This is a genomic window from Mycobacterium sp. 1164985.4 (genome assembly GCF_001668575.1).
GTDB lineage: Bacteria > Actinomycetota > Actinomycetes > Mycobacteriales > Mycobacteriaceae > Mycobacterium.
In genome coordinates this window covers 1-115,343 of sequence record NZ_LZMD01000065.1, presented here as the reverse complement: position 1 = coordinate 115,343, position 115,343 = coordinate 1, and the positions used below count along the sequence as shown (strand labels likewise).

At 67.6% G+C, this 115,343-nt stretch carries 111 protein-coding genes and 2 pseudogenes (1 of these 113 running past the window's edge); 31 read left to right on the top strand and 82 right to left on the bottom strand.

The window, feature by feature from the left end; genetic code table 11:
• Positions 1-464, top strand: partial view of an adenylate/guanylate cyclase domain-containing protein gene (locus A5650_RS12870; RefSeq protein ID WP_082950743.1) — the 3' end only. 838 nt of this gene lie to the left of the window's left edge; 464 of the gene's 1,302 nt are visible here — the last part of the coding sequence; its start codon lies beyond the left edge, outside the window; it ends in the stop codon at positions 462-464.
• Here A5650_RS12870 and A5650_RS12865 read toward each other — a convergent pair.
• The 8 genes from A5650_RS12865 to A5650_RS12830 all read right to left on the bottom strand — a co-directional run bounded on the left by A5650_RS12865 (position 439) and on the right by A5650_RS12830 (position 7,682).
• Complete coding sequence (locus A5650_RS12865; protein WP_067088370.1) at positions 439-888, bottom strand: SRPBCC family protein; 450 nt, start codon at positions 886-888, stop codon at positions 439-441. The genes A5650_RS12870 and A5650_RS12865 overlap by 26 nt on opposite strands.
• Before the next feature lie 72 nt (positions 889-960).
• Complete coding sequence (locus tag A5650_RS12860) at positions 961-1,452, bottom strand: Dps family protein (RefSeq protein WP_067088368.1); 492 nt, start codon at positions 1,450-1,452, stop codon at positions 961-963.
• Positions 1,453-1,493: 41 nt separating this feature from the next.
• Positions 1,494-3,251: a DUF2339 domain-containing protein gene (locus A5650_RS12855; protein ID WP_067291498.1), complete on the bottom strand. Its 1,758-nt coding sequence runs from the start codon at positions 3,249-3,251 to the stop codon at positions 1,494-1,496.
• 43 nt (positions 3,252-3,294) lie between these two features.
• On the bottom strand, positions 3,295-3,951 hold the full coding sequence (locus A5650_RS12850) for a response regulator (RefSeq protein ID WP_067291494.1): 657 nt from the start codon (positions 3,949-3,951) through the stop codon (positions 3,295-3,297).
• Complete coding sequence (gene macS, locus A5650_RS12845) at positions 3,924-5,051, bottom strand: MacS family sensor histidine kinase (protein ID WP_197501859.1); 1,128 nt, start codon at positions 5,049-5,051, stop codon at positions 3,924-3,926. The genes A5650_RS12850 and macS overlap by 28 nt, the downstream gene beginning before the upstream one ends.
• Before the next feature lie 4 nt (positions 5,052-5,055).
• The gene (locus tag A5650_RS12840) at positions 5,056-5,808 is read right to left on the bottom strand and encodes an amino acid ABC transporter ATP-binding protein (RefSeq protein WP_067291717.1); all 753 of its coding nucleotides are present in this window, start codon (positions 5,806-5,808) and stop codon (positions 5,056-5,058) included.
• Positions 5,809-5,813: 5 nt separating this feature from the next.
• Positions 5,814-6,746 (bottom strand): amino acid ABC transporter permease, encoded by a 933-nt coding sequence (locus tag A5650_RS12835; RefSeq protein WP_067291491.1) that lies wholly within the window; start codon positions 6,744-6,746, stop codon positions 5,814-5,816.
• Positions 6,747-6,755: 9 nt separating this feature from the next.
• Complete coding sequence (locus tag A5650_RS12830; protein ID WP_067291488.1) at positions 6,756-7,682, bottom strand: ABC transporter substrate-binding protein; 927 nt, start codon at positions 7,680-7,682, stop codon at positions 6,756-6,758.
• Between the two features lie 181 nt (positions 7,683-7,863).
• Between A5650_RS12830 and A5650_RS12825 the strand changes: the two genes are divergently transcribed.
• From A5650_RS12825 to A5650_RS12800, 6 genes are all read left to right on the top strand, one after another.
• Positions 7,864-8,466, top strand: coding sequence for an HdeD family acid-resistance protein (locus A5650_RS12825; protein WP_067291485.1), 603 nt, complete (start codon positions 7,864-7,866; stop codon positions 8,464-8,466).
• Between the two features lie 62 nt (positions 8,467-8,528).
• On the top strand, positions 8,529-9,983 hold the full coding sequence (locus A5650_RS12820; protein ID WP_067291481.1) for a cytochrome ubiquinol oxidase subunit I: 1,455 nt from the start codon (positions 8,529-8,531) through the stop codon (positions 9,981-9,983).
• Positions 9,984-9,996: 13 nt separating this feature from the next.
• Positions 9,997-11,037, top strand: a complete 1,041-nt coding sequence (gene cydB, locus A5650_RS12815) for a cytochrome d ubiquinol oxidase subunit II (protein WP_067291478.1) — start codon at positions 9,997-9,999, stop codon at positions 11,035-11,037.
• Positions 11,038-11,060: 23 nt separating this feature from the next.
• A complete protein-coding gene (gene cydD / locus A5650_RS12810) occupies positions 11,061-12,611 on the top strand; it encodes a thiol reductant ABC exporter subunit CydD (protein WP_197501860.1) in 1,551 nt (516 codons plus the stop codon).
• Positions 12,604-14,094, top strand: a complete 1,491-nt coding sequence (locus A5650_RS12805) for an ATP-binding cassette domain-containing protein (protein WP_156744113.1) — start codon at positions 12,604-12,606, stop codon at positions 14,092-14,094. Before cydD ends, A5650_RS12805 begins: the two co-directional genes overlap by 8 nt.
• A complete protein-coding gene (locus A5650_RS12800; RefSeq protein WP_067291468.1) occupies positions 14,091-14,609 on the top strand; it encodes a DUF4190 domain-containing protein in 519 nt (172 codons plus the stop codon). Before A5650_RS12805 ends, A5650_RS12800 begins: the two co-directional genes overlap by 4 nt.
• Here the strand turns inward: A5650_RS12800 and A5650_RS12795 are convergent, their stop codons facing one another.
• The 14 genes from A5650_RS12795 to A5650_RS12730 form a co-directional block, all read right to left on the bottom strand.
• Entirely contained in the window at positions 14,610-15,470 is an 861-nt protein-coding gene (locus A5650_RS12795) for an acyl-CoA thioesterase II (protein ID WP_067291464.1), read from the bottom strand.
• Positions 15,467-16,885 (bottom strand): pyruvate kinase, encoded by a 1,419-nt coding sequence (gene pyk, locus A5650_RS12790; RefSeq protein WP_067291460.1) that lies wholly within the window; start codon positions 16,883-16,885, stop codon positions 15,467-15,469. Before pyk ends, A5650_RS12795 begins: the two co-directional genes overlap by 4 nt.
• Before the next feature lie 26 nt (positions 16,886-16,911).
• On the bottom strand, positions 16,912-18,420 hold the full coding sequence (locus A5650_RS12785) for a glutamate synthase subunit beta (RefSeq protein ID WP_067291457.1): 1,509 nt from the start codon (positions 18,418-18,420) through the stop codon (positions 16,912-16,914).
• Positions 18,413-22,954 carry a glutamate synthase large subunit gene (gene gltB / locus A5650_RS12780; protein ID WP_067291453.1) on the bottom strand — a complete coding sequence of 1,514 codons (4,542 nt, stop codon included), beginning with the start codon at positions 22,952-22,954 and terminating at the stop codon, positions 18,413-18,415. Before gltB ends, A5650_RS12785 begins: the two co-directional genes overlap by 8 nt.
• Positions 22,955-23,037: 83 nt before the next feature.
• On the bottom strand, positions 23,038-23,448 hold the full coding sequence (locus A5650_RS12775; RefSeq protein ID WP_067291449.1) for a DUF2752 domain-containing protein: 411 nt from the start codon (positions 23,446-23,448) through the stop codon (positions 23,038-23,040).
• Positions 23,438-23,878 (bottom strand): NINE protein, encoded by a 441-nt coding sequence (locus A5650_RS12770; RefSeq protein WP_067291713.1) that lies wholly within the window; start codon positions 23,876-23,878, stop codon positions 23,438-23,440. Before A5650_RS12770 ends, A5650_RS12775 begins: the two co-directional genes overlap by 11 nt.
• 194 nt (positions 23,879-24,072) lie before the next feature.
• A complete protein-coding gene (locus tag A5650_RS12765) occupies positions 24,073-25,500 on the bottom strand; it encodes an HNH endonuclease signature motif containing protein (protein WP_067291446.1) in 1,428 nt (475 codons plus the stop codon).
• Between the two features lie 75 nt (positions 25,501-25,575).
• Complete coding sequence (gene lgt / locus A5650_RS12760) at positions 25,576-27,855, bottom strand: prolipoprotein diacylglyceryl transferase (RefSeq protein WP_067291442.1); 2,280 nt, start codon at positions 27,853-27,855, stop codon at positions 25,576-25,578.
• Entirely contained in the window at positions 27,852-28,640 is a 789-nt protein-coding gene (trpA, locus tag A5650_RS12755) for a tryptophan synthase subunit alpha (protein WP_067291439.1), read from the bottom strand. The genes lgt and trpA overlap by 4 nt, the downstream gene beginning before the upstream one ends.
• Positions 28,637-29,896 carry a tryptophan synthase subunit beta gene (trpB, locus tag A5650_RS12750; RefSeq protein WP_067291436.1) on the bottom strand — a complete coding sequence of 420 codons (1,260 nt, stop codon included), beginning with the start codon at positions 29,894-29,896 and terminating at the stop codon, positions 28,637-28,639. Before trpB ends, trpA begins: the two co-directional genes overlap by 4 nt.
• 3 nt (positions 29,897-29,899) lie before the next feature.
• Positions 29,900-30,718: an indole-3-glycerol phosphate synthase TrpC gene (gene trpC, locus A5650_RS12745; protein ID WP_067291433.1), complete on the bottom strand. Its 819-nt coding sequence runs from the start codon at positions 30,716-30,718 to the stop codon at positions 29,900-29,902.
• A 77-nt stretch (positions 30,719-30,795) separates the two neighbouring features.
• A complete protein-coding gene (locus tag A5650_RS12740) occupies positions 30,796-31,389 on the bottom strand; it encodes a TIGR02234 family membrane protein (protein ID WP_067291430.1) in 594 nt (197 codons plus the stop codon).
• Positions 31,386-32,933 carry an anthranilate synthase component I gene (locus tag A5650_RS12735; RefSeq protein WP_067291427.1) on the bottom strand — a complete coding sequence of 516 codons (1,548 nt, stop codon included), beginning with the start codon at positions 32,931-32,933 and terminating at the stop codon, positions 31,386-31,388. The genes A5650_RS12740 and A5650_RS12735 overlap by 4 nt, the downstream gene beginning before the upstream one ends.
• Positions 32,934-32,936: 3 nt before the next feature.
• Entirely contained in the window at positions 32,937-33,656 is a 720-nt protein-coding gene (locus A5650_RS12730) for a phytanoyl-CoA dioxygenase family protein (RefSeq protein ID WP_067291424.1), read from the bottom strand.
• A gap of 71 nt (positions 33,657-33,727) precedes the next feature.
• On the opposite strand from A5650_RS12730, the gene A5650_RS12725 reads away from it, so the two are divergent.
• Positions 33,728-34,192, top strand: coding sequence for a peroxiredoxin (locus A5650_RS12725; protein WP_067291422.1), 465 nt, complete (start codon positions 33,728-33,730; stop codon positions 34,190-34,192).
• Positions 34,189-34,865 (top strand): annotated as a pseudogene (locus A5650_RS12720) (ABC transporter ATP-binding protein). The gene A5650_RS12725 and the pseudogene A5650_RS12720 overlap by 4 nt, the downstream one beginning before the upstream one ends.
• A gap of 3 nt (positions 34,866-34,868) precedes the next feature.
• Here A5650_RS12720 and hisI read toward each other — a convergent pair.
• From hisI to hisD, 8 genes are read right to left on the bottom strand one after another with little or no spacing between them, the layout of a single operon-like run.
• Positions 34,869-35,219 carry a phosphoribosyl-AMP cyclohydrolase gene (hisI, locus tag A5650_RS12715; protein ID WP_067291416.1) on the bottom strand — a complete coding sequence of 117 codons (351 nt, stop codon included), beginning with the start codon at positions 35,217-35,219 and terminating at the stop codon, positions 34,869-34,871.
• Complete coding sequence (hisF, locus tag A5650_RS12710) at positions 35,216-35,998, bottom strand: imidazole glycerol phosphate synthase subunit HisF (protein ID WP_067291413.1); 783 nt, start codon at positions 35,996-35,998, stop codon at positions 35,216-35,218. The genes hisI and hisF overlap by 4 nt, the downstream gene beginning before the upstream one ends.
• On the bottom strand, positions 35,998-36,813 hold the full coding sequence (locus A5650_RS12705) for an inositol monophosphatase family protein (protein WP_067291410.1): 816 nt from the start codon (positions 36,811-36,813) through the stop codon (positions 35,998-36,000). Before A5650_RS12705 ends, hisF begins: the two co-directional genes overlap by 1 nt.
• The gene (priA, locus tag A5650_RS12700) at positions 36,813-37,541 is read right to left on the bottom strand and encodes a bifunctional 1-(5-phosphoribosyl)-5-((5-phosphoribosylamino)methylideneamino)imidazole-4-carboxamide isomerase/phosphoribosylanthranilate isomerase PriA (protein WP_502687071.1); all 729 of its coding nucleotides are present in this window, start codon (positions 37,539-37,541) and stop codon (positions 36,813-36,815) included. The genes A5650_RS12705 and priA overlap by 1 nt, the downstream gene beginning before the upstream one ends.
• A 50-nt stretch (positions 37,542-37,591) precedes the next feature.
• Positions 37,592-38,212 (bottom strand): imidazole glycerol phosphate synthase subunit HisH, encoded by a 621-nt coding sequence (gene hisH, locus A5650_RS12695; RefSeq protein WP_067291407.1) that lies wholly within the window; start codon positions 38,210-38,212, stop codon positions 37,592-37,594.
• Positions 38,209-38,841 (bottom strand): imidazoleglycerol-phosphate dehydratase HisB, encoded by a 633-nt coding sequence (gene hisB, locus A5650_RS12690; protein WP_502686749.1) that lies wholly within the window; start codon positions 38,839-38,841, stop codon positions 38,209-38,211. The genes hisH and hisB overlap by 4 nt, the downstream gene beginning before the upstream one ends.
• The gene (locus A5650_RS12685) at positions 38,820-39,950 is read right to left on the bottom strand and encodes a histidinol-phosphate transaminase (RefSeq protein ID WP_067291404.1); all 1,131 of its coding nucleotides are present in this window, start codon (positions 39,948-39,950) and stop codon (positions 38,820-38,822) included. The genes hisB and A5650_RS12685 overlap by 22 nt, the downstream gene beginning before the upstream one ends.
• Positions 39,947-41,290, bottom strand: coding sequence for a histidinol dehydrogenase (hisD, locus tag A5650_RS12680; RefSeq protein ID WP_197501858.1), 1,344 nt, complete (start codon positions 41,288-41,290; stop codon positions 39,947-39,949). The genes A5650_RS12685 and hisD overlap by 4 nt, the downstream gene beginning before the upstream one ends.
• A gap of 36 nt (positions 41,291-41,326) precedes the next feature.
• Here hisD and A5650_RS12675 point away from each other — a divergent pair, with 36 nt between their 5' ends.
• Positions 41,327-41,737 carry a nitroreductase family deazaflavin-dependent oxidoreductase gene (locus A5650_RS12675; RefSeq protein ID WP_067291400.1) on the top strand — a complete coding sequence of 137 codons (411 nt, stop codon included), beginning with the start codon at positions 41,327-41,329 and terminating at the stop codon, positions 41,735-41,737.
• 1 nt (position 41,738) lies between these two features.
• On the opposite strand, the gene A5650_RS12670 is transcribed toward A5650_RS12675, so the two are convergent.
• Complete coding sequence (locus A5650_RS12670) at positions 41,739-42,764, bottom strand: zinc-dependent alcohol dehydrogenase (RefSeq protein ID WP_067291395.1); 1,026 nt, start codon at positions 42,762-42,764, stop codon at positions 41,739-41,741.
• A 65-nt stretch (positions 42,765-42,829) separates the two neighbouring features.
• On the opposite strand from A5650_RS12670, the gene A5650_RS12665 reads away from it, so the two are divergent.
• Positions 42,830-43,396, top strand: coding sequence for a TetR/AcrR family transcriptional regulator (locus A5650_RS12665; RefSeq protein ID WP_067291392.1), 567 nt, complete (start codon positions 42,830-42,832; stop codon positions 43,394-43,396).
• Between the two features lies 1 nt (position 43,397).
• Here A5650_RS12665 and A5650_RS12660 read toward each other — a convergent pair whose 3' ends face one another.
• Genes A5650_RS12660 through nadA form a run of 4 tightly spaced genes read right to left on the bottom strand, consistent with a single transcriptional unit; the run spans position 43,398 to position 47,365 of the window.
• Positions 43,398-43,880 (bottom strand): hypothetical protein, encoded by a 483-nt coding sequence (locus A5650_RS12660; protein ID WP_067291389.1) that lies wholly within the window; start codon positions 43,878-43,880, stop codon positions 43,398-43,400.
• A gap of 22 nt (positions 43,881-43,902) precedes the next feature.
• Positions 43,903-44,760 (bottom strand): carboxylating nicotinate-nucleotide diphosphorylase, encoded by an 858-nt coding sequence (gene nadC / locus A5650_RS12655; RefSeq protein WP_067291703.1) that lies wholly within the window; start codon positions 44,758-44,760, stop codon positions 43,903-43,905.
• Positions 44,760-46,325 carry an L-aspartate oxidase gene (locus tag A5650_RS12650; RefSeq protein WP_067291386.1) on the bottom strand — a complete coding sequence of 522 codons (1,566 nt, stop codon included), beginning with the start codon at positions 46,323-46,325 and terminating at the stop codon, positions 44,760-44,762. Before A5650_RS12650 ends, nadC begins: the two co-directional genes overlap by 1 nt.
• A complete protein-coding gene (nadA, locus tag A5650_RS12645; RefSeq protein ID WP_067291383.1) occupies positions 46,322-47,365 on the bottom strand; it encodes a quinolinate synthase NadA in 1,044 nt (347 codons plus the stop codon). The genes A5650_RS12650 and nadA overlap by 4 nt, the downstream gene beginning before the upstream one ends.
• A 47-nt stretch (positions 47,366-47,412) precedes the next feature.
• On the opposite strand from nadA, the gene A5650_RS12640 reads away from it, so the two are divergent.
• Both A5650_RS12640 and A5650_RS12635 read left to right on the top strand, forming a co-directional pair.
• Positions 47,413-48,126, top strand: a complete 714-nt coding sequence (locus A5650_RS12640) for an NUDIX hydrolase (protein ID WP_067291379.1) — start codon at positions 47,413-47,415, stop codon at positions 48,124-48,126.
• A 42-nt stretch (positions 48,127-48,168) separates the two neighbouring features.
• Positions 48,169-49,506, top strand: coding sequence for a lipase family protein (locus A5650_RS12635; protein ID WP_067291376.1), 1,338 nt, complete (start codon positions 48,169-48,171; stop codon positions 49,504-49,506).
• Here A5650_RS12635 and A5650_RS12630 read toward each other — a convergent pair.
• Genes A5650_RS12630 through bioB form a run of 3 tightly spaced genes read right to left on the bottom strand, consistent with a single transcriptional unit; the run spans position 49,463 to position 51,323 of the window.
• On the bottom strand, positions 49,463-50,116 hold the full coding sequence (locus A5650_RS12630) for a DUF2567 domain-containing protein (RefSeq protein WP_067291373.1): 654 nt from the start codon (positions 50,114-50,116) through the stop codon (positions 49,463-49,465). The two genes, A5650_RS12635 and A5650_RS12630, sit on opposite strands and share 44 nt — an antisense overlap.
• Entirely contained in the window at positions 50,113-50,304 is a 192-nt protein-coding gene (gene bsaP / locus A5650_RS12625; protein ID WP_064395549.1) for a biotin synthase auxiliary protein BsaP, read from the bottom strand. The genes A5650_RS12630 and bsaP overlap by 4 nt, the downstream gene beginning before the upstream one ends.
• 23 nt (positions 50,305-50,327) lie before the next feature.
• Positions 50,328-51,323 (bottom strand): biotin synthase BioB, encoded by a 996-nt coding sequence (gene bioB, locus A5650_RS12620; protein ID WP_067291369.1) that lies wholly within the window; start codon positions 51,321-51,323, stop codon positions 50,328-50,330.
• 119 nt (positions 51,324-51,442) lie between these two features.
• On the opposite strand from bioB, the gene A5650_RS12615 reads away from it, so the two are divergent.
• On the top strand, positions 51,443-52,021 hold the full coding sequence (locus A5650_RS12615; RefSeq protein WP_067291366.1) for a TetR/AcrR family transcriptional regulator C-terminal domain-containing protein: 579 nt from the start codon (positions 51,443-51,445) through the stop codon (positions 52,019-52,021).
• Here A5650_RS12615 and A5650_RS12610 read toward each other — a convergent pair.
• A complete protein-coding gene (locus tag A5650_RS12610; RefSeq protein ID WP_067291363.1) occupies positions 52,018-52,791 on the bottom strand; it encodes a hypothetical protein in 774 nt (257 codons plus the stop codon). The genes A5650_RS12615 and A5650_RS12610 overlap by 4 nt on opposite strands.
• Positions 52,792-52,871: 80 nt before the next feature.
• Between A5650_RS12610 and A5650_RS12605 the strand changes: the two genes are divergently transcribed.
• Complete coding sequence (locus A5650_RS12605; protein ID WP_067291361.1) at positions 52,872-53,207, top strand: MmcQ/YjbR family DNA-binding protein; 336 nt, start codon at positions 52,872-52,874, stop codon at positions 53,205-53,207.
• Here A5650_RS12605 and A5650_RS12600 read toward each other — a convergent pair.
• The 4 genes from A5650_RS12600 to A5650_RS12585 are packed head-to-tail and all read right to left on the bottom strand — an operon-like array spanning position 53,200 to position 56,892.
• Entirely contained in the window at positions 53,200-53,724 is a 525-nt protein-coding gene (locus tag A5650_RS12600; protein ID WP_067291359.1) for a 2'-5' RNA ligase family protein, read from the bottom strand. The two genes, A5650_RS12605 and A5650_RS12600, sit on opposite strands and share 8 nt — an antisense overlap.
• 2 nt (positions 53,725-53,726) lie before the next feature.
• Complete coding sequence (bioD, locus tag A5650_RS12595; protein ID WP_067291357.1) at positions 53,727-54,392, bottom strand: dethiobiotin synthase; 666 nt, start codon at positions 54,390-54,392, stop codon at positions 53,727-53,729.
• A complete protein-coding gene (locus tag A5650_RS12590) occupies positions 54,389-55,552 on the bottom strand; it encodes an 8-amino-7-oxononanoate synthase (RefSeq protein ID WP_197501857.1) in 1,164 nt (387 codons plus the stop codon). Before A5650_RS12590 ends, bioD begins: the two co-directional genes overlap by 4 nt.
• Positions 55,553-55,608: 56 nt before the next feature.
• Positions 55,609-56,892, bottom strand: coding sequence for an adenosylmethionine--8-amino-7-oxononanoate transaminase (locus A5650_RS12585; RefSeq protein WP_067291351.1), 1,284 nt, complete (start codon positions 56,890-56,892; stop codon positions 55,609-55,611).
• Between the two features lie 32 nt (positions 56,893-56,924).
• Here A5650_RS12585 and sucT point away from each other — a divergent pair, with 32 nt between their 5' ends.
• From sucT to treZ, 4 genes are read left to right on the top strand one after another with little or no spacing between them, the layout of a single operon-like run.
• The gene (sucT, locus tag A5650_RS12580) at positions 56,925-59,102 is read left to right on the top strand and encodes an acetyltransferase SucT (protein WP_067291348.1); all 2,178 of its coding nucleotides are present in this window, start codon (positions 56,925-56,927) and stop codon (positions 59,100-59,102) included.
• Entirely contained in the window at positions 59,102-61,252 is a 2,151-nt protein-coding gene (glgX, locus tag A5650_RS12575; RefSeq protein WP_067291699.1) for a glycogen debranching protein GlgX, read from the top strand. The genes sucT and glgX overlap by 1 nt, the downstream gene beginning before the upstream one ends.
• Positions 61,253-61,263: 11 nt before the next feature.
• Complete coding sequence (gene treY, locus A5650_RS12570; protein ID WP_067291330.1) at positions 61,264-63,555, top strand: malto-oligosyltrehalose synthase; 2,292 nt, start codon at positions 61,264-61,266, stop codon at positions 63,553-63,555.
• Positions 63,548-65,278, top strand: coding sequence for a malto-oligosyltrehalose trehalohydrolase (treZ, locus tag A5650_RS12565; protein WP_067291322.1), 1,731 nt, complete (start codon positions 63,548-63,550; stop codon positions 65,276-65,278). Before treY ends, treZ begins: the two co-directional genes overlap by 8 nt.
• Here the strand turns inward: treZ and ilvA are convergent.
• Positions 65,266-66,546: a threonine ammonia-lyase IlvA gene (ilvA, locus tag A5650_RS12560; protein WP_067291319.1), complete on the bottom strand. Its 1,281-nt coding sequence runs from the start codon at positions 66,544-66,546 to the stop codon at positions 65,266-65,268. The two genes, treZ and ilvA, sit on opposite strands and share 13 nt — an antisense overlap.
• A 29-nt stretch (positions 66,547-66,575) precedes the next feature.
• Positions 66,576-67,013 carry a nitroreductase family deazaflavin-dependent oxidoreductase gene (locus tag A5650_RS12555; RefSeq protein ID WP_067291316.1) on the bottom strand — a complete coding sequence of 146 codons (438 nt, stop codon included), beginning with the start codon at positions 67,011-67,013 and terminating at the stop codon, positions 66,576-66,578.
• 86 nt (positions 67,014-67,099) lie between these two features.
• On the opposite strand from A5650_RS12555, the gene A5650_RS12550 reads away from it, so the two are divergent.
• Positions 67,100-67,330, top strand: a complete 231-nt coding sequence (locus A5650_RS12550; protein ID WP_067291312.1) for a hypothetical protein — start codon at positions 67,100-67,102, stop codon at positions 67,328-67,330.
• Here A5650_RS12550 and A5650_RS12545 read toward each other — a convergent pair.
• Positions 67,327-67,740 carry an SRPBCC family protein gene (locus A5650_RS12545; protein ID WP_067291309.1) on the bottom strand — a complete coding sequence of 138 codons (414 nt, stop codon included), beginning with the start codon at positions 67,738-67,740 and terminating at the stop codon, positions 67,327-67,329. The two genes, A5650_RS12550 and A5650_RS12545, sit on opposite strands and share 4 nt — an antisense overlap.
• 79 nt (positions 67,741-67,819) lie before the next feature.
• On the opposite strand from A5650_RS12545, the pseudogene A5650_RS12540 reads away from it, so the two are divergent.
• Positions 67,820-68,392, top strand: a pseudogene (locus tag A5650_RS12540) (hypothetical protein); the annotation flags it as partial.
• A gap of 3 nt (positions 68,393-68,395) precedes the next feature.
• Here A5650_RS12540 and dnaE read toward each other — a convergent pair.
• The 4 genes from dnaE to lspA form a co-directional block, all read right to left on the bottom strand.
• Positions 68,396-71,941 (bottom strand): DNA polymerase III subunit alpha, encoded by a 3,546-nt coding sequence (gene dnaE, locus A5650_RS12535; protein ID WP_067291305.1) that lies wholly within the window; start codon positions 71,939-71,941, stop codon positions 68,396-68,398.
• A gap of 148 nt (positions 71,942-72,089) precedes the next feature.
• The gene (gene rarD / locus A5650_RS12530) at positions 72,090-72,989 is read right to left on the bottom strand and encodes an EamA family transporter RarD (protein WP_067291302.1); all 900 of its coding nucleotides are present in this window, start codon (positions 72,987-72,989) and stop codon (positions 72,090-72,092) included.
• A complete protein-coding gene (locus tag A5650_RS12525) occupies positions 72,986-73,915 on the bottom strand; it encodes an RluA family pseudouridine synthase (RefSeq protein WP_067291298.1) in 930 nt (309 codons plus the stop codon). The genes rarD and A5650_RS12525 overlap by 4 nt, the downstream gene beginning before the upstream one ends.
• Positions 73,916-74,503 (bottom strand): signal peptidase II, encoded by a 588-nt coding sequence (lspA, locus tag A5650_RS12520; protein WP_067291293.1) that lies wholly within the window; start codon positions 74,501-74,503, stop codon positions 73,916-73,918. It abuts the gene before it with no gap.
• Positions 74,504-74,642: 139 nt separating this feature from the next.
• Here lspA and A5650_RS12515 point away from each other — a divergent pair, with 139 nt between their 5' ends.
• Positions 74,643-75,086 (top strand): hypothetical protein, encoded by a 444-nt coding sequence (locus tag A5650_RS12515; protein ID WP_231992603.1) that lies wholly within the window; start codon positions 74,643-74,645, stop codon positions 75,084-75,086.
• On the opposite strand, the gene A5650_RS12510 is transcribed toward A5650_RS12515, so the two are convergent.
• Positions 75,068-76,435, bottom strand: a complete 1,368-nt coding sequence (locus A5650_RS12510; RefSeq protein WP_082950737.1) for a DNA polymerase IV — start codon at positions 76,433-76,435, stop codon at positions 75,068-75,070. The two genes, A5650_RS12515 and A5650_RS12510, sit on opposite strands and share 19 nt — an antisense overlap.
• 33 nt (positions 76,436-76,468) lie before the next feature.
• Here A5650_RS12510 and A5650_RS12505 point away from each other — a divergent pair, with 33 nt between their 5' ends.
• Entirely contained in the window at positions 76,469-76,702 is a 234-nt protein-coding gene (locus tag A5650_RS12505; protein WP_067291290.1) for an RNA-binding S4 domain-containing protein, read from the top strand.
• On the opposite strand, the gene A5650_RS26805 is transcribed toward A5650_RS12505, so the two are convergent.
• The gene (locus A5650_RS26805) at positions 76,689-76,850 is read right to left on the bottom strand and encodes a hypothetical protein (protein ID WP_156744111.1); all 162 of its coding nucleotides are present in this window, start codon (positions 76,848-76,850) and stop codon (positions 76,689-76,691) included. The genes A5650_RS12505 and A5650_RS26805 overlap by 14 nt on opposite strands.
• A 179-nt stretch (positions 76,851-77,029) precedes the next feature.
• Here A5650_RS26805 and A5650_RS12500 point away from each other — a divergent pair, with 179 nt between their 5' ends.
• A complete protein-coding gene (locus A5650_RS12500; protein WP_067291287.1) occupies positions 77,030-77,257 on the top strand; it encodes a hypothetical protein in 228 nt (75 codons plus the stop codon).
• 7 nt (positions 77,258-77,264) lie between these two features.
• On the opposite strand, the gene ileS is transcribed toward A5650_RS12500, so the two are convergent.
• Entirely contained in the window at positions 77,265-80,408 is a 3,144-nt protein-coding gene (gene ileS / locus A5650_RS12495) for an isoleucine--tRNA ligase (RefSeq protein WP_067291283.1), read from the bottom strand.
• Positions 80,409-80,422: 14 nt separating this feature from the next.
• Here ileS and A5650_RS26800 point away from each other — a divergent pair, with 14 nt between their 5' ends.
• Positions 80,423-80,587, top strand: coding sequence for a hypothetical protein (locus A5650_RS26800; RefSeq protein WP_156744110.1), 165 nt, complete (start codon positions 80,423-80,425; stop codon positions 80,585-80,587).
• Between the two features lie 104 nt (positions 80,588-80,691).
• Here A5650_RS26800 and A5650_RS12490 read toward each other — a convergent pair whose 3' ends face one another.
• The gene (locus A5650_RS12490) at positions 80,692-81,336 is read right to left on the bottom strand and encodes a hypothetical protein (RefSeq protein WP_067291280.1); all 645 of its coding nucleotides are present in this window, start codon (positions 81,334-81,336) and stop codon (positions 80,692-80,694) included.
• 136 nt (positions 81,337-81,472) lie between these two features.
• Here A5650_RS12490 and A5650_RS12485 point away from each other — a divergent pair, with 136 nt between their 5' ends.
• The gene (locus A5650_RS12485) at positions 81,473-81,844 is read left to right on the top strand and encodes a DNA-binding protein (RefSeq protein WP_067291277.1); all 372 of its coding nucleotides are present in this window, start codon (positions 81,473-81,475) and stop codon (positions 81,842-81,844) included.
• A 44-nt stretch (positions 81,845-81,888) separates the two neighbouring features.
• A complete protein-coding gene (locus tag A5650_RS12480; RefSeq protein ID WP_067291274.1) occupies positions 81,889-82,626 on the top strand; it encodes a hypothetical protein in 738 nt (245 codons plus the stop codon).
• A gap of 16 nt (positions 82,627-82,642) precedes the next feature.
• Here the strand turns inward: A5650_RS12480 and lipL are convergent, their stop codons facing one another.
• Genes lipL through mutA form a run of 4 tightly spaced genes read right to left on the bottom strand, consistent with a single transcriptional unit; the run spans position 82,643 to position 89,044 of the window.
• Entirely contained in the window at positions 82,643-83,917 is a 1,275-nt protein-coding gene (lipL, locus tag A5650_RS12475; protein WP_067291271.1) for an esterase/beta-lactamase LipL, read from the bottom strand.
• Between the two features lie 47 nt (positions 83,918-83,964).
• Positions 83,965-84,957, bottom strand: coding sequence for a methylmalonyl Co-A mutase-associated GTPase MeaB (gene meaB / locus A5650_RS12470; protein WP_067291267.1), 993 nt, complete (start codon positions 84,955-84,957; stop codon positions 83,965-83,967).
• The gene (scpA, locus tag A5650_RS12465; RefSeq protein ID WP_156744120.1) at positions 84,958-87,207 is read right to left on the bottom strand and encodes a methylmalonyl-CoA mutase; all 2,250 of its coding nucleotides are present in this window, start codon (positions 87,205-87,207) and stop codon (positions 84,958-84,960) included.
• 19 nt (positions 87,208-87,226) lie between these two features.
• Positions 87,227-89,044 carry a methylmalonyl-CoA mutase small subunit gene (gene mutA, locus A5650_RS12460; RefSeq protein ID WP_067291260.1) on the bottom strand — a complete coding sequence of 606 codons (1,818 nt, stop codon included), beginning with the start codon at positions 89,042-89,044 and terminating at the stop codon, positions 87,227-87,229.
• A 99-nt stretch (positions 89,045-89,143) separates the two neighbouring features.
• Between mutA and A5650_RS12455 the strand changes: the two genes are divergently transcribed.
• Positions 89,144-89,890: a TVP38/TMEM64 family protein gene (locus A5650_RS12455; protein WP_067291257.1), complete on the top strand. Its 747-nt coding sequence runs from the start codon at positions 89,144-89,146 to the stop codon at positions 89,888-89,890.
• A gap of 9 nt (positions 89,891-89,899) precedes the next feature.
• On the opposite strand, the gene A5650_RS12450 is transcribed toward A5650_RS12455, so the two are convergent.
• Together A5650_RS12450 and A5650_RS12445 are read right to left on the bottom strand one after the other, a co-directional pair.
• On the bottom strand, positions 89,900-91,108 hold the full coding sequence (locus A5650_RS12450; RefSeq protein ID WP_067291254.1) for an SPFH domain-containing protein: 1,209 nt from the start codon (positions 91,106-91,108) through the stop codon (positions 89,900-89,902).
• A 30-nt stretch (positions 91,109-91,138) separates the two neighbouring features.
• Positions 91,139-91,570 carry an NfeD family protein gene (locus A5650_RS12445; protein WP_067291251.1) on the bottom strand — a complete coding sequence of 144 codons (432 nt, stop codon included), beginning with the start codon at positions 91,568-91,570 and terminating at the stop codon, positions 91,139-91,141.
• A 60-nt stretch (positions 91,571-91,630) separates the two neighbouring features.
• Here A5650_RS12445 and A5650_RS12440 point away from each other — a divergent pair, with 60 nt between their 5' ends.
• On the top strand, positions 91,631-92,482 hold the full coding sequence (locus A5650_RS12440) for an Rv1486c family protein (RefSeq protein WP_067291690.1): 852 nt from the start codon (positions 91,631-91,633) through the stop codon (positions 92,480-92,482).
• On the opposite strand, the gene A5650_RS12435 is transcribed toward A5650_RS12440, so the two are convergent.
• From A5650_RS12435 to A5650_RS12390, 10 genes are all read right to left on the bottom strand, one after another.
• The gene (locus A5650_RS12435; RefSeq protein ID WP_067291248.1) at positions 92,479-93,474 is read right to left on the bottom strand and encodes a ferrochelatase; all 996 of its coding nucleotides are present in this window, start codon (positions 93,472-93,474) and stop codon (positions 92,479-92,481) included. The genes A5650_RS12440 and A5650_RS12435 overlap by 4 nt on opposite strands.
• 2 nt (positions 93,475-93,476) lie before the next feature.
• Positions 93,477-94,286, bottom strand: a complete 810-nt coding sequence (gene inhA / locus A5650_RS12430) for an NADH-dependent enoyl-ACP reductase InhA (RefSeq protein WP_067291241.1) — start codon at positions 94,284-94,286, stop codon at positions 93,477-93,479.
• A gap of 28 nt (positions 94,287-94,314) precedes the next feature.
• Positions 94,315-95,091, bottom strand: a complete 777-nt coding sequence (gene fabG1 / locus A5650_RS12425; RefSeq protein ID WP_067291232.1) for a 3-oxoacyl-ACP reductase FabG1 — start codon at positions 95,089-95,091, stop codon at positions 94,315-94,317.
• Positions 95,092-95,151: 60 nt separating this feature from the next.
• The gene (locus A5650_RS12420) at positions 95,152-96,162 is read right to left on the bottom strand and encodes a VWA domain-containing protein (protein WP_067291229.1); all 1,011 of its coding nucleotides are present in this window, start codon (positions 96,160-96,162) and stop codon (positions 95,152-95,154) included.
• Between the two features lie 23 nt (positions 96,163-96,185).
• Entirely contained in the window at positions 96,186-97,193 is a 1,008-nt protein-coding gene (locus A5650_RS12415) for a VWA domain-containing protein (protein WP_067291226.1), read from the bottom strand.
• Positions 97,194-97,214: 21 nt separating this feature from the next.
• The gene (locus A5650_RS12410; RefSeq protein WP_067291223.1) at positions 97,215-98,162 is read right to left on the bottom strand and encodes a DUF58 domain-containing protein; all 948 of its coding nucleotides are present in this window, start codon (positions 98,160-98,162) and stop codon (positions 97,215-97,217) included.
• Positions 98,159-99,307: a chaperone MoxR1 gene (moxR1, locus tag A5650_RS12405; protein ID WP_064348434.1), complete on the bottom strand. Its 1,149-nt coding sequence runs from the start codon at positions 99,305-99,307 to the stop codon at positions 98,159-98,161. The genes A5650_RS12410 and moxR1 overlap by 4 nt, the downstream gene beginning before the upstream one ends.
• A 135-nt stretch (positions 99,308-99,442) precedes the next feature.
• Positions 99,443-100,126 carry an NlpC/P60 family peptidoglycan endopeptidase RipB gene (gene ripB / locus A5650_RS12400; RefSeq protein WP_502687067.1) on the bottom strand — a complete coding sequence of 228 codons (684 nt, stop codon included), beginning with the start codon at positions 100,124-100,126 and terminating at the stop codon, positions 99,443-99,445.
• 71 nt (positions 100,127-100,197) lie between these two features.
• The gene (gene ripA, locus A5650_RS12395; RefSeq protein ID WP_067291220.1) at positions 100,198-101,619 is read right to left on the bottom strand and encodes an NlpC/P60 family peptidoglycan endopeptidase RipA; all 1,422 of its coding nucleotides are present in this window, start codon (positions 101,617-101,619) and stop codon (positions 100,198-100,200) included.
• A gap of 244 nt (positions 101,620-101,863) precedes the next feature.
• Positions 101,864-102,427, bottom strand: coding sequence for an Rv1476 family membrane protein (locus A5650_RS12390; protein ID WP_067291216.1), 564 nt, complete (start codon positions 102,425-102,427; stop codon positions 101,864-101,866).
• A gap of 160 nt (positions 102,428-102,587) precedes the next feature.
• Between A5650_RS12390 and A5650_RS12385 the strand changes: the two genes are divergently transcribed.
• A complete protein-coding gene (locus tag A5650_RS12385; RefSeq protein ID WP_067291213.1) occupies positions 102,588-105,440 on the top strand; it encodes an aconitate hydratase in 2,853 nt (950 codons plus the stop codon).
• 18 nt (positions 105,441-105,458) lie between these two features.
• Positions 105,459-106,052 (top strand): TetR/AcrR family transcriptional regulator, encoded by a 594-nt coding sequence (locus tag A5650_RS12380; protein WP_067291210.1) that lies wholly within the window; start codon positions 105,459-105,461, stop codon positions 106,050-106,052.
• Here the strand turns inward: A5650_RS12380 and A5650_RS12375 are convergent.
• The 12 genes from A5650_RS12375 to sufD form a co-directional block, all read right to left on the bottom strand.
• Positions 106,049-106,240: a helix-turn-helix domain-containing protein gene (locus tag A5650_RS12375; RefSeq protein ID WP_067081469.1), complete on the bottom strand. Its 192-nt coding sequence runs from the start codon at positions 106,238-106,240 to the stop codon at positions 106,049-106,051. The genes A5650_RS12380 and A5650_RS12375 overlap by 4 nt on opposite strands.
• Positions 106,241-106,334: 94 nt before the next feature.
• Positions 106,335-107,963, bottom strand: coding sequence for an ABC-F family ATP-binding cassette domain-containing protein (locus A5650_RS12370; RefSeq protein ID WP_067291207.1), 1,629 nt, complete (start codon positions 107,961-107,963; stop codon positions 106,335-106,337).
• 12 nt (positions 107,964-107,975) lie between these two features.
• Complete coding sequence (locus A5650_RS12365) at positions 107,976-108,788, bottom strand: enoyl-CoA hydratase (protein WP_067291204.1); 813 nt, start codon at positions 108,786-108,788, stop codon at positions 107,976-107,978.
• 26 nt (positions 108,789-108,814) lie between these two features.
• Positions 108,815-109,180, bottom strand: coding sequence for a thioredoxin (gene trxA / locus A5650_RS12360; RefSeq protein ID WP_067291202.1), 366 nt, complete (start codon positions 109,178-109,180; stop codon positions 108,815-108,817).
• A 99-nt stretch (positions 109,181-109,279) separates the two neighbouring features.
• Positions 109,280-109,501: a hypothetical protein gene (locus A5650_RS12355; protein ID WP_067291199.1), complete on the bottom strand. Its 222-nt coding sequence runs from the start codon at positions 109,499-109,501 to the stop codon at positions 109,280-109,282.
• Between the two features lie 159 nt (positions 109,502-109,660).
• Complete coding sequence (locus tag A5650_RS12350; RefSeq protein ID WP_067291195.1) at positions 109,661-110,191, bottom strand: hypothetical protein; 531 nt, start codon at positions 110,189-110,191, stop codon at positions 109,661-109,663.
• A gap of 41 nt (positions 110,192-110,232) precedes the next feature.
• Positions 110,233-111,567, bottom strand: coding sequence for an MFS transporter (locus A5650_RS12345; protein ID WP_067291683.1), 1,335 nt, complete (start codon positions 111,565-111,567; stop codon positions 110,233-110,235).
• Between the two features lie 79 nt (positions 111,568-111,646).
• Positions 111,647-111,994 (bottom strand): metal-sulfur cluster assembly factor, encoded by a 348-nt coding sequence (locus A5650_RS12340; RefSeq protein ID WP_064406096.1) that lies wholly within the window; start codon positions 111,992-111,994, stop codon positions 111,647-111,649.
• Entirely contained in the window at positions 111,991-112,449 is a 459-nt protein-coding gene (sufU, locus tag A5650_RS12335) for a Fe-S cluster assembly sulfur transfer protein SufU (RefSeq protein WP_067081450.1), read from the bottom strand. The genes A5650_RS12340 and sufU overlap by 4 nt, the downstream gene beginning before the upstream one ends.
• A 1-nt stretch (position 112,450) precedes the next feature.
• Positions 112,451-113,704, bottom strand: coding sequence for a cysteine desulfurase (locus A5650_RS12330; protein ID WP_067291194.1), 1,254 nt, complete (start codon positions 113,702-113,704; stop codon positions 112,451-112,453).
• Between the two features lie 3 nt (positions 113,705-113,707).
• Positions 113,708-114,478, bottom strand: a complete 771-nt coding sequence (sufC, locus tag A5650_RS12325; RefSeq protein ID WP_067291192.1) for a Fe-S cluster assembly ATPase SufC — start codon at positions 114,476-114,478, stop codon at positions 113,708-113,710.
• Positions 114,475-115,343: Fe-S cluster assembly protein SufD (gene sufD / locus A5650_RS12320; RefSeq protein WP_067291190.1), on the bottom strand; the 869-nt coding region annotated here is incomplete at its 5' end. The genes sufC and sufD, both read right to left, overlap by 4 nt.

Sequence of the window (115,343 nt, the reverse complement as noted above, 5' to 3'; positions counted from 1 at the left end):
AGAAGGTCAAAACCAGCGGCGACTCCTACATGGTGGTCAGCGGTGTGCCGCACCCCCGGCCGGACCACCTCGAAGCCCTGGCCTGCCTGGCGCTCGACATGGCCGACGCCGTCGCCGACCTGCGCGACCCGCGCGGCCGCAGGGTGCCGCTGCGGATCGGTCTCGCCGCCGGCCCGGTGGTCGCCGGGGTCGTCGGGGCGCGCAAGTTCTTCTACGACGTGTGGGGCGACGCGGTCAACGTGGCGTCCCGGATGGAGACCACCGACGTCGAGGGCCGCATTCAGGTGCCCGACGACGTCGCCGAACGCCTGCGCAGCATGTTCATGCTCGAGCCCCGCGGTGCGGTCGAGGTCAAGGGCAAGGGCGTCATGACGACGTGGTACCTGGTCGGACGGCGCGACGATGCTGCTGTGCGTGAGGCGGTCGAGCTCGAACCGCTCAGTCGTCGACCTCAGTCGGTTTGAGCCGCTCGGCCAGCGCCGCCAGCCGCCACAGGGTCTCCCGGTTACGGGGGTAGGCGGCGATGTCGGTCAGTTTGTTCGGCATCATCGCGGCGGGTCCGCTGACCGGGAACTCGGTCATCTCAACCCGGCAGCCGTCAGGAATGTCGAAGAGCCGCAGGATGATTCGTGCTCCACCGAAGGGACGGCCCTTGGCGTGCAGCACCAGTTCCTCGGGCGGAGTGCTCTTCTCGACGACGGTGACGTCGTTGAGCAGCAGCGGCCAGACGCCCACCGAGTGCCGGATCTCCGCTCCCGGCGCCGGCCAGTTCGGGTCGACGGCTCGCATGCGGCTGTTGCCGACCACCCATTGTGAGTACGTCCACCCGTCGGCCATGACGTCCCAGACCTGCTGGCGGGAGGCGTGAATATCGCGTGTCACAGTCACGCCCTGAGATATACCCCGATCGCGGAAAACGACGCACGCCGAATGTGCGCTCAGCGGCGTTCGCGCGAGTCGCTAGACCTTGCGGTTCTCCGACTTGATCAGCCAGGCCTGCTTCTCCAGGCCATCGATCAGCTGGTGCAGGACATCGGCGGTGCTGGGGTCCTCGGCGTCGACGGCGTCATGCACCTGGCGCATCGTGTCGACCGCGGCGTAGATCCGGCCGGCGATCAAGTCGACCGCCTCCTGAGTGCTCACCTCGTACGCCGGGAACTGCGGCAGCGTGGTGGTGGCGGCGACCGTGTCGGTGCGGCCGTCCGGCGTGGCCTCCAAGGCCCGCATTCGCTCGGCGATCGTGTCGCTGCCCTCGCGGGCGAAGTCGACGAGCTCGTCGAGCTGAAGATGCAGGTCCCGGAAGTTGGTGCCGACGATGTTCCAGTGCGCCTGCTTGCCCTGCAGGTGCAGCTCGATCAGGTCGACCAGAACCCGCTGCAGGTTCGCGGCGAACTCCGGCGAAGCTTGAAATCCCTGTACTTCTGTCTCCGAACGACGTGTAGATGTGCTCATGACCTCTACAACACCTCTTAATCTGGACTTAGTCCAGATTATCATGTATTTCTGGTCACACCCGGGCTCTGCTGGTCCTGCTTCTCCAGTAACCGGGCGTATCCGGCCCCCATCCCGAGCAGGGCGAGACCCACGACGATGAACACCGCGACCCGGAACATGCCGTTGAGCGTGCCGAGGTCGAACAGGAACAGCTTGCCCATCGCCGCGGCTACCAGAGCCAGTCCCCCGCCGATCGGGACCGACCGGTCGCTTCGGGGCAACCGGGCCACGTAGCCGAACAGTGCGGCCGCGAGCGCAATCCAGCAGATCGTGGCGGCCATGTGGCCCGCATAGAACCCGCTGTCGGTGCCACCGACCAGTACACCCGCGGTGACGGTGAACCTCGTGATCGCGTATCCGGCCACGGCTGCGGCGACCGCCCACAGCGCCGAGTTACGTGGATCCAACGCCCACACGATCGCCACGCTCCATGCGATGAGCAGCACGCTGGCAACCAACGTCGACGCGGCCACCCCGCCACTCGTCGACGTTCCCCGCAGCAGCGTGTCGGGCGGCGCCCAATGCAGGTAGTAGAGGGACCCGACGGCCGCGAAGCCGATCGAGACCGCCTCGGCCGTGACGTGTTCGCGCCCGGCGAGTGCGACCATCAGCGCCATCGCCAGCAGAACCGGCCCCGCGATCGGACCGTCGAACGCCACCATGACCGCGACCAGCGCCGATATCGCCGAGAGGACCGCCCAGATGCGGCCTACCGCGTTGTCGACCCCCGGCAACCGGTCGGCGACGAACACGATCGCGAGCAACCCGACCGCGAGTGCCGCGACCATCAGCGCGGCGACCACGCGGTCCACCGCCAGGGCGACCGACAAGACAGGCAGCACGGCGGCCCCGGCCAGCAGGGCCATCACCGGCTTGTTCGCGGTGTGCGGCAACAGGATCAGCGCACCGGCGATCGCCAACAGCGCCGCTATGCCGCACGCAGCGGCCAGCCACGGATCGTGACCGTCGTCGAAGTACACACCGACGAGCGCCACCAACAGCGGCAGCGCGGCCGCCGCGACTCGGGCGGCGTGCAGCCACAGCCAGTCCCTGCCGATCTGCACGGGCAACGAGGCCGCCGACAGTGCGAGCATGAACGCCACGAGTAGCAGCGTGACGCCACCGACCACCACCGGCGCCAGGATCAGCAGCGGGATCAGAACGAGCAACCCCAGCTGCTCGGAGTTCCAGCGGCGGGCCAGCGTGAGGCCGCCTCCCCCGATCACTGCGGCGAGAACCAGCCCGACGGGCGCGGACATCCACTTGTAGACGGTGGTCACCGCGATGACGTCCATGTAGGCCGCGGCGATCCCGGTCGCCGCCAGCGCGATTGCACCGATGCGGCCGCCGGGTCTGTGGCTCATCCACCAGCCGGCCCCGACGAGCCCGCCGGCCAGGACCACACCCCCCGCGACGCGGATCTCCGGTCGCAGCATCCCCGCCTGCGCGGCCAGCACGAGCAGAAATACGACGCCTATCAGCGTCACTGCCACACCGGCGACCGCCAGCAGCTTGCCGATCCACCCCTCGTCGCGCGGTGGCTTTGGCACGGGCGCAACGTGAGGCGGCGGATACACGGCCGGAGCGGCGTAGCGCTGCGGCTGCGGCGGGTGCTGCGGCTGTTGTTGCGGCGCCGGCGTCGAGACCAGCAGCCGATCGAGCTCGGTCAAATCTGACGACACCCGCGCCAGATACGCGGAGATCGCGGAGACATCGGCGGACAGGCGGGCGATGACGGCACGCTGCGGTTCGGTCATGCAGCCATCGTCACAGCGCGACGGCTCGACCGGATGAGTAGGACTACTCGTCTAAACCGTGTTCGATCGCGTAGCGCGCCAGTTCGACGCGGTTCGCAACCTGCAGCTTGCGGAACGTGGCCTGCACGTGGTTCTCGACCGTGCGATGGCTCAGCGACAGTCGCGCGGCGATCTGCTTGGCGGTCAAACCCTTGGCGACATAACGAAGGATTTCGGTCTCCCGCTCGGTCAGGCTCGGGGTCTCCGGCCCGTCACCCCGATTCTGGGCGATCCGCCGGTACTCGCCGAGCACCAGCCCCGCCAGGCCGGGCGTGAAGACGGCCCTGCCCTCGGCGGTGGCGCGAACCGCGTCGCCGAGTTCCTGCTTCGAGGCGCTCTTCACCAGATAGCCGGTCGCCCCGGCCTTCACCGCCTCGAGCACGTCCTCCCGCTCGTCCGACGCCGACAACACCAGGACCTTCGACGACGGCGACACGGCCAGCACTTCCGCAGTCGCCTGCGCGCCGTCACCGTCGGCGAGACGCATGTCCATCACCACGACGTCGGGCTGGACTGCAGCCGCGCGGCGCCGCGCCGCACCCACCCCGTCGGCGGTGGCGACGACGGTGAAGCCGTCCTCGGCGAGGTCACGGGCCACCGCATCACGCCAGATGGGATGGTCGTCGACGACCATCACCGTCGGGGTAGCGTCAGTTCCCATTCCGTCCCGCTCTCCGGCCCGGTGATCAGCTTGGCACTGCCACCGAGCCACTTCATCCGTCCCACAATGGATTTCGAGATGCCAATGCGCCCCTCCCGCTCCGCCTCTTCCAGCCGCCCCTCCGGAATGCCCGTGCCGTTGTCCCGGATGCTGACCGTGACCGCGTCGCCGAGGTCTTCAAGCAACACGTAGGCGTGCGCGTCCGGTCCGGCGTGGGCGACCACATTGTCGAGCGCGTTGAGGACGGCAGCTGACAACTCGGTGGCGACGACGGCGTCCAGCAGAACGGGATCGGCGGGCAGGCTGACCGAGACGCGGTCCGACGCACGCTGCCGCAACAGCGCGCCGACGTCGGTCATCGCCCCGACGCGGGGTTCGCTCTCGCCGGAGCTGACCAGTCGTCTGAGCGCACGCTCCTGCTGGCCGGCGAGCTCGGCCAGTTCCGCGGTCTCGCCGCCGATTTCGCGGCCGCGGCGCGAGACCAGCGCGAGCACCTGGATGGCACCGTCGTGCACCTCGCGGGACAATCGCTCCCGCTCCTGGTGGGCCGCCGCCAGCCGCGCGGCCTGCTCCAGTTCCGTATGCGCCCGCCGAGCGGTCTGCGCGGCCATCCCCACGGCGAGGCCGACCGCAAGCTCGATGACGATCGTCGCGTTGCGCCACACGTCGTAGTTGATGAAGCCCTTGACGAGGGTGCTGGCAACCATCACCGCCACTCCGGCGAACATGCCCGCGATCGGGCCCGCGACGATCGCCGCCGAAATGGTTGCGTTGGTGGCCCACAACGTCGTCGGCCAGGACTGGTTGTCCAACGCCCACTGCGACGACGCGACCAGCTCGGTCGACAGGACCAACGCCACGACCACCGCGATCTCGGCCAGCACCCAGGCTGGGCGTCGGCCGAACCCCTGCAGATAGGCCACCGCGCACAAAGCACTCCACCCGATCAGCACGGCGAACAGCGCCCACGCCAGTCCCGGCCGGTCCAGGTCGGGATTCACCGACACCTGAAATCCAAGGGCGTACAGGCAACTGAGCAATCGGAAGACCTGCGCCGCGCGCCACAGCGGTGTGGCGGGATCCAGGGTGTTGGCCGGCATCTGGCTACAGCACCTTGGACAGAAACGCCTTCGTGCGTTCGTGTTTCGGGTTGGACAGCACTTCGCGCGGCGGCCCGCTCTCGACGACGACCCCGCCGTCCATGAACACCAGATGGTTGGCCACCTCGCGGGCGAACCCCATCTCGTGTGTCACCACCACCATCGTCATACCCTCGGTCGCAAGCTTTTTCATCACCTCGAGCACCTCGCCGACGAGTTCGGGGTCGAGCGCCGAGGTAGGCTCGTCGAACAACATCAGCTTGGGGCTCATCGCCAGTGCGCGGGCGATCGCGACGCGTTGCTGCTGGCCACCGGACAACTGCGCGGGATAGGCGTCGGCCTTCGCGGACAGGCCCACCTGGTCGAGCAGGTCGCGGGCGCGGGCGATCGCCTCATCCTTCTTGACGCGTTTGACGTGGATGGGCGCCTCGACGATGTTCTCGAGCGCCGTGCGGTGCGGAAACAGGTTGAAGTGCTGGAACACCATGCCGATGTCGCGGCGCTGACGGGCGGCTTCCCGCGGCGGCATCTCATGAAGCTTGTTGCCCCGCTGGCGGTATCCGATCAACTCGCCGTCCACATACAGGCGCCCCGCGTTGACCTGTTCGAGATGGTTGATGCACCGCAGGAACGTCGACTTGCCCGAGCCCGACGGTCCCACCATGCACAGCACCTCGCCGCGTCCGATCTCGAGCGTGACGCCCTTGAGCACCTGCAGCGCACCGAAGTTCTTGCAGACGGCCTCGGCCTTGACCATCGGTGTCACGGGTGGGCCTCTCCCAGCGTCTGCGCCTTGGCCAGCGCCTCGAGTTGTTTGGTGGTGAGCTTGCGCGAGGCGCCACGCGAGTAATATCGCTCGAGGTAGTACTGACCGACCATGAGCACGCTGGTGATCGCCAGGTACCACGTCGCGGCGACCAGTAGCAACGGAACGGGTTCGAAGATGCGCGCGGCGATCTCACGCGACGTGATGCCGTACAGGTCCAGCGTGAACGGCACCGCGGTCACCAGCGAGGTGGTCTTGAGCATGCTGATCACCTCGTTGCCGGTCGGTGGGATGATCACCCGCATCGCCTGCGGAAGGACGGTGCGCCGCATCGTCATCCCCCACGACATGCCCAGCGCTGTCGACGCCTCCGCCTGGCCTTCGGGCACGGAACTGATTCCCGCGCGGATGATCTCGGCCATGTACGCGGCCTCGTTGAGCGCAAGGCCGAGAATCGCCAGCAGGAACGGGATCGACAGCGACTGCAGGTTCACCTGCAGCAGCGAGGGCCCGAACGGCACGCCCAGCTGAATGTTCTGGTAGATCGTCGGCAAGAGCCCCCAGAAGACCAGCTGCACATACACCGGGGTGCCGCGGAAAATCCACAGATACACCCACGCAACGGCTTTCAACACCGGGTTCGGCGATAGCCGCATCACCGCGAGCAGCACACCGAGCGCGATGGCGAGCACCATCGAATAGATGGTCAGTTGCAGCGTGTTGAGGACACCGACCTTCAACACCCGCTCGTTGAACAAGTACTCCCAGTACGTCGACCAGCGGTAGGACTGGTTGGTCGCCGCGCCGTAGAGGAACAGGGCGACGAGAATGACGATGACGACCGCCGCCACCCATCGCCACGGATGGCGCAGGGGCACCGCGTCGATTGCAGCCGGGGCTACGGGTGACGGCGTGTCGACATCGGTCATGGATCGTCCTTACGAGACGGCGCCGTTGAGGACTGGCTTGTCGATCATCCCGTTCTCGACGCCCCAGTTAGCGGCGATTTCGCGGTATGTGCCCTCGTTGATCAAATGCTCGAGCGCCTTCTGCAGCGACTGGGCGAGCGCCGACCCCTTCTGCACCGGCCAGCCGTACGGCGCCGAGTCGAAGATGTCACCGGCGGGTTCTAGTTTTCCGTTGCTCTGCTTGATCGCGTACGAGGTCACCGGCGAATCCGCCGACATCGCGTCGACCTGGCCGAGCACCACCGCGTTGGTGGCGGCGTCCTGCCCGTCGAACGGAACGATCTCGATCGGCGGGTTGCCGGCATCGATGCACGCCTTATTCTTCGCCGGAAGTTCCTCGGCCTCTTGTGTGGTGGTGGCCTGCACCGCGACCTTCTTGCCGCATGCGTTGTTCGGGTCGATCTGCGAACCCGGCCGCTGGGCCCACATCGTGCCCGCGTTGAAGTAGGTGACGAAATCGACCGTCTTCTCACGTTCCTTGGTGTCGGTGAACGACGACATCCCGACGTTGTAGGTGCCACCCTGAATTGACGGGATGATCTTCGCGAAATCCGATTCCCGGTATTCGGGCGTCAACCCGAGCGTGGCCGCGATCGCGTTCATCAGATCGACGTCGAAGCCGACGATCTTTCCGCTGGGATCCTTGAATTCGTTGGGGGCGTAGGGAATGTTGACGCCGATGACCAGCTTCCCGGACGATTTGATGGCCTCCGGAACGGTGTTGGCGATCTCGTCGACCTTGGCCGCCGAGACGGTCGCCGGTGCGCTGGTGGAATCACCACCGCCGCCGCCTCCTTCGCCGCTGGCGCAGCCGGACAACGCCAGCACACCGGACGCGGCGAATACGACTGCGAAGCGCCAGAATCTACCTCGACGGTTGTGACAGTCACCGAACACGGATGCCCCTACTTTCTACGTCGTGGAACCGGTACCGAGCACTGGTAACGGAACAGTAGTAGAGAGCACACGCCGCGGCAGGGGAACCAAACGCGTGCTTGGGTGGCGACTCGGGGACTGAGGGTCGAATCGATACCGAAATGCGACGATCCCTTCCGTTCAGCTATGCCACACTGCGCCAATGACAAGCACCGCCACGCCCAGCTTGCTGCGGCATCTTTGGAAAACGACCCTGGTCTCCGGACTCCTCGCGGTAGCGCTCGGCGTAGCCGTCTGGTTGTGGCCGGGTAAGACCATCGTGATCGCGGCGATCTTCTTCGGCGCTTACCTGCTGGTTGCCGGCATCGCGCAGGTGATCTTCGCGTTCAGTCTCCATGTCTCGGCCGGCGGCCGGGTCCTGCTGTTCATCTCCGGCGCCGCGGCCCTGATCCTCGCCGTGCTGTGCTTCCGCAGCCTGCAGGAGTCGATCCTGCTGCTGGCGATCTGGATCGGCATCGGCTTCATCTTCCGTGGTGTCGCCACAGCGGTGTCGGCGATCAGCGATCCGACGCTGCCCGGCCGCGCATGGGAGATCTTCGTCGGCGTGGTCAGCCTGATCGCGGGCGTCATCATGCTCGCGGCCCCGTTCGAGTCGCTGGCGATTTTGACCGTTGTGGCCGGCATCTCGCTGATCGTGATCGGCGTCTTCGAGATCGTGACGGCGTTCGGCATCCGCAAGGCGTCCAAGGATCTCGGCACCGCCGGATCGACCCCTTCACCTGCGACTGAAGAGTCGGTGAGCTAACCCACACTGACGTCTACTACACCCTGTCGTAGGCTGGTGCCACAGCCACGGGAGTAGGTGAGATGGACGCGCTCGATGTGTCGCGGTGGCAGTTCGGAATCACCACCGTCTACCACTTCATCTTCGTTCCGCTGACCATCGGGCTGGCACCGCTGATCGCGGTCATGCAGACCGCGTGGGTGCTCACCGGCAACACGTCCTGGTACCGCCTCACCCGCTTCTTCGGCAAGCTGTTCCTGATCAACTTCGCCCTGGGCGTGGCCACCGGCATCGTCCAGGAGTTCCAGTTCGGCATGAACTGGAGCGAGTACTCGCGGTTCGTCGGGGACGTCTTCGGCGCGCCGCTGGCGATGGAGGGCCTGGCCGCCTTCTTTTTCGAGTCGACATTCCTCGGCTTGTGGATCTTCGGCTGGACCCGGCTCCCCCGACTCGTCCATCTCGCCTGCATCTGGGTGGTCGCCATCGCGGTGAACCTGTCGGCGTTCTTCATCATCGCCGCGAACTCGTGGATGCAGCATCCCGTCGGCGCCCGGTTCAACCCGGAGACCGGTCGCGCGGAGTTGACCAGCATCGTCGCGCTGTTCACGAACAACACGGCGTTGGCCGCATTCACCCATGCGGTCTTCGGGGCGTTCCTCACCGCAGGGACGTTCGTCGCCGGCGTGTGCGTCTGGTGGATGGTCCGCGCGCGTAACGACGATCGTGACGACGCGCAGACCATGTTCCGGCCCGCCGCGGTCTTGGGGTGCATCGTCGTGCTGGCGGCCACGCTCGGCCTCGTCGCCTCCGGCGACGTCCAGGGCAAGCTCATGTTCGAGCAGCAGCCGATGAAGATGGCGTCGGCAGAATCCTTGTGCCACACCGCAACCGATCCGGACTTCTCCATCCTGACGGTCGGCACCCACAACAACTGCGACAGCGTCGTCCATCTCATCGACGTCCCCTACGTGCTGCCGTTCCTGGCCAAGGGCGAGTTCGAGGGGGTGCGCCTCGAAGGCGTCAAAGACCTTCAGAGCCAGTACGCGGAGAAGTTCGGGCCCGGCGACTACCGGCCGAACCTCTTCGTGACGTACTGGTCCTTCCGCGCCATGATCGGCCTACTCGCCGTGCCGGTGCTGTTCTCGGTCGCGGTGCTGTGGTTGACACGCCGCCGCCGGATTCCCCGCACTCGCTGGCTTTCCCGCTTCGCGCTTGTCGCGATGCCCGCACCGTTCTTGGCCAACAGCGCCGGGTGGGTGTTCACCGAGATGGGCCGTCAGCCCTGGGTCGTCGTGCCCAATCCGACCGGTGACCCTCTGATCCGGTTGACCGTCGCCCAGGGGGTCTCCGGACACTCGGTCGGCATGGTCGTTCTCTCACTGGTCGCGTTCACGCTGGTGTATGCGATGCTCGCGGTCATTTGGTTCTGGCTCATCGGCCGGTACACCGTCGAAGGGCCACAAGAACACGACTCGGAGCCCGCCGCCCCGCCGCCGCCCGGCAGTGACGAGGTGGCTCCGTTGTCGTTCGCGTACTGAGGAGCTGGTGGCAATGGCGCTACAAGAGCTGTGGTTCGTGGTGATGGCGGGGCTCTTCCTCGGGTTCTTCGTTCTCGAGGGATTCGACTTCGGCGTCGGGATGCTGATGGGGATGTTGGGCCGCGGTGCGGGCGAAGACTCCGAGCGGCGCCGACGCGCGGTGCTCAACACCATCGGTCCGGTCTGGGACGGCAACGAGGTGTGGCTGATCACCGCCGGCGGCGCCATGTTCGCCGCCTTCCCGGACTGGTACGCGACCATGTTCTCGGGCCTGTACGTGCCCCTGCTCGTCATCCTGGTGTCGATGATCCTGCGTGTCGTGGCGATCGAGTGGCGCGGCAAGGTCGACGACCCCGGTTGGCGCCGATGGGCAGACATGGGGATCGCCGCCGGGTCGTGGGTGCCCGCGGTGCTGTGGGGCGTCGCGTTCGCCGCACTGGTGCGCGGGCTTCCGATCGACGCCGACAAGCGGCTGGAGGCCTCGATCGGCGACCTGCTCAACGGCTACACATTGCTCGGCGGCGTCACCACGGCCGGACTGTTCCTGTTCCACGGTGCCGTGTTCGTGGCCTTGAAAACCGATGGCGCAGTGCGTGAAGAGGCTCTGCGGTTCGCCGGCCGGGTGGCGTTGCCGGTGACGGCGGCCCTGGCGTCGTTCGGGCTGTGGACACAGCTCGAGCACGGTAAGGACTGGACGTGGATCGTGCTTGCCGTCGCCGGTCTGGCGCAGCTGGCGGCCACCGTGCGGGTGTGGCGTGGTGTAGGAGAAGGTTGGGCATTCGCGTACACGACGCTGGCCGTCGCGGCAGTCGTCATTCTGCTCTTCGGCGTGCTCTACCCCAACCTGATGCCGTCGACGGTCGACCCGGCCTACAGCCTCACGATCGACAACGCCGCGTCGAGCCCGTACACGCTGACGATCATGAGCTGGGCTGCACTGGTGTTCGCGCCGCTGGTACTGCTGTACCAGGGCTGGACGTATTGGGTGTTCCGTCAACGTATCTCGGCTGACCGGATACCCGAGCCAGTGGGATTGTCGCGGCGCAGGCCATGAACCTGTGGCGGACCTCGCAGGCGATGCGGCGCTATCTGGTCGCGTCGGTGGTGTGCGGGGTGCTCATCACCGGCGCGACGATCGGCGCCGCGGTGGTGCTCGCCGAGATCGTCGCCGGGATCATCACCGATCCCGGCTCCCGCCACCTCCGGCATTGGGCCGGTTCGCTCGCACTTCTGGTGGGGCTGTGGGCGATTCGTACCGCCGCGCACTGGCTGCAGAGCAGGCTGGCGTCGAACGGCGCCACACAGGTGATCGCCGACCTGTCCGGACAGGTTCTGCGCGCGGTGACCGCGCTGCCACCGCGGCTTCTCGCGGCCGAACGCGACACCGCCGCAGCGCTGATCACCCGTGGACTCGACGGCCTGCGACCGTTCCTGACGGCGTATCTGCCCGCGGTGTTCCTCGCCGGCATTCTCACCCCGGCCGCCGTGCTGGTGATCGCCGCGGTCGACTGGCGCTCGGCGCTCATCGTTCTGATCGCGCTACCGCTGATCCCGATCTTCATGGTGCTGATCGGGCTGCTGACCAAGGAACGCTCCGAGGCCGCCCTGGCGGCGATGAGCACGCTGCAGTCGCGGATGCTCGACCTGGTGGCGGGCATCCCGACGCTGCGCGCGTTGGGCCGCCTGGAGGGATCCGTCACCCGCATCACCGAACTGGCTGCCGCGCATCGGCGTTCGACAATGGCCACGCTGCGGATGGCCTTCCTGTCGGCGCTCGTCCTTGAGCTGCTGGCCACCTTGGGCGTCGCACTGGTCGCCGTCGGCATCGGCCTGCGACTGGTGTTCGGCGAGATGACGCTGACCGCGGGTCTGACCGCGCTGCTGCTCGCCCCCGAGGTGTTCTGGCCGCTCCGCCGGGTCGGGGTGGAGTTTCACGCCGCTCAGGACGGCAAGACGGCCGCCGACGCGGCGCTGCGGCTTCTCGATAGCGTGCCTGACCACCGCGCGGGTACCCGCGTCGTGCGCGCAACGCGGGTCACCATCCACCTCGAGGCGCTCGACGCGGACGCACAGCCAGGGCGGGTGACGGTGCTGACCGGTCCCAACGGTGCCGGGAAATCCACGCTGCTGCACACGATCCTCGGCCTACACCCCGGTGACGTGTCGATCAACGGAGTCGATGTCGGCGACCTCGACCTGCCATCGTGGTGGACCCAGGTCGCCTGGTTGCCGCATCGCCCGATGCTGGTGCCGGGCAGCGTCCGCGAGAACCTCGAACTGTTCGGGCCCATACCCGACCTCGACGAGGCCTGCCGCGCAACCGGATTCGACGAGGTGCTCAGGACGCTGCCCGACGGCCTGGACACCGAGCTCGGCCGAGACGGTACGGGCCTGTCGCTCGGCCAGCGCCAACGGCTCGGGTTGACGCGGGCGCTGGGCGTCTCGGCGCCGGTGCTGCTGCTCGACGAGCCGACGTCCCACCTCGATGCGACGATGGAAGCCCGCGTCCTCGACACGATCGTCGATCGGGCGCGCGCCGGCGCGACGGTGGTGGTCGTCGGGCACCGCGCCCCGGTGCGCGCGATCGGTGACCGAGTCCTGTCCGTGGGGGAGCTCGTCGATGCGTGAGTTGCTGAGGGTTCGGCTGGGGCGGCTGTCGCTCGCGGTGCTGCTCGGGGTGCTGTCACTGGGCAGCGCGCTGGCGCTGGCCGCGATCTCGGCGTGGCTGATCACGCGGGCATGGCAGATGCCTCCCGTGCTCGACCTCACCGTCGCGGTGGTGGCCGTGCGCGCGCTCGGCATCTCTCGCGGCGTCCTCGGTTATTGCCAGCGGCTGGCGGCACATGACACGGCGCTGCGGTCGGCGGCGGACACCCGAGAGTCGCTTTACCGACGACTGGCGGACGCGCCTGCCGACACCGCGATGAGGATGCCCAGCGGCGAGCTGGTGGCCCGGATCGGCGCATCGGTCGACGACCTCGCCGACGTCCTGGTGCGGGCGGTGCTGCCGATCGCCGTCGCCGCCGTGTTGGGAGCGGCGGCCGTGGTCGGGATCGCTCTGATCTCTCTTGAAGCGGCGGTCGTGCTGGCGTTGTGCCTACTGATCGCGGGCGTCATCGCCCCCGCGCTGGCCGCCCGCGCCGCCGAAGCGACCGAAGAGGCTGCGACGCAGCATCATTCGGGGCGTGACGTGGCGGTGATGCGTGCCCTCGAGCATGCGCCGGAGCTCCGTGTCGGCGGCCGACTCGATGATGTGCTCGCCCAGGCCGAGCGTCGGCACCGCGACTGGGGACGGGCCACCGACCTGGCGGCGGTGCCCGCCGCGATGGCCGCCGCCGCGTCGACCGCGGCGATCGGCGCCAGCGTGCTCGGTGCCGTCGTCGCGGCGGTCGGCATCGCCGACTCGGTCCCGCCGACGACGCTCGCGGTCCTGATGCTGTTGCCGCTGTCGGCGTTCGAGGCCAGCGCCGCACTGCCCGCGGCAGCGGTGCAGCTCACCCGGTCGCGCATCGCCGCTCGCCGGCTCACCGAGATCACCGATCCGATCGCTTCAAGGCGTCAGCGACCGGCCGTCCCGGAGGTGTCGCCGGCAGCCGGCGATCGACTGGCGATCGTCGGCCCGAGCGGGTCGGGCAAGACGACGATGTTGGTGTCGATCGCCGAAAGCGATCCCACCGCGGTCTTTCTCGCCGAGGACGCCCACCTTTTCGCCACCACGGTGCGCGACAACATGTTGGTGGCACGCGGTGATGCGAGCGACGACGAGATTCGGGCCGCATTGCGGCGGGTCGGTCTCGGTGACTGGCTCGATGGGCTACCGGAGGGCTTGGCCACCGTGCTCACCGGCGGGGCGGCCGCCGTATCGGCCGGGCAGCGCAGGCGCCTGTTGCTGGCGCGCGCGCTGCTTTGCAGGGCGCCGACGGTGTTGCTCGACGAACCCACCGAACACCTCGACGCTGCGGATTCCGACCGGATTCTCGTCGATCTGCTCACCCCTGGTCCACTGTTCGCCGCCGACCGAACGGTCGTCGTCGCCACGCACCATCTACCTGGCCAGATTGAGTGTCCTACCCTCATTCTCGCTGGTCGCGGAGTAACCTCCTCGGCATGAGCGAGCCGGAACAGCCGTCACAGCCCCCACCGCCTCCGCAGCAGCCGCCACCGCCGCCTCCGCAGCAGCCTCAGTACGGCGCCTACCCCGGCGGCTATCCGCAGGCTCCGCCGCAGGGCTACACCTACCCCCCGCCGGCGACCGCGCCGAAGAACGGCATCGGCATCGCCGCCCTGGTCGTCGCGATCATCGCGCTGCTGTCCGTCTTCGGCGGCGTCGTGCTCGGCGTCGTCGCCGTGATCCTCGGCTTCATCGGATGGAACAGGGCCAAACGCGGTGAGGCCACCAACGGCGGCGTCGCCATGGCCGGCATCGTGCTCGGGATTCTGAGCATCATCGAGGCCATCGTGGTCATCTGGCTCGCCGTCTGGGGTTTCAACGAGGTCGGCGGCTCCGACTACATCGATTGCATCTCGCGCGCGGGCAATGACCAGGACGCGGTACAACAGTGCTCCGAGCAGTTTCAGCAGCGCGTGGAGGACCAGTTCGACGTCACGCTGACACCGACGCCGTAATCAACGCGGCGGGAAGTACTTGACGATCCCTTCTTGCACCACGGTGGCGACCGGCTGACCGGACCGGTCGAAGAAATGGCCGGTGCCCAGGCCGCGGGAGTCCGCTGCCACGGGTGAAGTCGTGGAGTACAGCAGCCATTCGTCGAAGCGCACGGGCCGGTGGAACCACACGGAGTGGTTGGTGGTGACCGCGAAGATCCGGTCGTAGCCCCAGGACAAGCCGTGTGTGGTGATGATCGAGTCGAGCACGGTGGTGTCCGACGAGTAGACCAGTGCGGCGGCGTGCAGCACCGGGTCCTCGGGCATCTGGCCGAGCGCCTTCATCCACACCCGGTTGTGCGGCAGTTTTTCGCCCTTGTCGCGCATCACCCAGCTCGGATCGTTGGTATAGCGCCACTCGATCGGCCGTAAGGCGTTGACGAAGTGCGGGACGACGTCCTCGTAGCCGCGCAGCAGGTCGTCCACCGGCGGCAGCGACTCCGGGTCCGGTAGGTCCGGTGGCGTGATCGCGTGCTCGAGGCTGCGGCCGCCGGCCAGGAACGACACCATCGCCGTGGTCAGCAGTTCACCGTCCTGGATGACGTCGACGCGGCGGTTGGCGAAGCGGCGTTCGTCGCGGAGCCGCACCACGTGGTACTCGAGGTCCCTCTCCGGATCGCCGCCGGCAACGAAGTGAGCCGACATCGCGCTCGGCGGCGTCGGGTGGTTCAGGCTGCGCCCCGCCGCGACGAACGACTGGGCCATCATCTGTCCGCCGAAGGTTCGCACGGGGTTCTTGCTGGGGTGCGAGCCGAGGTAGATGTCGTCGGCGATCTGGCGGAGGCGGAGTATCTCGAGCAGCTCGTCGAAGTCCGCCGTCACACGTCGTCCTCGCCGATCCGGTGCACATGGATCAGGTTCGTGGATCCCACTGTGCCCGGCGGGATACCGGCGATGACGACCACCAGATCGCCGCGCTTGTAGCGGCCGAGTTCGAGCAGCGACTTGTCGACCTGGCGGATCATTCCGTCGGTGGTCTGAATGTGCGGAACGATGAACGTCTCGGTGCCCCAGCTCAGCGCGAGCTGGCTGCGCACCTCGGGCAGCGAGGTGAACGCCAGTAGCGGCAGCGGGGTGTGCAGCCGCGCGAGCCTGCGCACCGTGTCGCCCGACTGGGTGTAGGCCACGAGCGCCTTCGCGTCGAGACGCTCGCCGATGTCGCGGGCGGCATACGAGATGACCCCGCGTTTGGTGCGGGGCACGTGAGTCAGCGGCGGCGCGGCCACCGAGTTCTCTTCGACCGCATGGATGATGCGGGCCATCGTCTTGACCGTTTCGAGCGGGTACTTGCCCACCGATGTCTCGCCGGAGAGCATCACCGCGTCGGCGCCGTCGAGCACGGCGTTGGCCACGTCGGAGGCCTCGGCGCGGGTGGGTCGCGAGTTCTCGATCATCGACTCCAGCATCTGCGTCGCGACGATGACGGGTTTCGCGTTCTCCCTTGCCATTTGGATCGCGCGCTTCTGCACCAGCGGGACTTCTTCGAGCGGCAGCTCCACGCCGAGGTCGCCGCGGGCGACCATGATGGCGTCGAACGCCAGCACGACGGCCTCGAGATTGTCGATGGCCTCGGGCTTCTCGAGTTTGGCGATGACGGGCACCCGGCGTCCGACCCGGTCCATCACCTCGTGCACGAGTTCGATGTCGGCCGGTGACCGGACGAACGACAGCGCGACGAAGTCGACGCCGAGGCGCAGCGCGAACTCCAGATCGTCGACATCCTTCTCGGACAATGCGGGCGCCGAGACGTTCATCCCGGGTAACGACATGCCCTTGTTGTTGCTGACCGGACCGCCCTCGGTGACGGTGCAGATGACGTCGTTGCCCTCGATGCGCTCGACGACCAGGCCCACGTTGCCGTCGTCGACGAGAACCCGGTCCCCCGGCGCGGCGTCCTCGACGAGGCGCTTGTAGGTGGTCGAGACGCGGTCCGCGGTGCCCTCGATGTCGTCGACGGTGATGCGGACCGTCTCTCCGGTGGCCCAGAAGGTGGGACCGTCCTTGAACCGGCCGAGCCGGATCTTGGGGCCCTGAAGGTCGGCGAGAATGCCGACCGCCCGACCGGTGGCGTCTGACGCGGACCGGACCCGTTTGTAGGTGGCTTCGTGATCGGGATAGTCGCCGTGACTGAAGTTGAGCCGTGCGACGTCCATTCCGGCCGCCACCAGCGCACGAACGGCGTCATCGGTCGCGGTGGCCGGACCGAGGGTGCAGACGATCTTCCCGCGTCTATTCACGACACTCGAGCATAGTCGTTATCGATTCAGACGACGGCCAGCGGAAGAGCGCCCGGAATCACCGGGGCCGGCAGATCCGACTCCCCCATCAGGTACGTGTCGACCGCGTGCGCCGCGCTGCGGCCCTCCGCGATCGCCCAGACGATCAAAGACGCACCGCGGTGCGCGTCGCCGCAGACGAACACGCCGGGCGCGTCGGTCTGCCAGTCCGAGCCGCACGGCAGCGCGCCACGCCCGTTGAGGGTCAACCCCAATTCGTCGAGCAGCGGCATGCGCTCGACGCCCTCGAAACCGATGGCCAACAGCGCGAGCTCACAGGGGATCTCCATCGGTTCCCCGACTGGAGTGATGACGCGGCGACCGTCGGCATCGCGTTCGACCTTGACCTCGGCGATCTCCAGCGCGCGGAGGTGACCGGTATCGTCGCCGAGGAAACGCTGGACGGCGACCTCGTAGCGCCGGTGACCGCCCTCGGCGTGTGCGGGTGAGAGCCGGGTGCGCAGCACGAGCGGCCATGTCGGCCACGGTGTGCGTGAGTCGTCGCGGGTCTCGGGCGGTTCGGGGTTGTAGTCGAGCTGGGTCACCGACAGCGCGCCCTGCCGATGCGCGGTGCCGAGGCAGTCGGCGCCGGTGTCACCGCCGCCGATGATCACGACGCGCTTGCCCTCGGCGCTGATCGCGCTGGGCCCGTCGCCCTCGCATTCCTTGTTGGCGGGCACCAGGTGCTCCATCGCGAGGTGGACACCCTTGAGGTGACGGCCCTCGACCTCGTTGTCGCGCGCACGCAGCGCACCGACGGCCAGCACGACGGCGTCGTACTGCGCGCGGAGCTGTTCGACGGACACGTCGACGCCCACCTCGGTCTCGGTGACGAAACGCGTTCCCTCCGCGCGCATCTGGGCCAAGCGCTGATCCAGCGTCGCCTTCTCGAGCTTGTATTCCGGAATGCCGTAGCGCATCAGACCACCGATGCGGTCGTCGCGCTCGTAGACCGTGACCTCGTGGCCGGCGCGGGTGAGCTGTTGTGCCGCAGCCAATCCCGCCGGTCCGGAGCCGACGATCGCGACGCGCTTACCGGACGCGATGGCGGCGGGCTGCGGTTCGACCTTGCCGTTGAGCCATGCGCGGTCGGCGATCGTCTGCTCGATGCGCTTGATCGTGACGCTGCCGCCGGTCTGCTCCTCGGAGATCGACAGGACGCACGCGGCCTCACACGGCGCCGGGCACAGCCGGCCGGTGAACTCCGGGAAGTTGTTGGTGGCGTGCAGGCGGTCGCTGGCCGCGTCCCATCGGCCGCGGCGCACCAGGTCGTTCCACTCGGGGATCAGGTTGCCGAGCGGGCAGCCGGCGGTTCCGGAGTGGCAGAACGGAATTCCGCAGTCCATGCACCGCCGGGCCTGCTGGGCCACCTCCGCGGCGCGACGGTTCGGGTCCTGCTGTTCGTAGACCTCACGCCAGTCGCCGACGCGTTCGTCGACGGGCCGCTTGGCCGCCTCGACCTTCGGAACTCGCAGGAATCCGGTGGGATCAGCCACGGCTGGCCTCCATGATCGCAGTGTCGACGTCGCGCCCCTCCCGCTTGGCGGTGAGCGTGGCTTCCAGGACGCGCTGGTAGTCGCGGGGCATGATCTTGGTGAACTGTGTGCTGCGCCTGGGCCAGTCCGAGAGGACGGACGTGGCCAGGCTGCTGCCGGTGTACTGGGCGTGCCGGGAGATCACTTCCCGCAACCAGGCGAGATCTTCCGGATCCAGGCGTTGCAGCTCGACCATCTCTGTGTTGACCCGTCGCGGGTCCAGGCCGAGGACGAACGCGATGCCGCCGGACATGCCCGCGGCCATGTTGCGACCGGTCTTGCCGAGGACCACCACGCGGCCTCCGGTCATGTATTCGCAGGCGTGGTCGCCGACGCCCTCGACGACGGTCAGCGCACCGGAGTTGCGGGCGGCGAAGCGTTCTCCGGCACGACCACGCAGGTAGACCTCACCGGACGTCGCGCCGAACAGCAGGGTGTTGCCGGCGATCACGTTGTCCTCGGCGAGGAACAACACGTCGTCGGGCGGTCGCACGACGATACGGCCGCCGGACAACCCCTTTCCGACGTAGTCGTTGGCGTCGCCGACGAGTTCCAGCGTGACGCCGGGCGGCAGGAAGGCACCGAGCGACTGGCCGGCGGAACCGCTCAGAGCGATGTGGATGGTGCCGTCGGGCAGTCCCTGGGCGCCGTAGCGGCGGGTCACCTCGGAGCCCAGCAGCGTGCCGACGGTCCGGTTGACGTTGCGGATGGGCAGTTCGAGGCGGACCGGATGGGCGTCCTCGAGCGCGCCCTCGGCGAGCTGGATGAGCGTCTGGTCCAGCGCCTGGTCCAGCGCGTGGTACTGCTCACGGATCTTGCGCCGCGGCGTGGCTTCGCCGGTGTGCCCGTCCGGCGGCACCGCGAAGATCGGCGACAGGTCGAGGCCCTGGCTCTTCCAGTGCGCGACACCCTTGTCGGTGTCCAGCAGCTCCGCGTGCCCGATCATCTCGTCCAGGCTGCGGAACCCGAGCTCCGCCAAATATTTACGGATGTCCTCGGCGATGAAGCGGAAGAAGTTCTCGACGAACTCGGGCTTACCGGTGAATCGGGCGCGCAGTTCCGGGTTCTGGGTGGCGACGCCGACCGGACAGGTGTCGAGGTGGCAGACGCGCATCATGATGCAGCCCGAGACGATCAGCGGCGCGGTGGCGAAGCCGTACTCTTCGGCGCCGAGCAGCGCGGCGACGATGACGTCGCGCGCGGTGCGCATTCCGCCGTCGCACTGCACGGTGATGCGGTCGCGTAACCCGTTGAGCATCAACGTCTGTTGCGTCTCGGCGAGCCCGATCTCCCACGGCACACCGGCGTGCTTGAGGCTGGTCAACGGTGCCGCGCCGGTACCGCCGTCGTAACCGGAGATCAGCACGACGTCGGCGTGGGCCTTGGACACACCGGCGGCGACCGTGCCGACGCCGACGCTGCTGACCAGCTTGACGTGGATGCGGGCCTGGTCGTTGGCGTTCTTCAGGTCATGGATCAGCTGGGCCAGATCCTCGATGGAGTAGATGTCGTGGTGGGGTGGCGGCGAGATGAGGCCGACTCCTGGCGTGGAGTGCCGCGTCTTGGCGATGCTCGGGTACACCTTGAAGCCCGGAAGTTGGCCGCCCTCACCGGGTTTCGCGCCCTGTGCCATCTTGATCTGGATGTCCGTGGCGTTCACCAGGTAGTCGCTGGTGACGCCGAAGCGGCCGGAGGCGACCTGTTTGACAGCGCTGCGCCGCTTGGGGTCGTAGAGCCGGTCGGTGTCCTCGCCGCCCTCCCCCGAGTTCGAGCGGCCGCCGAGGTTGTTCATCGCGATCGCCATCGTCTCGTGCGCCTCGGCCGAGATCGAGCCGTAGCTCATCGCGCCCGTGTTGAAGCGCTTGACGATCTCTTCGACGGGCTCGACTTCATCGAGGGGCACCGGCGGCCTGACCTTTTTGAAGTCGAACATGCCTCGCAGGGTTCCGCCTTCGCGAGAGAGGCGGTCCACCTCGTCGGTGTAGCGCTGGAAGACGTCTTGGCGGGCGGTGCGGGTCGAATGCTGCAGCAGGAACACCACTTCGGGGGTGAACAGGTGCAGTTCGCCTTCCCGGCGGAATGCGTATTCGCCGCCGACCTCGAGACGCCGGTGGACGCGCTCGGTCGGGTTCTCGGGGTAGGCCCGGCGGTGGCGTTGTTTGACCTCCTCGGCGATGACGTCGAGGCCGACGCCGCCGAGTTGGCTCGGCGTGCCGGTGAAGTACTCGTCGATGACGGCCTTGTCGATGCCGACGGCCTCGAAGACCTGCGCGGCGGTGTAGGAGGCGACGGTGGAGATGCCCATCTTGCTCATCACCTTCATCACGCCCTTGCCGAGAGCCTTGCAGTAGTTGCGCACGGCGGCGGCGGGTTCGATGCCGGTCAGCTCACCTTCCCGGACAAGGTCTTCGATCGACTCGAATGCGAGGTACGGGTTGACCGCGGCGGCGCCGAAGCCGATGAGCATCGCGATGTGGTGCACCTCGCGGGCGTCGCCGCTCTCGACAACGAGCGCAACCGTGGTGCGTTCTTTGGTGCGCACGAGGTGGTGGTGCACGGCCGAGACGGCCAGCAGCGATGGGATTGGGGCGCGCCTGTGGTCGGAGTCGCGATCGGAGATGACAAGGGTGCGAGCGCCTTTGGCGATCGCCTCGCAGGCTTTGGCGCGGAGGTCTTCGAGGGCCTCGGCGAGGCCTTCGCCACCGCGTTCGACGTCGTAGAGGGCCTTGAGCACGGTGGTGCGCAGGCCGGGGTGTTCGCCGTCGTCATTGATGTGGACGATTTTGTTGAGTTCGTCGTTATCGAGAACCGGCCAGCGGAGCACGATTTGGCGACATGACGCTGCGGACGGTTCGAGCAGGTTCTGCTCGGGTCCCATGATGCGGGCCATCGAGGTGACGATCTCCTCGCGGATGGCGTCCAGTGGCGGGTTGGTCACCTGGGCGAAGAGCTCCACGAAGTAGTCGTAGAGCAGTCGCGAGCGCTGCGAGAGCACCGCGGCGGGAGTGTCGGTGCCCATGGAGCCGAGCGGTTCCGCCCCGGAGGCGGCCATCGGTGTCAGCAGCACGCGCAGGTCTTCTTCGGTGTAACCGAAGGCGACCTGGCGCTTGACGACGTTGTCGTGGTTGGGCTGGACGCGGGTGCGGTCGGGCAGGGTGGCGATGTCGAGCAGGCCGGCGTGCAGCCATTCGCCGTAGGACTCCTGTGCCGAGAGGTTCGCCTTGATCTCGTCGTCCGAGACGATGCGGCCGGCGGCGGTGTCGACGAGGAACATCTTGCCCGGCTGCAGGCGGCCCTTGGCCACGATCTGAGCAGAGGGCACATCGAGGACGCCGCTCTCGCTCGCGAGGATGATGCGGTCGTCGATGGTGCGCCACCATCGGCCAGGGCGTAATCCGTTGCGGTCCAGCACCGCGCCGACGAGTGTGCCGTCGGTGAAGGTGACGCAGGCGGGACCGTCCCAGGGCTCCATCAGCGACGCGTGGAACTGCCAGAAGGCGCGTTCGGCGTCGTCCATGGTGGTGGCGTTCTCCCAGGCCTCCGGAATCATCATCAGGACGGCGTGGGGCAAGCTGCGGCCCCCGAGGTGCAGAAGTTCGAGCACCTCGTCGAACGAGGCGGAGTCGGAGGCGTCCGGCGTACAGATCGGGAAGACGCGGGAGAGATCGCCGGGGATGTTGGCGCTGGCGAGCATCGCCTCGCGGGCGCGCATGCGGTTGCGGTTGCCGCGGACGGTGTTGATCTCACCGTTGTGGGCGACGAAGCGAAACGGGTGCGCCAGGGGCCACGACGGGAAGGTGTTCGTCGAGAAGCGGCTGTGCACGATCGCGATCGCGCTGCGGCACCGTTCGTCGCGCAGATCTGGAAAGTATTGGGGCAGCTGCTTTGTGGTCAGCATGCCCTTGTAAGCCATGGTGCGGCTGGACAGTGACGGGAAGTAGACGCCTTCACGCTCGGCGCGTTTGCGCAACGGATAGACGCGACGGTCGAGGTTGATGCCGCCGACCTCGCTGGTCGAGGTGACGAACAGCTGCTCCATGTGCGGCATGCAGTCCAACGCCGTCGCGCCGAGGTCGGCGCCAAGAGGGTCGATCGGAAGGACGCGCCAGCCGAGGACCTTGAGCCCCTCGTCGTCGGCGATGGCCTCGACGGTTTCGCGGGCGGCGTCGCGGGCCGCGGCTTCTTGGGGCATGAAGCAGATGCCGGCGGCGAAGGTGTTGCTTCCGTCGAGGGTGGGGGCCGGGAGGTCGAAGTCGACGACGTCGCGGAGCAGTTCGACGGGCAACTGAATGAGGATGCCCGCGCCGTCACCGCTGTTGGTCTCGGCTCCTGCGGCCCCGCGATGGTCGAGGTGCTCGAGGGCCGTCAGCCCGTCGGCGACGATTGAGTGGGAGCGTCGGCCCTGGATGTCGGCGACCATGGCGACACCGCAGGAGTCCGCTTCATTGGTCGGGTCATAGAGACCCTGAGGTTCGGGGAATGCCGAGAAGAGCATCGAGAGGCACCTTCGCAGTCCGGAAGAGTTCATGTCCGGGACTGCACCGGCCCGCAGCCGATTGTATCAGTGCAGTTACGGCCTCACCCGTCGAGAACGGTCGGGACCAGCGGGAATCCGGCGAGGTTGCGCACCACTGTCCAGGTCAGGGCCGAGACGATAATCACGATGGTCATTTGTGTGTCCATGAGTGGTTTGCTTTGACGCCACCTGACCAGAAGCCAGGCCAGTAGGAGTGGAAGCCCCACGAGCAGGTAGACGTTGTCGACGACCGCTGCGGCGAGGTCGCCGTGTAGAAGGTCGTGTGTCATTCGTAGGCCGCCGCAGGCGGGGCAGTTCCAGCCGGTGATCGCCTTGAACGGGCATGCCGGGAAGACGGAGTTCTGGCGGTGTGGGTCAGCGATGCCGATATAAGTCAGTGCGCCAGCGAGTACGGCGCCGGTACCGAGCGCGCCGTACAGCTGTTTGCGGCGTGTGCCGACGCTAGGTGCCATCGCGCAGCGGGCGTCCCTGAGGATCGCGGACCTTGTCGGTGAGCAGCAGGATGGCATCGATGATGCCCCAGATGATCGCGCCGATACCGCACGTGATCAGGCCGACCAACAGCTGGGCGATGCCGAGCCCGGTGTAACCGAGGTAGATGCGGCCGATGCCGACCAGGCCGAAGAGTCCGAGCAGCTGCAGCAGGCCCGCGACCAGTTTCGACTTGTCAGAATACGGCTCGCCGGTGATGGGATGACGGCCGTAGGGAGCCAACGGATCGCTGTATACGGGCGGGTAGCCGCCAGGGGGCGGGCCGTATTCGCCGGTCGGCGGGCCGTACTCGCCGGGCGGCGGCGGATATTGCTGCTGGTAGGTCGAATCCTGTGGGGGCGGCGGAGGTGTGCTGCCATGCTCACTGCCACCGAACTGCGGCTCCGTCATGGCCCCCAGCATGCCAGACAGCGTGGTGCGGGTCAGTAAGAATTCTGTGGCCATACAGACGCACGGGGTAACCCCGGCGCTTGCGGTGCTCACGAGAACTGCCGGATACCGGCACCTCGCTCAACAGTATGTCGCTCAGGGGGATTCGCTGGGCAGCCGTGAAATGTGTTCGCGGCTCACGACGGCCGGGCGTGTCAGAACGGTGGGGGTTGGTAGTTGGCGGCCAACCAGGCTTGCCGTTGTCGATCTTCCTCGGCGATCAGTTCGGCGCGCTGGCGACGTTCGGCCTTGATCCGGTCGCGACGGTCGTCCTCGCGGGTCTGTTTGCGACGGGGCATCATCAGCGTTCGACCCGCGGCGCCGTCGGCGATATCCGATGGGACCTCGCACTCGCCCATCGGTTGTCCGAGCGCTGGAAACATGCTTGCGCCATGGGGTTCGGTACGCCATACGTGACCCGTGGGTGCGATCAACTCGATCGTGCCGTCGGCGAGCTGTCGATCGGTCCAGCCGCTCGGACCACAGAAGAATGTCTTGAGCAGGTGGTGAGTTCGACAGTAGTGCTTGGTATTCGAGGGATGCGTGGGTCCCTGCGGCCAGGGAACAGTATGGTCGACATCACAACGTTGCACCGGTTTGTCACAACCTGGCCATCGACAGGTCAGGTCCCTCCACTGCAGGAATTCGCGCAGTGCGGTGTCAGGCCTATATCCGTTGTCGGCCTTGCTATCCGGGGTATTCAGTGGCTTCAACCGCGCGGTCTTGGCCGCCTCGCGTACCGACTCGGCGGGTAACACCCCGAAGCCCTTCAGGTAGCCGGGCTTGTTGCTTGTGCCGTCGAGCGTTGCCTGCTCGGCCAGCACATGGATGACCGCCGTAGTGATGGCCGTGCGTTCTCTGGCCGCCGGGCAGTCATCTCGCCCACATTCGCAGGGCATCGTCGCTTCCAGGCGAGAGAGCGGTCCGCACGCGTCGGCGCGGCGCTGGTCCTTCGTTCTCGGGTCGTTCTCGCACACAGTGGCGGCGATTGCATCGAGCCGATTGTCCAGTGCCGCACCGTCGGTGGCGCGCAGATTGCCTGCGAGCCAGGCCATTCCCGGACACCCTGGCTCGACGTGGACATGGCGGTTGTCTTCTGCTTTGCGAGGCACCCGCACCGCCTCGGGGTCGAAACGGCCCACGAACATGTCGACACGGTCAATGAGTTTGGGAGCAGAGAGTTTCATCCACTTCTCGGCCCTCGCGGCCAGGGCCTCGTCGAGTGCGGGCATGATGTCGGGCTCGACGTTCTCGGTGCGCGACAGGATGGTGGACACCACACGGTAGTCGATCCACCCGCGCCGGAAGATCTCGGCTACGCGAGGAAGCCGTTCGTGCAACGCATTTGCCGCACGAACCTGACCGAGTGCCCGTGCGTCACTGATGTTCTGGGCCGGCGATATCTCTGCTGCCACGACGACCGCGACGTCGGTGAAGAACATCTGCGCTTCCCGATGTTCTAATACGCGCCGCGCGTAGAGTTCGGCGACCAGAGCGAGCCGGCGGCCGATGGCCGCAGATTCCTCGCGAGCCTCTTCACCCATCAGGGTGAGCAGGTCGCTACTCGAGGCGTCTTCGAACATGAGTTCGACACTACGCGGAGCCACTGACACTGTAGGTGCAGCCGAAAGTCGGCTGCGGACAACTGCGAGAAAGGTCTAGCGGTTCCGGCGGCGGCGCAACCAATTGCGCACCCGGCCGCGTCCGGAGTCGTCGGGTTGGCTTGTCTTTTCGGCTGCGGCTTCGCGCTCGGGGGTGGCCTCGTCGTCGGGGGTTATCTCGGCTTCCGGCTCATCGGGCTCAGGCTCGGTGGCTTCCGATGCCTCGTCGGTCGACTCCTCGGCCTCGGCCTCGGGGTTGGCTGATAGCTGCTCGGCGGCCTCCGCCAGTTCTTCGGCGATGGCCTCTTCCTCGGCTTCCGCGGTCTCTGGCTCGTGCGCTTCACCTGTGTCGGCGGTCTCTGCAACGGTGTCCGCTTCGGCCTCGTCGGCCAACTCCTCGGCTGCAGTCTCACCCTCGACCGCAGACTCGTGCGCCTCGGACGCATCGGCAAGGGCGTCACTGGCCTCTTCACCTTCGACAGCACCGACGCCGCCGACCTCGGCCGGTTCGCCCGCTTCCGCGTCTTCCGACGTCTCCTGGGTTGACGACTCCGCCTCAGTCTCGGCCTCGTCCGATGGCTGCTCGGCTTCGGCTTCGGCCTCATCGGCCAACTCCTCGGCCGCGGCCTCGCCCTCAACGGCGGCCTCATGCGCCTCGGACGCATCGGCAAGCTCGTCGCCCCCCTCTTCGCCTTCAACGGCGCCGACGCCGCCAAGATCGGCAGCCTCGCCCTCCTCAGCGAACTGTTCCGCCTCGACGATGTCGTCAGACGGCGCCTTCGCCACCTCGTCGGCCAGTTCCTCGGCCTCTGCGACGGCCTCGGCTTCGGGTGCCTCCGCTTCGGCCGAAACGCCGCTGGGCTCAGCCTTGGCGACGTCCTTCTGCTTACGCTTCGGCCACAACCGCATTCGGCGCTTCGCCTTCGAAGCTGCCACCGCAGCGGCCGGTGTCGCCGCCTCATCGGCCAAGTCCTCGGCGGCCGCCTCACCCTCGACGGCGGTTTCGTGTACCTCGGTGGCATCGGCCAGCGCGTCGCTGGCCTCCTCACCTTCGACAGCACCCACACCACCGAGTTCGGCGGCCTCGCCGGCTTCGGCGAACTCCTCCGCCTCGGCGATTTCCTCCGCGGGGGCCTCGTCCACGTCTTCAGCCAGGGCTTCGGCCTCGGCCACCGCCTCGGCCTCGGGCTCCTGCTCTTCCGCGGGCTCATCATCGCCTTCAGCCGCGAACTCCTCGGCCTCTTCGAGGTCGTCCGCCGGTACACCCGCCACGTCCGCGCCGAGCTCCTCCGCCGAAACGTCCTCGACTGAGATCGCCTCGTCTTCCGGCACATCCGCGGTGAGCGCCTCGGCCTTCACCGTCTCCGACTCTTCGTCGGCCGCGGCGGCCTTTGCTGCCGCGACCACACCAGTCGTCGAGGCCACCGCGGCCAATTCCTCCGTGAGCTCCTCGACCGTCGTCCGCTCCGGTTGCGCCTTGCCCTTGAGGCTGGCGGGGTCCTCTCGCCCCTTCGGCGCGGCCATGATGTACACCACCGCCCCGATGAACACGAACGTCGCTGTGAAGGAGTTGATTCGGACGCCCTCGATCAGCGTCGCATCGTCGGCCCGCAACAACTCGATCCAGAACCGGCCCACACAGTAACCCGCGACGTACAGCGCGAACAGGCGGCCGTGGCCCAGCTTGAAGCGTCGGTCGACGTAGATGAGAACCACGAAAATCAGCAGATTCCAAAGCAGTTCGTACAGGAACGTGGGGTGAACGAGGTGAACGACTTCACCGGTCGACACTCCGTTGAGGTTGTCGATCATCCCGGCCGAGTCCCGGCGCTCGTAGATCTTCAGCGCCCAGGGCAGCGTCGTATCCGCGCCCCACAGTTCCTGATTGAAGTAATTACCGAGTCGGCCGATTCCCTGCGCCAGAATGATTCCCGGCGCGATTGCATCGGCGAACGCCGGTAGCGGAATCCCCCTGCGGCGACACGCGATCCACGCGCCCACACCGCCAAGGGCGACTGCTCCCCAGATCCCCAGGCCACCGTCCCAGATGCGGAAAACGCCCGCCAGCCCGGCGCCATTGTCGCCGAAGTAGCGCCACCAGTCCGTCGCCACGTGGTACAGCCGGCCGCCAATCAATCCGAAGGGCACCGCCCACAAGGCGATGTCGTAGATGACCCCACGCTCACCACCGCGTGCTTCCCAGCGACGGTCACCGATGATCAGTGCCGCGATAATGCCGATGATGATGCACACCGCGTAAGCGCGAACGGGGACCGGACCGAGATGCCACACGCCCTGCGCCGGGCTGGGGATGGCGGCCAAGACAGTCGTCGTCACGCAGTAACCCTTCGCCTGACGCCGTCGGCGAGCTCGGCTGTCAACGCCCCGACCGCGTCGACACCGTTCTGCAGCGCCGACACCAACGCCGATCCCACGATGACCCCGTCGGCGTAGGCGCCGATCTCGGCGGCCTGCGCGCCCGAACGGACCCCGAGGCCGACGCCAACCGGAATATCCGAGACGGCCTTCACCCGGCGGACCAGTTCGGGCGCCGCGGTCGATACCGCGTCACGCGCACCGGTCACGCCCATCGTCGATGCGGCGTAGACGAATCCGCGCGACGCCTTCACCGTCATCGTCAGCCGTTCAGGCGTCGACGACGGCGCCACGAGAAAGATCCGGTCCAAGTCGTGGGTCTCCGACGCTTCCAGCCACTCGTCGGCCTCATCCGGGATCAGGTCGGGCGTGATCATCCCGAGCCCACCGACCGACGCCAGATCGCGGGCGAAAGCATCGATGCCCCATCGCAACACGACATTCCAGTACGTCATCACCACGGCTCTGCCGCCGGCGTTGCTGATCGCCTCGACCGCGGCCAGCGAGTCCCGTACGCGCACTCCCCCGCGCAGCGCGACCTCGGTCGCCGCCGCGATCGTGGGCCCGTCCATTCCGGGATCGGAATACGCGATGCCGACCTCGACCAGGTCGCACCCGCTTTCGACCAGCTTCGTCATCGCCGAAATCGAGGTCGGCACATCCGGAAATCCGGTCGGCAGATAACCGATCAGCGCGCTGCGTGCCTCGCTTCGGCAGGTCTCGAACAGAGGTGCCAGCCGACTCACGGGGCACCGTCCAACAAGCCGAACCACTTCGCCGCGGTCTCCACGTCCTTGTCGCCGCGCCCGGACAGATTCACCAGCACGATCGACCCGGGCCCGAGTTCGCGGCCCAACTGCAGAGCGCCCGCGAGACCGTGCGCCGACTCTATCGCGGGGATGATGCCCTCGGTGCGGCACAGCAACGAGAACGCGTCCATCGCCTCGGTGTCGGTGATGGGCCGGTACTCCGCGCGGCCGATGTCCTTGAGGTAGGCGTGTTCCGGCCCGACACCCGGGTAGTCCAAACCCGCTGAGATGGAGTGCGATTCGATGGTCTGACCATCCTCGTCCTGCAGCAGATACGAGAACGACCCTTGAAACGCGCCGGGTGACCCACCGGTGAAAGTCGCTGCGTGTCGGCCCGTTTCGACTCCGTCGCCCGCCGCCTCGTAACCGACGAGGCGCACGTTGGGGTCGTCGATGAATGCGTGGAAGATTCCGATCGCATTTGAACCGCCGCCCACACACGCCGTCACCGCGTCGGGCAACCGACCCGCTTGCGCCTGGATCTGCGCGCGCGCCTCCAGGCCGATGACGCGCTGAAAGTCGCGCACCATCGTCGGGAACGGATGCGGTCCGGCGGCCGTGCCGAAGCAGTAATACGTGTTGTCGGCGTTGGTGACCCAGTCGCGGAATGCCTCGTTGATCGCGTCCTTCAACGTCTTCGAACCCGCCTCGACCGACACCACCGTCGCACCCAACAGCCGCATCCGCGCCACGTTGAGCGCCTGACGCGCGGTGTCCACGGCACCCATGTAGATGATGCACTCCAGGCCGAGCAGCGCGCACGCCGTCGCGGTCGCCACGCCGTGCTGGCCCGCGCCGGTCTCGGCGATCACGCGGCTCTTGCCCATCTGCCTGGCCAACAGAGCCTGACCGAGCACGTTGTTAATCTTGTGGGATCCGGTGTGGTTGAGGTCTTCTCGCTTCAGGAAGATCCGGGCGTCGCCTGCGTGCTCGGACAGCCGCTCGGCCTCGTACAACGGGGACGGACGTCCGCTGTAGTGCCGCTGCAACCGATCCAACTCGTCGAGGAAGGTCTGATCCCCACGGGCCTTCTCATAGGCCGTGGTGACTTCTTCGATCACGGCCATCAGCGCCTCGGCGACGAATCTTCCGCCGTAGACGCCGAAGTGGCCACGCTCGTCCGGGTCGTGGGAGGTCGGCTCTGCTACGGCCGCACTGGAACGGGGCAGCTCAGGCCCGGCGAGATCGGCCACTTCTCAACGCGCGGGTTTCGGGCACGACGGATGGGTGCCTGCGGTGACCAGATCGGCAACGGCGCTGCGGGGATCACCACTGGTGACCAGTCCCTCGCCGACGAGCACCGCGTCGGCGCCGGCACCAGCGTAGGCCAGTAGATCGGCGGTGCCACGCACTCCCGATTCCGCGACGCGGATGACGTCGGTCGGAAGACCGGGGGCAATCCGTGCGAAGCAGTCGCGGTCGACGTTCAGCGTCTTGAGATCGCGTGCGTTGACACCGATTACCGTGGCGCCGGCGGACAGCGCACGGTCGGCCTCCTCCTCGGTGTGCACCTCCACGAGCGCGGTCATCCCCAGCGATTCGGTGCGCTCGAGCAGCGACTCCAGCACCGGCTGCTCCAACGCCGCAACGATGAGCAGCAACATGTCCGCACCGTGCGCGCGGGCCTCGTGAATCTGGTACGGCCGGACAATGAAGTCCTTGCGCAGCACGGGGATTGAGACGGCTGCGCGCACCGCGTCGAGATCATCGAGCGAACCGTTGAATCGACGCTGTTCGGTCAGCACGCTGATGATGCGCGCACCACCGCTCTCGTAGGCGGCCGCGAGCTCCGCGGGATCGGCGATGGGGGCCAGCTCACCACGCGACGGGCTGGCGCGCTTCACCTCGGCGATCACCGCGATGCCGGGAGCCCGCAGCGCGGCCATCACGTCGAGCGGAGGCGGCGCGTCCTTGGCTTTCGCCTTGATGTCGGCGAGTGGGATGACGGCTTCGCGGGCGGCGACATCGGCGCGGACTCCCTCGATGATCGAGTCGAGTACCGTCGCCGAACTCATGACTGCCGCTTCCCTTCCCCCGAAAACACTGAACGATCTTCAACCACGAAGGGTAGCCGCCACCACAACACCCACGATCACCGGCCCTTGTTGTCCGGATTCGCCGGATCCTGGGTCGGATCGGACCCCGCGTCGAGGGCGTCCCAGATCGCTCGTTCGGACATCTCGCCTGCGGGTTCGTCGGGCCGCGCGACCGAGCGTCTCGAGTAGCGGGCCGCCCCCGAGCGCTCGCTCGTCGCGGACCGCATCAACAGCACCGCACACGCCAGCGCCACCACGGCGGCGACGACGGTGATCACCGCCCCGACGTAGTGCCGCTGCGTACCGACGAGGTCCGCGACCGGCGACTCCGCGATGTGGGACGCGCGTACTGCCACGTCTTTGATGACCCACAAGCTGATGGCCAGGTAGGCGGTCCCGGCGCTGGCGGCCGCCACCAGCAAGGCCAACAGCCGTAGCGGCCACCCCCGCACGGCCAGCGCGGCCACGGCAGCGGCCAGCAGCAGCACGGCCAGCGGCACCAGAGCGGTCGACCAGCTACCCCCGGACAAGGCGGCGGTCTTCGGCTGGCCGAGACCGTCGAACGAGGTCACCTCGACCCACGTCATCCGCGAGGCCACCCACAGCCCCACCGCGGCGAGCACCAGACCGAGCTGGGCGACCCTGATCACGGCTCGGTCAGCGTCTCGGCGGCGGCGATCGCGTTGAGGACCGCGCGGGCCTTGTTGGCCGCCTCGGTGTACTCGTAGGGCCCGTTGGAGTCGGCGACGACGCCACCGCCCGCCTGCACGTATGCGGTTCCGTCGCGCATCAGCGCGGTGCGTATGGCGATCGCGAAGTCGGCGTTTCCCGCGAAGTCGAGATAACCGAGCACCCCGCCGTACAAGCCGCGACGCGTCTTCTCGACCTCCTCGATCAACTCCATCGCTCGCACCTTCGGCGCACCCGAGAGGGTCCCGGCCGGGAAGCACGCGGTCACGGCATCGAGCGCCGTCTTGCCGTCGGCCAGCAGGCCCGTCACCGTCGACACCAGGTGCATGACGTGGCTGTAGCGCTCGATGTGGCTGTAGTCCTCGACCCGCACGGTGCCGGGCTGGCAGACACGGCCGAGATCGTTGCGGCCCAGGTCGACGAGCATCAGATGCTCGGCGCGTTCTTTTTCGTCGGCCTGCAGTTCCTTCTCGAGCAGAAGGTCTTCCTCCTCGGTCGCGCCGCGCCACCGGGTTCCCGCGATCGGATGTGTGGTGGCCCGGCCGTCCTTGACCGTCACGAGCGCCTCAGGGCTGGAGCCGACAATCGAGAAGTCCGGTCCGCCTGCGGCGTTCGGAACGTTCATCAAATACATGTACGGGCTCGGATTGGTCACCCGGAGCATCCGGTACACGTCGAGAGGGTCGGCGGGCGTCTCCATTTCGAAGCGCTGCGAGGGCACGACCTGAAACGCCTCACCGGCCTCGATGTCGCACACCAGTTTCTCGACGATTGCCTCGTATTCCTCGCGGGTGCGCTGGGCGCGGTGTGTCGGTTCTGGCCGGCTGAACGTCGCCACCGCCGACGGCAGGTGCTCACCCAGCGCCGCGGTCATCACGTCGAGGCGGGCGACGGCGTCGTCGTACGCCCAATCGACCCGTTCGTCGGTGCCGTTCCAGTTCACCGCATTGGCGATCAGCGTGATCGTGCCCTCGTGGTGGTCGACGGCGGCGATGTCGGTGGCCAACAGCAGCAGCATGTCGGGAAGGCCCAGATCGTCGAGGGTGAGCGACGGCAACTTCTCCAGGCGACGGACCATGTCGTAGGCGAAGAAGCCGACGAGCCCGCTCGACAGCGGCGGCAGGCCCGGCACCGGCTCGGTCTTCAGCAGCTCGAGCGTGGCCCGCAGCGCCTGCAGCGGATCGCCGCCCTGGGGGGCGTCCTGCGGCGTCGCGCCCAGCCACACGGCCTCGCCGTCGCGGACGGTCAGGGCCGACGGCGCACCGGCGCCGATGAACGACCAGCGCGACCACGAACGGCCGTTCTCGGCCGATTCCAGCAGGAAGGTCCCGGGCCGGTTGGCGGCCAGTTTCCGGTACGCCGACAGCGGCGTCTCACTGTCGGCGAGCACCTTGCGCGTCACCGGCACCACGCGGTGCTCGGCGGCCAGCGCGCGGAAGTCCTCCCGCGAGGTGGTGATCGCCAGCGACGAGCCGAGGGCTGACGACGAGGCGGCGGTTTGCACGTGTCAAGTGTCCCAGACGCATCCCAGTGGTGAGGACGACGTGGGCGTGAGCGGGCTGACGAGCATGATCGGCGTTTGCGCCATGAACCGCGGTGTCCTGCCTCGATGCTCGTCCGCCGCATGCGCGGTGAACGGGTGCAGCAGGTACATGTCCCCGGGCTGGCCCGTGGCGAGCGCCTCGGGACGCGCCGCGCTGGCGTCGTCGACGAGCCTGCCCATCTCGGCGAGGCCGAGCGGCTCGGGTCCCAGAACGCGCGCCACGTCGCAGTGGGAGCCGGCCCTGATCCGCGTGGGAGCGTCGTCGGGGCCCACGTCGGACAGCAGGGTGAGCAGCAGGACGGTATGGGGACGACCGGTGATCACCCATCCCCCGTCGGCCTGAGGTGTGTTGGCGTCGATGTGCCAGCCGCGGTCGTCATTTGGCGGCGATACGGGAAATCGAACGGGGATGTTCCCCAAGGCGTGGCTCGGTGACCAACCACCTCGACCGCAGATGCGATCCAGCGCCGCAGTGAGTTTCGGGCTTCGTACCAATTCGCCGAACGGGCCGGCGCCGCTCATGTCTCCGGCCCAGCGGACGGGCTCGACCCAGTTCTCGGGTTCATCGGGCGACAACCCCAACTGTTGCCACAACGCCGCGCGCGCCGCATCGGCGACACGGCGAGGCGCCGCGGCGTCGAGCTTCACGTAACCGTCGGCAACGAACGCGTCGAGATCCACCATCAAGGCGAGGCTCTCACGGTAACCACGTCCCACACCAATGCTTTTCAGGTTCGCGGCGTAGCGTGACGGACATGAAGACGGGTGACCGAGTTGCCGAGTTCGAATTGCCGGACCAGAGGGGCAAGGTGCGGAGCCTCAGCGACCTGCTCGCCGACGGCCCGATCGTGCTGTTTTTCTACCCCGCCGCGATGACGCCGGGTTGCACCAAGGAGGCCTGTCACTTTCGTGACCTGGCCGCGGAGTTCGCCGCGGTCGGCGCGAGGCGCGTCGGGATCAGCACCGACGCGGTGGACAAGCAGGCGCAGTTCGCTGACAAGGAGCGGTTCGACTACCCGCTGCTGTCGGACGCCGACGGGGCAGTTGCCACGCAGTTCGGCGTGAAGCGAGGCCTGCTGGGCAAGTTCCTGCCGGTCAAGAGGACCACGTTCGTGATCGACACCGATCGCACCGTTTTGGCCGTGATCGCATCGGAGATCAGCATGGACAGCCACGCCGACAAGGCCCTGGAAGTGTTGCGGCAACGCCAATCGGCATGACGCCGGTCCTCGAGCTCGCCGATGTCACGTTCCGCCGCAACGGCAAGCAGATACTCGACGGCATCTCGCTGACCGTTCACGCCGGCGAGCACTGGGCGCTGCTCGGACCCAACGGCGCGGGCAAGAGCACTCTTCTCGGCTTCTGCGCCGCGATGCAGTTCCCGACGACCGGCACCGTGCGCATCCTGGGCGAGCAGATGGGCCGGGTGGACCTGGCGCGCCTGCGCCCGCTCCATCGGTCACGTCAACCCGCGGCACCGACTGCAGTACTCGCTGTCGGTACGCGAGGTGGTGTCGACCGGCATCACGGGCACCATCGACACCCCGATGCGGTGGACGCCGAGCGCGGACGAACTCACCCGGGTGCACGCGATGATCGATGCGGTCGGGTTGTCGCACAAGGCAGCTGACGTGTGGCCGACGCTATCCCAGGGTGGGCGGGGGCGGACGTTGATCGCCCGCGCCCTGGTCTCCGAACCGAAGCTTCTGTTGCTCGACCGCGACGACGCACGCGCTGCTGATCGCCGAGGGTCGCACGACGGCCATCGGACCGACGCGAGACACGGTGACGACAGACAACGTCAGCGCCGCGTTCGCCCATCCCGTGGTCGTCGGCTACGACGAAGGCCGGTGGACGGCACGCGCCAAGGCCACCCGCATCATCGACGTGTAGGACTCAGCCGTTCTCCGGCGCGAGCAGTACGTCCGCATCGAAGCAACTGTGATCGCCGGTGTGGCAGGCGCCGTCGACCTGATCGACCTCCAACAACACCGTGTCGCCGTCGCAGTCCAGGCGCACCGAGTGAACGTACTGCGTGTGGCCCGACGTCTCTCCCTTGACCCAGTGCTGTTGGCGTGACCGCGAATAATAGGTTCCCCGGCGGGTTTCCAACGTACGGGCCAACGCGAGATCGTCCATCCACGCCACCATCAGCACCTGGCCGGTGCCGCGCTCCTGAACCACGGCGGTGATCAATCCGTTGGCATCGCGCTTGAGTCGTGACGCGATGTCGGCATCGAGTGTCATCGGACGGTTATCCCTTCGGCCGCCATGGCCTCCTTCACCTGCGCGATAGTCAGCTCACGGAAGTGGAACACGCTGGCGGCCAGCACCGCGTCCGCCCCGGCGGCGATGGCGGGCGCGAAATGTTCGGGTGCCCCGGCGCCGCCGCTGGCGATCACTGGGACGTTAACGGCGCCGCGCACGGCCGCAATCATCGGCAGGTCGAAACCGGCCTTGGTGCCGTCGTAGTCCATCGAGTTCAGCAGGATCTCGCCGACGCCGAGGTCGGCTCCCCGCGTTGCCCATTCGACGGCGTCGAAACCGGTGCCCCGGCGCCCACCGTGCGTCGTGACCTCCCACCCCGACGGCGTGGGCTCCTGATCCGCCGGAACCGTGCGGGCGTCGACCGACAGCACGATGCACTGCGACCCGAACTGCCGGGACAATTCGGCGAGCAACTCGGGGCGGGCGATCGCAGCCGTGTTGACCGCGACCTTGTCCGCCCCCGCCCGCAGCAGCACGTCCACATCGGCCACCGAACGCACCCCGCCGCCGACCGTCAACGGGATGAACACCTGCTCGGCCGTGCGCTTCACCACCTCGAGCATGGTGGCCCGTCCCGACGACGACGCCGTCACATCGAGGAACGTCAGCTCGTCGGCGCCCTCGGCGTCGTAGGCCGCGGCCAGCTCCACGGGATCACCCGCGTCGCGCAAATTCGCAAAGTTGACGCCCTTGACCACCCGGCCGTCGTCGACATCCAGGCACGGGATGACCCGTACGGCAAGGTCTTTCGAGTCCATCAGAAGTCCTCGGGATCGCCAACCGAAGCAAGCAGATCGAGCAGATCCCCGTGCACGCCGGGGACGCCGGCGAGGGCCGACGGACAGTCCACGGTCCAGTCGTTGCCCGCGAGGTCGGTCACGATTCCGCCCGCGGCGCGGATCAACGCCACCCCGGCAGCGTGGTCCCACACGTGGCCGCTGAAACTGATTGCCCCACCGAGGATTGCCGCCGACGTGTACGCCAGATCGATACCGGTGGCGCCGTGCATGCGCATGCGGGAACACTTGCGGCTCAGGGTTTCGATGACGGCGAGACGGTAGCGTCCCGGCACCTTGCCACGGGATTCGACGTTGAACGTGCTGACCCCGACCATCGAGTCGGAGAGCTCCGCCGGGTCCACTTGCGGTTGCTCGACACCGTTGTAGCGCAGGGGCCCTCCCACGACGGCGGTGAAGCGCTCCTTGGTGAAGGGGATCCAGGTGAGTCCGGCGACCGGTTCCCCGTCGCGCACCAGCCCGAGCAGAATCGCCGCCATCGGAGAACCCGCGGCGTAGTTGAACGTCCCGTCGATCGGGTCGAGCACCCACACCAGCGGCGACTTCAGATCCGCGCCGCCGAATTCCTCGCCATGCACCTCGATCCCGGTTCTGGCGGTCAACGCCTCGACGACCTGGCGTTCGATGGCCAGATCGACCTCGGTGGCGAAGTCGTCGCCCTTCTTCTGCACCGCCGAGTCCGCGCGGTGTCCGTCGATGAACGGGGTCGACGCGTCGTCGAGAATCTGTGCGGCCTCAGCGACCAGGGCGTCGAGGTCGGCCGCGTCCAGCGCCATTACCGCTCCACCGCGGCCAGAGCTTCAGGCAGCGTGAATCGCCCTTCATACAGCGCTTTTCCGACGATCGCTCCCTCCACGCCACGGTCGGTAAGCGTGGCGATGGCCCGCAGGTCGTCGAGGCTCGACACACCTCCGGATGCGATCACCGGGGCGTCGGTACGGTCGGTGACTTTCGACAGCAGTTCGAGGTTCGGTCCGTTGAGCGTGCCGTCCTTGGTGACGTCGGTGACGACGAAGCGCGAACAACCTTCTCGGTCAAGCCGTTCGAGCACTTCCCAGAGGTCACCGCCGTCGGTCTCCCAACCGCGACCGCGGAGGCGGTGATCTCCGTCGACGATCTTCACGTCCAGTCCGACGGCGACCTTCTCGCCGTGTTCGGCGACGACCTTCGCGCACCACTGCGGATTCTCCAGCGCGGCGGTGCCGAGGTTCACGCGGGCGCAACCGGTCGCGAGCGCCGCTGACAGCGAATCGTCGTCACGGATACCGCCGGACAGTTCGACGGCGACGTCGAGCTTGCCGACCACCTCGGCCAGCAGTTCGCGATTGCTGCCCCGGCCGAACGCGGCGTCGAGGTCGACGAGGTGGATCCACTCGGCGCCGTCGCGTTGCCAGGTCAGCGCGGCCTCCAGCGCGGAGCCGTATTCGGTCTCGCTGCCGGCCTGGCCCTGCACCAGGCGCACAGCTCGGCCCTCGACCACATCGACGGCGGGAAGAAGAATCAGTCGTTCCGGCACTGTGGTGGTCTCCTCTTCGCGCCAGCGCTCATCGGTGGTCAACCTAATGCCTTCACCCAGTTGGCGAGTAATGCGGCGCCGGCGTCGCCGCTCTTCTCGGGGTGGAACTGCGTCGCCGACAGTGGACCGTCCTCGACGGCGGCGAGGAACGGCACGTGATGGGTGGCCCACGTCAGCTTGGCGGTGGAGCTGCCCTCCCACTGCTGGGCGGCATACGAGTGCACGAAGTAGAAACGGGTGCCCGCCTCCATGCCCGCGAACAACGTGCTGTCCTCCGGGGCATCGACCACATTCCAGCCCATGTGCGGAATGACCGGTGCGTCGAGGCGCACGACGGCGCCGAGCCACTGGCCACAACCCGTCGTCTCTACCCCGAACTCCACGCCGCGTGAGAACAGGATCTGCATGCCGACGCACACGCCCAGCACGGGACGACCGGCCGCGACCCGGTCGGCGATCAGCTTTGGACCGTCGATCTTGCGCAACCCGGCCATGCACGCCTCGAACGCGCCGACGCCGGGCACCACGAGGCCGTCGGCGTTCATCGCGGCGTCGGCGTCGGATGTGACGGTGACATCGGCGCCGACGCGCTCCAGCGCGCGCTGCGCCGAGCGGAGGTTGCCCGAACCATAGTCCAGGATGACGACTTGGTTTGTCACAGAGTGCCTTTCGTCGATGGCACACCGGTCACACGCGGGTCGTATTCGACGGCCTGGCGCAGCGCGCGGGCGACGGCTTTGTACTGCGCCTCGGTGATGTGGTGGGGGTCGCGACCGTAGATGGTGCGCACGTGCAGCGCGATGCGGGCGTTCATCGCCACCGACTCGAACACGTGCCGGTTGACCACCGTGTGGTACGGCGCCGAGGAACCGGCGATCGTGAAGTGCAGCATGTGATCCGGCTCACCGGTGTGCACGCAGTACGCCCGGCCGGACACGTCGACCGCAGCGTGCGCGAGCGTCTCATCCATGGGGATCCACGCATCGCCGAACCGGCGGATGCCCTTCTTGTCGCCCAGCGCCTGGCCGAGCGCCTGCCCGAGCACGATCGCGGTGTCCTCGATCGTGTGATGCCCCTCGATCTCGACGTCGCCCTTGGCGCGCACGGTCAGGTCGAAACTCGCGTGGCTGCCCAGCGCGGTGAGCATGTGATCGAAGAACGGCACACCGGTGTCGACGTACACCTGTCCGGTGCCGTCCAGGTCGAGTTCGACGACGATGTCGGACTCCTTGGTCTTGCGCTCGATCGTCGCGCGACGGGGTTCGTTCACGATGCTCCTACTGGGGATAGTTCGGTCGCGGCCAGGCGAGCGCTCGCTGCGAGGAACGCATCGTTCTCCTCGGCCAGACCGATGGTGACGCGGAGGTATCCGGGCATGCCGACGTCGCGGATGAGGATGCCCGCGTCGAGGTAGCGCTGCCAGGTGGCGGGGGCGTCGGCGAATTCGCCGAACAGGACAAAATTGGCGTCGCTGTCGATCACACGAAAACCCATGTCGGACAGAGACTCTGTGACACGGTTGCGTTCGGCGATGAGGGTGGCGACGCTGCCGAGCGTGTCGTCGGCGTGACGAAGCGCCGCGCGGGCGGCGGCCTGCGTGACTGAGGACAGGTGGTACGGCAACCGGACGAGCAGCATCGCGTCGATCACCGCGGGGGCGGCGGCCAGGTACCCGAGCCGACCGCCCGCGAATGCGAACGCCTTGCTCATCGTGCGGCTGACGACAAGCCGGGTCGGATACTCCTCGATCAGGCGCACCGCGCTCGGTTGCGAGGAGAATTCGCCGTACGCCTCGTCGACGATCATCACGCCGGTGCTCATGGCGTCGAGGAGGCGTCGCAGGTCGTCGAGCGGAACGCTCTGTCCCGACGGATTGTTCGGGCTCGCCACGAACACGATGTCCGGGTTGCGCTCGCCGATGGCCGCCACGGCAACCTCGATGTCGAGGCTGAAGTCGTCGCCCCGGTTGGCCACCAGCCACGCCGTCTGGGTGCCGTCGGAGATGATCGGATGCATCGAGTACGAAGGCACGAACCCGAGCGCACTGCGGCCGGGCCCGCCGAAGGCCTGCAGGAGCTGCTGCAAGATCTCGTTGGAGCCGTTTGCCGCCCAGAGGTTTTCGACGGTCAGCTGCGTGCCGGTCTGCGCCGTGAGATAGGCCGCGAGGTCGGTACGCAGCGCGACCGCATCGCGGTCTGGGTAGCGGTGCAGGTCGACCGCGACGGCGGCGACCGAAGCTGTCAGGTCGTCGATGAGCGCCCGCGTCGGCGGGTGGGGGTTCTCGTTGGTGTTCAACCGCACCGGAACGTCCAGTTGCGGTGCGCCGTACGGCGATTTGCCGCGCAGATCGGACCGCAGCGGAAGATCGTCGAGCGTCACCTTCTCTCCGATCGTCACCTCCCGAACCTCCGCCGCACCGCTTCGCCGTGTGCGGGCAAGTTTTCGGCCTCGGCGAGCGTGATCACGTAGCCGGACACGTCTTTCAGCGCGGCCTCGTCGTAATCGACGACGTGGATGCCGCGCAGGAACGTCTGCACCGACAGGCCGCTGGAGTGCCGTGCGCAGCCGGCGGTGGGCAGCACATGGTTGGAGCCGGCGCAGTAGTCGCCGAGGCTGACGGGTACGTAGGGTCCGACGAAGATCGCACCAGCGGAACGGATTTGACCCGCCACGTCGCGCGCGTCGAGGGTCTGGATCTCGAGGTGTTCGGCGGCGTAGGCGTTGACAGTGCGGATGCCCGCGTCAAGGTCGTCGACGAGAACGATGGCCGACTGCTCACCGCCGAGCGCGGCTGTCACCCGCTCGCGGTGCACCGTGGTCTGGAGTTGGTTGGCCAGTTCGCGGTCGGTCGCGTCGGCCAATTCGACGCTGGGGGTGACCAACACGCTGGCGGCCATCTCGTCGTGTTCGGCCTGGCTGATGAGGTCGGCGGCGACGTGGACGGGGTCGGCGGTGTGATCGGCCAGGATGGCGATCTCGGTGGGGCCGGCCTCGGCGTCGATACCCACCTGGGAACGGCAGATGCGCTTGGCGGCGGTCACGTAGATGTTGCCGGGGCCGGTGATCATGTCGACGGGGGCCAGCTCTGCGCCGTCGGTGTCGGTGCCGCCGTAGGCCAGCAGCGCGATCGACTGGGCTCCGCCTACCGCCCACACCTCGTCGATGTCGAGCATCGCGGCGGCGGCCAGGATCGTCGGGTGCGGAAGGCCGCCGAACTGCGCCTGCGGCGGACTGGCGATCACGAGCGAGTCAACCCCCGCGGTCTGTGCGGGCACGACGTTCATCACGACGCTCGACGGGTAGACGGCGTTGCCGCCGGGCACGTAGAGCCCGACGCGTTCGACCGGCACCCAGCGCTCCGTGACGGTGGCGCCGGGAGCGAGGGTCGTAGTCGTGTCGGTACGACGCTGGTCGGCGTGGACGGCCCGCGCGCGTTCGATGGCCACGTCGAGCGCGGTACGGACATCGGACGGCAGCTCAGCCAGGGCGCTCTGTAACTGAGCGGTAGGTACTCGGACCTGTGCGGGTCGCACTCCGTCGAAGGATTCGCCGTACTCCAGCGCCGCGTCGGCGCCGTGCTCCGCGACCGCGTCGACAATCGGGCGGACCTTCGGAACCACGGTGTCCACGTCCACTCCGCCGCGCGGCAGGGCGGACCGCAGGCGCGCAGCTGACAGCTGCGCACCCCGCAAGTCGATGCGGGCGATCGGGCCCGGCGATAGATTCACGCTGTCCATTCTCCCAGAGCAGACCAAATCGGTTATGGAGGCGCCATGCGAGCCAGTGAGCACCCGAACAACGCACCCGGCGTGCCGATGGTGTTTCCGCCGTGGTTCGAAAATCTGCAGGTCAGATACCTGAACAAAATGATCAGGCCGTTCTCCCGGCTGATGCCCGGGATGGTGACGATCAAGCACCGCGGCCGAAAGTCCGGAAAGCCGTACGAGACGATCGTCACTGTCTACCGCAAGGGCAATCTCCTCGCCGTCGCGCTAGGCCACGGCAAGACCGACTGGGTGAAGAACGTGCTCGCCGCCGGCGAGGCCGACCTGCTCTACGGCTCGCGCACGGTCCACATCGTCAACCCGCGCATCGTGCCAGCGGGCGGCGATGCGGAAGGCCTACCCTTCATGGCCCGTGTTCAAGCCAAGAAGATGGGCATCTTCGTCGCCGAAGTCGCCTGAGCTACACCCGGCTGAACACCGTCTTGCTCCGCATCGCCGGCCACGCTGCGGGCGCTTCCTCCCACGGCACGACTCGCTCCACTACGGGCGAAAGATCATGTCCGGCAAACAGTTCCAGCACCCCCGGCATCACCGCGCGCGCGTTCACCCGACCGGTGACGAACCGAACCCCGCGCGTGTACATCGGCAGCAGCGGCATCTCCACCGAGCCCTGTGCGTAGATGCCGGTGTCGGTGCACACCCCATCCGGCCACGTCGCCCGTAAAGCCGCCGCCAACAGCCCCGGGTCTGCCGACGTGTGCACCGTCACCGGATACGGGTCGGCGCTCTTGTCAGGCTTCTCGCGGTCATGCACGACCGCACCCAGCTTCTCGGCCACCGCGAGCCGTTGCGGATCGGTGTCGACATAGTCGACGTGCATGCCCGCAGCGGCCGCCGTCGCCGCCGCGTACAGGCCGATCGACAGCCGACCAACGACCAGCACCCGTCGGTCGGCCGGCGCAAGCGCCGCCAATTCGTCGACGTAGGGGCCGACACCGCGCCAACCATCCGGGATGTTGTCCGACATCGAGGCAACGGCCACCGGATCCGCCCCCTCAGGCAACCGCATCAGCATCGCGTCGGCATAGGGCACCAGCACCACGTCGGCCATGAAGCCGCCGCCATCGAGTCCCGCCAGCGGCGCCATCCCGTACATCGCCATCAACGGCAGCGCCGAGCAGGACCCCGTCGCCCCTCGCAGGCAGGCGCTGCACTCTCCGCAGCTCATCTGGAACGGCACGATGACCCGATCTCCGACCTTCACGCCGCGCACGTCCTCACCGACAGCCACCACCTCGGCGACGCCCTCATGCCCCACCGCGTGGCCCGGCGGCATCGGCAGCCTACCGGCCACCACGGCGACGTCGAGGTCGCAGCACGCCACGGCCAGCGGTCGAACAAGCGCCTGGCCCGGCCCGGTCAGCTGTGGGTCGGGCGCCTCACGCCAGACGTATTTTCCGGCGTCTTCGAACATCAGCTGGTGCATGGCCAACCCTTTCTGGAATGAACGCTCAACTATTCTTGAGCGATCTTTCTAGTAAAGTCAAGGGCATGCCTCGTCCGGACCGTAGCCGTACCGCGCTGATCGACACCGCGGCGCTCCTGTTCCGCAGGCAGGGTTACGCCGCAACCGGGGTGAACCAGATCCTCGAGACAGCAGACGTCAAGGCCGGCTCGCTCTACCACCACTTCCCCGAGGGCAAGCAGCAGTTGGCCGCCGCAGTTGTCCAGCGCGTCGGCACCGCCATCGAGCAGCGGCTTCGCACACTGCTCACCACACAATCGCCGGTCCCCGACCTGATCGACGGCTGGATCGACCTGATGGCCTCAGGGCTTACCGCCGACCCGCGCGACGGCTGCCCCATCGAACCGATCGCCACCGAATCGGTCGACGCCAGCGCAGTGGTCCGGCAAGCATCGAGAGCCGCCTTCACGGGCTGGCGCGACGCCGTCGCCGACCGGCTGCGCGCCGACGGCTGGACACAGAGCGAGGCCGAGCAGACCGCGCTGGCCCTGATCGCGCTCGTCGAGGGCGCGCTGATGCTCTCCCGGATCGCCGGCGATACGACAACGCTTGACGCCGCGAAGGCCGCGGCCAGGACTCTGCTGAGCCGCTGAGCTACTTGCAGAGCTCGGTGATGCTCTTGTTCTCGGCGTCGGCGTCGGCGAGCCGTTTCGCTTGTGCCGGATCGTCGTTGGGCACCCCCGCCGTGGCGTTGGCACCGATGTCCATCAGGTTGTCCGCGAATTGGCGGACCTTCTCGGTGAGCACGACCGGCGTGGCCGGATCGAGCCGGTCGAGCAGGTACTGACCGCCGTCGTACAACGAGATCCGCGCGTTGGCGGCCACCGCCTGCGCGCCGGTGACGTCCTGGGCACCACCCTCGGGCTGCATGTTCGTGTTGAGCGTGATGCCTTTTCGGACGACGTCCGCCGCGCTGCAGATTTTAGTTTTCGCGTCGGCGACCTGAGTTGAGTCGAATCCGGGCTCGGATCCGCTCGTCTTGTACAGCGTCCACCCCGCGAGTGCGAGCGCGGCGACGGCCAAGACCAGGCTGATGCCGACCAACAACGTGAGACGGCGCGACGCATCCTCATCCACGCGCTCGATGCTATCGGCCGTTCTAGATATCGAGTCCGATATCGAGCACCCGCACAGAATGGGTGAGGGCCCCGACCGCCAGATAGTCGACGCCGGTGCCCGCATATTCCGCCGCACTCTCCAGCGACAGCCCGCCGGAAGACTCCAGTTTCGTTGCAGGCGAGCGAGAGTCACGGCGCTGAACCGCAATCTGGGTCTGCCACACCGGGAAGTTGTCGAGCAGCACGAGCTCGACGTTCTCGGCCAACACCTCGTCGAGCTGCTCGAGCGAGTCGACTTCGACTTCACATTCGAGGTCGGGCGCGGCCGCGCGTACGGCCCGCAGCGCCGCCACCACCGACCCGGCGGCCGCGACATGGTTGTCCTTGATCAGCGCCGCGTCGCCGAGCCCCATCCGGTGGTTGACGCCGCCACCGACGCGCACGGCGTACTTCTGCAGCGCGCGCAAGCCCGGCAACGTCTTTCGCGTGTCGCGGATCTTGGCCCCTGTGTCGGCCACCGCATCGACCCACGCCGCCGTCGCGGTGGCGATACCCGACAGGTGGCACACCAGGTTCAACGTGGTCCGTTCGGCCGTGAGCAATCCCTGCGTCGGAGCCTCCACGGTGAGCACGACACCACCCGGTTCGAGCCGGCTACCGTCCTCGACGCGGTGCTTGACCAGATAATCGCCGGCGCCTATCACCTCGTCGAAGGCCAGCAGCGCGATGTCCACACCCGCGATCACACCGGGCTCGCGGACCACCATCGACGCCGTCGTTCTGGCGTCCGCGGGGACCGTCGACAGCGTGGTGACGTCCGGGCCGTAACGCAGATCCTCTTCGAGGGCGCGGGCGATCACCCTGCGAGCCTCGGTGAGCTCGTCGGCGGTCAACTCCATCAGCAGCACACCCCCGCCGGGAGCAAAGAGCGTGCCTGCGCCGGGTCGGTGTCCGGGTAGTCGCGGCGATGGTGGCACCCCCGAGACTCGGTGCGGGTCAAGGCTGCCGCGGCGACGGCCGCCGCGGCGGTGGTCAGCGCCGCGTCCTCGAAGTCGGCGCGCGACGCAATGATCCGTTTCGGCGCGGTATCGAGTTCCTTGGCCAGGACGCACAGGCCGTCGGCATCGCGGACCACGCCGGCGTTTTTCGTCATCGCCCGCTGCAGGTCGGCGCGTGGCAGCGCCCGCCGTACGACCGGCGCGGGCGGCCGCGCCGTCACGGGTCCGCTGACCAAAGCGTATGCGGCGGCGGCGTTTCCGGCCCGGCTTCCGATCACGAGTCCCTCGAGCAGGCTGTTCGACGCCAATCTGTTGGCGCCGTGCATGCCCGTGCGGGCAACCTCGCCGGCGGCGAACAGGCCCTCGAGTTCGGTGCGTCCGTACACATCGGTGACCACGCCGCCACAGCTGTAATGGGCGCCGGGCAGCACGGGGATAGCCTCGAGCGTCGGGTCGATACCGGCCGCCCGGCAGGCCGCGGTCACCGTCGGGAATCGCTTCTCGAAATTGACGATTCGCCGGGCGTCGAGGAACACGCACGGCGCTCCCATCTGCTCCATGCGGGCGTTTATCGCACCTGCCACGACGTCGCGCGGTGCCAGGTCACCCATCGGGTGCACGCCTTCGGTGACGGACCGGCCCTCGGAGTCAACGAGTCTCGCGCCCTCTCCACGGACGGCTTCGGTGATCAACGGACGCCTGCCCGCAGTATTGCCATCGAAGAGCATGGTGGGGTGGAACTGGATGAACTCGATATCGCTGATCGGAACTCCGGCCCAACTGGCCAGCGCGACACCGTCTCCCGTCGATCCTTCGGGGTTCGTCGTCGCCGAGTAGAGATGGCCCAATCCGCCGGTCGCGAGGATCACCGACGGTGCGTGCACCACCCCTAGACCGTCGTCGTTGAGCACCAGCACGCCGGTGACCGCACCCGCATCTTGCAAGATCTCGACCGCGACGTGGTTGTGGCGGATGTCGAGCGTGGCGGCGGCGCCGTTGAGGGCGCGCTGCACCTCGGCGCCGGTCGCATCGCCGCCGGCGTGGATGATCCGGCGCCACGAATGCCCGCCCTCGCGGGTCAGCGACCACGTCCCCCGTGTCGACTCGTCGAATCGCGCGCCGTGGTCGACCAGTTCCGCGACCGCACGGTATCCGTCGGTCACGATCGAGCGCACCGCGTCGGGGTCGCAAAGCCCCGCACCTGCGGTGAGCGTGTCGGCGATGTGCGACTCGATCGAGTCGCCGTCCTCGCGCAGCGCGTCGGGCAGCACGACCGCGATACCACCCTGGGCGTAGAACGTCGCCGTATCACCGGTCTTGCTGAGCACCATCACTTTTCGGCCACGACGATGTGCGGCCAGCGCCGCCACCAGCCCTGCCACGCCGGTGCCGATGACGACGACGTCGGCGCGCTGCTGCCAATGACTGCCCCACCTGCCGGCACCGCAGGCCGCCGGGCGGGTCATTCTCCGCCGCCGGGCTGGCCGATTTCGATCATGCGTTGCACGCTGGCCCGCGCCAACCGGGCGGTTTCGGGATCCACGTGCACCTCGTCCTTGCCCTCCACCAGGCAGCGCAGCAGCGCGGCGGGGGTGATCATCTTCATGAACCTGCAGGAGGCGCGGTCGTTGACCGCCATGAAGTCGACTCTCGGTGCGGCGCGGCGCAATTGGTGCAGCATCCCAACCTCGGTCGCGACCAGCACCTGGCGGGCGCCGGTCTCGCGGGCGGCATCGAGCATCCCGCCGGTGGACAGGATCTTGACCCGCTCCTCCGGGAACGCGCCCTCCCCCGCGAGGTACAAAGCCGATGTCGCGCAACCGCATTCGGGGTGCACGAACAGTTCGGCATCGGGGTGCGTGCGGGCCTGATCGGCGAGCTCGTCGCCGTTGATCCCGGCGTGTACGTGGCATTCACCCGCCCACACGTGCAGGTTCTTGCGACCGGTCACGCGCCGGACATGTGCGCCGAGGAACTGGTCCGGGCAGAACAGCACCTCGCGGTCCTCAGGAATCGATGCCACCACCTCGACCGCGTTCGATGACGTGCAGCAGATGTCGGTCTCGGCCTTCACCGCTGCGGTGGTGTTGACGTAGGACACCACGACCGCGTCGGGATGTTCGGCTTTCCACGCACGCAGTTCGTCGGCGGTGATGGAGTCGGCGAGCGAACAACCCGCACGCTGGTCCGGGATGAGCACCGTCTTGTCCGGTGACAGGATCTTGGCGGTCTCGGCCATGAAGTGCACGCCGCAGAACACGATGGTGTTTTCACTGACGTCGGCGGCGATCCGCGACAGCGCCAGTGAATCACCGACGCGATCGGCGACGTCCTGGATCGCGGGCAGCTGATAGTTGTGCGCCAGCAGCGTCGCGCCCCGTAGGTCGGCAAGGCGACGAACCTCGGCAGCCCATTCCTCGTCGCCGTCGACCCCGGAGAAGCCGGTGGGGCCGTCGATGATGCGGCTCGAGAGGTCGTCTGCGGGCATACGGTCCAGAACCGTCATGGCCGCCTCCTTCGTCCAGATCGGGTTTTCGACTTATAATCGAAAACATGGCACATATTAGCACCGCGCACGAGGTGCTCGCCGCTGTGTTCCAGGTTCGGGAGGTCCGAGACGACACCCAGGGAGCCACCGACCGGAAACCAGCACTTCACGTGCTGTTGTGGCAACGGGCACTCGATCCGCAGCGCGGCAGATGGTCGCTTCCCGGCGGGCGACTCGGCGACGACGAGGACCTCACCAGCTCCGTCCGCCGTCAACTCGCCGAGAAAGTGGACCTGCGTGAGCTTGCCCACCTCGAGCAGCTCGCTGTTTTCTCGGACCCACACCGCGTCCCCGGCGACCGGACCATCGCGTCGACGTTCCTCGGGCTGGTGCCCTCCCCCGCGACGCCGGAACTGCCCCCGGACACGCGCTGGCATCCGGTCAGCGACCTGCCGCCGATGGCGTTCGACCACGGCACGATGGTCGAACACGCCCGCACCCGGCTGGTCGCCAAACTGTCCTATACGAACATCGGGTTCGCCCTGGCGCCAACCGAATTCGCACTGTCTGCGCTGCGGGACATCTACAGCGCCGCCCTCGGTCACCACGTCGACGCGACCAATCTGCAACGCGTGCTCGAACGTCGCAACGTGATCACCCGCACGGGCACCACGGCGCGGTCGGGTCGCAGCGGCGGCCGACCGGCGGCGTTGTATCGGTTCACCGAGGCGCGCTACCGGGTGACCGACGAATTCGCCGCCCTGCGCCCGCCCGGGTGAGTCGACTGGATTCTTAAGGCTTCCTTAAGTAACAATGGCGAAATGTCTCTGGGCAACGCCGCGCCAGCCTCAGGTGCCGAGTGGATCGGGCACGTACCCCACGAAGACCTGTCGCGCGGCGCCCGTCCGCTGCTTCCGGCCGACGATCCGTTCTATGAACCGCCGAGCGGTTTCCAGCACGCCGAACCCGGCACCGTGTTGCGCAGTCGCGACGTTGAGCTGGCCTTTTTCGGTCTGATCCCGCAGAAATTCACCGCGACGCAGCTGCTGTACCGCACCACCGACATGAACGGTGAACCGGAGGCCACCGTGACCACGGTGATCGTGCCGGCCGAACGGGCGAACCGCAGCGTCGTGCCGGTGATCTCCTACCAGTGCGCGATCGACGCCGTGTCCTCACGCTGCTTCCCGTCGTACGCGCTGCGCCGCAAGGCGGTGGCCACCGGCGCGCTCGCCCAGCTGGAGTTCCTGCTGATCGCCGCGGCACTCGCCGAGGGATGGGCGGTCTCAGTGCCCGACCACGAGGGGACGAGGGGCCTTTGGGGCACGCCCTACGAACCGGGCTATCGCATCCTCGACGGCCTGCGCGCCGCGGTGAGCTGCGAACGACTCGGGCTGGATGAGTCCGCGCCCATCGGGCTCTGGGGCTATTCCGGCGGTGGGCTTGCTTCGTCGTGGGCCGCGGAAATGCACAACCAGTACGCGCCCGAGCTCAACATCGTCGGCGCGGTGCTCGGCTCCCCCGTCGGGGACCTCGGACACGCCTACCGGCGGCTGAACGGCAGCCTGTACTCCGGGCTGCCCGCGATGGTGGTCGCGGCGCTGAGCCACGTCTATCCGGACCTCGACCGGGTCATCCAGGAACACGCCACAGAAACCGGCAAGGCGATGTTGCTGCGCATCCAGGACATGACCACCGCGCAGGCCGTGCTGCGGTTTGCGGGCATGGACATGGGCAAGCTGGTCGACCGGCCGCTCAACGAGATCCTGGACCTGCCCGAGGTCAAGCACGTCTTCGACAGCATCAAGTTGGGCACCGCCGTGCCCACGCCGCCCGTGCTGGTCGTGCAGGCCGTGCACGACCGGATCGTCTCGGTCGACGACATCGACGAACTCACCGAGATCTACCGCAGCGGCGGCGCTTCGGTGACGTACCACCGCGACATGTTCAGCGAGCACATGTTGCTGCACCCGATGTCGGCGCCGATGGCGCTGCGCTGGCTGATCGACCGGTTCGACGGCAAGCCGCTCTCCGAGCATCTGGTGCGCACGACCTGGCCGACGCTGCTGAACCCGATGACCTATGTCGGCATGACGCGGCTGGTCCGCATCGCGGTCAAGGTGATGACGGGCCGGCGGGTGGAGCGCTCTCCGCTGTAACCGCCGGGGCGGTCGGCGGGACGAATGCCGGCACCTCGACCGGCGGCCATGCGCCGAGATCGTCGCGCGCGGTCGACACGGCGGCCAGCGAGTAGACGAGCGCCGCGACGGCTGCCGGGAACAGGATCGTCAGCACCGCCTGTATCGGCGAGTGCCCGAAGAACACCGGCGGCGCCTCGGTGACGTAGTGCACGCGGTGTTCGTTGGTCACCGGCGCGGCGGCGACGTCGATGGTCCCGTAGCGCAAGTGGACGAGAAGCGCTCCCACTCCGGCGGCCACGCCCGCCGCCAGCATGCATCCGGACACCAGCGCGGCGGTCATCGCCGGACCGCGGTGCACCCGCCACTGCCACACCGCCGTGGCCGCGACGACCGAAACGACGCAGAGCATGCCGACGAGCAGGAACGCCGCGACGAAGAAGTGGTCTCCCTCGTTGCCCAGATGGGCGCGGACACGGTCGCCGTCACGCGCCAGCGCGACGACGCCGTGGATCGGCGGCGCCAGCCACGCCCACAGTGCACCGATCAGCGCGCCGACCGCCGCCAGCAGCACCACCACCGTCAGCGTCGCACGGGTACGCGAGATCTTCGGCGCCGCAGAGTCGTTCATCGCTGTTCCAGATCTTTCGAATCGGTCAGCCCGTGTCGCGAGCATTTCGCCGACCAGCCGTCGGGGCGTACCTGAACGATCATCCGCCGGCCGCACTCGGCGCAGAATCGGGGCGGCTCCAGACCAAGCTGGGCCGCGGTCGGCACCGCGGTGCCGTCGGGCTCACCCGTGTAGACGTTGAACGCCATACCCGTACGTTCTAACTGCCGCCTCAGAGGCTGGCATTGAGCGCCTTGATCGGCATCTGCAGATCCTCGAGCAGTTCGAGGTCCGACTCGGCCGGCCGGCCCAGCGTGGTCAGGTAGTTGCCGACGATGACGGCGTTGATGCCGCCGAGGATGCCCTTCTTGGCGCCCAGATCGCCGAGGGTGATCTCCCGGCCACCCGCGAAGCGCAGCATGGTGCGCGGCAGCGCCAGGCGGAACGCCGCGACCGCACGCAGCGCATCGACGGCAGGCAGCACCTCGAGGTCGCCGAACGGGGTGCCCGGTCGCGGGTTGAGGAAGTTCAGCGGGACCTCGTGCGGATCGAGCTCGGCCAGATTGGCGGCGAACTCCGCGCGCTGCTCGAGGGATTCGCCCATGCCGAGGATTCCGCCGCAGCAGACCTCCATGCCCGCCTCGCGGACCATCTGCAGGGTGTCCCAGCGCTCCTCCCACGAATGCGTGGTGACGACGTTGGTGAAGAACGACCGCGCGGTCTCCAGATTGTGGTTGTAACGGTGCACGCCCATCTCGGACAGCTGGTCGACCTGCTCCTTGGTCAACATGCCCAGCGAGCACGCGATCTGGATGTCGACCTCGTTGCGGATCGCCTCGATGCCGGCGGCGACCTGCGCCAGCAGCCGCTCGTCGGGTCCGCGCACGGCGGCGACGATGCAGAACTCCGTCGCACCGGTTTTCGCGGTCTGCTTGGCCGCCTCCACCAGGCTCGGGACGTCGAGCCACGCGCTGCGTACGGGCGACGCGAAAAGCCCTGACTGCGAACAGAAGTGACAGTCCTCGGGGCACCCGCCGGTCTTGAGGCTGATGATGCCCTCGACCTCGACGTCGGGACCGCACCACGCCATCCGCACCTCGTGCGCCAACGCGAGCAGGTCGTCGAGGCGATCATCCGGCAGCTGCAGCACCTGCAGCGTCTGGTCCTGGTTCAGACCTTCGCCGCGCTCGAGCACCTGCTCGCGGGCCACTGCCAGAATGTCGCTCACGGATCACCTCTCGCCACTTGAACACGTCGGCGGGCCGACAATTGAACACGTCGGCGGGGCCGACACTTGAACACGTCGGCGGGCCGACAATTGAACGCTGTTCAGGTTAGGGTACGGCCGTGCAGCTTCACAAACGCGACGTGGTGCGGGCGGCGACCACGCTGCTGGACACGTACGGCCTGGCCGACCTGACCATGCGGCGGCTGGCGCGCGAGCTCGAGGTCTCCCCCGGCGCGTTGTACTGGCACTTCACCAGCAAGCAGCAGCTGCTGGGCGCGGTGGCCGACCGGATCCTCGAGCCCGTCGGCGACGCCGCCGGAAGCTGGCGCGAGCGGGTTTCGGCCGTCTGCGCGGCCCTGCGCGACGCGTTGTTGTCGCACACCGACGGCGCCGAGTTGGTGTCGGCCAGCTTCGCGGCCGGGCAGTCGACGGCGATGGCGCGCATCGTCGAGCGGCTCACCGCGGCGGCGGTCGATGCCGGTGTGCCCGCGGCCCACGCCGAACTGGCCGCCCGCACGATCGTCTACTACGTGCTCGGTTTCACCGTTGACGAGCAGTCGCGTCTGCAGTGGGATGCGGCGGGCGCCGATCTCCCCGTCGACCAGTCGGTGCTGACCGAGGATGCGTCCGCGCGGTTCCGTTTCGGGGTGAACCTACTGATCAGCGGGATCCGCGAGCGGAAAGATCAACCGGTCTAGAAGCCGCGGTAGTTCTGAACGTCGTTCATCCACCGGGGATCGCCGGCGTCGACAGATGCGGTGAGGGCCCACATCTGGACTCCCTGTTCGTGCCCGCCCACCATTGCGAAGCCGAGCTGGCGGCGGGTTTCGCTGGGGCCAGGCCGAATGATCACCTCGACGATCTTGTTCGGGCGGCCCTCGGCCGTCACATCGGCGAACTCACCTTGGTCGTAGACCGGACTCTCATCTACGACGATGTTGTCGGCTTTCGGCGCTTCATTGCCGCTCCCGACAAGGGATGCCAGATCCGGATACGTGCGGCCGGGGTCCATCTTCAGGACCGGGGCATACACGCATGAGAGCAGATTCTCGCCTTCATCGGTGGGCGCCGACTTCTCGGCGTAGTCGACTACGGTCAGATGCGTATTGACGATCGCCTGGCCCGCGGCGTTCGCATCGTCGAGAGCCGCAAACGGCACCGGGGCTTTCTGGCGGGAGGCGCCGGAGTCCTCGAGCGCGGTGCGCCACTTATCGCGCCAGGCGTCGGCATGCCCGGAGATGTACGGCACGCACCGATCGATCCGGTCGGAGTAACTGAGTTTCATAAACTCCGAGTGGGCCGACTCGATGGTGGTCGGGGGCGGGCTCGGCTGGTAGAAGAAGTTCATGATCAGCGAGGTGCCACCGACGATGGCGCCAACGATCGCGATCGTCGTTGTCGTCCACCAGTGTTGCCGCCCCGGACTCCACCCCGAAGCCCTGGCGGCGTCGTCGGGTTGCTTTGCCACCGAGGCGTAAGTTACCGGACGGACCGGCGCAAAATGGCAGATCAGTGGCGATGTCATCGCGCTCGACTAGCGTTTCGCCCATGATCACCCTCGACGACGTCCGGCGCATCACCGCGACGTTGCCGCGCTCTTACGAGGCGATCGTCCGGGACCGGATCAGGTTTCGCGTCGGGCAGATCGTCTACGTCGCGTTCTCGCGCGACGAGACTGTCATGGGCGTCGCCTTTCCCAAGGAGGAGCGGGCGGCGATGGTCGCCGCCGAGCCCGACAAGTTCGCCCTGCCGCGTGAGTCGGAGATGCGGTTCAACTGGATGCTGGTCAACCTCGACGCGATCGAGTACGACGAACTGCGCGAGCTTGTCATCGACGGCTGGCGGATGTGCGTGCCGAAAAGCGTCAGTGCGACGGTCAACTGATCGGATACTCGATGCGGTTGTCGCCGTCCCAGTGACGCAGCCCGGTCAGCGTGCCCCGCACATCGCGGCCGACGGATTTGACCCTCATCGCGGCGGGCAGCTTGTCGGGAGCAACGCGGCGCGCCAGCGTGACGTGCGGCGTCCACTGTCCCGGATCGGCGTGCCCCAACACGCCTTTCGGCATGTGCCGCAGACACAGTTCGTGCACCTGGCGATGCAGACCCAGCAGTTCCTCCGACGGCACCACCAGTCGAACCAGCGTGAACACCCTGCCGCCGCCGAACAGCATCGGCGCCCCGACCGTGCAAGGCAACGGCAACCGCGACAGCACCGGGCACAGCGCGGCGTTGACCGCCTCGTCGATGTCCTCCGCGACGGTCACGGTGATGTGCGGGCGGTTGCTCGGCGACGTGTTGCTCGCCTGACTACGGATCCCGGCCCGCGTCAGGTCGTCCCAGACGCGGCGGAGCTTCGCGTCCGTGTCCGGGTCGAACGTCAACTCGACCGAATGCACCATCGTCAGACCAGGCTCGTGAACCAGTCGGGGTCGAACGCCGCCGCGCTCATCACCTCGAACTCCTGGGCGGTCAACGCGCCGGCACCCGCGGGCAGAATCGCCCGGAGTGGGGCACGCTCGGCGAGGGCTGAGCGGTTGCCCTGTTCGGCGATGTCAGGGTTGGGCGGCCATGCTCCGATCACCAACCCGGCACACGAAACGCCCTCACGAGCAAGGGCTTCCAGCGTGAGCGCGGTGTGGTTGAGCGTGCCGAGACCCGCAGCGACGACCACCAGCACCGGAGCGCCGAGGTCCACCGCGAGGTCACGCAGCGTCACTCCGGCGCCGATCTCGACGAGCAACCCGCCCGCCCCCTCGACGAGGGTCAGCGGCGCGTCGACGGCCCGCACCGACTCGACGAGCTCCGCGCGCGTGGGCAGCGTCATGCCCGCACGGCCGGCGGCGGCGGCCGGCGCCAACGGCTCGGGATACCGCCACCCGCCGTGCAGCCGGGCGACGCCGGAAAGCCGGCCGACGTCGGCGAGGTCGTCGTCGCGGGGGCTGCCGGTCTGCACGGGTTTGCACACCGCGACGTCGACGCCGGACAGGCGGGCGTGGCACGCCAGCGCGGCGGTGGCGACGGTCTTGCCGACGCCGGTGTCGGTGCCTGTGATGAGGAGCGTGGTCACCGGCGCACGGTGGCCAGCACATCGGCGAGAACCTCACTCGCCGAGAGCATTTCATCGTCGGTCAGCGATGCGCGCGCGGCGAGCCGCAGCCTCGACGTGCCGGCGGGCACGGTCGGTGGCCGGAAGCACCCCACCCGCACACCGCGGTCCAGGCATGTCAGCGCGGCGCCGAAGGCCACGTCGGGGTCCCCGAGAATCACCGAGACCACAGCCGACTCCGGCCGCTCCGGCACCGAACAGATCGATGCGAGCGCCGCAGCGCGGTCGATGACGGCCTGCGCGCGCCACGGCTCGGCGATCAGGATGTCGAGCGCCGCCCGGGCCGCACCCACCGCGGCCGGCGCGAGCCCGGTGTCGAAGATGAACGGTCGCGCTGCGTCTATCAGGTGGTCGCGCACGGCCGTCGGGCCCAGCACGACGCCACCCTGGCTGCCGAGCGCCTTGGACAGCGTCGTCGTCATCACGATGTCGGGCGCACCGGCCAGGCCTACCTCGTGCAGCAATCCGCGTCCGCCCACGCCGCGCACCCCGAGGCCGTGGGCCTCGTCGACGATCAGCAGCGCGCCGTGGCGGCGGCACACGTCGTGCAGCGCGTGCAGCGGGGCGAGGTCGCCGTCGGCGGAGAACACGGAGTCGGTCAGCACGACTGCGCGTTCCTCGGTGCGCGCCGAGAGCGCCGTCTCCACCGCGGCGACGTCGCGGTGGGGCGTGACGACGACCCGCGCTCGTGACAGGCGGCAGGCGTCGACCAGCGAGGCGTGGGTCAGGGCGTCGGAGATCAGCAGCGATCCGGCACCCGACAGCGCGACGACCGCGCCGAGGTTGGCCGTGTAACCCGACGAGAACACCAACGCCGACTCCGCACCCACGAAGTCGGCCAGCGCCCGCTCGAACGCCTCATGCAGTTCAGTGTTGCCCGTCACGAGGCGCGATCCAGTGGAACCCGCACCCCAGGTCCGCAACGCGGCGACGCCGCCGTCGATGACCGCGGGATGCTGCGACAGGCCCAGGTAGTCGTTGGATGCGAGGTCGAGTTCGGTACCGACCGGCGGCCTGGCTCTCAACGAGCGCCGCAGACCCGCGGCACGCCGCTGCCTTTCGACATCGTCGAGCCACGCCAGCGGGGAGAGACCTGCGCGCGTCACCGTGCTCCTCAGCATCGGACTTGAACAGCGTTCAGGTTAGGGCACCCGCGCGCGAGCGCACAAACGGCGCCTCAACCCAACGCGCGGGCGACCGCGACCATCCCCGAGGTGATCTGGTCGATCTCGTCGGCAGTACAGATATAGGGCGGCATCGCGTAGACCAGGTTGCGGAACGGGCGCAGCCAGAGCCCGTTCTCCAGCGCGGCGGGCGTCGCGACCTTCAGGTCGACGGGTCGGTCCATCTCGATCACTCCGATCGCGCCGAGCACCCGCACGTCGGCCACGCCGGGTAGCCCCGTCGCCGCGGCCAACCCCGACCGCAGTCCCGCCTCGATCTCGCGCACCCGCGACCGCCAGTCCTGACCGATCAGCACCTCGAGTGCGGCCACCGCGACCCTGCACGCCAGCGCGTTCGCCATGAACGTGGGTCCGTGCATCAGCGCGCCCGGTTCGTTCGAACTGATCGTGTGCGCGATCTCGCTCGTGCACAGCGTCGCCGCAAGCGTGACGTAACCCCCGGTCAGCGCCTTGCCGACGCACATGATGTCGGGACTCACGCCTGCGTGGTCGGCCGCGAAGAGTTCACCGGTGCGGCCGAAGCCGGTCGCGATCTCATCGAAGATCAGCAGCACCTCGTGCCGGGAACAGATCTCGCGCAGCGCTGCGAGGTAGCGCGGGTCGTGGAACCGCATGCCGCCGGCCCCCTGCACGACGGGCTCGACGATCACAGCGGCCAACTCGGAGGCGTGTTCGGCCAGCTGTTTCTCGAACGCCTCGACATATCCCGCGTCGTAGGCCCGCGGCACCGGCGGCGCGAACTCCTGCGCCATCAGCACGTCCGTCCAGAGCGAGTGCATGCCGCCGTCCGGGTCGCACACGCTCATCGGTGTGAAGGTGTCGCCGTGGTATCCCCCGCGCCACGTCATCAGGCGGTGCTTGGCGCCGCGGCCGAGGCTGCGCCAGTACTGCAGCGCCATCTTCACGGCCACCTCCACCGACACCGAACCCGAGTCGCTGAAGAAGACGGTGTCCAGGCCGTCGGGCGTGATCTCGACGAGCAACTGCGCGAGCCGGGCGGCCGGTTCGTGCGTGAGCCCGCCGAACATGACGTGGTTCATGGTGGCGAGCTGCTCGGTGATCGCGGCGTCGAGTACGGGGTGACCATGGCCGTGGATCGCGGTCCACCAGGACGCCATCGCGTCGAGAACCTGCAGCTCGCGGCCGTTGTAGTGGAGGGTGAGCCACGCCCCGCGAGCCCCCACCGCGACGAGGGGGGCCAGCGCTTCCGCGCCGATCGTGCTGTAGGGATGCCAGACGTGGGCGGCGTCGACCGCACCGATCTCGGCAGGCGTCATGGCTGGCACCTTCGGTAGATTATCCGTCGACCATGATGACCCTCGCCCCTCCCCGGCCGGCGCCCATCGCCGATTCGGGACGACCGTCGCGCGCCGCGAAAGCCACGAGCGCTACCCGCGACTCCGCGGCCTACCGGCTCGATCTCGACGGACTGCGGGGCATCGCGATCGCGCTCGTGGCGGTCTTCCACGTGTGGTTCGGCCGGGTCTCGGGCGGCGTCGACGTGTTCCTCGCGCTGTCCGGCTTCTTCTTCGGCGGACGGCTGCTGCGCGCGGCGATGACACCAGGTGCGTCCCTGCGGCCGGGCCCGGAGGTGACGCGGCTGATCCGGCGGCTGCTGCCTGCGCTGATCGTCGTGCTCGCCGCGTCGGCGGTGCTGACGGTCGCGATCCAGCCGCAGACGCGCTGGGAGACGTTCGCCGACCAGAGCCTGGCCAGCCTCGGCTACTTCCAGAACTGGGAACTCGCCAACTCGGCGTCGAACTACCTGCGCGCGGGCGAGGCGGTAAGCCCGCTGCAGCACATCTGGTCGATGTCGGTGCAGGGCCAGTTCTACATCGCGTTTCTGGCGCTGATCTTCCTGTCCGCCTTGCTGTTTCGGCGCATCTTCAAACGGCACATGCGTGCGGCGTTCGTCGTGCTGCTCAGCGTGCTGACCATCGCGTCATTCGTCTACGCGATCTATGCCCACAACACCGATCAGGCGACCGCCTACTACGACAGCTTCGCCAGGGCGTGGGAACTATTGCTCGGCGCGCTCGTCGGCGCCGTCGTCACCCACCTCCGCATGCCGATGTGGTTGCGCACGTTCGCGGCGGTCGTCGCGCTGGCAGCGATCCTGGCGTGCGGCGCGGTGATCGACGGGGTCAAGGAGTTCCCCGGCCCATGGGCGCTGGTCCCGGTCGCCGCCACCATGCTGTTCATCCTCTCCGCGGCGAACCGGGTGGCCGACTCGCACACCGCGGGCCGGATGCCGCTGCCCAACCGCTTGCTGGCGACGGCACCGTTCGTATCGCTTGGTGCGATGGCCTACTCGCTGTACCTGTGGCACTGGCCGCTGCTGATCTTCTGGCTGGCCTACAGCGGGCACCGTCGCGCCTCCGTCATCGAAGGTGCGGTGGTGCTGCTGGTCTCCGGGGCGCTGGCGTGGCTGACCACCAAGTACGTCGAGAACCCGCTGCGGTACCGCACCGCCCCCGCCTCACGCGCGGTCGCCCCGAAGAAGGCGCGGCGGCGCAGGCCGCCGGTGGTGCTGGGCTCGGTGGTCGTGCTTCTGGGCGTCGCGCTGACCGTGACGTCGTTCACCTGGCGTGAGCATGTGCTCGTCCAGCGCACGAACGGCGCGGAGCTGGTCGCGCTGTCGACGCAGGACTACCCCGGCGCCGCGGCGTTGATGAGCAAGATCAGGGTGCCCAAGCTACCGATGCGCCCGACCGTGCTCGAGGCCAAGAACGATCTGCCCGAGACCACGGAGGACGGCTGCATCAGCGACTTCGACAACGTCGACGTGATCAACTGCACCTACGGCGACAAGAACGCCAAGCGCACGATCGCGCTGGCCGGCGGCTCGCACGCCGAACACTGGATCACCGCGCTGGACCTGCTCGGCAAGCGGCACCACTTCAAGATCGTGACCTATCTGAAGATGGGCTGTCCCCTGACCACCGAGGAAGTGCCGCTGGTGATGGGCGACAACCGCCCGTACCCGAAGTGCCACGAGTGGAACGAGCGGGTGATGGACAAGCTCATCGCCGACCGTCCCGACTACGTCTTCACCACCTCCACGCGGCCATGGAACATCAGACCGGGCGATGTGATGCCCGGGACATACATCGGCATCTGGCAGGAACTGTCCGACAACAACATCCCGATCCTGGCCATGCGTGACACGCCGTGGCTGGTGCGCAACGGGGAGCCCTTCTTCGCCGCCGACTGCCTCGCCGACGGCGGCGACGCTATCTCCTGTGGAACTCGCCGATCCGACGTACTCTCGGAACACAACCCGACACTCGATTTCGTCAAGCGGTTCCCGTTGCTCAAACCGCTCGACATGAGTGATGCGGTGTGCCGCAAGGATATTTGCCGAGCCGTGGAGGGGAACGTGTTGCTCTACCACGACGCGCATCACATCTCGAAGACCTATATGCGCACCATGGCACCGGAACTCGGTCGCCAGATCGCCGCCGCCACCGGTTGGTGGGTTGGGTGATGCCCGGCGGTGAACCGGCGGCGGTGCCCACCGTCTGGCCGGGGGCGGCCTATCCCCTGGGCGCCACGTACGACGGCGCGGGAACGAACTTCTCGGTCTTCTCCGAGGTCGCCGATCGGGTCGAACTTTGCCTCATCGGCAAGGACGGCCGCGAAGAGCGGGTCAACCTCGACGAGGTGGACGGCTACGTCTGGCACTGCTATCTGCCGACGGTCACGCCGGGCCAGCGCTACGGTTTTCGCGTCCACGGCCCGTGGGACCCGTCGGCCGGGCACCGATGCGATTCGAGCAAGCTGCTGCTCGACCCGTACGGTAAGTCGTTCCACGGCGACTTCACGTTCTCGCAGGCGCTGTTCTCCTACGACCTGAACGCCGACGACCTCGCATCGGGCGGAACGCCGCCCCGCGTCGATTCTCTCGGCCACACGATGACCAGCGTCGTGATCAACCCGTATTTCGACTGGGCGTCCGACCGCGCACCACGCACCCCGTACCACGAGACGGTGATCTACGAGGCGCACGTCAAGGGCATGACGCAGCGGCATCCCGGAATCCCGGAGGAACTCCGCGGCACCTACGCCGGGCTGTGCCACCCGGTCATCATCGACCACCTCAAGTCGCTGAACGTGACAGCGATCGAGTTGATGCCGGTCCACCAGTTTTTGCACGACCACCGTCTGGTCGACCTCGGACTGCGAAATTACTGGGGCTACAACACTTTCGGCTTCCTCGCACCGCACTACGAGTACGCGGCCAACAAACACGCCGGCGGCGCGGTCGCCGAGTTCAAGGGCATGGTGCGTTCCTTCCACGAGGCGGGGATCGAGGTCATCCTCGACGTGGTCTACAACCACACCGCCGAGGGCAACCACCTAGGCCCGACGCTGAACTTCCGGGGCATCGACAACGCCGCCTACTACCGCTTACTCGACGGTGACCTCCGGCTGTACAAGGACTTCACCGGCACCGGTAACAGCCTCAACGCCCGCCACCCGCACACGCTGCAGCTGATCATGGACTCGTTGCGCTACTGGGTGCTCGAGATGCACGTCGACGGCTTCCGCTTCGATCTGGCCGCCACCCTCGCTCGCGAGTTCTACGACGTCGACCGGCTGAGCGCGTTTTTCGACCTGGTGCAACAGGATCCGGTGGTGAGCCAGGTCAAGCTGATCGCCGAACCGTGGGACGTCGGCGAAGGCGGCTATCAGGTCGGCAACTTCCCAGGTTTGTGGACCGAGTGGAACGGGAAGTATCGCGACACTGTGCGTGATTACTGGCGGGGAGAGCCCGCAACCCTCGGCGAGTTCGCATCGCGGCTGACCGGTTCGTCCGACCTCTACGAGGCGACCGGCCGGCGACCTGGCGCGAGCATCAACTTCGTCACCTGCCACGACGGCTTCACGTTGAACGACCTGGTGTCCTACAACGAGAAGCACAACGAGGCCAACGGCGAGGACAACCGCGACGGCGAAAGCCACAACCGGTCCTGGAACTGCGGCGTGGAGGGTCCGACCGACGACCCGGAGATCCTGGCGCTGCGCGGTAAGCAGATGCGCAACATCATGGGCACGCTGATGCTCTCGCAGGGCACGCCGATGATCTCGCACGGCGACGAGATCGGCCGCACCCAGAGCGGCAACAACAACGTGTACTGCCAGGACTCCGAGATCTCCTGGATGGACTGGTCGTTGTGCGAGAAGAACGCCGACCTGCTCGCCTTCACCCGTACGGTCACCCAGCTGCGCAAGGAACATCCGGTGTTCCGCCGGCGGAGGTTCTTCGAAGGCAAGCCGATCCGCAGCGGCGAACAGGTCCGCGACATCGCGTGGCTGACGCCCGCCGGTGAAGAGATGACGCTCGAGGACTGGGGCGCCGGACTCGGTAAATGCGTCGCGGTGTTCCTCAACGGTGATGCCATCTCTGCGCCGAACGAACGCGGAGAGCGAGTCGTCGACGACTCTTTCCTGTTGTGCTTCAACGCACACGACCATTCCCAGGACTTCGTCACCCCGACGGGCAGCTACGCCAAAGAGTGGACCGCGGCGCTGGACACCGCCGACGCCACCGGGTCCACCGAGTTGGTGGCCAAGGCCGGCGAGAAGATCTCGCTGCCGGCGCGCTCCCTTCTGGTGATGCGTAAGACTGCGTGATGGCGCCTGCAATGCCGGTCTCTTCGACCTACCGTCTCCAAATGCGCGGTGACGCATTCACTTTCGCCGATGCCGAGAAACTTCTCGACTACTTCTCGGCCCTCGGCGTGTCGCACTTGTACCTGTCGCCGATCCTCACCGCCGCCGAAGGCTCTACGCACGGCTACGATGTCACCGACCCGACCACCGTGTCAGCCGAACTCGGCGGGTCCGAGGGATTCGCCCGGCTGTCGCGCGCGGCGCGTGAGAAGGGCATCGGGCTGGTCGTTGATATCGTGCCCAATCACGTCGGCGTCGAGAAGCCACAGCAGAACGCGTGGTGGTGGGACGTGCTCAAGCACGGGCGCGATTCGTCGTTCTCCTCCTTCTTTGATATCGATTGGGATCTCGACGGCGGACGCGTCGTGCTGCCGGTGCTCGGATCCGACGACGACGCAAACGATCTCGAGATCGACTCCAGCGGTGACGAACCCGTGCTGCGCCTCGGCGACCTCGTCTACCCGATCGCTCCCGGCACTGAGGGCGGGACGGGTCCACAGGTGCACGACCGCCAGCATTATCACCTGATCGGCTGGAAGAACGGGATTTGCGGCTATCGGCGATTCTTCTCGATCACCTCGCTGGCCGGGCTGCGTCAGGAAAACCGCGCCGTCTTCGACGCTACCCACGCCGAGGTGAAGCGGTGGTTCGACGATGGTTTGGTCGACGGCATCCGCATCGACCACCCGGACGGCCTGTCCGATCCGGCAGGCTACCTGACCTGGCTGCGCGAACTGACCGGACCGGACGCGTGGATCGTCATCGAGAAGATCCTGGCCGCCGACGAGCCGCTGGAACCGACGCTGCCCGTGGCCGGCACCACCGGCTATGACGCGATGCGCGAGATCGGCGGGGTATTCATCGATCCGTCGGGCGCAGGCGCCCTGACCGACCTGTTCGACTCCACCGGGCTGGCCTATGGCGCAATGCCCGAACTCGCCCGCACCCTCAAGGCGAATGCGGTGACCGAAACCCTGGGCAGCGAGCTGGCTCGCTTGCGTCGCACCATCGTCGGCGCCACCGGTGCCGATGATGAGGAGCTGTCCGCGGCTATCGCCGCTCTGCTCAGCCGCATCGACGTGTACCGCTCCGACTACCGCTCCCTGTCAGGCATCCTGCCGAGCGCGCTCGCCGAAACAGCCTCCGCAGAGCCGCAATTGGCGGCGCCCCTGGCGCTAATCGCGACGGCGCTCGCGGTCAACGAGGAGACCGAAGTCCGGTTGCAGCAGCTGTGCGGGGCGGCGACCGCGAAGTCGATGGAGGACTGCCTGTTCTACCGCGACGCCCGGTTGGTCTCGCTCAACGAGGTGGGTTCCGAACCGCATCACTTCGGGGTGAGCGTCGCCGAGTTCCACCAGCGGGCCGCGGTGCGCGCGCGGATGTGGCCGAGCGCGATGGTCGGCTTGACCACTCACGACACGAAGCGCGGCGAGGACGTGCGGGCGCGGATCGGGTTGCTGTCCCAGGTGCCGTCGTTGTGGGCGGAGCTGATCGGCAAGTGGACGTTGAGCACCCCTCCACCCGACGCCCGCACTGGACTGTTCCTGTGGCAGAACGTGTTCGGCGTCTGGCCCGTCGACGGTGTGATCACCGACGAGCTGCGCCAGCGCGTGCACGCCTACGCCGAGAAGGCGATCCGCGAGGCCGCCGAGCACACCACCTGGAACGATCCGGACACCGAATTCGAGACCGCCGTGCACACCTGGCTGGATGCCGTGTTCGACGGCCCCGTGGCCACCGAGATGACCTCGTTGGTGGAGCGCCTCGACCTGCATGCCCGCAGCGACGCCTTGGGGCAGAAACTGCTGGCGCTCACCGTGCCCGGCGTCCCCGACATCTATCAGGGCACCGAGCTGTGGGAGGACAGCCTGGTCGATCCGGACAATCGCAGGCCGGTGGACTATCAGGCCCGTCGCGACGCGTTGGAGGCGATGCGCCATCCGAAGCTCCGGGTGGTGAGCTCCGCACTCGCGGTGCGGCGGGACCGGCCCGTGACGTTCGCTTCGGGCCGCTACACCCCGCTGCTGGCCCACGGCCCGGCGGCGCAACACCTCGTGGCGTTCCTGCGCGGTGAGGACGTGCTTACCGCCGTCACGCGGCATTCGGTGCGGCTGTCCGAAACCGGTTGGGGCGACACCTCACTGGAATTGCCGCCTGGTACGTGGTCGGACCGCATCGGCGGGCGCCGACACAATGGACGGGTGCTGGCCGCCGAGTTGTTCACCGAACTACCGGTCGTGCTGTTGGAGCGGGTCGATGGCTGAATTCTGCGTATGGGCGCCCCGACCGCAGCGGGTTCGCCTCGACGTCGACGGTGAACTATACGAGATGAGCCGGACCGGCGACGGTTGGTGGAGCGCCCAGGTCGAGGCCGCACCCGACGCCCGCTACGGCTTCGTGCTCGACGACGACCCGAAGGTGCTTCCCGATCCCCGCTCCCCCCGCCAGCCCGACGGCGTGCACGAGAGATCGCAGCTGTGGCAACCGGATCCGTCGGCGTGGACGGACGGCGACTGGTCCGGTCGCTCGATCGAGGGTGCGGTGATTTACGAGCTGCACGTCGGAACCTTCACCCCTGAAGGCACCTTCGACGCCGTGATCGACAAGCTCGACTACCTCGTCGACCTCGGGATCGACTTCGTCGAAATGATGCCCGTCAACGCGTTCGGCGGAACCCACGGGTGGGGCTACGACGGTGTGCTCTGGTACGCAGTGCACGAACCGTACGGCGGACCCGACGCGCTGGTGCGCCTGATCAATGCCTGCCACGAACGGGGGCTCGGGGTGTTGATCGACGCCGTCTTCAACCACCTGGGCCCGTCGGGTAACTACCTGCCCAAGTTCGGCCCGTACCTGTCCACCGGCAGCAACCCGTGGGGCGAGTCGATCAACATCGCCGACGCCGACGCCGACGAGGTGCGGCGCTACATCATCGACTGTGCGCTGCGCTGGATGCGCGACTTCCACGCCGACGGCCTGCGACTGGACGCGGTGCATGCGCTCGTCGACACCACGGCGATCCACATCCTCGAAGAGCTGTCGGCCGAAACCGATGCGCTCGCCGCGGAATTGGGGCGGCCGCTGTCGCTGATCGCCGAGAGCGACCTCAACGACCCGCGGCTGATCACTCCCCGCGACGGCGGCGGACTCGGGATGACCGCGCAGTGGGACGACGACATCCACCACGCGATCCACTCCGCGGTGTCCGGTGAACAGCAGGGTTACTACAACGATTTCGGCACGCTGGAGGTGCTGGCCACCACGCTGAAGAACGGCTACTACCACGCGGGTACGTATTCGTCGTTCCGGCACCGCAGGCACGGGCGACCGCTGGACACCGCCACGATTCCGGCCACCCGGCTACTGGCGTACACGCTGACTCACGACCAGGTGGGCAACCGCGCCGTCGGCGACCGTCCGTCGCAGAACCTGAGCTTCGGCCAACTCGCGGTCAAAGCTGCCCTTGCCCTCGGAAGTCCCTACACGGCAATGCTCTTCATGGGTGAAGAATGGGGCTCATCGTCGCCGTTCCAGTTCTTCAGCTCGCACCCCGAGCCCGAACTCGCCCGCGCCACCGCCGAAGGGCGCAAGCGGGAGTTCGCCGAGCACGGCTGGGATGCCGACGCGATCCCCGACCCGCAGGATCCCGAGACGTTCCGGCGGTCGAAGCTGAAATGGGACGAGATCGACGACGGTGACCACGGGCGGCTGCGAAAGGTGTACCGCGAGCTGATCGCGTTGCGGCACAACGAGCCCGACCTCGCCGACCCGTGGCTCGACAACCTCGAGGTGGACTACGACGAGGACCGGCACTGGATCGTGATGCGCCGCCGGTCGCTGTCCATCGCCTGCAACCTCGGCACCGACGCGGTCGACGTCCCGGTCACCGGAGAGGTGGTGCTGGCGTGGGGTGAGCCCGATGCCGGTCCCGAAAGCACCCGCCTCGACGGGCACTCGTTCGCGGTGATCCGCTCTCAGAGCAGGTAGCGGTAGGCCGGTGAGCCCGGCTCGAGCGCCTCGACATGGATGTCGGAGGCGCGCATCCGCTCGAGCAGGCCCTCGAAGTCCGTCGCCGAACCCAGTTCGATGCCGACCAGCGCCTCGCCGGTTTCGCGGTTGTTGCGTTTGATGTACTCGAACAGGGTGATGTCGTCGTTCGGGCCGAGGACCTGGTCGAGGAAGCGACGCAGCGCGCCCGGCTCCTGCGGGAAGTCGACGAGAAAGTAGTGCTTGATGCCGAGGTGAACCAGCGAGCGCTCCAACACCTCGCCATATCGTGACACGTCGTTGTTGCCGCCCGAGATCACGCACACCACAGTCGATCCCGGTTCGATGTCGGTCTCCAGCAACGCCGCCACCGACAGCGCGCCCGCCGGCTCGGCGATGATGCCCTCGTTCTGATACAGGTCGAGCATCGCGGTACACACCGCGCCTTCGTCGACCGTTGTCATTGACACCATGTCGCCTGCGGCAGCCAGCGCCTCATAGGGCAGGGTTCCCGCACGGTTCACCGCTGCGCCGTCGACGAACTGGTCGACGGCGTCGATGGTCACGGGCTCGCCCGCGGCCAGCGCCGCCATCATCGACGGCGCGCCCGCGGGTTCCACCCCCAGCACTGAGGTTCCGCTTGTGCGTTCGGCCAGATAGGTCGTGATGCCCGCGACACAGCCACCGCCGCCGACCGGGACGATGAGAAGGTTCGGTTCCCCGTCGAGTTGGTCGAGGATCTCCACGGCGATCGTGCCCTGCCCGGCCATCGTGCGCAGATCGTCATACGGCGGCACCAGGGTTGCACCCGTGCGCGCGATGTCCTCCAGCGCTGCAGCGGCGGCGTCGTCATAGGTTCGGCCGCCGACGATCAGCTCGATGAACTCGCGGCCGTGATATTGGATGCGGCTACGCTTCTGCTTCGGCGTCTTACCCGGCACGTATACCCTGCCGCGGACACGCATCGAGCGGCACGCCATCGCGAAGCCCTGTGCGTGGTTGCCCGCCGACGAACACACCACACCGGCGGCCAGCTCGTCGGCCGACAGCTGCATCAGCAGGTTGTGTGCGCCGCGCAGCTTGTAGGACCGCACGGGCTGCAGATCTTCGCGCTTGAGGTACACCGTCGCGCCGGTCGCGTCCGACAGCCGCTCGCTGAGCTGGAGGGGGCTGCGCACCACGACCTGCGCAATTCGCTGAGCGGCCTCGTCGATATCGGCCGCGCGAAGCGGCGACGTTCTCGGGCTCTGGCTCAGTTCAGCGGACACTGGTCAATGGTGCCACCAACCAGCAATTTTCAAGAAATCGGGGTCAGCACGAAGACCGGGATCTGGCGGTCGGTCTTCTTCTGGTAGTCGGCGTAGTCCGGCCAGGCCGCAACGGCGCGCTCCCACCACAGCGCCTTCTCGTCGCCGGTGACCTCGCGCGCCTCATACTCCCTGGTCACCGGGCCGTCCTGCAGTTCCACCCGCGGATGGGCCTTGACGTTGTGGTACCAGACCGGATGCTTCGGTGCGCCGCCCAACGACGCCACGATCGCGTACTGACCGCCGTGCTCCACGCGCATCAGCGGGGTCTTGCGGATCTTGCCCGTCTTGGCGCCGACCGTCGTCAGCAGGATGAGAGGCTTGCCCTTCAGGTCCACGCCCTCGGTCGTTCCGGACTCGGTGATCTGGTCGGCGTGTTCTCTCACCCAGTCCCATGGGCTGGGTGCATACTCTCCGGAAAGTGCCATCTCACCAGCTTAGACGCGCGGACATCCGCCGACCTGATCCGGTGTTTCGGCTGGCCGAAAACTCAGTTACGAGCTATCGTGTTCCTATGACCACCGCAGGCAACTTCCGCACCGCGGCCGCCCGCGTGACGTGCGACGTTTCGGTTGCGGGTGTGCCGTGGCCCGCGTACAAACTGATCGCCCTCGTGCTGGGCGTCGTGGTCGCGCTGGCGGTCGGAGTCGCGACCGCGACGGCCGCCACGGCGGTGCTCGCCGGCGCCGCGGTGGGGACCGTCACCTGGGTGGTGTTCAGCGCCCTCTGTTCGTCGCGCCTCTAGCCCTCGATCAGTCGTTTCAGCGTCGCCAGATCGGCGGCCACCGCCTCGGTGTCGGCCTCGAACTCCTCGTCGGTCATTCCCTCTCGTCGGCGCACGCTGAAGACCACCTCGCATCGCGACGCGTCACCGTCGGTCGGCACGCTCCACGGCTGCACCCGAATCGGGTTGTAGACCGCTTCCCCGGTGGGCAGACGTACCACGTGGTCGAGCACGCCGAAGTCGTTGCGCGGCGAGAACTCGACGGTCACCTCGCCCATCGGCGAGTCGGCCACCCATCCGCTCGTCGTCTGCCGCAGACCGCCCTCCGCGAGCCCGGCGGCCCACCGCGGCCATGTCTGCGGGTCCGCGGCGAACTCGTAGACGGCCTGGGGCGGCGCCGCGATCTGAGTGCTGACGTGTCGTGACTCCATACGGCCATCCTGGCGCATCACACTGACGTAATGGAGTCACCGCCGGAACAGCATCACGTGCCGCTCTGGCTGCGGCGCGGCGATCCCGAGGGATTACACGCTGGTTCCGCGGTGGCCGCTGGTGGTGTCGGAGGGGCTCCTGCTGCTGGCACTGCTGGCGATCAACCCGCGGGTGATGACGCGGCGAACGCGGTTCGGCCGGTACGCCACCTGGGTCTTGCTTGCGGTGATCACGCTCGACAACACACTGTCGGCGGTCGTGCTGGCCGTTGGCATCGTGAGCGGCGGCGAGAGCAACGACGCGGCGGTGCTGCTCGGCAGCGGCGCGTCGATCATCGTCACCAATGTGATCGTATTCGGCATCTGGTACTGGGAACTGGACCGGGGCGGGCCGTTCGCCCGTCACGCCGGCGAGCGGCCCTACCCCGACTTCCTGTTTCCGCAGATGACGACTCCCGTTGTGGCCGAACCGGATTGGCGCCCGACCTTCGTCGACTACTTCTACGTCAGCGTGACGAACGTGATGGCATTCTCCCCGACCGATACCATGCCGCTCGCACGCTGGGCCAAGATGTTGATGACGGTGCAGGCGATCGTCGCGTTGGGGACCGCCGGGCTGGTCGTCGCACGGGCGGTCAATGTCCTGAACTGATCGTCAGCCGCCCAGGCAGCCGGGACCCAGCAACGCCTTCAAATCGCCCATCAACGCCGACGACGGTGTCACCCGCAGCGACGTGTCGAGTTCGAGCGTGGTGATCCGTTCCCCGCTGATCAACCGCAGATGCACCTGTGAGGTGCCGGGATGACGTGCGAGGACCTGCTTGAGCGCGGTGACCTTGTCCACCGTGCACTGCCGCGTCGGCAGGCTGACCGCCAAGGGGCGATCCAGTTGCGCGTTCGAGAAGTCCGGCACCACAAGGTCGTTGGCGATCAGCGAGATCCGGTCGTCGCGGATCGCCACCTTCGCGCCGACCAGCACGACGGCGTCGTCGGCGATCTCGGCGCCGAACGTCGAGTAAGTCTGCGGGAAGAACAGAACCTCGATGCCGCCGGTCAGGTCCTCGAGTTGCGCTGACGCCCATGGCAACCCGTTCTTGTTGACCCGTCGGTTCACCGATGCCAGGATGCCGCCGACCCGGACCTGCGTCTCGTTGGCGACGTCGCCGTCGAGGATGGCCGGGATCGCCGTGTCGACCTGGGCTGCCAGCAGGTGGGCGATGCCGTTGAGCGGATGACCGGAGACGTAGAGGCCGAGCATCTCGCGTTCCAGCGCGAGTTTGTGCTTGTCCTCCCACTCCTCGTCGGGCACCTTGATGGTGAACACCGCATCGGTGGCCGTATCGGCGCCGCCGAACAGGTCGAACTGCCCCATCGCTTCGGCCTTCTTGGTGCCGAGCACGGAGTCGACGGCGTCGGTGTGGATCAGGAACAGCCCCTTGCGCGGGTGCCCCAGCGAGTCGAACGCGCCGGCCTTGATCAGCGACTCGGTGACCTTCTTGTTGCAGGGCCCGATCTCGATCTTGTTCAGGTAGTCGGAGAAGTCGATGAACTTCCCCTTCTCGGTGCGCGTATTGATCACCGAGGCAACGACATTGGCGCCTACGTTGCGCACCGCGCCCAGCCCGTAGCGGATGTCCTCGCCCACCGAGGCGAAGTTCAGGTGCGACTCGTTGACGTCGGGCGGAAGCACCGTGATGCCGAGCCTGCGGCAATCGGCCAGGTACACCGCGGCCTTGTCCTTGTCGTCACCCACCGAGGTGAGCAGCCCCGCCATGTATTCGGCCGGGTAGTTGGCCTTGAGGTAGGCCGTCCAGTACGAGACCAGGCCGTAGCCGGCGGCGTGCGACTTGTTGAAGGCGTAGTCGGCGAACGGCAGCACCGTGTCCCACAGCGCCTTGATGGCGGCGGCGGAGAAGCCGTTGGCCTTCATACCCTCCGAGAAGCCTTCGAACTCCTTCTCCAGGACTTCGCGCTTCTTCTTGCCCATGGCCTTGCGCAGAATGTCTGCTCGGGCCAGCGAGTAACCGGCCACCTTCTGCGCGATGCGCATGATCTGCTCTTGGTAGACGATCAGGCCGTAGGTCTCGGCGAGGATCTCGCGCAGTGATTCCTCGAGTTCCGGGTGGATCGGCTTGATGGCCTGCCGGCCGTTCTTCCGGTCGGCGTAGTCGTTGTGGGCGTTCATGCCCATCGGTCCGGGCCGGTACAGCGCGATCACCGCGACGACGTCTTCGAAGCCGGTGGGCTGCATACGCCGCAGCAGGTCGCGCATCGGTCCGCCGTCGAGCTGGAACACGCCGAGCGTGTCGCCGCGGCCCAGCAGCTCGTAGGTCGGTTTGTCGTCGAGCGGAACGGATTCCAGGTCGAGCTCGATGCCGCGGTTGGCTCGGATGTTCTCCAGCGCGTCACCGATGATCGTCAGGTTGCGCAGCCCGAGGAAGTCCATCTTCAACAGGCCGATGGCCTCGCACGACGGGTAATCCCAGCCCGTGATCACCGCGCCGTCCTGAGGACGTTTCCACAGCGGGATCGCGTCGATCAGCGGCTCGGAGCTCATGATCACCGCGCAGGCGTGCACGCCGGCGTTGCGCACCAGACCCTCGAGCCCGCGCGCGGTCTCGTAGATGGTGCGCACGTCGGGATCGGTGTCGATCAGGCCGCGGACCTCGGCGGCCTCCTTGTACCGCTCATGGTTGGGATCGGTGATCCCCGACAGCGGGATGTCCTTCGCCATGATCGGCGGAGGCAGCGCCTTGGTGATCCGGTCAGCGATGGCGAAGCCCGGCTGGCCATAATGCACACGCGCCGAATCCTTGAGTGCGGCTTTCGTTTTGATGGTGCCGAAGGTGATCACCTGGGCCACCCGGTCGCTGCCCCATTTGTTGGCGGCATAGCGGAGCATCTCACCGCGGCGACGGTCGTCGAAGTCGATGTCGATATCGGGCATCGACACACGCTCGGGGTTGAGGAACCGCTCGAACAGCAGCCCGTACGGGATGGGGTCGATGTTGGTGATGCCCAGCGCATAGGCCACCAGCGAGCCGGCGGCCGATCCGCGGCCGGGCCCGACCCGGATGTCGACCGACCGCGCGTAGTTGATGAGGTCGGCGACGATCAGGAAGTACGACGGGTAGCCCTTGTCGCAGATGACCTTGATCTCGTAGTCGGCGCGGTCGAGGTACTCCTGCGGCACCTCGCTCGACGGGAAGCGCCGGTTGAGCCCCTCGTGAACCTCATGGCGCAACCAGGTTTCCGGCGTGTGGCCCTCGGGGACGGGGAACACCGGCATCCGGTCGCGCACCGTCCACACGTCCTCGTAGGACGTCACCCGCTCGGCGATCAGCAGCGTCGAGTCGCACGCGCCGGGCACCTGGCCGTCCCACAGCGCGCGCATCTCTGCGGCGGTCTTGAGGTAGTAACCGTCACCGTCGAACTTGAAGCGGTTCGGATCCGACAGCGTCTTGCCGGTCTGGATGCACAGCAGGGCCTCGTGGTTCTGGGAGGCGTCGCGGGTGACGTAGTGGCAGTCGTTGGTGGCCAGCGGCGGGATGTTGAGCTTGCGCCCGATGTCGAGCAGGCCCTCGCGCACGCGGCGTTCGATGTCGAGGCCGTGGTCCATCAGCTCGAGGAAGAAGTTGTCCGGCCCGAAGATCTCCCGCCACTTGGCGGCGGCAGCCACGGCCTCGTCATAGTGACCGAGCCGCAGCCGAGTCTGCACCTCGCCCGAGGGGCAGCCGGTGGTGGCGATGATGCCCTCGGCGTGTTCGGCGATCAGCTCGGCGTCCATCCGCGACCACTTGCCGAGCTGGCCTTCGAACGATGCGAGCGACGACAGCTTGAACAGGTTACGCAGCCCGGTCGCGTTCTCGGCGACCATCGTCATGTGGGTGTAGGACCCGCTGCCGGATACGTCGTCACCCTTTTGGCTCGGATCACCCCACAGCACGCGCTTGGTCTCAAAGCGCGACGCGGGCGCGATGTAGGCCTCGACACCGATGATCGGCTTGATCCCGGCATCGGTGGCGGCGTTGTAAAACTCGCTGGCGCCGAACATGTTTCCGTGGTCGGTCATCCCGATCGCGGGCATCTCGAGCCGCTGAGCCTCCGCGAGCATCGGCTTGACCTTCGCGGCACCGTCCAGCATCGAGTACTCGGTGTGGTTGTGCAGGTGCACGAACGAACGCGAATCCGAAAGGCTCATAGGGAGGCCAGTCTATGACCGCACTCCGACACTTCCCGGCGTGTCGCAGAAGCGTGTCTCCGAGGTGCGTGGGGAAATCCGCCGGCGCCCTAGACGGGTAACCGCGACTACCGGTTCGGATCCGCCGAACCGCCCGAAGAACCCCAGGTCAACTGGAAGCCTCGCAAAGTTCTCGCTCGGCGCGGGACCGGCGAATGGCGTCGGCGCTGAAGATGAGCAGCGCCACCCAGATCAGCGCGAAACCCAGCCAGCGGGCCGGCGGCATCGGCTCCCTGCCGATGAGCACGCCCCAGCTCATCTGCATCACCGGGGTCATGTAGAAAAGCAAGCCCATCGTCACCAGCGGCAATCGCTGCGCGGCAGCGGCAAACAGCAGGAGCGGCAGGGCCGTCACCACCCCGGACAGCACCATCAGCGCGACGTGGCCGCCGCCGTAACCGGTGAAGGTGCCGTGGCCGGTGCTCTGCAGGACGGCGATGTAGGCGAGCGCGAACGGCGTGGCGATGCCCGCCTCTACCCCGACACTCACCCGCGGATCGGTCGAGACCGCCTTCTTCACCGCGCCGTAGAGGCCGAATGACAGCGCGAGGCCGATCCCGATGTACGGCGGCGCGCCCACTTCCACGGTCAGCACCACCACGCCGATGAGCGCGACGGCCAACGCGGCGAACTGCGCCCGGTTGAGCCTCTCCCGGTACACGATCAACCCCAGCGCGACGACCACCAGCGGGTTGATGAAGTAGCCGAGGGCCGCGTCGACCACATGCCCGTTGTTGACGGCATAGACATAGATTCCCCAGTTGATGGAGATCAGCGCCGACGCGGCGGCGAGCAGCAGCCAGGTGCGGCCGGTCATCTTCTTGAGGTCGCCGAGCCTGCGCACGGCGGCGACCACGACGACCATCAGCAGGAAGTTCCACACGATGCGGTGTGCCAGCACCTCGACGGCCGATGCGGGCTTCAGCAGCGGAAAGAAGGCGGGGAACGTCCCCCAGCACGCATAGGCTCCGACACCGAGCAGCAGGCCGAATTTGCGTGTGTCGCTCACAGTTCGTGATTGCGCAGTGCGTCGAGGGCGTGTTGCAGGTCGGCCGGGTAGGGGCTGGTGATTTCGATGCGACGCCCGTCGGCGGGATGGGCGAACGCCAGCGAGCGAGCGTGCAACCACTGCCGTTCCAGCTTGAGCCGCTTGGCCAGCGTCGGATCGGCTCCGTAGGTGAGGTCGCCGACACATGGGTGGTGCAGCGCGGCGAAATGCACCCGAATCTGGTGTGTGCGACCGGTTTCCAGCTCGATGTCGAGCAGGCTCGCCGCGCGGTGCGCCTCGAGGGTGTCGTAGTGGGTCACGCTGTGCCTGCCGTTCTCGGTGACCGCGAACTTCCAGTCGTGTCCGCGGTGACGCCCGATGGGTGCGTCGATCGTTCCGCTCGACGGATCGGGATGTCCCTGCACCAGCGCGTGATAGCGCTTCTCGACGGTGCGCTGTTTGAAGGCCCGCTTGAGGACCGTGTACGCGCGCTCCGACAGGGCGATGACCATGACGCCCGAGGTGCCCACGTCGAGGCGGTGCACAATGCCCTGGCGTTCGTGGATGCCCGAGGTGCTGATCCGGAAGCCCGCCGCGGCCAGGCCGCCGAGCACCGTCGGACCCGACCAGCCAACCGTGGCGTGGGCGGCGACACCCGGCGGCTTATCCACCGCAACGATGTCCTCGTCGGAGTACAGGATCGCCATGCCGTCGATATCGACGGGTGTGTTCTCAACCGGCGCAGGCGCTTCGGGCAACCGCACGTCCAACCAGGCGCCCGCGACCAGCTTGTCCGACTTGCCGGCGCGGGTGCCGTCGATCTCGACACCGCCCTCCTCGGCCAACGCCGCGGCGGCCGTGCGCGACAAGCCGAGCAGACGCGCGAGACCCGCATCGACGCGCATTCCCGCCAGGCCCTCGGGGATGGGAAGGGACCGATCGGCCATCTATTCGTCCTCGGCGGCCTTCTGCCGCCCGGCGGTGTCCTCGTCGTCGTCCGCTTTGCGCCTGCCCGGGGTGTCGTAGTCGAACCCGAACAACGACAACCCCACCAGCAGGATCGCGCCGCCGACCACGCACGGGTCGGCGACGTTGAACACCGGCCACCACCCGATCGACAGGAAGTCGACGACGTGGCCCTGAAGCGGTCCGGGCGAACGGAAGAAGCGGTCGATCAGGTTGCCGAGCGCGCCGCCGAGGATCATGCCCAACCCCACGGCCCACCACGGCGACACCAGCCGTCGACCCATCCACACGATCCCGATGACGACGCCGGTGGCGATCAGCGTGAGCACCCAGGTGTAGCCGGTGGCCATCGAGAACGCGGCGCCCGAGTTGCGCACCAGAGTCCAGGTGACCGTGTCGCCGATGATCGACACCGGTTGGCCCGGGGTCAGCAGCTTGACCGCGAGAACCTTGGTGACGACGTCGGTGACCAGCACCGCGGCGGCGATGCCGAGCAACAGCGGTAGCCGTCGCCTGGGCGGCGCCACCTTGTCGGTCGTCTCGTCGGCCACGTCCGGGTCGTCAGTCACCGCACCATCATCCCAAAACGCCGATGCGGATGAATTCCGCACCACGGGGTGCGCTGTCGGCCGCCGTCGCCGCTGGGGTTGACGCGCATGGCAACGTGGACGCGTGCACTTCGAGAACATGATTCGCCGAGGCGCCACGATGACCGCAGTCCTGGCCCTGGCCCTGTCCGCCGAGGCGGTGGCGGGTGCCGAGCCGCCTGGAGCCGACGAGATCGACGGCTACCCCGTCGCGCAAGGCTTCTACCGGCCCGGACCGCCGCCCAACTACCACGTGTTCTTCCGCACACCGGACGGTGTGTTCTGCGGCATCGGTCCCAACGGCGGACCCATCGGCTGTGACTGGGTGCCAATGGACGCGCCGCCCGGAACCAACCAGACCTTTCTGACCAGCGGCGGCCCGGCCGAGTACCGCCACTCCCCCACGCCGACGTTCACCCGTGAAGGCGTCGACGTGCTGCCCGCCGGTTATCGGCTCGAAAACTGGGGCGCCAGTTGCGGTGTCGGACATCAGGGCACCGTGACCTGTCAGACGTACGGCGACCACGGGTTCACGATCTCGGCCGTCTACGGAGAGCTCTGGTAGCGCGCCAGTTCGGCGACGTAGTCGGGCCAGTCGAGGGAATCGACCGGATTGGCCCGCTCGATACCGGGCGTGTCGACCGGGAAGGTGCGCGCCTGCCCCGGCCCGCTGGTGCGCGTCTCGAATCGCACCGTCATCACGCCGTGGCCGGCCCCCTGGATCCAGCCGTGTCCGAAGTCCGGATGGGTGACGTCGTCGCCGATGCGCCACGCGGGTGCGGTGGCGGCGAGCTCCGTGACGGTCGGCGGCAGCCCCGTCTGCGTCGCGTCGTCATCCGACGCCAGCTCCAGGTCCGGGAACAACGACTCCTGCTGAACATCCGAGAGTCCCGAGAATCCGACGCCGAGAAGGCGAATCGGGCCGACCTCGACGGGGTCGAGCAGGAGTCGGCGCGCGGTCGTGATCAACGTGGCGGCGTCGGTGGTGGCATACGGCAGCGTCGCCGAGCGGGTGAGCGTGCTCATGTCGGACTTCTTCAGCTTCACGGTGACGGTGCGCGCGCCGCGGCCGTCCCTCTCCAGGCGGCGGTGGGCGTGCTCGCCGATGGGCCCCATCGCCTCGCGGAGCTGGTCGAGGGTGGTCAGATCCTCGGGGAAGGTGGACTCGGCGCTGATCTGTTTCGCGGGCGCGTTCTCGGCCACCGGCCGGTCGTCGATGCCGCGGGCGAGCCGGTGCAGCGCCGGGCCCACCGTGCCGCCGAGGATGTCGGCCGCCTCGGCCTCGCTCAACGCGGCGAAGGCGCCGATGGTCTCGATGCCGAGCCGGTGCAGCTTCTCCCCTGCGACGGGCCCGATCCCCCACAGCCGGCGTACCGGTAGGCCGTCGAGCAGCGTGCGTTCCTCATCGCGGCTGACCACCCGCATCCCGTCGGGTTTCGCCAGCCCGGACGCGATCTTGGCGGTCTGCTTGCCCGAGCCCGCACCGATCGACGCGACGAGCCCCGTCACCTCGAGCACCCGCGCCCGCAGCGTCCGGCAGAACTCCTCGACCTCACTCGCCGGTGCGCCCGCGAGTTCGGCCGGCTCACCGAAAGCCTCGTCGTAGGAAAGCTGCTCGAGCACCGGAACCATCGACCGCACGGTCTCGAACACCCGCCGGCTGGCGACGCCGTACACGACGCCGCGCGGCGGCAGGACCACCGCGGCGGCGCCCACCAACCGGCGGGCCTGATGCATCGGCATCGCCGACTTCGCGCCGTACACCCGCGACTCGTAGCTCGCCCCCGCCACCACGCCGCGGCCGCCCAGCCCGCCGACCAACACCGGGCGCCCCCGCAACGTGGGACGGGTCAGCTGCTCGACCGACGCGAAGAAGGCGTCCATGTCGAGGTGCAGAACCCAGCGAGCGTCCACAGCTGCCGATGCTAAGGCGCTAGCCTGACCTGCATGGCAGAGCCGGGCACCGAACCCCTCGCTGTCCCGATCCGGGATGCGTCGATCCGGCTGGGCCAGTTCCTCAAGCTGGCCGGGCTGATCGACTCGGGGGCCGACGCCAAAACGGTGATCGCCGACGGGCTGGTCACCGTCAACGGCGAGGTCGAGCACCGACGCGGCAGGCAGCTGCACCCCGCCGATGTGGTGGTGTTCGCCGGCCGCGGCGCCCGGGTCACCGATGGGTGAATTCGACGCCGCCGTCGACTTCGGCGCCCGGTGCGAGCTGCCCGGCTCCGTGCGCGGGCCGCTGATCGAATCGGTGCGCCGCTTCCAGCTCGGCGAGAGCGGCGACGGGGCCCAGCTCCTGCGCAAAGCCGAGGCTGCCGGTGATCACGACTACACCTGTACTGCAAGGCTTTTCGTCGCCGAGGAACAACAACACGCCGCACTGCTGTTGCGCCTGCTCGGCTATCTCGGCGGGGAGCCCATGCAACGGCGCTGGTCCGACGCCGTGCTCGTGCGGCTGCGCAGGCTGATGGGGCCGCGCGCATCGTCGCCGACGAACACGAGCACGTGCGGTTCCAGGAACACCGGTTACGGGCGGGTTTCGCCCGGACCGGCGTCGCACTGCGCGTGCTCGCGCGCGGTCTGTGGTGGCTCACCGCGATCGGGGCCACGCTCGTCGTCTCCTCCGACCACGGGCCCCTTCTGGACGCGATCGGCTATCGGCGGCGCCGCTTCGTTGCCGATGTGTTCGGCGACTTCACCCAGACCGTGTGCGCGGTGTTCGCCAGGCCGTGACCGTCCGCTAGGACGGCACGCCGGCCTTGGCGATCGCGACCTTCACACCGTCGCCGATCTCGCTGCCGTCGGCCGGATCGCCGAAATCGAAACTGGTCGCCAGTATTTCGCGCGCGATCAGATCGCGGTGCGTCTGGGCCCACGCCTGCCGTTCCTGCGGCACCGAGATCACCACGCTGATCCGGTCAGACACATCGAGACCCGTCGACTTGCGCAGATCCTGCAGTTCGCGGATGCGGTCCTTGGCCCAGCCCTCGGCCTCCAACTCCTCGGTCACGGTGCCGTTGAGCACCACCAGACCGGCCCCATCGGACAGCGCGGCGGTGTATTCGGGGTCCGCCGCGACCAGCCGCGAGCTGTACTCCTCAGGCTGCAACACCGCCGGTCCCGCCGTGAGCGTTCCGTCGGCGTTGGCGACGGCGGCTCCCGCCTTGACGGCCTTGATGGCCGCCTGCACGTCCTTGCCCAACCGGGGACCCGCGACGCGGGCGTTGACCGTCAGCTCGAACCGACCGTAGGCGTCGATATCGTCGGTGAGCTCGACCGCCTTGACATTGAGCTCGTCGGCGATGAGGTCGGTGAACGGCTCCAGTCGTTGCGGATTATCCACGGCCACCGTCAGTTTCGGCAGCGGCAGCCGCACGCGCAACTTTTTGGCCTTGCGCAGCGACGATCCCGCCGAGGCCACCTCCCGCACCAGGTCCATCGTCTCGACCAGCTCGGTATCGGCGGGCAGCAGCCCCTCTTCCGGCCAGTCGGTCAGGTGCACCGAACGCTCGCCGGTCAGGTCGCGCCAGATCCGTTCGGTCACCAACGGCAGCAGCGGAGCCGCCAGCCGGGCGGTCACCTCCAGCACGGTGTGCAGGGTGTCGATCGCGTCCGGATCCTCCTCCCAGAACCGTGAACGGGACCGTCGCACATACCAATTCGTCAGAGCCTCGGTGAACTGCCGCAGCTCGTCACAGGCACCCGAAATGTCGCAGACGTCGAGCGACGCGGTGAGCTCGTCGCGCAGCACGGCGAGCTTGGCCAGGATGTAGCGGTCCAGCACATGCTCGGAGTCGGTGCGCCAGGTCCCCTTCTTCGGCGCGTACAGCGCGAGGAAGGTGTAGGCGTTCCACAGCGGCAGCAGCACCTGGCGCACACCTTCGCGGATGCCCTGTTCGGTGACGATCAGGTTGCCGCCGCGCAGGATCGGCGAGGCCATCAGGAACCAGCGCATGGCGTCGGAGCCGTCGCGGTCGAAGACCTCGGTCACATCCGGATAGTTGCGCAGCGACTTGCTCATCTTCTGGCCGTCGTTGCCGAGCACGATCCCATGTACCACACAGGTTTTGAACGCGGGCCTGTCGAACAGCGCGGTGGCCAGGATGTGCAGCGTGTAGAACCAGCCGCGGGTCTGGCCGATGTACTCGACGATGAAGTCGCCGGGGAAGTGCGCCTCGTCGCCGCCCGCCCCGCCCGTGAACCACTCGGCGTGTTCGAACGGGTAGTGCACCTGCGCGTAGGGCATCGAGCCCGAGTCGAACCAGACGTCGAACACGTCCTCGATGCGCCGCATCGTCGATTTGCCCGTCGGATCGTCCGGATTGGGCCGGGTGAGCTCGTCGATGTAGGGCCGGTGCAGATCGGTCGGGCGTACGCCGAAGTCGCGCTCGAGTTCGTCGAGGCTGCCGTAGACGTCGATGCGCGGATAGGCCGGATCGTCGGACTTCCACACCGGAATCGGAGTGCCCCAGTAGCGATTCCGCGAAATCGACCAGTCGCGGGCGCCGGCCAGCCACTTGCCGAACTGGCCGTCCTTGACGTGCTCGGGATACCAGGTGATCTGCTGGTTGAGCTCCACCATGCGGTCGCGGAATTCGGTGACCTTGATGAACCACGACGACACGGCGCGATAGATCAGCGGGTTGCGGCACCGCCAGCAGTGTGGATAGGAGTGCTCGTAGGTGTCGTGCCGCAAGAGCACCGCGCCGTGGGCCGTCGCGGGTCCGGACTGGTTCTTCAGGTCGCGGATGATCTGTGGGTTGGCGTCGAAGACGTGCTGTCCGGCGTAATCGGGCACGGTGGCGTCGAAGCGGCCGCGCGGGTCGACCGGCGTCACCGCCTCGATGCCCGCGGCCTGCGCGGTGAGCATGTCGTCTTCGCCGTAGGCCGGCGACATGTGCACGATGCCGGTGCCGTCCTCGGTGCTGACGAAGTCGGCGGACAGCACCCGGAACGATCGGGGTGCGTCGGCGAAGTACGGAAACGGCGGCAGGTAGCGGGTCTCGAGGAGGTCGCGACCGGTGTAGGTGGCCAGCACCTCCGGCTCCTCACCCAGCTCCCGCGCGTACGCCGCGACCCGGGCCTCCGCGAGCACGAAACGCCGTCCGTCGGGCGCCTTCACCTGCACGTAGGTGACCTCGGGGTGCACCGCGACCGCCTGGTTGGACGGCAGGGTCCACGGGGTCGTGGTCCAGATCAACAGATACGCGCCGTCGAGCTGACCGCCGTCAACCCGGAAGCCGACGGTGATCGCGGGATCCTGCCGGCTCTGGTAGACGTCGTCGTCCATCCGCAGCTCGTGGCTGGACAACGGGGTCTCGTCGTTCCAGCAGTACGGCAGCACGCGATTGCCCTCGTAGGCAAGGCCCTTGTCCCACAACTGTTTGAAGGCCCAGATCACCGATTCCATGAACTCGGGCTCGAGGGTCTTGTAGTCGTTGTCGAAGTCCACCCAGCGGGCCTGCCGGGTCACGTAGGCACGCCACTCGTTGGTGTACTTGAGCACCGAGGCGCGGCAGGCATCGTTGAACTTCTCGATACCCATCTCCTCGATCTGCGCCTTGTCGGTGATGCCGAGCTGACGCTGCACCTCGAGTTCGGCGGGCAGGCCGTGGGTGTCCCAACCGAAACGGCGCTCCACCTTGTAACCCCGCATGGTGCGATACCGCGGAACGATGTCCTTGACGTATCCGGTCAGCAGGTGTCCGTAGTGCGGCAGCCCGTTGGCGAACGGCGGGCCGTCGTAGAAGACGTACTCGGGGGCGTCGTCGCGGCGGGCGATGCTGGCGCGGAAGGTGTCGTCGCGGTCCCAATATTCGAGGACCTCGGCTTCCAGCGCGGGAAACTTGGGCGCCCCAGCGGACGGCTTCGGGTAGGCGGTCATAGCTCCTGTGCCTCATGACGGCCTCCTCGCCGGAGACCGCGGTGTTCGTTCAAGGCACGGGGACGACGGCCACGCTGGTGCGCGAACGCCGCGGTACCACCCCGCTTGCGCACGGCCCCCACGGAGACGTGCGCCGCTCGGTTAGGGCGCTGACGGGCCCACCCGTTCGGTTCTACTGAGCTCGCACCAACCGAAATCAGGTGGTGACGGGCCGTTCTTCCGAAAGCTCCCCGGTGATGGCCGGATCCACGCCGTTGCGGTGAATCTTACCGCCTTCAGGACGTCAGGCCGGAGACAGTGCGTCCGAGGTCATCTCGACGAGCGAGAGTGGGAACTGTTCGGCCAGCTCCTCGATCGTGTAGGCCTCGAACCGGCTGGTGTCATACCACCAGTCGATACGCACGTCGCCGCCGACGCGGTAGACCCGCACCTCGAGCGCATGGCCGAGACCCGGCGGGGTCTCCTGCACCGCTACGGTTTCGGCGGGTAGCTCACCGATGTAGTTGAAGTACACCTCTGGCGAAGCGGCTTCGTCGCGTTCGGAGGCCGCGGCCAGCGTGTGATGCACGGCGGCCAGCACCTCGGTGCCGCCGGCGCGCTGCGCCGTCACGCACACAAGCGGAACAGCGTCGAGCAGGGCGCCGCGCTCGCTGGCGATGTCGACCTGGACGAGGCCTTCGCCGAGTGTGCGGGCGATCGTCCTGCTGAGGGCCGCCACCAGGATCTCGTCGGCGGGCAGGCCGAGCCAGTCGGTGGCGCCGTCGAGTTCTGCGGTCAGCTCATCGCTCGCGGGTGTGGACACTTTCGCCATGCTGGCGGAGACACCGGCGTCCGCAGCGTCGTAGTCCGTGATGCGGACCGTTGCCGCAGCAAACTCGCCGAGCGGGCGCAGAACCTCTGTCGGCGAAGCCAGGTAGGGAGCAACCATGGGACCAAAGATAGCTCACGTGTCCCAAAAATGGGAGACACCTCTCAAAACTGTGACGTCAGTGTCAATTTAGGCAAACACCTCCAGTTTGCGGACCGCACTGCCCAAACCCGGGACGTTGGTTTACAGTGGGTAGGTGCCCCGGACAGACGAGAACGGCAGACAACTCAAGGCGCTGCTCGACTACCTGCTCGACGGGGACATCGAAGCCAAGGACATCTACGACGCGCTGGGCACGTCCAGCAGCACCTATTACCGCCGTATCAAAGAGCCCGACTATCCCGATGCCGAGGAGCTGCGGCGGGTCGCCGACCGGTTCGGTCTGAATTATCCCGACCTGCAGATCAGGTTCGGTTTGATGACCAGGCAAGAAGTCCTGAGCTGCGTCGAATATCTCGAACGCACAGGCGGATCCGGGCAGACCGCCGTGCGCGAAACGACCAAGGCGCGCACCCGGATTCCGAGACTCTCCGAACTGCGACCGCGGAGTGACGCTCCGCCCCTTTAGCCGTAGACTTTGCTGAGTACCACGGCGGCCCGAAGGCAATCCTCATGGCTTTGGCGACACTCATCGCGATAACGCTTTGCTGTATCGCGTGGAGCCTGTGGATTCGCCGTGTCACCTGGTCCTCCCGGTGGGAGGTGGCGGCCACCCTCAACATCGCACTGCAGGGCATGGCGGTCCTTCTGATGTCTCCGTGGGCGTCCGAAACGCTGGGGGTCGCGCTGCACGCGCTGACCGGGAAATGGAACCTCGAGGACTTCATCGGCCACGACTGCTACATCGTCGCCGCGTCGGCCGTCGTCTACAACGCCCTGGGCCGGCTGCAGGACGACCACCTGCTCCAGCGGTCGTTCAAGCAGTACGTGGAGATACCGGCGACGCTGTGCATTCCGCTGCTGCTCGTCACGTTCTCTCTCGGCAACGGCGCACGGATCTTCAAGCCGGACTTCTTCCAGGTGCCGACCGACTTCTGGCTGAACATGTACTGGCTCATCCTGTGCGGCATCCTGATCTATCTGCTCGGCTACGGCAGCCGGGCCCTGCTGGTGCTGCGCAGGGATCCGCGGTCGCGCAAGATCGCCAACGTCTATCTGATCTCGTCCGCCGCGGGCATCGCCGCGTGCGTGGTGCGGCTGCTCACGGCCTACATCCCGGCACTGCAGCAGCACGACGGCGGCACCACGCTGGTCTGGGTCTTCGCCTGTATGTGCGGCGCTGGGTTCGCGCTGACCTCGGCCGAATCCTGGCGCCAGAAGACCAAGTGGTTCAGCAGCGCGCCCCAGTGACCGCGCAGATCGAGCGCTAACCGGCGACCGGCCGCGACACTTCGGAGTACGGCGCGCCCAGATCGGGCACCGTCTGATAACCGCGCCTGCGCGCCCGCGCCGCATCGCGCCGGATCAAAACGCCGAGACCGGCGAACGTCGCCTGGTCCAGCACCATCCGCGTCAAGAGCCGATTGTGCACGAAGCCGAACGCGAGCCCGCTGCTCGGATCGGCCCAACCGACCGACCCGGCGAGCCCGGCATGGCCGAAGCCGGGCATCAGTCCCGGCGGCACCGGCAGCGAGTGGTATCCGAGGTTGAAGCTCAGCGGCATGACGATGTTGCGGTCCGGCCAATAGCTCGGCCGGCCGGTCAGCATCGCGACGCGCTCCTCGGACAGGAACTGCTTGCCTTCGATGCGGCCGCCGTTGGCGATCGCACCGTATAGCTTGGCCAGGCTCCTGGCCGTCGCGACGCCGTTGGCCGCCGGGATCTCGGCGTCCAGGAACGGGGTATCGCCCTGGACCACCGACTTCATGCCGGGGAAGTACATCGAGCTGAAGATGCCGGAGACCCCGAGCGCCGCGACGCGCGGGGCGACGAAGTTGAAGACGGGGTTGGCCATCGCGCCCTGCGGCGCGAGGATCTGTGCGGCGCTGGTCGGCGCGTCGACCGGCGGCCGGCCCAGGTGCAGGCCGTCGGTGTCGAGCGGCTCGGCCAACTCCTCGCGGATGAGATCGCGCATGCCCTTACCGGTGATCGCGCGGCCCAGCCCGGACATCAGCCAGCCGTAGGTCAGCGCGTGATAGGCCTGATGGCCGAACAGCAGCTTGTTGACGGACGCGGCCGCGACCCGCTGCTCCATGGCGCGGTGGTCGAGCAGTTCGGCCTTGGTGCACCCGTTGAGGTGCGACAGGCCGGCCCGGTGTTGCATCAGCTCGCGCACCGTGATGGCGGCCTTGCCCTTCACGCCGAACTCGGGCCAGTATTCGGCGAGCGGGGTGTCATAGTCGATCAGGCCGCGGTCGGCGAGGCGGTGGATGACGGTCGACGCCAGGCCTTTGGTGACCGAGAAGACCATCGCGCCGGTGTCGGCGTTCCAGAACTGGGTGCCGCGGCGGTCCGAATAGCCGGTCCACACGTCGACGACCGGCTCACCGTGGAGGTAGATCGACAGCGCGCCGCCGCCGTACCGGCGACCGGGGAACAATCGCGAGAAGGCCCGCAAGCTGCACGCGAAGTTGGAATCCGCCGCGCCCTGGACACCATGCGGAAGCGCGACGCTGCGCTCCCGGTAGTTGACACCCGTCACAATTTATTTAATTTACTCGTAGCCCCGGCAAATAAACCTGGCGTTACCTATTTGTTAGGTTCGCCGCCGTCAGAGGCATCGAGCAGTTGCTGCGCAGCAAGCGCGGGGGTGAGCTCGCCGTCGCGCACCTGACGCTCGATCTCGGCGCGGACCCGCTTCACGTTCGGATTCGACAGCACCCGGTCGAGGACCGCATCGCGCACCATCGACCATGTCCACTCGACTTGCTGTGCGCGCCTGCGACTCTCGAACTCCCCCGCCTCGGTGAGCACGTCGCGGTGTTTGAGCACCGTCGCCCACAGCTCCTCGAGACCGGTTCCTTCGAGCGCGCTCATCGTGAGAACTGGTGGGCGCCAGAGTGTTTCGCGCGGATAGATGAGGCGGATTGCGCCAGAGAGCTCACGCGCGGCCCGCTTGGCCTCGATCGCGTGCTCACCGTCGGCCTTGTTCACCACGACGATGTCGGCGAGTTCGAGAACACCCTTCTTGATGCCCTGCAACTGGTCGCCGGTGCGTGCGAGGGTCAGGAACACGAACGTGTCGACCATGTTCGCGACCGTCACCTCGGACTGGCCCACGCCGACCGTCTCGACCAGCACCACATCGAAACCCGCCGCCTCCAACAACACGATCGTCTCGCGCGTGGCCTTGGCGACCCCGCCCAAGGTTCCCGACGTGGGCGACGGACGGATGTAGGCGTCGGGATGCACGGCCAGCTGCGCCATCCGGGTCTTGTCGCCGAGGATCGAGCCCCGAGTGCGCGTGGACGACGGGTCGACGGCCAGCACCGCTACGCGGTGACCCTGCTCGATCAGGTACATGCCGAGCGCTTCGATCGTCGTCGACTTGCCGACGCCGGGCACTCCGGTGATCCCGACGTGTAGCGAGCTGCCCGCGTGCGGGGTCAGCGTCAGCAGCAGTTCCTGCGCCTGCTCGCGATGGTCGGCACGCGTCGACTCGACCAGCGTGATGGCCCTCGCCAGGGCGGCACGGTCGCCGTCCACCACGGCGGCCGCGAGGTCGGCGGTCCGGTCGGCCATCTAGTCGAGGCGGTATCCCAGCCGCTCGGCCAGCTTGTGCAGCAGGCCGACCGCCGCGTCGGCGATGACTGTGCCGGGCGGGAAGATCGCGGTGGCGCCCGCGGCGTAGAGCTCGTCGAAGTCGCCCGGCGGGATGACTCCGCCGACCACGACCATGATGTCCGGCCGGCCGACCTCGGCGAGGGCCTCGCGCAGGGCGGGCACGAGGGTGAGGTGCCCGGCCGCCAGCGACGAGACGCCGACGACGTGTACGTCGTTGTCGGCCGCCTGTCGCGCGACCTCCTCGGGCGTGGAGAACAGCGAGCCGACGTCGACGTCGAATCCGATGTCGGCGAACGCGGTCGCGATCACCTTCTGGCCGCGGTCGTGTCCGTCCTGGCCCATCTTCGCGATCAGGATGCGCGGCTGACGACCGTCGGCTTCGGCGAACTTCTGCACCAGGTCGGTGGCTTTCGTGATGTTGCTGACGCCGTTCCCCCCCAACTCATCGCGGTAGACGCCGGCGATCGTACGGATCTCGGCGACGTGGCGCCCGTAAACCCGCTCGAGCGCATCGGAGATCTCGCCGACGGTGGCCTTGGCGCGCGCGGCGTTGATCGCCAGGGCGAGCAGGTTGTTGCCGAGCCCGTCGGCGCCCGCGGCCTCGCGGGTGCCCGCCGCCCGGCTCAGCTTGGCCAGCGCGGCATCCACCTCGGCCTGGTCACGTTCGGCGCGCAACCGTTCGAGTTTGGCGATCTGCTCTGCGCGCACCCGGCTGTTCTCGACCTTGAGAACCTCGACGTCGTGGTCCTCGTCGACCTGGTACTTGTTGACGCCGATCACGGTCTGCTGCCCGGAGTCGATCCGCGCCTGCGTGCGCGCGGCGGCCTCCTCGATGCGCAGTTTCGGGATGCCGTCGGAGATCGCCTGCGCCATCCCGCCGTGCTCGACGACCTCGCCGATGTGCATCCGCGCGGCGGTCGCGAGCTGATGGGTGAGCCACTCGACGTAGTACGAGCCGCCCCACGGGTCGATCGGGCGCGTGGTGCCCGACTCCTGCTGCAGCAGCAACTGGGTGTTGCGGGCGATGCGGGCCGAGAAGTCGGTCGGCAGCGCCAGCGCCTCGTCGAGCGCGTTGGTGTGCAGCGACTGGGTGTGCCCTTGGGTGGCCGCCATGGCCTCGATACATGTGCGCGCGACGTTGTTGAACGGATCCTGCGCCGTCAACGACCAGCCCGAGGTCTGCGAATGAGTACGCAATGACTTTGATTTGGGGTTCTTGGGTCCAAAATCAGCGACCAACTCGCTCCACAGCAGCCGGCCGGCACGCAGCTTGGCGACCTCCATGAAGAAGTTCATGCCGATGCCCCAGAAGAACGACAGCCGCGGTGCGAACTTGTCGACGTCGAGCCCGGCGTCGAGACCCGCCTTGATGTACTCGACACCGTCGGCCAGCGTGTAGGCCAGCTCGAGATCGGCTGTCGCACCGGCCTCCTGGATGTGGTAGCCGGAGATCGAGATCGAGTTGAACTTCGGCATCTTGGCGCTGGTGTAGCCGAAGATGTCGGAAATGATCCGCATCGACGCCTGCGGCGGATAGATGTAGGTGTTGCGGACCATGAACTCTTTGAGAATGTCGTTCTGGATGGTCCCGGCGAGCTTCTCCGGCGGCACGCCCTGCTCTTCGGCGGCGACGACGTACAGCGCGAGGATCGGGAGCACGGCGCCGTTCATCGTCATCGACACCGACACCGTGGACAGGTCGATGCCGTCGAATAGCTGGCGCATGTCGAGGATGGAATCGATTGCCACACCGGCCATTCCGACATCGCCCTGCACCCGCGGGTGGTCGGAGTCGTAACCGCGGTGGGTGGCCAGGTCGAACGCGACCGACAGACCCTTCTGACCCGCGGCGAGGTTGCGCCGGTAGAACGCGTTGGACTCCGCCGCCGTGGAGAAGCCCGCGTACTGCCGGATGGTCCACGGCTGGTTGACGTACATCGTCGGGTACGGCCCGCGCACGAACGGCGGCTCACCCGGGAAGGTGTCGAGCGGATAGCCTGCGGCGACGGCGGCATCGCGGTCGGCTCCGATGTAGACGGGTTTGACGTCGATGCCCTCCGGCGTCACCCAGTCCACCTGATCGGCGCCGTATCCGTGTGCCGCGGCGGCCGCCTCGACGTGTGCGGTGACGGCTGCCTCGGTCGGCGCCTCCGCACGCTTGTCGCCGTGCAGCGGGACGTCGGCGAAGCTACCGATGGTTTTCCCGATCCCAGCCGTGGCAGTCACCTCAGGCCCCCAATCCGGTGAGCAGGTCCGACAATGTGGCGACCGCGTCGATCTTCGCGGTCAGATAGCCGTCCGGTTTCGATTCCGCTTCCGCGACAGCCTTTTCCGGCCCCGCGAGCAGCACCCGCGACACACCGGCCGCACGCGCGGATTCCACCGCGGCGGACGCCTCCTCGGCGTAGCGGGCGTCGGTGCCGCAAATCACGGCGATCGGCGGGGTCGGGTCCGCCTCGGTCACCGCTTCGATGCCGCCCGAAGCGAGCAGGTTCGTCGCGAAGGTGGTGCGCACGTTGTGTTCGGCGAGCGGGCCGAGCGGCAGCAGGAGCACCTTCGGCCTGGCGCCGTTCTTCTCGAAGTAGGCGTCGGAGCGGTCGCGCAGCGCCTCGAAGCCGGCCGCGTAGCGGGCCACTCCGGACAGCGAATCGCCCTGTGGCAGCACCGGTTCGGCGATGTTGGGAAACTCGTTCACGCCCGTCAGCGCGGTGTGCCGGTGAGCGATGTCGTCGGCGCGCCGCTCGGCGACCTCCGCGATCTGGGCCGCGATGTGGTCACGGGCCTGTTCGAAGCCACCGCGGGATTCGATGTCCTGAAAGTGCTTCCACGCCTGTTCGGCGAGTTGTTCGGTCAGGTCCTCGACATGCCAGGAACCCGCCGCCGGGTCCAGCACGCGGCCCAGATGCGATTCCTCCAGCAGCAGCAGCTGCGTGTTGCGGGCCATGCGGCGTGCGAAGTTCGCGGAGGTCCCCGGGTAGCCGCCGGCGATCGCGACGTCGAACGGATGCACCTCGATGGTGTCCGCTCCCCCGACACCGGCCGAGAACGCGGCCACGGTGGTGCGCAGCATGTTCACCCACGGGTCGCGCTTGGCCATCATCGGCAGCGACGTCGCGGCGTGCAGGGTGACCGCTCCGTGCTCCGGCGCCCCGACCACCTCGGCGACGCGGGCCCACAGCAGCCGCGCCGCCCGCAGCTTCGCGATCGTCATGAACTGGTCGTCGTCGGCGGCGATGCGGAAGCTGATCTGGCGCAACGCATCCGAGATATCAAGGCTTCCATCGCCCAGCAGTCGCAGGTAGCTCACCCCCGCGGACACCAAGCCGGCGAGCTCCCACGACGCGTTGGCGCCGCGGTTGTGGAACGCGGGGCCGTCGACGGTGATGGTTCGGACGCCGCCGCGGTACTCGCCGAGCTTCGCGGCGGTGGTCACGACGGCCGCGGCCTCCGGGGCTTCGCGTCCGCTCAGCGGCGCGGTCAGCGGATCGGCGCCGAGGTCGACCGACAGCCGGGAGCGTTGATCCGCGTCGAGGTCGCCGAGCAATCCGAGCACCGCTTCGGCCGCCGAAAGGTAGTCCGTGCCCGCGATCTCGAAGAGCACAGGGACGAGGTCGAGGAAGACGCCGTCGAAGAGGCGGTCCAGTTCGGCGGCCGCGACGCCGGTCGATGCGCCGACGCGCACGACAAGGGCGCTGACACCTTCGGTGAGGGCGAGCAACATCGCGCCGTTGTGTTCGTCCACGCTGCCGGGCCCGTTCGCCGGAAACGCTTCGGCGACCCTCCAACCTGCTTTGACGTCGCGCAGCGCGTCGCTTCCGCGCACGAACGGCCACTGCCCCGGCAGCGGCGGTTCGGGCAGCGCGTCGACGCTGGTGTACAGCGGACGGATCGCGAAGCCGTCGTAGGTGGGTGAATCCAGCAGTCGCTCGGGTTCGGCGGGCAGATCGGCGGGATCGCGCCGGGTGCTCTTTGCCAGCACCCCGGCGACCGCTGAGCGCCAACGCTCCCGATCGGCCTCGACCGCAGTGGGTTTCTGCACGATCATCAGGCTAAATGATTGCCATCACACCGATGTCCGCCGGGCGGTCGACTCACGGCATCGCGAGCACGTGTCAGCGGCGGCGGTTCCGTAGTCTTGGTAAGCGTGAACTCCGTCGTCAGCACCCTTCGCGCAGTCCGCGGTGCGGTCATCGCGACGCTCTCGAGCGTCTCGCGGGCGCGTCTGCTCGGGTCGGCGGCGGCGATTGTGATTCTCGTCGCAATCGCATTGCTGGTCCCAGTGCCGACCGCGGTGCAGTTGCGCGACTGGGCCACCTCGGTGGGGCCGTGGTTCCCGCTGGCGTTTCTGGCTGCACACATCGTGGTCACGGTGTTCCCGTTCCCGCGCACGGCGTTCACGCTCGCCGCGGGCCTGCTCTTCGGCCCCGTGCTGGGCATCCCCCTCGCGGTCACCGCGGCGACCGTCAGCGCGGTCATCGCGCTGCTGCTCGTGCGGGCGGTGGGCCTGCAACTGAACCGGGTGGCGCGCCATCCACGGATCCAGGCCGTCGACGCGCGATTGCGTGCGCGCGGATGGCCGACGGTGCTGTCGATGCGGCTGATCCCGGCCGTGCCGTTCGCCGTGCTCAACTACGCGGCCGGCGTGTCATCGGTGCGCGTGCTGCCCTACACGCTGGCCACCTTGGCGGGGCTGGTGCCGGGCACCGCTGCGGTCGTGGTCCTCGGCGACGCACTCACCGGCAACGTCAGCCCGCTGCTCGTGCTGATTTCGTTCTGCACCGCCAGTTTGGGCGTCGCGGGGCTGGTCTACGAGATTCGCGTGCACCGGCGCCATCACCGCGATCAGGCCGCCGTAAACGACGCCGATCAACCCGTGCGGGTGACGGGATAACGCGCTGGCTCAGCGCGAATGCGCCCCGCCGCCCACGTTCGGCGCCGGTGGCGGGACGTTCGGCTGCTGGCCGATCCCCGGGAACGACGGCGGAGCGCTGACGGCGGCTGGACCGTCCACCGAGGTGCGCGCCTCGGCTTCGGCTTTCGCCACGGCGCGGGCGATCTCGGGATCGGTCTCGGTGTTGAACCAGTCGGCGACCTCTTCGTCGTCGTCGGTCTTGGCCGGCACGTCATCGACCGGCGACGGGGTGTAGCGGAACACGCCGTCCTCCCCCGGCGCGCCAAGCAGCTTGGTGAAACCCTGTAGCGCCGAACCGAAGTCGCTGGGCACCAGCCACACCTTGTTCGCCTCGCCCTTGGCCATCTGGGGCAGGGTCTGCAGGTACTGGTAGGCCAGCATCTCCGGCGTCGGCCGGCCCGCCTTGATCGCGGCGAAGGTCTTCTCGATGGCCTTGGCCTGGCCCTGAGCCTGCAGGTACGCGGCGGCGCGTTCGCCCTGGGCCCGCAGCATGCGCGACTGCCGGTCCGCTTCGGCCGCGAGGATGGCCGCTTGTTTGGCACCCTCGGCCGCGAGGATCTGCGCCTGCTTCTGACCCTCGGCCTGCTTGATCGACGCTTCCCGGTTGCCCTCGGCGGTCAGGATCATGGCGCGTTTCTCGCGGTCGGCGCGCATCTGCTTTTCCATCGAGTCCTGAATCGAAGGAGGCGGGTCGATGCTCCGCAGTTCCACCCGCGCCACGCGCAGGCCCCACCGACCGGTGGCCTCGTCCAGCACCCCGCGCAGCTGACCATTGATGGAGTCACGGGAGGTCAGCGTCTGCTCCAGCGTCATGCCGCCGACCACGTTGCGCAGCGTGGTGGTGGTCAGCTGCTCGACGCCGACGATGTAGTTGCTGATCTGGTAGACCGCGGCCTGCGGGTTGGTCACCTGGAAGTAGACGACGGTGTCGATGTTGACCGTCAGGTTGTCCTCGGTGATCACCGGCTGCGGCGGGAAGGAGACCACGCGCTCGCGCAGGTCGACCCGCGCGCGGATCCTGTCGATGAACGGCAGCAGCAGCGTCAGCTGACCGGACACGGTCTTGCTGTAGCGCCCGAGCCGCTCGATCACCGCGGCTTCGGCCTGGGGTATCAGCGCGATCGACTTCGCGACGATGATGGCTGCGAACACCACCAGCACGCCGACGAGCACCAAGCCGGCGACAGCTCCATCCATGACGATTCCTTCCCTCGTACCCAGTGTGTTCTAGGCGAGCTTCTGGACGACAGCGGTGGCGCCGTCGATGTGCACGACGGTCACATTGTCCCCCGGTTCGTACACGTCGTTCTCGTTGAGCGGGCGTGCCGTCCAGACTTCACCGTCCAGCTTCACCTGCCCCTCGTGCTGCGCCACCCGATCGAGCACCAGCGCGCTCTTGCCCTCGAGCGCCTTGGCCGGGTCGGGCAGGCCGGTACCGGCCTGAAAATGCCTGCGCAGCGCGGGACGCACGAGCACCAGCAACAGGATCGACACGACGGCGAACACCGCGCCGTGGACCCACAGATCGTCGAAGATCAGGCTCGACCCGGCGGCGGCCAACGCCCCGCCACCGAGCATGAGCAAGAACAGGTCACCGGTCAGGGCCTCGGCGCCGGCGAGCGCCAGCGCCGCGATCAACCAGATCAGCGCAGCGGGCATGACGCCACCCTATCGTCGCGCCCGACCGTGTGCGGGCGTAACAACTACACTTCGGACATCATGTGGTGTCCCAGTGTTTCGCTGTCGGTGTGGGCCAATGCCTGGTTGGCTGGCATGGCCGCACCCGACGACCTGCTCGACGCGCTTTCCCATTGGGCGCCAAAGCATTCCGTGACGGCTTATGACTCCGTGGCGGCCGGTGCGACCGGCCTGCCGTGGCCCGATCTGGTGGATGCGGGGGCGGTGTCGCTGCTGCAGACGCTGCGCACGGCCGCCGGCCCCGGTGTCACAGGGCCGCCGATCGGACTGGCGCTGCCGGTCCCCGGTGACGTCCGGGGATTGCCCGCAGGGACTCAGTTCCAGCGCGACGCGGTGACCGCGGGCGAGGCCATCGTCGTCTCCGGAGCCGGCTCCATCGGGCTGGTACCGGATTTCGAGTACGACGACGGTCCCGAGGACGACGACGGGTACGACCGCGACCCCTGCGGCCTGTCGTGGACGGTGTACTCGATCCCCGAGGCGTCCACACCCGCCGAACACGTCGACCTCGGCGAGGCGGAGTACGCACTGCGGTCGGCGGTTCGCTCGGCGGCCGACGCGCTCGGGACGTTGCGCACGGGAGCGGCCGAGATCGATGTGGAGGATCCGCGCGGGCTCGTCGAGCAGGTGCTCGAATCCACCCGCATGCACCGCCTTCCCGACCACGCCCCCAGCCGGGCGGTGCGCGTGCTGGAGAACGCCGCGCACGTCGACGCGATCATCTCGGTCAGCGCCGGGCTGATTCCGATCGGCATGCACAGCTCCACCGAGGTCCAGATCGCCAACGATGCGCTGCGACCGCTGTCGTCCGTGGTGCGCTCGGCGCGACTGGCCGCGGTCGACGCGGTCCTGCACTCGGCCTGGCAGGGCTAGCCGCAGGCCGGCGTGCACACCACGCCGTCGACCGAAACCCCCTGCAGTGGCGGTGGATTCGTACCGGCCATCCGTTCGGGTTCGCGGCCGTCACGCAACTCGGCGATCAGCTCGGCGGCGACGCGCGCGAGTTCGGCGTTCGGCGTCGCGGCCCTGGCGAACGCCACGCTGGCCTCCTCGGCCTGAAGGCGCAATTCGTGATCGAGGTCCCAGACCACCTCGATGTGATCGGCGACGAACCCGATCGGGCAGACGACCACGGCTTTGGTTCCGCTTTCTGCGAGCGACGAGAGATGTTCCCCCACATCGGGTTCCAGCCAGGGCACCTGCGGCGGCCCAGACCGCGACTGCCACACCTGGTCATAATCGGCGTATCCCGCCGCGGCCGCGACGAGGCTGGCGGCGTAGGCCACCTGCCGCTCGTAAAGCTGAGTGCCGCAGCGTGATCGCGCGGCCAGCGGAATCGAGTGGGCGGTGAACACCAGCCGCGCACCCTCGGGTACCGTGCGCGCGGCGGCGGTGACCGCATCGGCGAACATCTGCACGAACAGCGGGTGGTCGAAGTATTGGCGCAGCTTGACCAGCTGCGGGGCCGAGGCGCCGGCAGCCCGCCGCCCTCTGGCGATGTCCTCGACGTACTGGGTGCAGCTCGAATAGCCACCCCAGGCCGACGTGGTGAACACCGCCGCGCGCCGCACTCCGTCGTCGCGCATGGCGGTCACGGCGTCCTCGACGTACGGTTCCCAGTTGCGGTTGCCGAAGTACACCGGCACGTCGATGTAAGCGCGTAGCCGCTCGATCACGGCGCGGTTGATGCCGTTGATCGGTGAAACGCCGTCGAAATGCAGGTAGTGCTCGGCGACCGCCGCCAACCGTTCCCGCGGGATGCCGCGCCCGCGAGTGACGTTCTCCAGGAACGGGATCACGTCCTCGGGGCGCTCCGGACCGCCGAACGAGAGCAGCAGGACGGCTTCGATGTCCGAGCAGTCCATCCTTATAACAATTGGGTGCTGGCGCCGCCGTCGGCGTAGATGACGGTGCCGGTGGTGGCGGGCAGCCAGTCCGACAACAGGGCGCACACGGTCTTGGCGACCGGGGTCGGATCCTTCATGTCCCAGCCGACCGGGGCGCGTTGATCCCAGCCCTCCTCGAGCAACCGCATCTGCTCGCCGGCCTCGGCGCCCAGGGCGCCACCGACGATCGCGCTCATGGCGAGCGTGCGGATCGGGCCCGCCGCGACGAGGTTCGAGCGCACACCGTAGGGCCCGGCCTCGCGAGCGACGAAGCGGTTCACCGACTCCAGCGCGCTCTTGGCCACGGTCATCCAGTTGTAGGCGGGCATCGCGCGGGTCGGGTCGAAGTCCATGCCGACGATGCTGCCGCCGCGGTTCATGATCGGCAGCGTGGCCTTGGCCAGGGAAGCGTACGAATACGCCGAGATGTGAATGCCTTTCGACACATCCTCGTAGGGGGCGTCGAAGAACGGGTTGATGCCCATCCCCGACTGCGGCATGAAGCCGATCGAGTGCACGACGCCGTCGATCTTGTTGCCGTCGCCGATCACCTCGGTGATGCGGTCGGCCAACGAGTCGAGATGCTCGCCGTTCTGCACGTCGAGTTCCAGCAGCGGCGCCGGATTCGGCAGCCGGTCGGCGATGCGCTGGATCAGCTTCATCCGGTCGAACCCGGTGAGCACCAATTCCGCGCCGGCCTCCTGAGCGACCTTGGCGATGTGGAACGCGATCGACGAGTCGGTGATGATTCCCGTGACGAGGATGCGCTTGCCTTCAAGCAAACCGGTCATGTGAAAGTCCCTCTCTCTACGTGAAGATCTAGTGGCCCATACCCATGCCGCCGTCGACGGGGATCACCGCGCCGGCGATATAGCTCGCATCCTCGGACGCCAGGAAGCTGACCGCGCCCGCGACCTCCTCGGCGGTGCCCACGCGCTTGGCGGGGATGAAATCGAGCGCCCCGGCCTGGATCCGCTCGTCGAGGGCACGGGTCATCTCGGTGTCGATATAGCCGGGCGCGACGACGTTGGCGGTCACGTTGACCTTCGACAGCTCCCGCGAGATCGAGCGGGCCATGCCGATCAGGCCGGCCTTGGCGGCGGCGTAATTGGCCTGGTTGCCGATGCCCCACATGCCGGACACCGAGCCGATGAAGATGATCCGGCCGAACCGCTTGCGCTGCATGGTGCGCGAGGCCCGCTGGGCGACTCGGAACGCCCCGGTCAGGTTGGCGTTGATGACCTCTTCGAAGCGCTCCTCGGTCATCCGCATGAGGAACGCGTCCTTGGAGATGCCGGCGTTGGAGACCAGCACCTCGACCGGACCCTGATGCTCCTCGACCTCCTTGAATGCGCGGTCGACGGCGGCGTTGTCGGTGACGTCGCACACCACCCCGAACAGCCCTTCGGGGGCCCCGGAACCGCGGTGGGTGACGGCGACCTTGTGACCGTCGGCGGCGAGGCGCTGTGCGATGGCCAGACCAATACCGCGGTTGCCGCCGGTCACCAGCACGGAGCGGGAGACGAAAGGCGGGCGACCGCCTGTCGATTCAGCTTCGGCGGTCGCTCCGGTGTCATTGCTCGCCTGCGCAGTCATGCCCGCCAACCTATCGCCTGCCCGCCATTCTTAAGAAATCGCCTTAGTGAAGCGGGGCGCTCACAGCGGCAGCCGGCGGTTGATCAGCAGCGCGGCGACGGCCGCCACGGCCGCGAACAGCGCACCGAGCCGGAGCCAGCCCGTGGTTGCCTCGCCGCGAACCGTCTCATAGCCGATCTGGTCCTGCAGGGTCTCGTAGACCTTGTTGAGTTCGTCGAGGTTGGACGCGGTGTAGGACTCTCCCCCGGAGAGCGCGGCGACCTTCTTCATGCCCTCGTCGTCGACGGGAACGGGCACCCGCTCGTTGTTCACTTCGACCGAGCCGTTCGGGGTCCCGAACGAGATCGTCGAGATCGGCACGCCCTGGTCCTTGGCGGCCCGCGCGGCGGTGAACACGCCCTTCGGGTTGTCCGGGTTGTTCGGCACGGTCTCCTTGCCGTCGGAGAAGAGCACGATGTGCGCGGGCGGCGGCGTGTCACCACCGCCGATCACGGCGCCGACGGTGGAGATCGACGAGAGCGCGGTGAAGATGGCCTCACCGGTGGCGGTGCGATCGGCCACCTGCAGATTCTCGATCGCGCGACGGCTCGCGTCGCGGTTGGTGGTCGGCGATACCAGGACGTTGGCAGTGCCGGCGTAGGCGATCACGCCGAGGTTGATGCCCGGGGTGAGTTCGTCGACGAATTTCTTCGACGCCTCCTGCGCGGCCGCCAGGCGGCTCGGTTCGACGTCGGTGGCGCGCATCGACTGCGACACGTCCATCACCAGCATCACCACCGCACGATTGCGGGGCAGCCGCTGGTCGTGGGTGGGTCCGGCGAGCGCGATCGTGCACAGCAGCAGCGAGATCGCCAGCAGCGCCGCGGGAACGTGGCGCAGCGGGCTCGGCCGTTTGGGCGCGACGCTGTCGAGCAATTCGGTGTTGGCGAAGCGCTGCAACCGCTTTCGCCGGGCGGCCTGCGCGGCGGCGTACAGCACGGCCAGCGCCAGCAGCAGCACCAGAAACAGCAGGAACCACCAGATGTGCTGAAAGCCGGTCAGCGAGAGCGGACCCAGCAGCGGAAGCGTCATGTCAGATCGTCATCCCTTGCGCATCAGTTCGGTAGACGACGGTTGATGAACAGGGCCGCCAGGGTCGCCATCACGAGCGCGAACGTTCCCAGCCGCAGCCAGCCCACGCTCGCGTCCCCCCGGATCGTCTCGTAGCCGATCTGCTGCTGCAGGTTGGCGTAGACCTCGCGCAGCTGCTGAAGGCTCGATGCGGTGAACGCCTCGCCGCCCGACAGATCGGCGATCTTCTTGAGCATCTCGTCGTCGACCGGCACGGGTTGGCGTTGGTCGTTGATCTCGACGTAGCCGTACGGCGTGCCGAACGAGATCGTCGAAATCGGCACGCCCTGGTCCTTCGCGGTGCGCGCCGCGGTGTAGGCGCCCTTCGGGTTGTCCGGGTTCGACGGCACGGTCTCCTTGCCGTCGGAGAACAACACGATGCGCGCCGGCGGGGGTTCGTCGCCGCCGCCGATCACCGCACCCACGGTGGCGATCGCCTGCAGAGCGGTGAAGATGCCCTCACCGGTCGCCGTGCGGTCGGCGAACTGGAGCTTGTCGATCGCGGCCTTGGTCGCCTCCCTGCCCGTGGTCGGCGAGACCAGAACCGTCGCCGTGCCGGCATACGAGATCAGTCCGAGGTTGATGCCCGGGGTGAGCTCGTCGGCGAACTGCTTGGACGCCTCCTGCGCGGCGGCCATGCGGTTGGGCGCGACGTCGGTGGCCCGCATCGACTGCGAAACGTCCATCACGAGCATCACCACCGCGCGGTTGCGCGGGATGCGGACGTCGTGTGTGGGGCCCGCCATCGCCACCGTCAAGAACACCAGCCCGATCACGAGCAGGATTGCGGGCACATGGCGCCAGCGCGAGGGCCGTTTGGGCGCAACGCTTTCCAGCAGCTCCATGTTTGCGAAGCGCAGCATCCGCCGGTGCCGCGCCACCTGCACGACGAGGTAGAGCCCGACGATTGCGAGCACCGCGATGAGGAACAGGAAGAACCAGGCGTTTTCGAAACCCGACAGCGTCATGGGTCCGAGCAACGGCAATGTCATGTGCGCCTAATCATTTCGATGTCAGGCGTGGCCCGCCAGCGCGCCACGCCTGCGGTTGGCCACGAACCGGACGACGTCGGCGATCCAGTCGCGGTCGGTGCGCAGCGTCAACAGCGGTGCGTCGCATCGCCGCAACGTCCTGGCCACCTCCGCGCGGTGCGCCGCGGCCGCCCGCTCGAAGTCGTCGCGCAACTGCTCGTCGATGGTGAACTCACGGGTCGCGCCGGTCTCGGCGTCCTGCAAGACCACGTCGCCGACGGCAGGCAGTTCGACGTCGCGCGGGTCGAGCACCTCGATGCCCAGCACCTCGTGGCGACCCGAGATCGCCCGCAGCGGGCGCATCCAGTTGATGGGCCCGAGGAAGTCGCTGATGATGACCGCCATCCCGCGGCGCCGTTCGGGCCTGCGCAGTGCGTCGATCGCGGCGGCGAGGTCGCCGCGGACGCCGGGCGGGGCCTTGGGCATCGTCGCGATGGCGCGCAGCATCTCCTGCTCGTGCATGCGGCCCGACAGCGCCGGCACCCGTCGCACGGTGTCACCGTTGGCGATGATCGCGCCGATGCGGTTACCGCCTCCGCTGTTGAGGAACGTGATCGCCGCAGCCGCGGCCACGGCCAGATCGCGCTTCTCGCAACCGGTGGTACCGAAGTCGAGGCTGGCCGACATGTCGACGACGAGCCAGGTTTCGAGCTCCCGGTCGGCGATCATCTGCCGCACGTGCGGATGCGTGGTGCGTGCCGTGACCGACCAGTCCATCCGGCGCACATCGTCACCGGGCTGATAAAGCCGCGACTCCCCCGGTTCCGAACCCGGGCCGGGTAGCAGGCCGAGGTGGTCGCCGTGCAGCACACCGTCGAGCTTGCGCCGCACGGTCAATTCGAGCTTGCGCAGCGCCGCACTCAGCGCGGGGTCACGGATCTCGCCGCGCTTCAGCGACGGCAGATCAATGGAGCGTCGGGAGCTGGTCACCGATTGCTGGCCGCTCCAGCGGCGGCGGGCACGACGGGCGGCACCGAATGACCTTGCTGCGGAATGGCGTTCACCTGCGGCAGGGCCACGGTCTGCAGGATACGGTTGATCACCGTCTCCGCCGAGATCTCGTCGGCCAACGCGTCGTAGGTCAGCACCAGCCGGTGCCGCAGCACGTCGGGGATGACCTCGACGACGTCCTGCGGGATCACGTAGTCGCGTCCCCGCACCAGCGCGAGTGCACGCGACGCCGCGATGATGCCGAGCGATGCGCGCGGCGACGCCCCGTAGGCGATCCACGCCTTGGCGTCGGGCATCCCGAACTTCTCGGGCTGACGCGTCGCGGTGACCACCCGCACGACGTAGTCGACCAGCGCGTGGTGCACGAAGTTGTTGGCAGCCACGTCCTGCAAACGCAGCAGGTCGCCGGGCGCCAGGATCTGCTTGGGTTCCGGCGGCTTGACGCCCATCCGGTAGATGATCTCGCGCTCTTCCTCGGGCGACGGGTAGTCGATGTTCAGCTTGAACAGGAAGCGGTCACGCTGGGCCTCGGGCAGGGCGTACACGCCCTCCTGCTCGATCGGGTTCTGTGTGGCCATCACCAGGAACGGCTGGGGCAGCGGGAACGTCTTGCCGCCGATGGAGATCTTGCGCTCGGCCATGACCTCCAGAAGAGCCGACTGCACCTTGGCGGGGGCGCGGTTGATCTCGTCGGCGAGCAGGAAGTTGACCACCACGGGCCCGAGTTCGATGTCGAACTCCTCCTTGCCCACCCGGTAGATGCGGGTACCGACGATGTCGGTCGGCACCAGGTCCGGTGTGAACTGAATGCGGGCGAAGGTGCCGCCAACCACCTTCGCGAAGGTCTCGACGGCCAGCGTCTTGGCGACGCCCGGCACGCCCTCGAGCAGTACGTGACCCTTGGCGAGCAGGCCGACCAGCATGCGCTCGACCAGCTGGTCCTGGCCGACGATGATCCGCTTCACCTCGAAAACGGCCCGTTCGAGAGTGTGGACCTCCTGCTGCAGACCGCCGTTCTGGGAAGCGGGGCTCGACGGCGCGGCGTGCGAGCCCTGGTATCCCTGTGCCGGTGCCTGGCCGGGGTAGCCTCCAGGCCCCTGCGACGGCCCACTCGGTGAGGTCATCAACGTTCCTTCCACATAACTCGCTGGTCAGTGGCGCGCCACCCGGTCGGGGCGGCACGCTCGCCGTCAACTATTCCAGGCACGGCAGAATCCGTCGACGCCACCCGAAACGTTCAGCTTCGGCTCAGGCTGCGCTCAGGATTCGATGATGCGCGCCACATACGGCTGCAGGCCGGACTGACGCACCGGGCTCACCGTCACCTTGCCCGCGCTGCCCGAGGCCTCCAGCATCTTGCCGCCGCCTAGGTAGAGCGCCACGTGCTGGCTGCCGCCGGGACCCCAGAACAACAGGTCGCCGCGCTTGGCCTGCGACGTCGGCACCTTGCGTCCGGTGTTGTACTGGTCGCCGGAGTACTTGGGGATCAGCACGCCGACGCCCGCGAACGAGAACTGGGTGAAGCCCGAGCAGTCGAAGCCGACGGTGTTGGCGCCCGAGTCGATGCCCGTGCTCGGTCCGCTCGGCTTACCGCCGCCCCACGAGTACGGCACGCCCATCTGCGAGGCGCCGCGGCGGATCACGTACTCGATCGCCTGCGGTCCGCGGACCCGCCCCGGCGCGACGCTCGCCGTCGCGGCCTCCGGGGGCGCGAGGCCCAACGTCGTCAGGAACTTGCGACCCAGCCCCATCGTGACTTCGGTGGCCTGGGCGGTCGCCGCGAGCGAGGCGTTGGCGATCGCCAACGGGTCGCCGGGGGCGCCGGCGCTGATCAACTTCGGCAGCGTCGGATCCCACTGGCCGTCCTCGGGCGCCGACGTGGCCGGCGTCGCCAGCCCAACGGTCAGCGCCACCGTGGCCACCAGCAGCGCACAACCACTCAAGAACCGAATCAGTCTGAAACGCAAAGTCTTCCTAACGTGTTTCCTTACAGATCTGCGAGCGCTTTCATCGCTCACCATTCGATGAGACGAGTCGCGTACGGCGTCATGCCGCTGGTGCGCACCGGCGAGATCTTCACCACCGAACCCGTGTAGGGCGCCTCGAGCATCTGCCCGTCACCGAGATAGAGCGCGACGTGCTGGCTGGCGTTGGGCCCCCAGAACAACATGTCGCCGCGGCGCATCTGTGACGACGGAACCTTGCGGCCCGCGTTGTACTGCGAGCCCGAGTAGTGGTCGAGCTTGATGCCGACACCGGCGAACGCGTAGAGCATCAGCCCCGAGCAGTCGAAACCGACTGTGTTGGCACCGGAGTCGATACCGCGGCTCGGTCCTGCCGCGTTGCCGCCGCCCCAGGAGTAGGGCACGCCCATCTGGGACATGGCGCGCTTGATGACGTATTCGGTGGCCTGCCGTCCGTAGACGCGCGGAATCGCGCCGTTGGTGAAGGCCGGCGCGGCAGCCGGCTCGGGAAGCAACCCCACCGACTGCAGGAACTTGCGGCCGAGATCCTGGGTCACCTGCGCCGAGGTCGACGCGATGCCGAGAACCGTGTTGATGATCGCGATCGGATCACCGCTGACGAACGCGCTGGGGATCGCGGGCAGCGTCGGATCCCAGGGTCCTGCCCAGTTGCCGGTGCCGGGATCGACGCCCTCCGGCGCGCGGTCCCAGTCCGGGCTCCCCGGCGTCGCGGCGGCCGCCGGTTGTGCCGCGGCGGGCGCCTGCGCGGGCGCGGACGCCTTGCGCACCTCGGCGAGCCTGGCCTGGGCCGCCTTTCGCTCGGCGGTGAGCTTGTCGAGTTCGACCTGCTGGGCGCGGAACGTGTCCTGCGCGTTGGTGAGCGCCGCTACCGCGGACTGCTGGCTGGCTTCGGCGTCGGCGACGGCCTTGTCGGCGTTCTGCTTCGCCAATCGCGCGGCGGACTCACGGTTGACCTGCTCGGTGCGGGCCCGCTGCAGATCGGCAATCACCTGCTGTGAGCTGATGGCCAAGGTCTGGCCCGCGGCGGCGGTCTTGATGACCTCGGCTGGGTCGCCGGCGGTCAGGTACGAGTCGGACGGGCCGTTGATGTAGGTCGCGGCAGCGAACGAGTCGAATCGCTTCTGCGCCTGCTCGATCGCGATGTTGGAGTCCTCGACGCGCTGCCGGCCCGCGTCGACCTCACGCTGTGCGGCCGCAGCGTTGTCCCGTGCGGTTTGCACGTCCAGGATCGCCTTGTTGACGCTCTCCTGCTGCTGCTGAATCTGCGCGCCGAGATCCTGCAGCCTCTGATCGGCGTCGGCCACGGCAGCGACCAGTGCCGCGATGCCGTCGGGGCTGTTCGGTTGCGCGACGGCCAGGCCGGGGGTCGCGGACAGCATGGCCGCCGCGAGAAGGGCCGCGCAGAAACGTCCGCACGGCCGCGTAGCGGATGCGCCAGGTGTGCGTCTCATCCGACTCAGTTCTCCTATTGCTTCAGGCGAACGTGCGGACACATTCGTCGGGGTACTGTGCTCATCTGTCACAACATGCACATCTACAACACAGTTACCGATTGCACCGTACGTCACATCTGACGCCAAAGAAACTTAAGTTGCGAATTACAACTTTGTAATTGAATGAAGTGTTATCGGGCCGTGACTTCGCTATTGCGAAGACGGCACGCCTTCAGGTCAAAACCGTTGCCGCAGTTCGGTTTCAGACCTTCTCGCGGGAATCGGCACGCCGCGCGCGGAGCTGCAAAAGTCGCGTACCGATAACGGCGGCGACCACTCCCAAGACGACGAGAATCGTGAACGCAGTCCACGGAAAGTGCGTCGTCGTCAACTCGCTGACGAAATTCTTCGAACCCTGTACGGGACCGCGACCCTCGGCGACGTCCTGACCCGCCTCCAACGTCATGCGGTCGAACGTCGTGCTGAAGGTTCCCGAGTCGGTCGGGCTGAGCACCAGCACCGTGGAACCCGGGAAGGCGTCCCCCACCTCGGTAGCGATATCGCGCAGCGGGGTGTCGATCGGGGGGTTCTGGTCGACGACGACGATCTTGAGGTCGATGCCCTTTTGCTGGGCTTCGGACACCACGTCGGTGAGGCCCTCGTTCTCCGGCGTCGGTGAGGCGCTCACACCGTCATCGCGGACATCCTGGATGACGAGATTCATGCACGTGTCCACCGGCGTGGTCGCCGGGTCCATGCCGACCGGTCCGCAGACGTCGGGCGGGATGTAGGCCGGCAGGGACGGAATCACATGCGGTCCGATCACAGGAGAACCGTACGTGATGGGTACCCGACGGGGTGACAGCACGCGCGGCGCGGGACGAGACTGAGAAACGACCCTCACCGTTTTGCAGGACAAGCGTACTGTTAGAGTTGGACTGCGGCCGACACAGCCCGTCGGCTGCGAGAACTAGCCGGGAGTTGATGTGAGCAAAGGTAATACGGAAAATTCTTCCCCCAATTCATTTGACGCCCGCGGCACCCTGAAAGTCGGCGACAAGAGCTACGAGATCTATCGCCTCGACGCCGTGCCGGGCACCGACAAGCTGCCGTACAGCCTCAAGGTCCTCGCCGAGAATCTCCTGCGCACCGAGGACGGCGCGAACATCACCAAGGACCACATCGAAGCCATCGCCAACTGGGATCCGGACGCCGAACCGAGCGTCGAGATCCAGTTCACCCCCGCCCGCGTGATCATGCAGGACTTCACGGGTGTCCCCTGCATCGTCGACCTGGCCACCATGCGTGAGGCCATCGCCGATCTCGGTGGCGACCCCGACAAGGTCAATCCGCTGGCCCCCGCCGATCTGGTCATCGACCACTCCGTGATCGCCGACCTGTTCGGCCGCGAGGACGCGTTCGAGCGCAATGTCGAGATCGAGTACGAGCGCAACGGCGAGCGCTACCAGTTCCTGCGCTGGGGCCAGGGCGCCTTCAACGACTTCAAGGTGGTGCCGCCGGGCACCGGGATCGTGCACCAGGTCAACATCGAGTACCTGGCCCGCGTGGTGTGGGAACGTGACGGCGTCGCTTACCCCGACACCGCCGTCGGCACGGACAGCCACACCACCATGCAGAACGGACTCGGCGTGCTCGGCTGGGGCGTGGGCGGTATCGAGGCCGAGGCCGCGATGTTGGGCCAGCCGGTGTCGATGCTGATTCCGCGCGTCGTCGGGTTCAAGCTGACCGGCGAGCGCCAGCCGGGTGTGACCGCCACCGACGTGGTGCTCACCGTCACCGAGATGCTGCGCAAGCACGGGGTGGTCGGCAAGTTCGTCGAGTTCTACGGCGAGGGTGTGGCCGAGGTGCCGCTGGCCAACCGCGCGACGCTGGGCAACATGAGCCCGGAATTCGGTTCCACCGCCGCGATTTTCCCGGTCGACGACGTGACGATCGACTACATGCGGATGACCGGGCGCAGCGACGAGCAGCTCGCTCTCGTCGAGGCCTACGCCAAGGAACAGGGCATGTGGCACGACCCGAAGCGCGAGCCCAAGTACTCCGAGTACATCGAACTCAACCTCTCCGATGTGGTGCCCTCGATCGCCGGGCCGAAGCGGCCGCAGGACCGGATCGCGCTCAACGAGGCCAAGGAAGCGTTCCGCAAGGACATCCACAACTATGTCGAGGAGCAGCAGCCCACGCAGTACACGAAGCTCGACGACGGAATCGACGACACGTTCCCGGCCAGTGACCCGGTGCGCAACAACGAGTTCATGACCAATGGCAACACGCACGACCACGAGCCCTCGACGTCGGCCGCGGTGGGCGCCAAGGGCCGCCCGAGTAAGCCGGTCACGATCAAGTCCGACGAACTGGGCGAGTTCGAACTCGACCACGGGGCCGTCGTCATCGCGGCGATCACGTCCTGCACCAACACCTCCAACCCGGAGGTGATGTTGGGTGCGGCGCTGCTGGCCAAGAACGCCGTCGAGAAGGGCCTGGCGAGCAAGCCGTGGGTGAAGACCACCATGGCGCCGGGGTCGCAGGTCGTCACCGACTACTACGACAAGGCCGGACTGTGGCCGTACCTGGAGAAGCTCGGCTTCTATCTGGTGGGTTACGGATGCACCACGTGCATCGGCAACTCCGGCCCGCTGCCCGAGGAGATCTCCAAGGCCGTCAACGACGCCGACCTGTCGGTCACCGCGGTGCTCTCGGGCAACCGGAACTTCGAGGGCCGCATCAACCCCGATGTGAAGATGAACTACCTCGCGTCCCCGCCGTTGGTGATCGCCTACGCGCTGGCCGGCACGATGGACTTCGACTTCGAGAAGGACTGCCTCGGCAAGGACAAGGACGGCAACGAGGTCTACCTGAAGGACATCTGGCCGTCGCAGAAGGATATCGACGCCACGATCGCCGAGGCGATCAACACCGAGATGTTCACCAAGAACTACGCCGACGTCTTCAAGGGCGACGAGCGCTGGCGCAACCTGCCGACGCCGAGCGGCAACACCTTCGAGTGGGCCGACGACTCGACCTATGTGCGCAAGCCGCCGTACTTCGACGGCATGCCCGCCGACCCGGAACCGGTGACCGACATCAAGGGCGCCAGAGTGCTGGCGCTGCTGGGTGATTCGGTGACCACCGACCACATCTCCCCCGCGGGCAGCATCAAGCCGGGCACCCCGGCGGCGCAGTACCTCGATTCGAACGGCGTGGAGAAGAAGGACTACAACTCGTTCGGCTCGCGCCGCGGCAACCACGAGGTGATGATCCGCGGGACGTTCGCCAACATCAGGCTGCGCAACCAGCTGCTCGATGACGTCTCGGGTGGATACACCCGCGACTTCACCAACGGCGGCGAGCAGGCGTTCATCTACGATGCTGCGCAAAACTATGCGGCGCAGGACATTCCGCTGGTCGTGCTCGGCGGTAAGGAGTACGGTTCGGGTTCGTCGCGCGACTGGGCGGCCAAGGGCACGCGGCTGCTGGGCGTGCGCGCGGTGATCACCGAGTCGTTCGAGCGCATCCACCGGTCGAACCTGATCGGCATGGGCGTGATCCCGCTGCAGTTCCCCGAGGGTGAGACGGCGGAGTCGCTGGGCCTCGACGGCACGGAGACGTTCGACATCACCGGCATCGAGGAACTCAACGAGGGCAAGACTCCGAAGACGGTGCACGTCACCGCTGCGAAGAATGATGGGGCGGACGGCTCTGGAGAAACCATCGAGTTCGACGCGGTCGTGCGTATCGACACGCCGGGCGAGGCGGACTACTACCGCAACGGCGGCATCCTGCAGTACGTGCTGCGCAACATGCTCAAAACGCAGTAGCCGGAAGGGACAACCGCGTTGCCCCGGGTCACCGACGACCACCTGGCGGCGCGTCGTCGGCAGATCCTAGACGGCGCCCGCCGGTGTTTCGCGGAGTACGGCTACGACAAGGCGACCGTGCGGCGGCTCGAGCAGATGATCGGGCTGTCGCGCGGCGCCATCTTCCATCACTTCCGGGACAAGGACACGCTGTTCTTCGAACTGGCCCGTGAGGACGCCGAGCGCATGGCCGACGTCGCCGCGCGTGAGGGACTGGTTCAGGTAATGCGTGACATGCTGGCCGCGCCAGAGCAGTTCGACTGGCTGGCCACGAGGTTGGAGATCGCGCGAAAGCTCCGCAATGACCCCGATTTTCACCGGGGTTGGGCGGAGCGGTCCGCCGAGTTGTCCGCAGCCACCACACAGCGACTACGGATGCAGAAGCAGGCCGGCCGACTGCGCGACGACGTCCCCAGCGCCGTCCTGCAGACCTATCTCGACCTCGTCCTCGACGGTCTGGTCGCGCGGTTGGCATCGGGTGATGACCCCGAAAAGCTCAGTGCCGTACTGGACCTGGTCGAGGCGTCGCTGCGGCAGGGGCGCGACCGGGAGGCCGTACCGCAGCCGGACTAGCGGCGCCGGCTGCGGTGGTTCGGCCCGCCGCGGCTGCGCATCGTCGTGCCCGACTCACGCAGCATGCTGTGGATCGAGCCGTACGAGCGGCCCGTGGACGCGACCAGCGTGCGAATGCTTGCGCCACCCTCGTAAGCACTCCGCAACTCGTTGATCAACTGGTCTCTCGACTTGTCCAGCTTTTTCATCAGCACCTCCCCGCTTGGATGACCGGACGGATACCCAGCGTAGGAAGCGGTTACACACGACGCTTGAAATTGACGAAACGGTTCACGATCTGGATCAGGCCAACTCGATGAGGTCGCGGTAGTCCTCGGACCAGAAGTCTTCGGTGCCGTCGGGAAGCAGGACGACACGTTGCGGTTCGAGCGCCTCGGCCGCACCGGGATCGTGGGTCACCAGCACGACCGCGCCGATATAACTGCGCAGCGCGTCGAGCACCTGTTCGCGCGAGGCGGGGTCGAGGTTGTTCGTCGGTTCGTCGAGCAGCAGCACATTGGCGGTGGACGCGACCAGGCCCGCCAGCGCCAGTCGGGTCTTCTCGCCACCGGACAGCGTGCCCGCGGGCTGATCCAGCTGGGGACCGCTGAACATGAAGGCGCCCAACAACCCGCGCAGTTCCTGCTCGCCGGTGTCGGGGGCGGCGTGCCGGATGTTCTCCCACACCGTCGCGTTGTCGTCGAGCGTGTCGTGCTCCTGCGCGAAATATCCGAGCTTGAGGCCGTGACCGGGCTCGAGTTGTCCGGCGTCCGGCGTCTCGACGCCGGCCAGCAGGCGCAACAGCGTGGTCTTACCGGCACCGTTGAGTCCGAGCACCACGACGCGCGATCCCCGGTCGATGGCCAGATCGACGCCGGTGAACACCTCCAGGGACCCGTAGTTCTTGGTCAGCCCCTTGGCGACCAGCGGGGTGCGCCCGCACGGCGCGGGTGTCGGGAACTTGATGCGGGCCACCTTGTCGGCGACGCGTTCCTCGTCGAGCGCGGCCATCATGCGATCGGCGCGCCGCAGCATGTTTTGTGCGGCAACGGCTTTCGTGGCCTTAGCCCCCATCTTGGCGGCCTGGGCGCGCAGGGCGGACGCCTTGCGCTCGGCGTTGGCGCGTTCGCGGCGGCGACGGGCCTCGTCGGTGGCGCGCGCGTCGAGGTACTTCTGCCAACCCATGTTGTAGACGTCGACCTCGCTGCGTACCGCGTCGAGGAACCAGACCCGGTTCACCACGTCGGCGAGCAGGTCGACGTTGTGGCTGATGACCACCAGACCGCCGGGATGGTTCTGCAGGAAGTCCCGCAACCAGCCGATCGAGTCGGCGTCGAGGTGGTTGGTCGGTTCGTCGAGCAGCAGCGTCGTCGACGACCCTGCCCCGCTGTCGGAGGCCGCGAACAGGATGCGGGCCAGCTCGACGCGACGGCGTTGACCGCCGGACAGCGTGCGCAGCGGCTGGGTCAGCACCCGCTCGGGCAGGCCGAGGCTCGCGCAGATGCGGCCCGCCTCGCTCTCGGCGGCGTAACCGCCCAGCGCGGCGAAACGCTCCTCGAGCTGGCCGTACTTGCGGACGGCCTTGTCTCGGGCGGTGTCGTCGGCGACCTCGGCCATCAGCAGCTGCTGCTTCTCGAGATCCGCCAACAGGGTGTCCAGGCCGCGGGCCGAGAGGACCCTGTCACGTGCGAGCACATCCAGGTCACCCTCTCTGGGATCCTGTGGTAGATAACCGATTTCGCCATTGCGGACGATGCTGCCCGCATACGGCTCACCCTCTCCGGCGAGGATGCGCATCGTCGTGGTCTTGCCTGCGCCGTTGCGGCCGACAAGGCCGATCCGGTCGCCGGGTTGCACCCGAAGCGCGGTTCCGTCGGTGGACAGCAACGTGCGCGCGCCGGCGCGGACCTCGAGGTCCGTTGCGGTGATCACGCGTGACCGTCCTTACTTGTCGTCGGTGAAGGCCGGGGGCCGCTTCTCGGCGCGCGCTGCCACCGCTTCTTCGAAGTTGGCGGTGAGCAAACGGACGAACAGTTGTCCGAGCCCCTCGGCTTGCATGTGCCCTTCCAGGCTACCGGCGTCCAGTCCACTCCAAAGTGTGCGCTTGGTCAACTCGATTCCCGGCCGGGAGAACCCCGCGATCCGCTCGCCCATGTCATAGCAAACGTCCAACAATGCGTTGCCGGGCACCGCTCGCGAGACCAGGCCGATGCGTTCGGCCTCGGCGGCGTCGACGTCGCGGCCGGTCAGCATCAGTTCGAAGGCCCGCGACGTGCCGATGGCGCGTGGCAGCAGGTAGGACAGCCCCAGCTCGCTGGCGGTCAGGCCGTTGTTGATTCCAGCCGCGCGGAAGTAGGCCTCGTCGGACGCGATGCGGATGTCACAGGCCAGCGCCAGGCACAGGCCCCCGCCGATCGCCGCGCCGTTGACCGCGGCGATCACCGGCTGGTGCATCTTGCGCAGCGCGAGGATGACGTCGTCGAGGACCTCCATGGACCGCAGCGCGAACGTGGGTCTGGTCAACCCGTCGATGTGCGGGACGGAGCCCGCCGATTTGTGGTCGGCCCCCGAGGAGAATCCGCGGCCGGCGCCGGTGAGCACCACCGCGCGCACCGAGTTGTCGTAAGTCAGCTCGTCGAGCACCTTCTTGAGCGGGACCATGACGTCGAACGCCATCGAGTTCATCCGCTCGGGCCGGTTGAGCGTCACCACGGCAATGCCGCGACGCGGCTGATCGACGAGAACGAATTCAGTCACGCATGCACGCTATCGCGTGCGGAGACTTACTCCGGCTGGCCGTTGTTCTGGGCGGCGATCGCAGCGTCGATGTCGAACTCCTTGACGCGCTGCACCAGCTCTTCAAGGGCCGCGGGCGGCAACGCGCCGGCCTGGTTGAACACCAGCTTGCCCTTCTTGAAGGCCATCAACGTGGGGATGGACCGGATGTCGGCGGCCGCGGCGAGCGCCTGCTCGGCCTCGGTGTCGACCTTGGCGTACACGACGTCGGGATGCTGTTCCGACGATGCCGCGAACGTCGGTGCGAATGCCTTACAGGGGCCACACCACGACGCCCAGAAATCCACCAGCACGATCTCGTTGTCGTTGATGGTGTCGTTGAATTGGTCGGCGGTGATGTCTTGGGTAGCCACGTAGATTCCTAACGCTGATGGTCAGCTGTGTGTTCCCAGCCTACGGACGAATACCCAGTTCGGTGCGGCCACGCTTGAAGAAATCCGCGATCTCGGCCGTCAGCGAGTCGATGTCGTGCCCGGCCTCGGGTGGGTCTCGTCGCCGGCCGATACGCCGTAGTTCACCTCGTCCTCGGTCACGGCGACGTCGAAGTGTTCCGGCCACAGTGTCGGATGTTGCTGGGGCAGAATATTTTTCAGAGCATAGCCGCCGGCGTAGTGGGCGCGTTGCAGCCAGACCGCAGCGTTTGCATCGAGGTCGAGTTCGGCGTCGACCGGCAACGGGTCGACGATCCGCTACACCCGGCGATCGCCGCGACGGGCCCGGCCAACGGAACGCTGCCGTTTGGAAATACCAGGTCGGTGCCCTGCACAGAAAGGGGCGACCCCGCGCAGTTGGCGGCGGGTAGCGATGTAGGGATGTAGGGACGTAGGGATGCGTCATATCGCATCGAGGGTACGGGCGTGGGCCACTAGCCGGGACTGCCGCCTCGGCCACCAGAACACCTCCACCAGCAGCGCGACCAGGTAGATGACCGATGCGACCGCGCTACCCCAGGAGCCGAAGACGGCGTCCCAGGCCGCCACGCACAGTGCGACAACCAGGACGACGACGAGCACCCACCGCAGCGAACGCGCCTCATCCGCCGCGGCGCACAAACCACGGGCGTAGTCGGTCCGGGGTCCCGCAAACCGCGAATCGTCGAGGCCGGTACCGGCCCGGACCGAGCGGACCACGGCCACGCGTTCGTCACCCGTTAGCGCCTTCGCTCCTGGCCAGTACCGTTCCAGGCGGCGCGCCATCCAGATGCCGTAGCAGGTGCCGACGACGACCGTGACGATCACCCCGCTGAGAAGAAAGCCGGAGTCCAGCCATGCCAGCGCCCCGAGGCAGAGCCCGACGCAGCCGCCGACCGTCAGCGCGCGGCGGGCGAACCCGCCCCGCCAGACGACCGCAGGCACCGTGACCACGAAGTCATTCTGGCCCGCGCATCACCCCTCGGAGCGCGCAATCAGATTTCCGTCAACGCCTTCGGCCGCAACAACAGCGTCGCCACCACGCTGATCAGCGCGGTGGCCACGAGGTAGGTGCACGCCAGCCACGGCGACTGGTTTGTCGCCGCGATCAATGCGGTCAGGATGAGCGGGGTGAGCCCGGAGGAATACACCCCCGACAACTGGTACACCGTCGACAGCCCCGTGTAGCGGATCCGCGCCGGATACAACGACGCGTAGAGCGTCCCCTGGGCCCCGTAGAACCACGCGTGAATCACGCCGAACACCACCAGCATTCCGAGCGCGTAGGCCGTCATGCTGCCGGTGTTGAACAGCGTGAACACCGGGAACACCGCGACCGCGTAGGCCACGATTCCGCTCGCGTACACCGTCTTCGCGCCGAACCGGTCGGTCAGCAATCCGGAGACCGGAAGCAGCACCGCCATCAACAGTGCGGCGACGGTGACGGCGATCAGCACCGGTACCCGCTCGAGTTTGAGCGTGCCGGTCGCATACGAGATCGCGAACACGCCCCACGTGTTGAACGCCGCGCCCTCGCCCCACCGCGACAACAGACCCAGCACCGTGTTGCGCAGCGCGGGCCGCCGGAAGACGTCGCGCAGTGGTACCGCCGACCGGGCGTCCTCGTCGCGGACCTTCTCGAAGGCCGGGGTCTCGGTCGCCTTCCACCGCACGATGAAGCCGAACACCACAAGCACGATGCTGATCAGGAATGCGATGCGCCAGCCATACGATTCGAAAGCGTCGTCAGGTAGGGCGATTTGGAGCAGCGCGAACACACCGGTGCCCAACGCGAGTCCGAGCGCGAGGCCGACCTGAGGCACGCTGCCCGCCAGCCCACGCCGGCGCGGATGGCTGTGTTCGACGGCGAGCAGAATCGCGCCCGCCCACTCGCCGCCGAGCGCAAAACCCTGGATGACGCGCAACAGCACCAACAGAATGGGCGCGAGCACGCCGATCTGCGCGGCGGTGGGCAACGCCCCCATCAGAGCGGTGGCTCCGCCCATCAGAACCATGGTGAGCGCCAGCGTCTTCTTCCTGCCGATTCGGTCGCCCACATGGCCGAACACGAACCCGCCGATCGGGCGGACGACGAACCCGACCGCGAACGTCGCGAACGACAGCAGCGTCCCGATCAGAGAGCTCTGATCCGGAAAGAACGCCTGATTGAAAACAAGGCTCGCCGCGGTCGCATAGAGGAAGAAGTCGTACCACTCGATCGTGGTCCCGACGAGGCTGGCGACCAGCGCGGTGCGGACCCTCGACGCGTCCGCCGTGGAATCGGTTACCGGGCTTGCCGGTTCGGTCGAGACATCGGTCGCTGAAGACACGAAGTTCGACAATTCCCGATTCGGTCACGGCGGCACAGATTTGTGCACGCCGTGATTCAAAGGAAGCGGCCTCGTGTAACTAGACGGTGAAGCCGAGTGCGCGCAGCTGCTCGCGGCCGTCCTCGGTGATCTTGTCCGGGCCCCACGGCGGATTCCACACCCAGTTGATCTTCAACTCGTTGACCAACCCCGCGCCGACCAGAGCGGTGCGCGACTGGTCCTCGATCACGTCGGTGAGCGGACAGGCGGCCGAGGTCAGAGTCATGTCGATCAACGCGACGTTGCCTTGCTCCCCCTGCTCGACGTTGATCCCGTAGACCAAGCCAAGATCGACGACATTGATACCGAGCTCCGGGTCGACAACGTCGCGCATCGCCTCCTCGAGATCGAACAACAGCTCCTCGTTGGGCACTGCGGTGTCACTCATCCTGCCTCCTGAAATCTCTCCGATGCCTGTGACAGCGCATCTTTGAAAGCCATCCATCCCAGCAGCGCGCACTTGACCCGCGCCGGGTACTTCGCGACGCCGGCGAACGCGATGCCGTCGCCGATCACGTCCTCATCTCCCTCGACGGTCCCGCGGGAGGAGATCATCTCGCTGAACGCGGCGACGGTCTTCAATGCGTCGCCTACGCTCTGCCCGATCACCTGGTCGGTCAGCACCGAGGTCGAGGCCTGGCTGATCGAACAGCCCTGCCCGTCATAGGAGATGTCGACCACCTGCTCACCGTCATCGGACAGCGCCACCCGCAGCGTCACCTCATCGCCACACGTCGGGTTGACGTGATGGACCTGCGCACCGAACGGCTCACGCAACCCGCGGTTGTGCGGATGCTTGTAGTGATCGAGGATCACTTCCTGGTAGATCTGCTCCAGCCGCACGTCAGTCCCTGCCGAAGAATTCCACGGCCCGGCGCACACCGGCCACCAGGCGATCGACCTCGTCGAACGTGTTGTACACCGCGAACGACGCACGCGCCGTGGCGGCGATACCGAATCGGCGGTGCAGCGGATATGCGCAGTGATGACCGACACGCACCGCCACGCCGTCGTCGTCGAGCACCTGGCCGACGTCGTGCGCGTGAACACCGTCGACGACGAAGCTGACCGGCGACGCCCGGTTCTCCAGCGACGTCGGGCCGATGACGCGCACACCGTCGATCGCGGTCAGCCCCTCGAGCGCCGCGGCGACCAGTTCGATCTCGTGCTTTTCAACGGCGTCCATGCCGATCGCACGCAGATATCGTGCGGCCGCGGCCAATCCGACCACCTGCGACGTCATCGGCGTACCCGCCTCAAAGCGTTGCGGCGCCGGCGCGTACGTCGTCTCCTCCATCGTGACCGTCGCGATCATCGACCCGCCGGTGAGGAAGGGCGGCATCGAGTTCAGCAGAGCGCCACGGCCGTACAGCACGCCGATCCCGGTGGGTCCGAGCATCTTGTGGCCGGAGAACGCCGCGTAGTCGACGTCGAGTGCATGCAGGTCGACGGGCTGATGCGGCACCGACTGGCACGCGTCGAGCACGGTCAGCGCGCCCACCGCTTTCGCCCGCGAGACCAGCTCGTCGACCGGCGCGAGTGCCCCGGTCACATTCGAATGATGGCTGAAAGCAACGACTTTCACTCGCTCGTCGAGCTGCAGCGAAGCCAGGTCGATGCGCCCGTCCTCGGTCACGCCGTACCACTTGAGCGTCGCGCCGGTCCGACGTGCCAATTCCTGCCACGGAATCAGGTTGGCGTGGTGTTCGAGTTCGGTCGTGACGATGACGTCGCCCGGCCCGACGGCCTGCCCGAACCGCGAATCCCCCACGGCGTAGGACACCAGGTTGATCGCCTCGGTGGCATTCTTGGTGAACACCAGCTCGTCGGGGTCGGCGCCCACGAACGCCGCGATCTCGGCGCGCCCGTCCTCGTAGGCGTCTGTCGCCTCCTCCATCAACTGGTGCGCGCCGCGGTGCACCGCGCCGTTGGAGGTCACCAGGAACTCGCGCTCGGCGTCGAGCACCTGCACCGGCCGCTGTGAGGTCGCCCCGCTATCCAGATACGCCAACGTGTTTCCGCCGCGCATCTGCTTCTTGAGGATCGGGAAGTCCGCGCGGATGGCGGTGAGATCCAGCGGGCGAACGGAGGCGGTCATGGGTTACGCCTCCGCGGCCGCCGTCTGCGTGAACCGGACGTAGCCGTTCTCCTCGAGCTCGTCGGCCAGCTCCGGACCACCGGAGGTGACGATGCGGCCGTCGACGAACACGTGCACGAACTGCGGCTGGATGTAACGCAGAATGCGGGTGTAGTGGGTGATCAACAGCACGCCGCCGTTCTCGCTCTCGGCGTACCGGTTGACGCCCTCGCTGACGACCCGCAGTGCGTCGACGTCCAGGCCGGAGTCGGTCTCGTCGAGGATCGCGATCTTCGGCTTGAGCAGGGCCAGCTGCAGGATCTCGTGGCGCTTCTTCTCACCGCCCGAGAAGCCCTCGTTGACACTGCGTTCGGAGAACGACGCGTCGATCTCGAGATCGGTCATCGCGGACTTGACCTCTTTGACCCAGTGCCGCAGCTTCGGCGCCTCACCGCGGACGGCCGTCGCGGCGGTGCGCAGGAAGTTCGACATCGAGACACCTGGCACCTCGACCGGGTACTGCATTGCCAGGAACAGGCCTGCGCGGGCGCGCTCGTCGATGCTCATCTCCAGCACGTCCTGCCCGTCCAGCGTGATCGAACCGCACGTCACCGTGTACTTGGGGTGACCGGCGATCGCGTAGGACAGCGTCGACTTGCCCGAACCGTTCGGCCCCATCACCGCGTGGGTCTCCCCCGACTTCACGGTCAGGTCGACACCCTTGAGGATCGGGATCTCGGTCTGCTCGGGAGTCTGCACCGAGACGTGCAGGTCTTTGATTTCCAGTGTGGTCATGATTGTTGCTGTTCTCTCGTCTCTGAATTCAATCCAGCCGTGATCGCTAGTTCTCGTTCAATTGCTTCGGTCAGGCGTTCGCGCACCGCGGGCACGGCGATCTTGGCGATGATCTCGTTGAAGAAACCGCGCACCACCAGGCGTCGCGCCTGATCTTCGGGGATGCCGCGGGCGCGCAGATAGAACAATTGCTCGTCGTCGAAACGTCCGGTGGCACTTGCGTGCCCGGCGCCGACGATCTCACCCGTCTCGATCTCGAGGTTCGGCACCGAGTCGGCGCGCGCGCCGTCGGTGAGCAGCAGGTTGCGGTTCACCTCGAAAGTGTCGGTGCCGGTCGCCTCCGCGCGGATCAACACGTCGCCGACCCACACGGTGTGCGCATCGGGCCGGTTGGACGCCGGATCACCCTGCAGCGCACCCTTGTACAGCACGTCGGACTTGCAGTTCGGGTGGGCGTGGTCGACCAGCAGTCGCGACTCGAAGTGCTGACCGTCATCGGCGAAGTAGGTGCCGAGCAGTTTGGCGTCGCCGCCGGGCGCGGTGAAGCGCACCGTCGCCGCCGTCCGAACCACGTCCCCGCCGAGAGTCACGTTGACGTGCCCCAGCACCGCGTCCTTGCCCAGGCGCGCGTGATGCGCGCTGACGTGCACCATGTCGTCGGCCCAGTCGGCGATCCAGATCACGCCGAGACCGGCCGAGTCGCCGACGATGATCTCGACGTTGTCGGCGTAGGTCCCGCTGCCACGCAGGTCCACGACGACGATGGCGCGCGAGAGTTCCTCGACGCGGATCTGCAGGTGCCCGTAGGCCACCGCGCCCTCACCCGGGCCGGTGACGTCGATCTCGATCGGCTCGGCCAAGGCGG

Coding starts and splice junctions, on each gene's coding strand:
- A5650_RS12860 (WP_067088368.1), bottom strand. CDS start 1,452: ATGAGCACATCTACACGTCGTTCGGAGACAGAAGTACAGGGATTTCAA.
- A5650_RS12855 (WP_067291498.1), bottom strand. CDS start 3,251: ATGACCGAACCGCAGCGTGCCGTCATCGCCCGCCTGTCCGCCGATGTC.
- A5650_RS12850 (WP_067291494.1), bottom strand. CDS start 3,951: ATGGGAACTGACGCTACCCCGACGGTGATGGTCGTCGACGACCATCCC.
- macS (WP_197501859.1), bottom strand. CDS start 5,051: ATGCCGGCCAACACCCTGGATCCCGCCACACCGCTGTGGCGCGCGGCG.
- A5650_RS12840 (WP_067291717.1), bottom strand. CDS start 5,808: ATGGTCAAGGCCGAGGCCGTCTGCAAGAACTTCGGTGCGCTGCAGGTG.
- A5650_RS12835 (WP_067291491.1), bottom strand. CDS start 6,746: ATGACCGATGTCGACACGCCGTCACCCGTAGCCCCGGCTGCAATCGAC.
- A5650_RS12825 (WP_067291485.1), top strand. CDS start 7,864: ATGACAAGCACCGCCACGCCCAGCTTGCTGCGGCATCTTTGGAAAACG.
- A5650_RS12820 (WP_067291481.1), top strand. CDS start 8,529: ATGGACGCGCTCGATGTGTCGCGGTGGCAGTTCGGAATCACCACCGTC.
- cydB (WP_067291478.1), top strand. CDS start 9,997: ATGGCGCTACAAGAGCTGTGGTTCGTGGTGATGGCGGGGCTCTTCCTC.
- cydD (WP_197501860.1), top strand. CDS start 11,061: ATGCGGCGCTATCTGGTCGCGTCGGTGGTGTGCGGGGTGCTCATCACC.
- A5650_RS12805 (WP_156744113.1), top strand. CDS start 12,604: ATGCGTGAGTTGCTGAGGGTTCGGCTGGGGCGGCTGTCGCTCGCGGTG.
- A5650_RS12800 (WP_067291468.1), top strand. CDS start 14,091: ATGAGCGAGCCGGAACAGCCGTCACAGCCCCCACCGCCTCCGCAGCAG.
- gltB (WP_067291453.1), bottom strand. CDS start 22,954: ATGCTCTTCTCGGCATTCCCCGAACCTCAGGGTCTCTATGACCCGACC.
- A5650_RS12775 (WP_067291449.1), bottom strand. CDS start 23,448: ATGGCACCTAGCGTCGGCACACGCCGCAAACAGCTGTACGGCGCGCTC.
- A5650_RS12770 (WP_067291713.1), bottom strand. CDS start 23,878: ATGACGGAGCCGCAGTTCGGTGGCAGTGAGCATGGCAGCACACCTCCG.
- A5650_RS12765 (WP_067291446.1), bottom strand. CDS start 25,500: ATGTTCGAAGACGCCTCGAGTAGCGACCTGCTCACCCTGATGGGTGAA.
- trpC (WP_067291433.1), bottom strand. CDS start 30,718: ATGAGTTCGGCGACGGTACTCGACTCGATCATCGAGGGAGTCCGCGCC.
- A5650_RS12730 (WP_067291424.1), bottom strand. CDS start 33,656: ATGGTGGATCTCGACGCGTTCGTTGCCGACGGTTACGTGAAGCTCGAC.
- A5650_RS12725 (WP_067291422.1), top strand. CDS start 33,728: ATGAAGACGGGTGACCGAGTTGCCGAGTTCGAATTGCCGGACCAGAGG.
- hisI (WP_067291416.1), bottom strand. CDS start 35,219: ATGACACTCGATGCCGACATCGCGTCACGACTCAAGCGCGATGCCAAC.
- hisF (WP_067291413.1), bottom strand. CDS start 35,998: ATGGACTCGAAAGACCTTGCCGTACGGGTCATCCCGTGCCTGGATGTC.
- A5650_RS12705 (WP_067291410.1), bottom strand. CDS start 36,813: ATGGCGCTGGACGCGGCCGACCTCGACGCCCTGGTCGCTGAGGCCGCA.
- hisD (WP_197501858.1), bottom strand. CDS start 41,290: ATGGACAGCGTGAATCTATCGCCGGGCCCGATCGCCCGCATCGACTTG.
- A5650_RS12675 (WP_067291400.1), top strand. CDS start 41,327: ATGCGAGCCAGTGAGCACCCGAACAACGCACCCGGCGTGCCGATGGTG.
- A5650_RS12670 (WP_067291395.1), bottom strand. CDS start 42,764: ATGCACCAGCTGATGTTCGAAGACGCCGGAAAATACGTCTGGCGTGAG.
- A5650_RS12665 (WP_067291392.1), top strand. CDS start 42,830: ATGCCTCGTCCGGACCGTAGCCGTACCGCGCTGATCGACACCGCGGCG.
- nadC (WP_067291703.1), bottom strand. CDS start 44,760: ATGGAGTTGACCGCCGACGAGCTCACCGAGGCTCGCAGGGTGATCGCC.
- A5650_RS12650 (WP_067291386.1), bottom strand. CDS start 46,325: ATGACCCGCCCGGCGGCCTGCGGTGCCGGCAGGTGGGGCAGTCATTGG.
- nadA (WP_067291383.1), bottom strand. CDS start 47,365: ATGACGGTTCTGGACCGTATGCCCGCAGACGACCTCTCGAGCCGCATC.
- A5650_RS12640 (WP_067291379.1), top strand. CDS start 47,413: ATGGCACATATTAGCACCGCGCACGAGGTGCTCGCCGCTGTGTTCCAG.
- A5650_RS12635 (WP_067291376.1), top strand. CDS start 48,169: ATGTCTCTGGGCAACGCCGCGCCAGCCTCAGGTGCCGAGTGGATCGGG.
- A5650_RS12630 (WP_067291373.1), bottom strand. CDS start 50,116: ATGAACGACTCTGCGGCGCCGAAGATCTCGCGTACCCGTGCGACGCTG.
- bsaP (WP_064395549.1), bottom strand. CDS start 50,304: ATGGCGTTCAACGTCTACACGGGTGAGCCCGACGGCACCGCGGTGCCG.
- A5650_RS12605 (WP_067291361.1), top strand. CDS start 52,872: ATGATCACCCTCGACGACGTCCGGCGCATCACCGCGACGTTGCCGCGC.
- A5650_RS12600 (WP_067291359.1), bottom strand. CDS start 53,724: ATGGTGCATTCGGTCGAGTTGACGTTCGACCCGGACACGGACGCGAAG.
- A5650_RS12590 (WP_197501857.1), bottom strand. CDS start 55,552: ATGCTGAGGAGCACGGTGACGCGCGCAGGTCTCTCCCCGCTGGCGTGG.
- A5650_RS12585 (WP_067291351.1), bottom strand. CDS start 56,892: ATGACGCCTGCCGAGATCGGTGCGGTCGACGCCGCCCACGTCTGGCAT.
- sucT (WP_067291348.1), top strand. CDS start 56,925: ATGATGACCCTCGCCCCTCCCCGGCCGGCGCCCATCGCCGATTCGGGA.
- glgX (WP_067291699.1), top strand. CDS start 59,102: ATGCCCGGCGGTGAACCGGCGGCGGTGCCCACCGTCTGGCCGGGGGCG.
- treY (WP_067291330.1), top strand. CDS start 61,264: ATGCCGGTCTCTTCGACCTACCGTCTCCAAATGCGCGGTGACGCATTC.
- treZ (WP_067291322.1), top strand. CDS start 63,548: ATGGCTGAATTCTGCGTATGGGCGCCCCGACCGCAGCGGGTTCGCCTC.
- A5650_RS12555 (WP_067291316.1), bottom strand. CDS start 67,013: ATGGCACTTTCCGGAGAGTATGCACCCAGCCCATGGGACTGGGTGAGA.
- A5650_RS12550 (WP_067291312.1), top strand. CDS start 67,100: ATGACCACCGCAGGCAACTTCCGCACCGCGGCCGCCCGCGTGACGTGC.
- A5650_RS12545 (WP_067291309.1), bottom strand. CDS start 67,740: ATGGAGTCACGACACGTCAGCACTCAGATCGCGGCGCCGCCCCAGGCC.
- dnaE (WP_067291305.1), bottom strand. CDS start 71,941: ATGAGCCTTTCGGATTCGCGTTCGTTCGTGCACCTGCACAACCACACC.
- A5650_RS12525 (WP_067291298.1), bottom strand. CDS start 73,915: ATGGCCGATCGGTCCCTTCCCATCCCCGAGGGCCTGGCGGGAATGCGC.
- A5650_RS12515 (WP_231992603.1), top strand. CDS start 74,643: ATGACCGCAGTCCTGGCCCTGGCCCTGTCCGCCGAGGCGGTGGCGGGT.
- A5650_RS12505 (WP_067291290.1), top strand. CDS start 76,469: ATGGCAGAGCCGGGCACCGAACCCCTCGCTGTCCCGATCCGGGATGCG.
- ileS (WP_067291283.1), bottom strand. CDS start 80,408: ATGACCGCCTACCCGAAGCCGTCCGCTGGGGCGCCCAAGTTTCCCGCG.
- A5650_RS26800 (WP_156744110.1), top strand. CDS start 80,423: ATGACGGCCTCCTCGCCGGAGACCGCGGTGTTCGTTCAAGGCACGGGG.
- A5650_RS12490 (WP_067291280.1), bottom strand. CDS start 81,336: ATGGTTGCTCCCTACCTGGCTTCGCCGACAGAGGTTCTGCGCCCGCTC.
- A5650_RS12480 (WP_067291274.1), top strand. CDS start 81,889: ATGGCTTTGGCGACACTCATCGCGATAACGCTTTGCTGTATCGCGTGG.
- meaB (WP_067291267.1), bottom strand. CDS start 84,957: ATGGCCGACCGGACCGCCGACCTCGCGGCCGCCGTGGTGGACGGCGAC.
- mutA (WP_067291260.1), bottom strand. CDS start 89,044: ATGATCGTGCAGAAACCCACTGCGGTCGAGGCCGATCGGGAGCGTTGG.
- A5650_RS12450 (WP_067291254.1), bottom strand. CDS start 91,108: ATGGATGGAGCTGTCGCCGGCTTGGTGCTCGTCGGCGTGCTGGTGGTG.
- A5650_RS12445 (WP_067291251.1), bottom strand. CDS start 91,570: ATGCCCGCTGCGCTGATCTGGTTGATCGCGGCGCTGGCGCTCGCCGGC.
- A5650_RS12440 (WP_067291690.1), top strand. CDS start 91,631: ATGTGGTGTCCCAGTGTTTCGCTGTCGGTGTGGGCCAATGCCTGGTTG.
- A5650_RS12435 (WP_067291248.1), bottom strand. CDS start 93,474: ATGGACTGCTCGGACATCGAAGCCGTCCTGCTGCTCTCGTTCGGCGGT.
- inhA (WP_067291241.1), bottom strand. CDS start 94,286: ATGACCGGTTTGCTTGAAGGCAAGCGCATCCTCGTCACGGGAATCATC.
- fabG1 (WP_067291232.1), bottom strand. CDS start 95,091: ATGACTGCGCAGGCGAGCAATGACACCGGAGCGACCGCCGAAGCTGAA.
- A5650_RS12420 (WP_067291229.1), bottom strand. CDS start 96,162: ATGACGCTTCCGCTGCTGGGTCCGCTCTCGCTGACCGGCTTTCAGCAC.
- A5650_RS12415 (WP_067291226.1), bottom strand. CDS start 97,193: ATGACATTGCCGTTGCTCGGACCCATGACGCTGTCGGGTTTCGAAAAC.
- moxR1 (WP_064348434.1), bottom strand. CDS start 99,307: ATGACCTCACCGAGTGGGCCGTCGCAGGGGCCTGGAGGCTACCCCGGC.
- ripA (WP_067291220.1), bottom strand. CDS start 101,619: ATGAGACGCACACCTGGCGCATCCGCTACGCGGCCGTGCGGACGTTTC.
- A5650_RS12375 (WP_067081469.1), bottom strand. CDS start 106,240: ATGAAAAAGCTGGACAAGTCGAGAGACCAGTTGATCAACGAGTTGCGG.
- A5650_RS12340 (WP_064406096.1), bottom strand. CDS start 111,994: ATGAGTGACACCGCAGTGCCCAACGAGGAGCTGTTGTTCGATCTCGAG.
- A5650_RS12330 (WP_067291194.1), bottom strand. CDS start 113,704: ATGACCGCCTCCGTTCGCCCGCTGGATCTCACCGCCATCCGCGCGGAC.
- sufC (WP_067291192.1), bottom strand. CDS start 114,478: ATGACCACACTGGAAATCAAAGACCTGCACGTCTCGGTGCAGACTCCC.